The sequence below is a fragment of the Streptomyces sp. SAJ15 genome, assembly GCF_007595705.1.
Taxonomy (GTDB): domain Bacteria; phylum Actinomycetota; class Actinomycetes; order Streptomycetales; family Streptomycetaceae; genus Streptomyces.
The window spans coordinates 1-115,343 of sequence record NZ_NISY01000008.1; the positions used below are offsets into that span (position 1 = coordinate 1).

Annotated in this window: 93 protein-coding genes, 1 tRNA gene and 6 pseudogenes (1 of these 100 running past the window's edge); 39 read left to right on the forward strand and 61 right to left on the reverse strand. The window is 70.8% G+C overall.

All coding sequences use genetic code 11. From position 1 onward, the window contains the following. Positions 1-83: 83 nt before the first annotated feature. Positions 84-2,249 carry a potassium-transporting ATPase subunit KdpB gene (gene kdpB / locus CD790_RS20820; protein ID WP_144384834.1) on the reverse strand — a complete coding sequence of 722 codons (2,166 nt, stop codon included), beginning with the start codon at positions 2,247-2,249 and terminating at the stop codon, positions 84-86. Positions 2,250-2,743: 494 nt separating this feature from the next. After that, positions 2,744-4,657, reverse strand: coding sequence for an APC family permease (locus tag CD790_RS20825; protein WP_144384835.1), 1,914 nt, complete (start codon positions 4,655-4,657; stop codon positions 2,744-2,746). A gap of 251 nt (positions 4,658-4,908) precedes the next feature. Here CD790_RS20825 and CD790_RS20830 point away from each other — a divergent pair, with 251 nt between their 5' ends. After that, positions 4,909-5,628, forward strand: a complete 720-nt coding sequence (locus tag CD790_RS20830; protein ID WP_144384836.1) for a leucine-rich repeat domain-containing protein — start codon at positions 4,909-4,911, stop codon at positions 5,626-5,628. A 314-nt stretch (positions 5,629-5,942) separates the two neighbouring features. Here CD790_RS20830 and CD790_RS20835 read toward each other — a convergent pair whose 3' ends face one another. From CD790_RS20835 to CD790_RS20865, 7 genes are all read right to left on the reverse strand, one after another. After that, on the reverse strand, positions 5,943-6,887 hold the full coding sequence (locus CD790_RS20835) for a hypothetical protein (RefSeq protein ID WP_144384837.1): 945 nt from the start codon (positions 6,885-6,887) through the stop codon (positions 5,943-5,945). Positions 6,888-6,903: 16 nt separating this feature from the next. Continuing rightward, on the reverse strand, positions 6,904-7,758 hold the full coding sequence (locus tag CD790_RS20840; RefSeq protein WP_186319153.1) for a papain-like cysteine protease family protein: 855 nt from the start codon (positions 7,756-7,758) through the stop codon (positions 6,904-6,906). A gap of 599 nt (positions 7,759-8,357) precedes the next feature. Next, positions 8,358-10,277 (reverse strand): glycosyltransferase family 39 protein, encoded by a 1,920-nt coding sequence (locus CD790_RS20845; protein ID WP_144384839.1) that lies wholly within the window; start codon positions 10,275-10,277, stop codon positions 8,358-8,360. Positions 10,278-10,315: 38 nt separating this feature from the next. Then, positions 10,316-11,356 (reverse strand): NlpC/P60 family protein, encoded by a 1,041-nt coding sequence (locus tag CD790_RS20850; RefSeq protein ID WP_144384840.1) that lies wholly within the window; start codon positions 11,354-11,356, stop codon positions 10,316-10,318. A gap of 195 nt (positions 11,357-11,551) precedes the next feature. Continuing rightward, positions 11,552-12,034 (reverse strand): poly-gamma-glutamate biosynthesis protein PgsC/CapC, encoded by a 483-nt coding sequence (locus CD790_RS20855; RefSeq protein ID WP_144384841.1) that lies wholly within the window; start codon positions 12,032-12,034, stop codon positions 11,552-11,554. Next, positions 12,031-13,368 carry a poly-gamma-glutamate synthase PgsB gene (gene pgsB, locus CD790_RS20860; protein WP_144384842.1) on the reverse strand — a complete coding sequence of 446 codons (1,338 nt, stop codon included), beginning with the start codon at positions 13,366-13,368 and terminating at the stop codon, positions 12,031-12,033. The genes CD790_RS20855 and pgsB overlap by 4 nt, the downstream gene beginning before the upstream one ends. Positions 13,369-13,381: 13 nt before the next feature. After that, positions 13,382-15,478 carry a HAMP domain-containing protein gene (locus CD790_RS20865; RefSeq protein WP_260867738.1) on the reverse strand — a complete coding sequence of 699 codons (2,097 nt, stop codon included), beginning with the start codon at positions 15,476-15,478 and terminating at the stop codon, positions 13,382-13,384. A 664-nt stretch (positions 15,479-16,142) separates the two neighbouring features. Between CD790_RS20865 and CD790_RS20870 the strand changes: the two genes are divergently transcribed. Further along, the gene (locus CD790_RS20870) at positions 16,143-17,411 is read left to right on the forward strand and encodes a hydrolase (protein ID WP_260867739.1); all 1,269 of its coding nucleotides are present in this window, start codon (positions 16,143-16,145) and stop codon (positions 17,409-17,411) included. Between the two features lie 84 nt (positions 17,412-17,495). Here CD790_RS20870 and CD790_RS35985 read toward each other — a convergent pair whose 3' ends face one another. Next, positions 17,496-17,729, reverse strand: coding sequence for a hypothetical protein (locus CD790_RS35985; RefSeq protein WP_260867740.1), 234 nt, complete (start codon positions 17,727-17,729; stop codon positions 17,496-17,498). Between the two features lie 26 nt (positions 17,730-17,755). Here CD790_RS35985 and CD790_RS35990 point away from each other — a divergent pair, with 26 nt between their 5' ends. The 4 genes from CD790_RS35990 to CD790_RS20890 all read left to right on the forward strand — a co-directional run bounded on the left by CD790_RS35990 (position 17,756) and on the right by CD790_RS20890 (position 23,651). Then, positions 17,756-17,986 carry a helix-turn-helix domain-containing protein gene (locus CD790_RS35990; protein WP_260867741.1) on the forward strand — a complete coding sequence of 77 codons (231 nt, stop codon included), beginning with the start codon at positions 17,756-17,758 and terminating at the stop codon, positions 17,984-17,986. A 325-nt stretch (positions 17,987-18,311) separates the two neighbouring features. After that, entirely contained in the window at positions 18,312-20,957 is a 2,646-nt protein-coding gene (lanKC, locus tag CD790_RS20880; RefSeq protein WP_144384844.1) for a class III lanthionine synthetase LanKC, read from the forward strand. A 296-nt stretch (positions 20,958-21,253) separates the two neighbouring features. After that, positions 21,254-23,317 carry an FAD/NAD(P)-binding protein gene (locus tag CD790_RS20885; RefSeq protein ID WP_186319154.1) on the forward strand — a complete coding sequence of 688 codons (2,064 nt, stop codon included), beginning with the start codon at positions 21,254-21,256 and terminating at the stop codon, positions 23,315-23,317. A 94-nt stretch (positions 23,318-23,411) separates the two neighbouring features. Further along, entirely contained in the window at positions 23,412-23,651 is a 240-nt protein-coding gene (locus tag CD790_RS20890; protein ID WP_144384846.1) for a hypothetical protein, read from the forward strand. 132 nt (positions 23,652-23,783) lie between these two features. Here CD790_RS20890 and leuE read toward each other — a convergent pair whose 3' ends face one another. Both leuE and CD790_RS20900 read right to left on the reverse strand, forming a co-directional pair. Then, entirely contained in the window at positions 23,784-24,440 is a 657-nt protein-coding gene (gene leuE / locus CD790_RS20895; RefSeq protein WP_144384847.1) for a leucine efflux protein LeuE, read from the reverse strand. A gap of 506 nt (positions 24,441-24,946) precedes the next feature. Continuing rightward, positions 24,947-25,462 (reverse strand): RICIN domain-containing protein, encoded by a 516-nt coding sequence (locus CD790_RS20900; protein ID WP_144384848.1) that lies wholly within the window; start codon positions 25,460-25,462, stop codon positions 24,947-24,949. Between the two features lie 528 nt (positions 25,463-25,990). Between CD790_RS20900 and CD790_RS20905 the strand changes: the two genes are divergently transcribed. The 6 genes from CD790_RS20905 (at position 25,991) to CD790_RS20930 (ending at position 32,220) form a co-directional block, all read left to right on the forward strand. Then, positions 25,991-26,929 carry a metal ABC transporter solute-binding protein, Zn/Mn family gene (locus tag CD790_RS20905; RefSeq protein ID WP_144384849.1) on the forward strand — a complete coding sequence of 313 codons (939 nt, stop codon included), beginning with the start codon at positions 25,991-25,993 and terminating at the stop codon, positions 26,927-26,929. A gap of 38 nt (positions 26,930-26,967) precedes the next feature. Next, positions 26,968-27,822: a metal ABC transporter ATP-binding protein gene (locus CD790_RS20910; RefSeq protein WP_186319168.1), complete on the forward strand. Its 855-nt coding sequence runs from the start codon at positions 26,968-26,970 to the stop codon at positions 27,820-27,822. Further along, positions 27,819-28,757, forward strand: coding sequence for a metal ABC transporter permease (locus CD790_RS20915; RefSeq protein ID WP_144384851.1), 939 nt, complete (start codon positions 27,819-27,821; stop codon positions 28,755-28,757). Before CD790_RS20910 ends, CD790_RS20915 begins: the two co-directional genes overlap by 4 nt. A gap of 48 nt (positions 28,758-28,805) precedes the next feature. Then, positions 28,806-29,105 carry a DUF1490 family protein gene (locus tag CD790_RS20920; protein WP_144384852.1) on the forward strand — a complete coding sequence of 100 codons (300 nt, stop codon included), beginning with the start codon at positions 28,806-28,808 and terminating at the stop codon, positions 29,103-29,105. Positions 29,106-29,107: 2 nt separating this feature from the next. Next, positions 29,108-31,288, forward strand: coding sequence for a cation-translocating P-type ATPase (locus CD790_RS20925; RefSeq protein WP_144384853.1), 2,181 nt, complete (start codon positions 29,108-29,110; stop codon positions 31,286-31,288). Positions 31,289-31,422: 134 nt separating this feature from the next. Beyond that, positions 31,423-32,220 (forward strand): VOC family protein, encoded by a 798-nt coding sequence (locus CD790_RS20930; RefSeq protein WP_144384854.1) that lies wholly within the window; start codon positions 31,423-31,425, stop codon positions 32,218-32,220. A gap of 357 nt (positions 32,221-32,577) precedes the next feature. On the opposite strand, the gene CD790_RS20935 is transcribed toward CD790_RS20930, so the two are convergent. From CD790_RS20935 to CD790_RS20945, 3 genes and pseudogenes are all read right to left on the reverse strand, one after another. After that, positions 32,578-33,801, reverse strand: coding sequence for an RNA polymerase sigma factor (locus CD790_RS20935; protein ID WP_144384855.1), 1,224 nt, complete (start codon positions 33,799-33,801; stop codon positions 32,578-32,580). Between the two features lie 7 nt (positions 33,802-33,808). After that, positions 33,809-34,225: a YciI family protein gene (locus CD790_RS20940; RefSeq protein WP_144384856.1), complete on the reverse strand. Its 417-nt coding sequence runs from the start codon at positions 34,223-34,225 to the stop codon at positions 33,809-33,811. A 281-nt stretch (positions 34,226-34,506) separates the two neighbouring features. Next, positions 34,507-34,698: pseudogene (locus tag CD790_RS20945) on the reverse strand (pyridoxamine 5'-phosphate oxidase family protein); the annotation flags it as partial. Between the two features lie 527 nt (positions 34,699-35,225). On the opposite strand from CD790_RS20945, the gene CD790_RS20950 reads away from it, so the two are divergent. Next, complete coding sequence (locus tag CD790_RS20950; protein ID WP_260867742.1) at positions 35,226-35,645, forward strand: DoxX family membrane protein; 420 nt, start codon at positions 35,226-35,228, stop codon at positions 35,643-35,645. A gap of 233 nt (positions 35,646-35,878) precedes the next feature. On the opposite strand, the gene CD790_RS20955 is transcribed toward CD790_RS20950, so the two are convergent. The 4 genes and pseudogenes from CD790_RS20955 to CD790_RS20975 form a co-directional block, all read right to left on the reverse strand. Beyond that, positions 35,879-36,304 carry a VOC family protein gene (locus tag CD790_RS20955; RefSeq protein WP_144384857.1) on the reverse strand — a complete coding sequence of 142 codons (426 nt, stop codon included), beginning with the start codon at positions 36,302-36,304 and terminating at the stop codon, positions 35,879-35,881. Between the two features lie 65 nt (positions 36,305-36,369). Next, complete coding sequence (locus CD790_RS20960) at positions 36,370-37,092, reverse strand: hypothetical protein (RefSeq protein WP_144384858.1); 723 nt, start codon at positions 37,090-37,092, stop codon at positions 36,370-36,372. 398 nt (positions 37,093-37,490) lie between these two features. After that, the gene (locus CD790_RS20965) at positions 37,491-37,961 is read right to left on the reverse strand and encodes a hemerythrin domain-containing protein (RefSeq protein ID WP_144384859.1); all 471 of its coding nucleotides are present in this window, start codon (positions 37,959-37,961) and stop codon (positions 37,491-37,493) included. A 473-nt stretch (positions 37,962-38,434) separates the two neighbouring features. Continuing rightward, positions 38,435-38,850: pseudogene (locus tag CD790_RS20975) on the reverse strand (ASCH domain-containing protein). A 135-nt stretch (positions 38,851-38,985) separates the two neighbouring features. Here CD790_RS20975 and CD790_RS20980 point away from each other — a divergent pair. Together CD790_RS20980 and CD790_RS20985 are read left to right on the forward strand one after the other, a co-directional pair. Beyond that, positions 38,986-39,711 carry a response regulator transcription factor gene (locus CD790_RS20980; RefSeq protein WP_144385063.1) on the forward strand — a complete coding sequence of 242 codons (726 nt, stop codon included), beginning with the start codon at positions 38,986-38,988 and terminating at the stop codon, positions 39,709-39,711. Beyond that, positions 39,708-40,829 (forward strand): sensor histidine kinase KdpD, encoded by a 1,122-nt coding sequence (locus CD790_RS20985; protein ID WP_144384860.1) that lies wholly within the window; start codon positions 39,708-39,710, stop codon positions 40,827-40,829. The genes CD790_RS20980 and CD790_RS20985 overlap by 4 nt, the downstream gene beginning before the upstream one ends. Before the next feature lie 180 nt (positions 40,830-41,009). Here the strand turns inward: CD790_RS20985 and CD790_RS20990 are convergent, their stop codons facing one another. Then, a complete protein-coding gene (locus CD790_RS20990) occupies positions 41,010-41,576 on the reverse strand; it encodes a DM13 domain-containing protein (protein ID WP_144384861.1) in 567 nt (188 codons plus the stop codon). A gap of 257 nt (positions 41,577-41,833) precedes the next feature. Here CD790_RS20990 and CD790_RS35995 point away from each other — a divergent pair. The 3 genes and pseudogenes from CD790_RS35995 to CD790_RS21005 all read left to right on the forward strand — a co-directional run. After that, positions 41,834-42,186, forward strand: a pseudogene (locus tag CD790_RS35995) (hypothetical protein); the annotation flags it as partial. Positions 42,187-42,282: 96 nt separating this feature from the next. Beyond that, positions 42,283-42,958: pseudogene (locus tag CD790_RS36920) on the forward strand (alpha/beta hydrolase); the annotation flags it as partial. A 490-nt stretch (positions 42,959-43,448) separates the two neighbouring features. Beyond that, complete coding sequence (locus CD790_RS21005) at positions 43,449-44,018, forward strand: carbonic anhydrase (RefSeq protein ID WP_144384863.1); 570 nt, start codon at positions 43,449-43,451, stop codon at positions 44,016-44,018. Between the two features lie 579 nt (positions 44,019-44,597). Here CD790_RS21005 and CD790_RS21010 read toward each other — a convergent pair. Next, positions 44,598-45,476 (reverse strand): PhzF family phenazine biosynthesis isomerase, encoded by an 879-nt coding sequence (locus CD790_RS21010; protein ID WP_144384864.1) that lies wholly within the window; start codon positions 45,474-45,476, stop codon positions 44,598-44,600. A gap of 95 nt (positions 45,477-45,571) precedes the next feature. On the opposite strand from CD790_RS21010, the gene CD790_RS21015 reads away from it, so the two are divergent. The 3 genes from CD790_RS21015 (at position 45,572) to CD790_RS36925 (ending at position 47,824) form a co-directional block, all read left to right on the forward strand. Beyond that, positions 45,572-46,462: a LysR family transcriptional regulator gene (locus CD790_RS21015; RefSeq protein WP_144384865.1), complete on the forward strand. Its 891-nt coding sequence runs from the start codon at positions 45,572-45,574 to the stop codon at positions 46,460-46,462. Positions 46,463-46,740: 278 nt separating this feature from the next. After that, on the forward strand, positions 46,741-47,187 hold the full coding sequence (locus CD790_RS36000; protein ID WP_260867744.1) for an STAS domain-containing protein: 447 nt from the start codon (positions 46,741-46,743) through the stop codon (positions 47,185-47,187). A gap of 67 nt (positions 47,188-47,254) precedes the next feature. Continuing rightward, complete coding sequence (locus tag CD790_RS36925) at positions 47,255-47,824, forward strand: hypothetical protein (RefSeq protein WP_399217957.1); 570 nt, start codon at positions 47,255-47,257, stop codon at positions 47,822-47,824. Between the two features lie 241 nt (positions 47,825-48,065). Here CD790_RS36925 and CD790_RS21030 read toward each other — a convergent pair whose 3' ends face one another. Then, positions 48,066-48,260: a hypothetical protein gene (locus CD790_RS21030; RefSeq protein WP_144384866.1), complete on the reverse strand. Its 195-nt coding sequence runs from the start codon at positions 48,258-48,260 to the stop codon at positions 48,066-48,068. 145 nt (positions 48,261-48,405) lie between these two features. Here CD790_RS21030 and CD790_RS36930 point away from each other — a divergent pair. The 8 genes and pseudogenes from CD790_RS36930 to CD790_RS36010 form a co-directional block, all read left to right on the forward strand. After that, positions 48,406-48,600, forward strand: a pseudogene (locus tag CD790_RS36930) (transposase); the annotation flags it as partial. 109 nt (positions 48,601-48,709) lie between these two features. Beyond that, on the forward strand, positions 48,710-49,216 hold the full coding sequence (locus tag CD790_RS36935; protein WP_399217959.1) for a transposase: 507 nt from the start codon (positions 48,710-48,712) through the stop codon (positions 49,214-49,216). Positions 49,217-49,473: 257 nt separating this feature from the next. Further along, positions 49,474-49,686, forward strand: coding sequence for a LacI family DNA-binding transcriptional regulator (locus tag CD790_RS34740; protein ID WP_186319176.1), 213 nt, complete (start codon positions 49,474-49,476; stop codon positions 49,684-49,686). Positions 49,687-49,798: 112 nt separating this feature from the next. Then, positions 49,799-49,978: a hypothetical protein gene (locus CD790_RS34745; RefSeq protein ID WP_186319177.1), complete on the forward strand. Its 180-nt coding sequence runs from the start codon at positions 49,799-49,801 to the stop codon at positions 49,976-49,978. Positions 49,979-50,604: 626 nt separating this feature from the next. Further along, the gene (locus CD790_RS21045) at positions 50,605-50,796 is read left to right on the forward strand and encodes a hypothetical protein (protein WP_144384867.1); all 192 of its coding nucleotides are present in this window, start codon (positions 50,605-50,607) and stop codon (positions 50,794-50,796) included. Positions 50,797-51,158: 362 nt separating this feature from the next. Beyond that, positions 51,159-52,280 carry an SAM-dependent methyltransferase gene (locus CD790_RS21050; RefSeq protein ID WP_260867745.1) on the forward strand — a complete coding sequence of 374 codons (1,122 nt, stop codon included), beginning with the start codon at positions 51,159-51,161 and terminating at the stop codon, positions 52,278-52,280. Continuing rightward, complete coding sequence (locus tag CD790_RS21055) at positions 52,280-53,590, forward strand: hypothetical protein (RefSeq protein WP_144384869.1); 1,311 nt, start codon at positions 52,280-52,282, stop codon at positions 53,588-53,590. The genes CD790_RS21050 and CD790_RS21055 overlap by 1 nt, the downstream gene beginning before the upstream one ends. Positions 53,591-53,603: 13 nt before the next feature. Then, a pseudogene (locus CD790_RS36010) lies at positions 53,604-53,845 on the forward strand (aminotransferase); the annotation flags it as partial. Positions 53,846-54,010: 165 nt separating this feature from the next. On the opposite strand, the gene CD790_RS21065 reads toward CD790_RS36010, so the two are convergent. The 10 genes from CD790_RS21065 to CD790_RS21110 all read right to left on the reverse strand — a co-directional run bounded on the left by CD790_RS21065 (position 54,011) and on the right by CD790_RS21110 (position 67,052). Then, the gene (locus tag CD790_RS21065; protein WP_144384870.1) at positions 54,011-55,441 is read right to left on the reverse strand and encodes a DUF6177 family protein; all 1,431 of its coding nucleotides are present in this window, start codon (positions 55,439-55,441) and stop codon (positions 54,011-54,013) included. A gap of 7 nt (positions 55,442-55,448) precedes the next feature. Next, a complete protein-coding gene (gene eccCa, locus CD790_RS21070) occupies positions 55,449-59,426 on the reverse strand; it encodes a type VII secretion protein EccCa (protein ID WP_144384871.1) in 3,978 nt (1,325 codons plus the stop codon). Between the two features lie 19 nt (positions 59,427-59,445). Next, positions 59,446-60,366 (reverse strand): type VII secretion protein, encoded by a 921-nt coding sequence (locus tag CD790_RS21075; RefSeq protein ID WP_260867746.1) that lies wholly within the window; start codon positions 60,364-60,366, stop codon positions 59,446-59,448. Between the two features lie 515 nt (positions 60,367-60,881). Continuing rightward, the gene (eccD, locus tag CD790_RS21080) at positions 60,882-62,213 is read right to left on the reverse strand and encodes a type VII secretion integral membrane protein EccD (protein ID WP_260867747.1); all 1,332 of its coding nucleotides are present in this window, start codon (positions 62,211-62,213) and stop codon (positions 60,882-60,884) included. Between the two features lie 43 nt (positions 62,214-62,256). After that, positions 62,257-62,532, reverse strand: a complete 276-nt coding sequence (locus CD790_RS36015; RefSeq protein ID WP_260867748.1) for a hypothetical protein — start codon at positions 62,530-62,532, stop codon at positions 62,257-62,259. Between the two features lie 31 nt (positions 62,533-62,563). Continuing rightward, the gene (locus CD790_RS36020) at positions 62,564-63,574 is read right to left on the reverse strand and encodes a hypothetical protein (protein ID WP_260867749.1); all 1,011 of its coding nucleotides are present in this window, start codon (positions 63,572-63,574) and stop codon (positions 62,564-62,566) included. Continuing rightward, positions 63,571-65,874, reverse strand: coding sequence for a hypothetical protein (locus tag CD790_RS21095; protein WP_144384873.1), 2,304 nt, complete (start codon positions 65,872-65,874; stop codon positions 63,571-63,573). Before CD790_RS21095 ends, CD790_RS36020 begins: the two co-directional genes overlap by 4 nt. Next, positions 65,871-66,323, reverse strand: coding sequence for a DUF6507 family protein (locus tag CD790_RS21100; protein WP_144384874.1), 453 nt, complete (start codon positions 66,321-66,323; stop codon positions 65,871-65,873). Before CD790_RS21100 ends, CD790_RS21095 begins: the two co-directional genes overlap by 4 nt. Positions 66,324-66,393: 70 nt before the next feature. Then, positions 66,394-66,702, reverse strand: a complete 309-nt coding sequence (locus tag CD790_RS21105; RefSeq protein WP_144384875.1) for a pore-forming ESAT-6 family protein — start codon at positions 66,700-66,702, stop codon at positions 66,394-66,396. A 17-nt stretch (positions 66,703-66,719) separates the two neighbouring features. After that, positions 66,720-67,052, reverse strand: coding sequence for a hypothetical protein (locus CD790_RS21110; RefSeq protein WP_144384876.1), 333 nt, complete (start codon positions 67,050-67,052; stop codon positions 66,720-66,722). 275 nt (positions 67,053-67,327) lie between these two features. Between CD790_RS21110 and CD790_RS36620 the strand changes: the two genes are divergently transcribed. Beyond that, on the forward strand, positions 67,328-68,125 hold the full coding sequence (locus tag CD790_RS36620) for an SDR family oxidoreductase (protein ID WP_313956523.1): 798 nt from the start codon (positions 67,328-67,330) through the stop codon (positions 68,123-68,125). 118 nt (positions 68,126-68,243) lie between these two features. On the opposite strand, the gene CD790_RS21120 is transcribed toward CD790_RS36620, so the two are convergent. Then, positions 68,244-68,317: transfer RNA gene (locus CD790_RS21120), tRNA-Pro, on the reverse strand. 167 nt (positions 68,318-68,484) lie between these two features. Here CD790_RS21120 and CD790_RS21125 point away from each other — a divergent pair. Then, positions 68,485-68,778, forward strand: coding sequence for a YiaA/YiaB family inner membrane protein (locus CD790_RS21125; protein WP_186319158.1), 294 nt, complete (start codon positions 68,485-68,487; stop codon positions 68,776-68,778). A gap of 78 nt (positions 68,779-68,856) precedes the next feature. On the opposite strand, the gene CD790_RS21130 is transcribed toward CD790_RS21125, so the two are convergent. Then, positions 68,857-69,828, reverse strand: coding sequence for an alpha/beta fold hydrolase (locus tag CD790_RS21130; RefSeq protein ID WP_144384877.1), 972 nt, complete (start codon positions 69,826-69,828; stop codon positions 68,857-68,859). A 286-nt stretch (positions 69,829-70,114) separates the two neighbouring features. Between CD790_RS21130 and CD790_RS21135 the strand changes: the two genes are divergently transcribed. Beyond that, entirely contained in the window at positions 70,115-73,609 is a 3,495-nt protein-coding gene (locus CD790_RS21135) for an amidohydrolase family protein (RefSeq protein ID WP_144384878.1), read from the forward strand. Positions 73,610-73,688: 79 nt separating this feature from the next. Here the strand turns inward: CD790_RS21135 and CD790_RS21140 are convergent, their stop codons facing one another. Next, positions 73,689-74,597 carry a LysR family transcriptional regulator gene (locus CD790_RS21140; RefSeq protein WP_186319159.1) on the reverse strand — a complete coding sequence of 303 codons (909 nt, stop codon included), beginning with the start codon at positions 74,595-74,597 and terminating at the stop codon, positions 73,689-73,691. A gap of 70 nt (positions 74,598-74,667) precedes the next feature. On the opposite strand from CD790_RS21140, the gene CD790_RS21145 reads away from it, so the two are divergent. Next, positions 74,668-75,966, forward strand: coding sequence for a TDT family transporter (locus tag CD790_RS21145; protein ID WP_144384879.1), 1,299 nt, complete (start codon positions 74,668-74,670; stop codon positions 75,964-75,966). Positions 75,967-76,170: 204 nt separating this feature from the next. On the opposite strand, the gene CD790_RS21150 is transcribed toward CD790_RS21145, so the two are convergent. The 4 genes from CD790_RS21150 to CD790_RS21165 all read right to left on the reverse strand — a co-directional run bounded on the left by CD790_RS21150 (position 76,171) and on the right by CD790_RS21165 (position 82,906). Then, the gene (locus tag CD790_RS21150) at positions 76,171-76,911 is read right to left on the reverse strand and encodes a helical backbone metal receptor (protein WP_144384880.1); all 741 of its coding nucleotides are present in this window, start codon (positions 76,909-76,911) and stop codon (positions 76,171-76,173) included. A 53-nt stretch (positions 76,912-76,964) separates the two neighbouring features. After that, a complete protein-coding gene (locus CD790_RS21155) occupies positions 76,965-78,572 on the reverse strand; it encodes a TROVE domain-containing protein (protein WP_144384881.1) in 1,608 nt (535 codons plus the stop codon). A gap of 469 nt (positions 78,573-79,041) precedes the next feature. Then, a complete protein-coding gene (locus tag CD790_RS21160) occupies positions 79,042-81,663 on the reverse strand; it encodes an ABC transporter permease/substrate binding protein (RefSeq protein WP_144384882.1) in 2,622 nt (873 codons plus the stop codon). Then, positions 81,656-82,906 carry a glycine betaine/L-proline ABC transporter ATP-binding protein gene (locus CD790_RS21165; RefSeq protein ID WP_144384883.1) on the reverse strand — a complete coding sequence of 417 codons (1,251 nt, stop codon included), beginning with the start codon at positions 82,904-82,906 and terminating at the stop codon, positions 81,656-81,658. Before CD790_RS21165 ends, CD790_RS21160 begins: the two co-directional genes overlap by 8 nt. 313 nt (positions 82,907-83,219) lie before the next feature. On the opposite strand from CD790_RS21165, the gene CD790_RS21170 reads away from it, so the two are divergent. Continuing rightward, positions 83,220-84,128, forward strand: a complete 909-nt coding sequence (locus CD790_RS21170) for a 5'-3' exonuclease (RefSeq protein ID WP_144385069.1) — start codon at positions 83,220-83,222, stop codon at positions 84,126-84,128. Between the two features lie 50 nt (positions 84,129-84,178). Further along, positions 84,179-85,042, forward strand: a complete 864-nt coding sequence (locus CD790_RS21175) for a siderophore-interacting protein (RefSeq protein ID WP_144384884.1) — start codon at positions 84,179-84,181, stop codon at positions 85,040-85,042. 622 nt (positions 85,043-85,664) lie between these two features. Here CD790_RS21175 and CD790_RS21180 read toward each other — a convergent pair. The 12 genes from CD790_RS21180 to CD790_RS21235 all read right to left on the reverse strand — a co-directional run bounded on the left by CD790_RS21180 (position 85,665) and on the right by CD790_RS21235 (position 98,438). Further along, positions 85,665-88,496: an RNA helicase gene (locus CD790_RS21180; protein WP_144384885.1), complete on the reverse strand. Its 2,832-nt coding sequence runs from the start codon at positions 88,494-88,496 to the stop codon at positions 85,665-85,667. A 152-nt stretch (positions 88,497-88,648) separates the two neighbouring features. Further along, positions 88,649-89,542 carry a diacylglycerol kinase gene (locus CD790_RS21185; RefSeq protein ID WP_144384886.1) on the reverse strand — a complete coding sequence of 298 codons (894 nt, stop codon included), beginning with the start codon at positions 89,540-89,542 and terminating at the stop codon, positions 88,649-88,651. 36 nt (positions 89,543-89,578) lie between these two features. Next, a complete protein-coding gene (tatC, locus tag CD790_RS21190) occupies positions 89,579-90,529 on the reverse strand; it encodes a twin-arginine translocase subunit TatC (protein ID WP_144384887.1) in 951 nt (316 codons plus the stop codon). A gap of 99 nt (positions 90,530-90,628) precedes the next feature. Next, on the reverse strand, positions 90,629-90,910 hold the full coding sequence (gene tatA, locus CD790_RS21195; RefSeq protein ID WP_144384888.1) for a Sec-independent protein translocase subunit TatA: 282 nt from the start codon (positions 90,908-90,910) through the stop codon (positions 90,629-90,631). Between the two features lie 440 nt (positions 90,911-91,350). After that, entirely contained in the window at positions 91,351-91,554 is a 204-nt protein-coding gene (locus CD790_RS21200; protein WP_144384889.1) for a hypothetical protein, read from the reverse strand. A 35-nt stretch (positions 91,555-91,589) separates the two neighbouring features. Continuing rightward, positions 91,590-91,853, reverse strand: coding sequence for a hypothetical protein (locus CD790_RS21205; RefSeq protein ID WP_144384890.1), 264 nt, complete (start codon positions 91,851-91,853; stop codon positions 91,590-91,592). Positions 91,854-91,923: 70 nt separating this feature from the next. Beyond that, positions 91,924-92,886, reverse strand: a complete 963-nt coding sequence (locus tag CD790_RS21210; protein WP_144384891.1) for a YafY family protein — start codon at positions 92,884-92,886, stop codon at positions 91,924-91,926. A 20-nt stretch (positions 92,887-92,906) separates the two neighbouring features. Next, positions 92,907-93,914 carry a YafY family protein gene (locus CD790_RS21215; protein ID WP_144384892.1) on the reverse strand — a complete coding sequence of 336 codons (1,008 nt, stop codon included), beginning with the start codon at positions 93,912-93,914 and terminating at the stop codon, positions 92,907-92,909. A gap of 119 nt (positions 93,915-94,033) precedes the next feature. Then, entirely contained in the window at positions 94,034-94,405 is a 372-nt protein-coding gene (locus CD790_RS21220; protein WP_144384893.1) for an FKBP-type peptidyl-prolyl cis-trans isomerase, read from the reverse strand. Positions 94,406-94,446: 41 nt separating this feature from the next. Beyond that, on the reverse strand, positions 94,447-95,439 hold the full coding sequence (locus CD790_RS21225; protein WP_144384894.1) for an FKBP-type peptidyl-prolyl cis-trans isomerase: 993 nt from the start codon (positions 95,437-95,439) through the stop codon (positions 94,447-94,449). A gap of 332 nt (positions 95,440-95,771) precedes the next feature. Continuing rightward, positions 95,772-97,133 carry a Pup--protein ligase gene (gene pafA / locus CD790_RS21230; RefSeq protein WP_144384895.1) on the reverse strand — a complete coding sequence of 454 codons (1,362 nt, stop codon included), beginning with the start codon at positions 97,131-97,133 and terminating at the stop codon, positions 95,772-95,774. Between the two features lie 9 nt (positions 97,134-97,142). Further along, positions 97,143-98,438, reverse strand: coding sequence for an MFS transporter (locus tag CD790_RS21235; protein WP_144384896.1), 1,296 nt, complete (start codon positions 98,436-98,438; stop codon positions 97,143-97,145). Between the two features lie 833 nt (positions 98,439-99,271). Here CD790_RS21235 and CD790_RS21240 point away from each other — a divergent pair. Continuing rightward, complete coding sequence (locus CD790_RS21240) at positions 99,272-100,249, forward strand: LacI family DNA-binding transcriptional regulator (RefSeq protein ID WP_144384897.1); 978 nt, start codon at positions 99,272-99,274, stop codon at positions 100,247-100,249. A 501-nt stretch (positions 100,250-100,750) separates the two neighbouring features. On the opposite strand, the gene prcA is transcribed toward CD790_RS21240, so the two are convergent. From prcA to arc, 5 genes are all read right to left on the reverse strand, one after another. Further along, on the reverse strand, positions 100,751-101,515 hold the full coding sequence (prcA, locus tag CD790_RS21245; RefSeq protein ID WP_144384898.1) for a proteasome subunit alpha: 765 nt from the start codon (positions 101,513-101,515) through the stop codon (positions 100,751-100,753). Between the two features lie 67 nt (positions 101,516-101,582). Next, positions 101,583-102,428 (reverse strand): proteasome subunit beta, encoded by an 846-nt coding sequence (gene prcB / locus CD790_RS21250; protein WP_144384899.1) that lies wholly within the window; start codon positions 102,426-102,428, stop codon positions 101,583-101,585. Between the two features lie 146 nt (positions 102,429-102,574). Beyond that, entirely contained in the window at positions 102,575-102,793 is a 219-nt protein-coding gene (locus CD790_RS21260) for a ubiquitin-like protein Pup (RefSeq protein ID WP_144384900.1), read from the reverse strand. 130 nt (positions 102,794-102,923) lie between these two features. After that, the gene (gene dop / locus CD790_RS21265) at positions 102,924-104,435 is read right to left on the reverse strand and encodes a depupylase/deamidase Dop (RefSeq protein WP_399217974.1); all 1,512 of its coding nucleotides are present in this window, start codon (positions 104,433-104,435) and stop codon (positions 102,924-102,926) included. A 243-nt stretch (positions 104,436-104,678) separates the two neighbouring features. Further along, on the reverse strand, positions 104,679-106,445 hold the full coding sequence (gene arc / locus CD790_RS21270) for a proteasome ATPase (RefSeq protein WP_144384901.1): 1,767 nt from the start codon (positions 106,443-106,445) through the stop codon (positions 104,679-104,681). Positions 106,446-106,708: 263 nt separating this feature from the next. Between arc and CD790_RS21280 the strand changes: the two genes are divergently transcribed. After that, positions 106,709-107,014 carry a ferredoxin gene (locus CD790_RS21280; RefSeq protein WP_144384903.1) on the forward strand — a complete coding sequence of 102 codons (306 nt, stop codon included), beginning with the start codon at positions 106,709-106,711 and terminating at the stop codon, positions 107,012-107,014. Positions 107,015-107,060: 46 nt separating this feature from the next. Here CD790_RS21280 and CD790_RS21285 read toward each other — a convergent pair whose 3' ends face one another. The 3 genes from CD790_RS21285 to CD790_RS21295 all read right to left on the reverse strand — a co-directional run bounded on the left by CD790_RS21285 (position 107,061) and on the right by CD790_RS21295 (position 110,745). Then, positions 107,061-107,660, reverse strand: coding sequence for a hypothetical protein (locus tag CD790_RS21285; RefSeq protein WP_260867751.1), 600 nt, complete (start codon positions 107,658-107,660; stop codon positions 107,061-107,063). A gap of 233 nt (positions 107,661-107,893) precedes the next feature. Next, positions 107,894-108,826 (reverse strand): tRNA (adenine-N1)-methyltransferase, encoded by a 933-nt coding sequence (locus CD790_RS21290; RefSeq protein ID WP_144384904.1) that lies wholly within the window; start codon positions 108,824-108,826, stop codon positions 107,894-107,896. Between the two features lie 653 nt (positions 108,827-109,479). Further along, positions 109,480-110,745: a site-2 protease family protein gene (locus tag CD790_RS21295; RefSeq protein ID WP_144384905.1), complete on the reverse strand. Its 1,266-nt coding sequence runs from the start codon at positions 110,743-110,745 to the stop codon at positions 109,480-109,482. 107 nt (positions 110,746-110,852) lie between these two features. Here CD790_RS21295 and CD790_RS21300 point away from each other — a divergent pair, with 107 nt between their 5' ends. Beyond that, positions 110,853-111,788 (forward strand): RecB family exonuclease, encoded by a 936-nt coding sequence (locus tag CD790_RS21300; RefSeq protein ID WP_144384906.1) that lies wholly within the window; start codon positions 110,853-110,855, stop codon positions 111,786-111,788. 128 nt (positions 111,789-111,916) lie between these two features. After that, positions 111,917-112,588, forward strand: coding sequence for a response regulator transcription factor (locus CD790_RS21305; protein ID WP_144384907.1), 672 nt, complete (start codon positions 111,917-111,919; stop codon positions 112,586-112,588). A gap of 140 nt (positions 112,589-112,728) precedes the next feature. On the opposite strand, the gene CD790_RS21310 is transcribed toward CD790_RS21305, so the two are convergent. Continuing rightward, on the reverse strand, positions 112,729-114,321 hold the full coding sequence (locus CD790_RS21310; RefSeq protein ID WP_144384908.1) for an ABC transporter substrate-binding protein: 1,593 nt from the start codon (positions 114,319-114,321) through the stop codon (positions 112,729-112,731). A gap of 73 nt (positions 114,322-114,394) precedes the next feature. Then, positions 114,395-115,343, reverse strand: partial view of an ABC transporter substrate-binding protein gene (locus CD790_RS21315; RefSeq protein WP_144384909.1) — the 3' portion only. 656 nt of this gene lie beyond the right edge of the window; 949 of the gene's 1,605 nt are visible here — the last part of the coding sequence; its start codon lies off the right edge, out of view — the gene reads right to left on this strand; it ends in the stop codon at positions 114,395-114,397.

The following is a 115,343-nucleotide window of genomic DNA, read 5'->3' on the forward strand; positions in this document are numbered from 1 at the left end:
CCGAACCCGGAAGGCCCTCACCCATTCAAGATCCCTCAACCGAGACCTGGGTCACCCGTCCACAACCTCCCCGGACAGAACAGCTAGCCGAGGCCCGGCACGGAGGAGACCAGCAGGTCGATCAGCTTGATCCCGACGAAGGGCAGGACGAGCCCGCCGAGCCCGTAGACGGCGAGGTTGCGGCGCAGCAGGTCATGGGCGGAGGCGGGGGTGTAGCGCACGCCGCGCAGCGCGAGCGGGATCAGCGCGACGATGATCAGCGCGTTGAAGATGATCGCCGAGGTGATCGCGGTGGTCGGGCTGTGCAGGCCCATGATGTTCAGGGCTTCGAGCCCCGGATGGACGCTCGCGAACATCGCCGGGATGATCGCGAAGTACTTCGCCACGTCATTGGTGATCGAGAAGGTCGTCAACGCGCCGCGGGTGATGAGGAGTTGCTTGCCGATCTCGACGATCTCGATGAGTTTCGTCGGGTTGGAGTCCAGGTCCACCATGTTCCCGGCCTCCTTGGCGGCCGAGGTGCCGGTGTTCATGGCCACCCCCACGTCCGCCTGGGCCAGCGCCGGGGCGTCGTTGGTGCCGTCCCCGGTCATCGCGACCAGCTTGCCGCCCGCCTGCTCCCGCTTGATCAGGGCGAGCTTGTCCTCCGGTGTGGCTTCGGCCAGGTAGTCGTCGACCCCGGCCTCCTCGGCGATGGCGCGCGCGGTCAGCGGGTTGTCGCCGGTGACCATGACGGTGCGGATGCCCATCCGGCGGAGCTCCGCGAACCGCTCCCGGATGCCGACCTTGACCACGTCCTTGAGGTGGATGACGCCCAGCACGCGCGGCCCGTACCGGTCGTCGATCGCGACCAGCAGCGGGGTGCCGCCAGAGGCGGCGATGGAGTCGGTGAACAGCCGGGCCTCGGCCGGGACCCGGCCGCCGCGCGTGCCGACCCAGTCGATGACCTGGGCGGCCGCGCCCTTGCGGATCGTGCAGGTCTCCCCGCGCGTCCACCGCAGGTCGACGCCGCTCATCCGGGTCTGGGCGCTGAACTCCACGAACCGCGCATGGCTCAGCTCGCCTGTCGCCGGCTCCCCCAGCCCGTACTTCTCCTTGGCGAGGACGACCACGGAGCGGCCCTCGGGCGTCTCGTCGGCCAGCGAGGACAGCTGGGCGGCGTCCGCCAGCTGGAGTTCGTCGATGCCGGGCAGCGGCACGAAGGCGACGGCCTCCCGGTTACCGAGGGTGATGGTCCCGGTCTTGTCGAGCAGCAGGGTGTCGACGTCGCCCGCGGCCTCCACCGCCCGGCCCGACATCGCCAGGACGTTGCGCTGCACCAACCGGTCCATGCCGGCGATGCCGATGGCGGACAGCAGCGCGCCGATGGTGGTCGGAATGAGGGTGACCAGGAGGGCGACGAGCACGGTGGTCGACTGGGGCGCGCCGGCGTGGCCGGCCATGGGCTGGATGGCGAGGACCACCAGCACGAAGACGATGGTGAGCGCGGCGAGCAGGATGTTCAGCGCGATCTCGTTCGGGGTCTTCTGCCGGGACGCACCCTCGACCAGGGCGATCATCCGGTCCAGGAAGGAGTGACCGGGCCGTGAGCTGACCCGGACGACGATCCGGTCCGACAGCACGGTCGTCCCGCCGGTGACCCCGGAACGGTCGCCGCCCGCCTCCCGGATGACCGGGGCGGACTCCCCGGTGACGGCGGACTCGTCGACCGCCGCGATCCCGTCGACGACATCGCCGTCGGCCGGGATCAGCTCGCCCGCCTCAACCAGGACGAAGTCGAACAGCTGGAGCTCGGTGGCCGCGACGATCTCGACCTCGGCCTCGCGGGGGTGCATGCCCACATGCCAGTGGCGCAGCCGCCGCGCCACCGTGTCCGTACGCGCCTTGCGCAGCGACTCGGCCTGTGCCTTGCCGCGACCCTCGGCCACGGCCTCGGCGAGGTTGGCGAAGATCACCGTCAGCCACAGCCAGACGCTGATCAGCAGGGTGAAGACGGACGGGTCGAGCAGGACCGAGGCGGTGGTGAGCACCGAGCCGCAGGCGACGACGAACAGCACCGGATTCCGGGCCAGGGCCCGCGGGTGCAGCTTGCGCACCGCGTCCGGAAGGGAGGTCAGCAGCTGGACCGGATCGATCAGGCCGCCGCGTCGGCGGTTGTTCCGGTGGCCACCGCGCCGCGGCCCCGGGGGACTCCCCGGTGCTCGACCGTGGGATGCCGTCGGTGCCTGCTGGGAAGCGGCGGGAAGCATCGGGGACGTCCTTCTCCTGAGACCGGCCGCACGGACGACCGGAGTGTTCGACATGGGAAGCGGGAGCGGCTGCGCCGTGTCGTCAGCCGGGGCCCCGGCTGACGGCACGGCTGTCTTCGGCCGCGGTGCGGGTCACGCCGCGCGTGTCCGCTGCTTCAGGCATGGCCGGGACCTCGCCCGGACGGGGGCATGCCCCTGACCCGCGACCGTGAGCGGCTCGGCCGAACCTACTGCCCGCCGCCTCGGCGGCTCAGCGGACGGCCGTGGAATTGACGGTCCTCTGACGGGATTTACGGCTCCCTGACGGCGTCCCCCTGCACAGAGTGGTCGGAGCGCGGCAGCGCAGGCCCGTTGCCGCGAAGTTCGTGGCGCGCTGAGCACAGCGGCGCGCGGGCGGCACGGGGCGGTGACAAGCCCCGGGCCGCCCGTCTTCGTGCCGTCCGGGGCCATCGCCAGGTGCCGGTTGCGGTTGTCGGCCGTATGGGCGGCCGTCCCTACAGGCGGAAGCGCAGCCGGCAGATGACGGCGTCGGTGTCGCGGCGGACGGCGTGGGCCACGACGGTGCCGCGCTGGTTCTGGAGCAGGCGCTGCCACATGTGGGCCGGTTCGACCTCCGGAATGAGCACCGTGATCCGCAGGCCCGGTTCGGCGGCAGCGAGCTTTCGGACATGGGCGGCGATCGGCCAACCGAGGGTGCGGCGCCGCGAGGGGATGGGGACGAGGGGGACGCCGGGATTCCACAGGGCCCAGTCGCGGGTCAGGGCATCGGTCGCGGCACGGTCCTCGGCATCCGCATGACAGACCGTCACCGCCTGCACCTCGTCGCCGAGGGAGACCGCCGCGGTCAGTGCCTCGCTGGTGAGCCGGGTCAGGGAGGAGACCGGCACGACGACCAGGGAGCGGTCGCGGCGCGGGGGCTCGGGGATGCGGCCCAGGCCCAGGCGTTCGCCGATCCGCGTGTACGCGCGGTGGACGCACTCGAAGCCGGCGACCAGCAGCGGCAGGGCGAGGACGATCAGCCAGGCGCCGTCGTGGAACCTGGTGGTGGTGACGACGACCGCGCTGACGCCGGTGAGCAGCGCGCCCAGCCCGTTGAGGGCCGCCTTCCCCCGCCACCGGGGGCCGCGTTCGCCGCACCAGCGGAGGACCAGGCCGGTCTGGGCGATGGTGAAGCCGACGAAGACGCCGATCGCGAAGAGCGGGACGAGGGTGTTGGTGTCGCCGCCGGAGAAGACCAGCAGCACCGCGGAGACGCCGGCGAGCGCCAGCACCCCGTGCCGGTGGACCTGGCGGTCGGCCTTCACCGCGAAGACGTGCGGCAGGTAGTCGTCGCGGGCCAGCAGCTTCAGCAGGACCGGCAGCCCACCGAAGGAGGTGTTGGCGGAGAGCGCCAGCAGCACGACGGTGGCGAACTGGACGACGTAGAAGGGGAGATCGTGGCCGAAGGAGGCGTCGGCGAGCTGGGCGAGCACGGTGACGCCCTCGACCGGCTGCAGCCCGAAGCGGGAGATCAGCACGGACAGCCCGATGAGCATCACGCCGAGCAGGGCGCCGAGCGCGATCTCGGCGTGCTGGGCCCGCTTGACGGCCGGGGTACGGAAGGACGGGACCGCGTTGGCGATGGCCTCGACGCCGGTGAGCGCCGAGCAGCCGGCGGCGAACGCCTTCAGCAGCAGCAGGACGCCGACGGTGGTGGTGTTGTCAGCCATGGCCGAGGCGTGGCCCGAGGCCGCCTCGGTGCTGACCGGGGCGTCGCGGAAGAGACCGACCACGACCAGGGCGAGGATCGAGACGACGAAGACCGCGGTGGGGACGATGAAGACGCGCGCCGACTCGGCGATGCCGCGCAGATTGACCGCGGTGATCAGGACGAGCACGCCCAGGCAGAGCCACAGCCGGTCGTCGTACAGCCCGGGGAAGGCCGAGGTGAGGGCGGCGACCCCGGCGGTGACCGCGACGGCGACGTTGAGGACGTAGTCCAGGACGAGGGATGCGGCCGCCACCAGGCTGGTGCGCCGGCCCAGGTGCGCCTTGGCGACCGCGTAGGAGCCGCCGCCGTCCGGGAAAGCGGCGATCACCTGTCGGTAGGAGGCGACCAGCACCGCGAGCAGCGCCGCGATCGCCACCGTGACCGGGAGGGTGAAGCCGAGCCCGTGTGCCCCGGCCGCGGCCAGCACCAGCACGATCGCCTCCGGTCCGTATGCCACGGAGGCCATGGCGTCGAGGGAGAGGGCGGCGAGGCCGGTGAGCGCGTTGAGCTTGTGGCGGTCGCCCACCTCGCCCACCCCGCCCGGGAAGGGCGCGCGGGGGGCGGTGGCGGAGGTGGCGGGTGCGGTGAGGGTGTCGGCGGTATCCGGGGGTTCCTCTGCAGATGAGGCTGCGTGGGTCTCGGTGGTGGGGGTGGACATCTGCGGCGGACTCCTTCGATCGGTCCGCTCAGCGTCTGCCCGGATCCGCTCGATCCCGCCCGGCGCTGGCGCGTTCTTGGCGCGGAACGGCGACTCCCTTACGCGTCCTTGACGCCCCTCGCATCGGCCCCCTGATCGGTCGAGGGGTTCCAGCAGGTTGATCTGGTCCTCACCGTCTGCTGACCCGTCGCCGCCGAGGAAGGTTCCGGACGAGAATCGCAGCCCAGACCGCTGACGAAGGGGAGACGGCCGTGAGGCACACACTGAACTTGTGGCGTCAAGAGCTCGGAGAAGTGCCCGAGTCGGTCTGGCGACAGACCGAGCTCGATGTGCTGATCCTCGCGGACAACGGACTCACGGCCCTCCCGCCGGACATCGGGCGGCTCCACCGGCTGAAAACCCTGGACCTGGGCCACAACGCGCTGACGTCGGTGCCCGAACAACTCGGCAAGCTGACCGAGCTCAGCGACTGCCTCTACCTGCACGACAACCAGCTGTCTCGGCTCCCCGACTCTCTGGGAAACCTGACCCGTTTGCGTTACCTCAACGTCGGCGAGAACCGCCTCACCACCCTGCCAGAGACCATGGGCGGGATGAGTGGCCTCATCGAGTTCAGGGCGCAGCACAACCGGCTCACCGCCCTGCCCGACGCCATCGGCCAGCTCCGCAGCCTGCGTGAGCTGTGGCTCCGAGGAAACGCGATCGAGCACTTGCCGTCGTCAGCAGCCAAGCTGCACGAACTGCGTCACCTGGACCTACGCGAGAACTCCCTGACCGAGGTGCCGGAGTCACTCGCCGGCCTCCCGCGACTGCGTCAGATCGACCTGCGGAGCAACGACCTCGGCCAGCTGCCCGACTGGCTCGATCTGATGCCATCGCTGGAGAAGCTGGATCTGCGTTGGAACGAGGTCGATCCCTCCCTACCGCTCCTCAGCAAACTGGAGCGGCGGGGGTGCGTCGTCTTGACCTGACAGCGACGCCCCCTCGCGCCACAGTGTTGCTGTTTCTCGTGAACGCGTCGCGGTCGCGGTCGTCCGGCCGTAGACATCGACGTCGAACGCCTCGCGGACGAACCGTTGGTCCTCGTCCGCGCTCCCCAGCACCCTTTCGTGTGACGGACGCAGCCGGTCACCTGGGCGGAACTCGCGGGAGAGGCCTTCTTCCTCCACGAACAGGGCTGCTCCTACAGCGGCCGACTCGCCCACCGCCCATCCCCGACGCCCCCGTCCACTGCTCGGGCGCCCGCCCACTCCCGGTGGGCGGGCGCCGGTCCGGCGTGGAAGGATCAGCGCGCGGAGGCCGTCCGCCGGCGGTGTACGTACACCGCCGAACCGCCGACCGCCGCCAGGGCGGCGGCCCCGGTGACGGCGACCGGCTGCCAGGACGCCTCAGCCGCCTCCGGTCGCCCGGAGGTGGCGGCCGCCTGGATCGGCTGGTCCTGTGCGAGGTCGGTGTACCCGCCGGCCTTGCCCTTGCGGTCGTACTCGGAGCCGGGCAGCTTGTCGCCGTACCGGGCGGACACCAGCTTCCGGTAGGCGGCGAGGGTGATGGCGCGCTTGCCGCCGAGACCGGTGTTCGCCTCCGCGTTGAGCGGCTCGACCATGCCTTCGGCGGTGAGCCGGTACCAGGCGTGGATCTGCGGCTCGCTGAAGACACGTGCCCGCGTGGTGCCGCGTTCGGCCAGGGTGAGGTCCTTGTCCCCGTCCCGGATGCCGGCCAGCTGCCAGCCCTCGGCGCCGGGTTTGCGCAGGGCGCTGCCCGTCGAGGAGGGCTTCCCCCGGGGCGCGAGCAGTACGGAGGCCGAACGGCCGTCGGAGGCGTTCACCCGGGAGGCCAGATAGGAGAGTCGCAGCGCGGTCTGCGGGGTGGTCCGGGCCTTGCCGGCCACGAACTCGGGGCTGATCTCGAACATCGGCACCGGATCCTTGAGCTTGAACCGGGGCGGCGCGGCGGGAGCGGCTGGTGCCCTGTCGGGGCCGCCCTGGGCGCCGCCGTCCGCGGCGGCGGGGCCACCAGCCTGGCCGGTCTGCACAAGGAAGCGGGAGACGGTGTCCCGGACCTGGTCGCTGCGTAGGGTCTGCTGTGCGGAGTGGTAGCCCGCGATCCCGTCGCCTTCCGCGCCGTGCGCGGAAACGCTCGCGCACAGGGTGGCGGCGACCGCGGTGGTGGCCAGGACGGCAGCCCGGACCGCTGTGCGCTTGACGCGCCACATGGTGTGCATGGTGTGCATGGTCGGGGTCCTCTCCTCAGCCCTGGATGCCGACCCGCGAGTGGGTCCACTGGAACGAGTTGTTGTTCACGTAGGTGGAGTAGTTCCACCAGGTGTACGTCTGGGTGGTCTGCCAGGGGTCGCCGACCGCGATCATGTTGGTGGCGCTGTCGTAGCCGTAGATGACATTCATGTGGCCGCCGCCGCTGAGCCAGCCGAACCGGACGGCGAACGGCCGGCCTGCGGCGATCTCGGCGCTCGACTCGCTGAACGACGCGTTGCGGTACAGGCTGCGGCCGCTGTTGCCCAGTCCCAGCTTGGCCAGGCCGTTGGCCATGTCCTCCAGCGTCGCCGGCTGGTTGTTGCAGTCCACCCACGTTCCCTGGGCGGCGAGTTGGCAGAACCGCTCCTGGGTGACGTTGCGGCCCCAGTAGTTGGCGATCGTCACGCCCGAGGCGTCCCAGCACCACTGGGTCCTGACCTGCTTCTGCATGGTGATGTTCAGTGACTTCGAGGTCGTGGGGCCGGAGTCGGGCTGGGTGGGCTTCGGGTTGGGGGTCGAGCCGCAGACGGGCAGGCCGGAGGTGCTCTCGCGGATGAACGCGTCAGCGATGTAGTACGAACCGGTGTAGATCCACCGCGCGTTGTTCTCCACGGTGTCCCCGGTGGTGCGGCAGGACATCTGGATCCGGTCGCCGACTTTCGAAGAGCCCTTGATCTGAGCCGAGAGGGACGGCTGGGCCCGTTGGTTGACCGTCCGGAAGTTTCCCTGCCCGCCGTAGACGGTGCCGCGGTCCACATCGGCCTGGGCGAGGGCGCCCAAGCCGAACAGCAGGCCGCCGGAGAGGGCCGCGCCGACGGCGGCTATCAGGGCCTTTCTACGGCGGGACATGCGACGTTTGTGCATCGTGCTCCTTGAATCCGAGTGGGGGGTAACCCGCGGGACGGACCTGTGGTCCGTCCGGCTGTGCAGGCTGCTGCGTTCGGCGCTTCACGGCTGTCACGCAGCTGCCCGGCCTTTGCTTCCGCGACCGGGCATATCGGACTGCTTTCCCCAGTTGGATGGGGTGCCGGGAATCCTGCCAGACGGAAAGTGCGATTTGAACAAGGTTGCTTTACGCAGAAAGTTGACACCCATTCAAACAACAGGAGAAGGCGCTCTGATGCTACGTCAACTATGCCAACTACAACGCGACTTGGACGAAACCCGGGTGGTCGACCCGGCCCGCCTCGACGGCTCGGCGAAGCGTGGGCTTTACCTTAACTTGACAGTCCCCGACCGCCGTCAGACGCCTCACCAAAGAGCCGAATCACCGAGCGTGCATACCGCGTGACCCTCCACTCATATGTGCCACTGGAACAGACGCGCTCGCACGCGTGAACACGCAGAGACAGAACCTCAAGGGCGCCTTATCCGCGGCTTAAGGGACGGATAAACGGAGGCCCCCCGCGACCCCGCGGAGGAACCTTTCGCACTCCGAATTCACGAAGTCATTTCTCCCCAGCGCAGTCGTACAGGGTGAGGCTTCCGCCCGTGCCCCGGCCGTAGGCGCTCGGGGGGACGGGGGTGCAGCGCTTCTTCACCCAGGCCGATGCCGGTGTGGACGGGCGGCGTGTGGTGAGAAGGGCGTAGCGCAGCTGGTGGGTGGAGACCAGGTCTCCGAGCTGTGGTGCGGTCGGATAGGGGGTCAGGCCGGTGAAGCCGCCCATGACCAGTATGGGTTGGGGGGTGGCGCGCAGCAGGGGCTCGGCGCCGTAGGCGGCTTGGGTGGCCAGCAGGTACTTCTCCCCGGAACGGTGCGCGGAGAGGTAGTTCAGCAGTGCGGTGTCCCGCGCGGACGGTTGGTTCAAGGGGAATCGCGGGACCTTGGCGGGGCGTTGGCGCCTGTCCTGGTAGCCGGGTCCGACCGGTCCGGCCAGTGGCTCCATCGATGAGCCGGGGTATCGCGGGTGCAGGCAGGATGCCGCCCAGACGGCCGGGGCGAGCAGTACGGCCGTCAGGGACGCCGCGAGGGCGCTGTGCACCGCCCGTCGTGTGGTGTGCGGCCCGCTGGTCCACAGGCCGACGGTCCCGCACAGGCCGAGCATCAGCACCACCGGCAGGAGCCAGGGTGCGAACTCACTGTGCGGGCCGTGAACTGCCGCGGCCCATAGTGCGGTGAGCCCGACGGCGACCGGCAGCGCCGCTCGACGTCGGCCACCGGCGCGGTGCTCGGCCCAGAAGAGGGCGACTCCGCCGCCGGTCAGCGCGGCGAGGGCCGGGGCCAGTACGGTCGTGTAGTAGCCGTGGTTGCCGTTGGAGTTGCTGAAGACCACGATGTGCACCGCCAGCCAGCCGCCCCAGAGCAGGAACCCCGCCCGCGGCCCGTCGGTGCGCGGTTGTCCGGCGCGCCACCACACGCCCAGCGCCAGGGCCAGCACGGCGAGCGGTAGGAGCCACGCGATCTGCGGGCCCACGGTCTGGTTGACCACCATGCTCCAACCCGTGTTCCCGGTGGTGCGGCTGGCGGCTGTTCCGGCGACGGCGCCCAGTGCCTGCGGGTCGTCGCCGAAGCGGCTCAGCCCGTTGTAGCCGAAGACCAGGGTGAAGGGGTTGTTGTCGGTGGTCGCGTCGATGTAGGGGCGGTGGGCGGCGGGGACGACCCATACCAGCAGCGGCCACGAGCAGGAGACGACGAGAGCGGAGATCCCGCCGAGCAGCAGCCGCCGGACCCGGTCCAGCCGGGAGCCGGGCGCCGCCAGCTGGTACACCGCGGCGAAGACCGGCAGGACGAGCCAGGCTTGGAGCATCTTGGCCTGGAAGGCCAGCCCCACCCATGCCCCGCAGACGAGCAGCGGCAGCAGCCTCCCGGTGCCGATGGCCTTCTGCAGCGATCCCGCCGCGAGCACCAGCAGCAGGACGAGCAGGGTGTCGGGGATGTTGTGCCGGTTGAGCGCGACGGTGACCGGGGTGAGGGTGAGGGCCAGCGCGGCGAGCAGCCCTGCGAGGGGGCCGGCCCAGGCACGGACGATCCGGTGCAGCACCCAGACGGCGAGTACGCCCTCCAGCACCTGCGGCAGTACCACCGCCCAGGTGTGCGGTCCGAAGAGCCTGACGGAGAGTGCCTGCGGCCACAGCGCACCGGGGATCTTGTCCAGGGTGATCGAGCCGCTCGGGTCGAGCCCGCCGAAGACGAAGGCGTGCCAGTCCGCCGCCATCGACCGCACGGCCGCGCTGTAGTACGGGTGCACGGGGGAACGGCCGATGGCCCAGGCGTAGAGCACCGCGGCGGCCGCCAGGATCAGCAGCAGGGCGTATGACTCCCGGCTGATGGTGGTCCGTCGACGGCGCTTGGCGTGGCCGCCGCGTCTGCTGATGTGCGAGGGGCGGCGGCGGTCGGTGGGGTCCCGGGTGAGGAGGGGGGTGTCCATGGGGGGTCTCTCCTAGGGCTGTGGGCTGGGGGTCGGCTTCACAGGCGGCGGGCCGTGCGGAACCCCTGGGCGTAGAAGCCATGGCCGTCGAGCGTCGCGCGGCCGGCCAGGTCGCCCATGGTGGGCCCGTCGGCCCGCGAGCGGCTGGAGTAGAAGCGCGGGTGCCCGTCGGTGTCCGGCCCCATGTACAGGCCGACGTGGTCGATGCTGCGAGGCCGGCCGCTCTCGATGGCGAAGAAGACGAGGTCGCCGGGGAGAAGCGGGCTGATGTCGTCAGGACTTCGGCCGGTGTTCGGGATCAGCAGCACGCCGGGGGCCCGGGCGGCGATGGCGTAGGCCCGGCGGGGCAGACCGACCCCCGGGCCGTTGGTGGCGTGCAAGGGGTAGCCCATGCGGTAGCCCCAGACCAGGCGCATGAAGCCGGAGCAGTTCACGTCCCCGTAGCGCTTCTTCTCCGGGTGCTTGCGGATGCCGTCCGGGAAGCTCCAGGGAACGCCGAGGTAGTCGTAGAAGTCGGACTTCTCATCGCGGGAGAAGGACGACGTCGGCGACTGCCCGGGGAGGAGTGGCCCGAAGTGGGCCTCGCCGGCGTAGCGCAGGCCCGACGCGGTGTGCCGATCGCGCGCCCCGTCGCCGTACTGGAACGCCACGGCGAAGACGTCCGGACCGCGGTCGGCCAGGGCCTTGGGGAACCACTCCCGGAACCAGCGGGTCCGCTCCTTGCCCTGATTCCATACGTCGTCCATCAGCCGTACCCAGGCGTCGCTGCGCACCACCGCGTCGGTGGTGCGTGGCTCGCTCCAGGTACGGGTCGGGCCCGCCAGCAGCACGGTGCGGGCTCCGTCGGTGAAGGTGGCCAGCACGCGGCCGTCGGCGGCGCGAACCACCGTACGGGCGGGCGCGGCGCGGCGCTCGAAGCGGTAGCCGCCGGCCGGCACCGAGTCGTCACCGTCCGCCGCGCCACCTCGGGAGTGGTGCCCCGCGCATCCGCCGGCCGCTCCGGCGACGGCCAGAGCGGTGGCGGACGCCAGGATCTGACGACGGCTGGGCCTGCCAGTCGGGGTGGGGCCGGTGCCCATGGTGACCTCCTCTACGTACGGATCTCTGTGCCTGTGGGTTCGACGGACGCGCGTGGGCTCGACGGACGCGTACGGGCTCGACGGACGCGTGTCGGCTCGACGGGCGCGCATGGGCTCGACGGACGCGTGTCGGCTCGACGGGCGCGCATGGGCTCGGCGGACGCGTGTCGGCTCGACGGGCGCGTACGGGCTCGGTCAGCCGACGGGCAGTGCGCCCATCAGCAGCCCGGCGACCAGCACCACATACGTGCCGAGGGTCACCGCGGTCGTGGAGATCACGGTGGGGGCCACCGGCTGGCGCACCAGCTGATAGGCGATCAGGCCGGGCACGATGAAGCCCAGCGTCTGGGCGGTGTGAAGCAGCGGGAACTCACGTTGGAGGGCGAGTATCACCGTGGTCTGGAGCAGCACCGCGGACAGCACCACGGCGGCGAACAGCCGCTTCCCGTAAAGGATCACATGGCGCTGGAGGACCTTGGTCGTGAGGAAGGTGAGCGCCATGACGCCGATCATCAACGCGGCCTGGACCACATCCGTGACGAGGGTCAGCGCCAGCCAGCCGGGGGTGACCATGCCGCCGGGAGAGAGGTTGGTGGTCAGATAGCAGACCAGGGAGAAGACGAGTCCGAGGGCGATCCCCAGCGCGGCGATCTGCGGAGTGATGACGACGGGGATCACAGCGGGTTCCTTGCGGTCTCGTACCGGGCGTCGGCATGGGCGGCGGAGTGGCCCGGGACGTACGGGCCGGGCGTCGGGTCGTTCAGTGGCGCCACCCAGCTGTACGGCTCCGGCTCGGGCGGGTGCGCGATCGGAAGCGGCTCGTCGGCGTCGTCCGGGGGCAGCTCGCCGAGATGTTCCAGGAGCAGCTCGCCCTGGCCGTGGATGTTGCCGATGGCTACCAGTGACGAATTCGGGGCCAGTTCGGCGAGAATGGCTCGGGTCAGCTCCTGCGCGTCGCGCCGATCGCCGCCCAGCTCCACCACCCGGCCCGACGACCAGCCCGGCGGAATGCCGTCGCGGGCGCTCTTGGTCGGATGCCCGATGAGGAAGACCGTCTCAGGGGCCAGGTCGGGGACGATCGCTCCCATCTGCCCATTGCGTTCCACCCGATCCGGGCGACAGTTGATGACGACGTTCAGCGGGCGACGGATGGCACCGAGCTGCTCCAGCTGACGGACGTTCATCAACGTCGACTCGGGGTCGTTGGCGGCGAAGACATTGGCGAAGCGCAGCCGCTTGCCTTGCGGCGTGCGGTAGCGCTCGACGGTGAGCACTCCGGGATCCGGCGGTGCGGCCCACATGCCGCGCAGTGCGGTGGCCCGGTCCACGCCGAGCAGCCCCGCCACCGCCAGCGCGATGGCGACGTTCTCCTTGAACGTGAACCAACTGAACCCGCGCAGCTCCTCGTCGGTTACCGACTCCGGATCGACCGCGATCAGGCGGCACCTCCGCTTGTCGGCCTCCTCCTTGAGGATGTGCAGCCGATCATGCTCGGCGGTGACGCAGACCCCGCCGACCGGCATCGACCGGGACAGCGAGCGGGCCACATCGTCCAGCGTCGGCCCCATCTCGGCGAGGTGGTCCTCGCGGACGTTGCACAGCACGCCGATGGTGGAACGGATCAGCTTCTCCTGGTTGACCTCCTGGAGCGCGGGCATCACCGCCATGCACTCGATCACCAGGGCGTCAGGCCGGTATGCCGCCGCGCGCCGAACGATGCCGATCTGCTCGACGACGTTCGCGATGCCGAACTTCCGGTACACCGGCTCCTCTGTGGCGTCCGGGTGGATGAAACGCGCGGCGGAGCCGGTGGTCTTGGCCACGGTGACCAGGCCACCGCCGCGGAGCGCCCCCGCGCACAGCCGGGTGATCGAGCTTTTGCCCCGGATGCCGTTGACCAGCACCCGAGTGGGTATCTGTGCCAGCGCGGCGTAGTGGCGCCGCTGCTCCAGCACGCCGGCGACCAGCAGCACGGCGCAGCTCAGCAGGAGTACAACATAGAGGAACAGCACGTGAGTTGGTCCTTTATCGTGACGGCGCGCTGCCGGACTGGAGCGGTGGGACAGGGGCAGCGGCCGCGCCGGCTTCCGCGCCGCGGTCCCGCTCCGCCAGCGCCTGCCGGAGCAGCTCCAGATTGCGAGTGACCGAGCCGCACTCGTCGTGGTGGACCGGGTACAGCACGGTGCGGCGATCGCCTTCGGCCAGCCGTTCCGCGCATCCGGTGAGGGTGCGCAGTGGTCTGACCACCACGATGTGCAGCCAGCTCAGGCAGGCGGCCCCCACGGCCAGGGCGAGCAGCCCGGCCAGCATGGTGTGTGCCTGGAGCTCGTATGACGCCAGTTTGAGCGCGGCGGCAGGCTTGGCGGAGACCACCCGCCAGCCGAGTGCGGCGGCGGGTCCCGTCTGTGCCAGTGGCGCGGCGGCCGCGACCGACGGGCCCTGGCCCGGCGCCCTCCCCCCGTGGAGTACGGCCGATGCCGGGCTGCCCGCGCCGCCGGGTGCCGCTTCGGTCTTGGCCGCCAGACGGGTGAGGCCCCGGCTGGGAAGAGCCTGGAAGGCTTGGAAGCGGACGCTCGCCGCGAGCACTCTGTGGCGCTCGTCGGTCAGCCACACCCTGCCGAGCCCTGACCGGGCGACCAGGTCGTTCAGCGTGTCCACGCCGATCTCCGCGACGACTACGGCCGGGTCGGTGTCTTCGACGTTCGTGTCGTTCTTGGCCTTGCCGTTCTTGGCCTTGCCGTTCCTGGCCTTGTCGTTCCTGGCCTTGTCGTTCTTGGCGGTCTTGATCTGAGCGTAGGCGGCGACCACGGGGGTCTTGCCCGAGGTGTCGACCTGGGTGATTCCGTTGTCGGACGGCGCATGGCCGGAGGCGCGCAGCGGCTCCTTGCCCACCCGCAGCACGATGGCGCCGGTGTGGTCCAGCACGTACAGCGATCGGTACGTGGGATGGTCGGCGCGCTCACGACGCAGAAGCTCCGTCGCCCGCTCCCGTGGCACACCGACGATGGCCGATGCCATCGCCGTGAGGTCGGTGTAGCTCTGACCGAGGGACTGCCGCACCCGGTCGGCGGCGGATTCGGTGCGTGCCTGCTGGTCGGCGACAACGGCTTGCGGTGCGGCCTGCGCGGCCGGTACGCGGTTGAGGAGGAAGAGCAGCGGCACCCCCCACGCGGCGATCACCAGTGCGCAGACGAGGACCAGAGAGCGGAGACCCGGGCGACGGCGCGTCGGCCGCACAGGCTCCGGCCCCGCCTCGCCGAGCAGTTGGCGGCGTATCGACTCCAGCGCCCGGCCGGCCCTGCCGGGCTCGCCGAACGCTCCGGCAGGCACCGGTCGCGCCAACTCCGCCCGCGCCTCGGGCGTGCCGCCGGCGCCTCTGGCCAGCCGGGCGGCGGAGAGGTACAGCCGCAGCAGCGGACGCTGCACGGTGCTCCACAGCACCAGGGTGACCAGCATGGCGATCACCGCCAACGCGCCCGCGGCCGTCATGGCGAACCTCGTGTGGTCGGCTCTGTCCTTCGTCGGGGGCACATCCCTGAACGTGAGAACCGTCAGCCCCAGGCCGGAGGTGTCGTCCTCGCCGTCCACCGCGGCGACCGATGCCCAACCCGCGACCCTGCGTAGCCCGTCGTGTCCGTCATCACCGTCGCCGAGCATGCTGCCGGAGTCGTCGCCGGCGTGAAGACCGGCGTCCGCGGCAGCGGAGGACAGGGCACGGTCCTTGGTGTCGGGTGGCAGGGCCGCACCGGTGGCGGCGGAGGAGGCGAGCACCTTTCCGTCCCGGTCCACTATCTGACCGGTGCGCCCACCTCCGTGCACCGTGAGGGCGGCGACCTCTTCCGAGACGACAAGCAGGAATCGGCCTTCGCCTTCGCCCTGTTCCCTCACCGGGCCACGTGCGTGGTCCTGCTTACGGTCCGCGGCAGAGACAGTGGGGACGGCCACCCGGGCGAAGAACAACAGTCGCGCGCCCGCGCTCACCGAAGTGGCCAGCCGGGGCGGTATGTCGGCCGTACCAGAGCGCGTCAGGGTCGGTACGTCCACCCCGGTCAGCGGCACCGCTTCACCGCTGGCCGCCAGCGGCCTGCCGGTGCGCGGGTCGAGCAGTACACCGCCCCGCACAGGGGGACCGGCTGTGAGGAGGGACCTCAGTATCGCCTTCGGAGCACCTTTCGCGGGGGCGTCGACGGACGCGGCGGAACGACGAACTGCCCTCGCCCTGACGCCGATGGAGGTTCCGAACGAGTCGGCGGCGTCCTCGGCGATCCGGCGTTCCGCGTCGCGTACCGCCTGGGGTACGGCCTGTTCGTGAATGGCGCCCAAGCCGAGTGTGGGGAACACGGCAACTGCCAACAGTACGCACAGCAATGCGGCGATCGGCGGGCGGACACCTCCGAGCAGAGGCATGTCGGCGCGGCGTCGTGCGCGATGTCGACGGGGCGCATGGGAAATCGGGTGCAGGGCAGCGTCCTCTCGGCTTTTCGTGGGGGGAAGGCCGTGCGGCAACTCGATGCAGTATCGATACTGCGTTCACACGATAATCACAAGCCTGTTCGTGCCGCATCCCGCGCTTAGAGGTAATTCCCACATGCATACGGTCGCGGCGACGCCGGCCGCGCGACCACGACGCCACCGGGCGCGAAGCCGACATTGTGTGCACTTCAGGACGGTCCGATGACACCCATCACCAACCGCCCAGAGGTGATAACTGCCCAGTAGGAAAAAGGATTTGAGTTGACTATGGCAAACTGCCTATACGATGGGCCGCCAGCCGATCGCCGGGCACGTGGCGATCACCATCATGGAGGCGGGGCTGCCCATGAAGCACGCGAAGCACGCACGAAGGCACAGGAGCCGGTTGGGCGCCCGGGTCGCCAGCACCACAGGAGCACTGGCCGTCATCCTGGGCGCCGGGGTCGGGTCTGCGGCCGCTGAGGGAAACGCCGGCGGGGTGGCGCCCATGGCCACGACGGCTCCCCTGGACGCAACGGAAGCCCCGGGCCAGTTGACCCTCCCGGCCCCGACCGGGCGCTATGGTGTCGGAACGGTCGACCTCCACCTGCGCGACTCGTCACGCATGGATCCGTGGGTGCCCGGACAGCAGCGGGAGTTGATGGTCTCGCTGTGGTATCCGGCCACGAACACCGGTCACTTTCCCGCTGCGAAGCTCCCGGTCAGCCAGCAGGTACTGCCGGGCGGCGTGACCCTACCCACCACCGCCGGCCACATCGGCGCCCCGGTCGACGCCAGGGCCGGCAAGCTGCCGGTGCTGCTGTACTCGCCCGGGCTGCACGGCCATCGGGGCCAGGCGACGACACTGGTTCAGGACCTGGCCAGCCGCGGCTACTTGGTCGTCACCATGGACCACACCCACGATTCCAGCGACGTGCTGTTCCCCGACGGGCGGCATGAGGTCAACCTCATGCCGCCAGGTTCCAAATCGCGCCACACGATCGACGTCCGGGCGGCGGACACCCGCTTCGTCATCGACCAGTTGGTCGCGCTCTCCCGCGGCGACAACCCGGACGCGGAGAACAAACAGCTTCCTCACGGGCTGTCCGAAGCCGTGAACACGAAACGCATCGGGATGTTCGGCTCGTCCCTCGGCGGAGGCGCGGTACCCGCGGCCATGCAAGCGGACTCCCGGATCGACGCCGGCGCGAACCTGGACGGCCAGTTCTTCGGAACGTCGATCAACAAGTCGCTCGACCGCCCCTTCCTACTGTTCAGTTCCGAGCGTCACAACCGCGACACCGATCGGAGCTGGGCACGGTTCTGGAGACACCTGCACGGAGAGCGACTCGACCTGAAGCTGCGCGGCTCCGGGCATAATTCCTTTGTCGACCACCAAGTTCTGTTTCGCCAGGCGCCGGGCGCATTCGGGCTGACCCTGCCTCAACTGGACCAGATACTCGGCACGATCGACCCCAACCGCTCCATCTCGATCCAACGCACCTACCTCGCGGCCTTCTTCGACAAGCACCTGCGCCACCGGAGCGGCCACCTGCTCGACGGGCCCTCACGCCATTACCCAGAGGTCGACTTCATACGCTGAACCGCATCAGAGGGCCTTTGGCCCGTGGTGACATGGCACGCCGCGGGAGGCAACGAGTGCAATGGCGAACCATTCGTGGTCGGCTCAGCGCAGGGCGGTGATCAGCCGCTCCAGGTCAGACTCGGTCGCGGCCAGCGGGGTGAGGATGGTGTCGATGAGGTGCCGCCAGCGTCGTGCCGAGACCGATTTCGTCAGGCGCCGCGAGTTCACGTACCAGTGACGGCAGCGCGGACGCCGAGGCACATCGAGCAGGCCGACCCCGAGTTGCGACACCTCGGCGATCCCTCCCTGTCTCCCAAGACCGTCGCCGCCGCTCATCAGATCTCCGTGAGCTACTGCACCAGGTGTGCGACGCTCAGGGGGTGTCGGTCGCGGCCTGGATCCGCCGGAGTCGTCTGGAGCGGTGTCGCCGGGACCTGGTCGACCCGTTGCTCCGGTCACGCCCGATCCACGCCATCGCCTGGAAGTGGGGACTCACCGACCCGGCGCACTTCAGCCGCTCCTTCCGTGTCGTCGCCTACGGGATGTCCCCCCGGGATTACCGCAGGCTCGCCACGGAACCGGTGCACGGATAGGCAAGTACTGCGCACTGCTCGTCAAGGACTCCGGTGGCGCGGCCGGGCAGACTCGTTCGCGCCGGACAACCGCCGGCAATCGCCGGGTAACCGGTGACGACGGGGGTGATTCTCAGCAGCTGGAACGCGAGGTGACCTGGCGCAGTGTCAGTGCCGACCGCGAGGGTGACTCCCTTGCCCCAAGACCGCCGCGCCGACGTTGTCGACCGCGCTGTCGGTCGCCCTGTCGACCGCGTCGACGGCGTCGACGGCGTCGACGATCGCGCCGTGGACCGCGTCGAACCCGTGACGGCACCGTTCATCACAGGAACGAGAGGTGTTGACCATGGACATCCGCTACCCGGCGTACTGCCTGGCCAGCGCCCGTTACTACGAGGCACCGGAGCGGGCTCCCTCGGACGACGGATCCGGTGCGTTCGGTGACGCTGTGGCGCTCGCGCCGGGATGGCGGCGCTCGGCTGACGGCCAGTGGATCTACTGCCTGCCGTCCGGCTCCGGCCACGGTCCCGGCCAGGACCTTCCCGCACAAGGATGGAAGATCCACGTCTCCGCCACCCTCGACAACGCGATCGCCGTGTTGAAGACCATCTCCGCCTACTGTGTCCAGCACGGCATAGCCTTCAAGTTTCTCCCCAGCCGGCCGGTCCTCATGATGCGGAACGCGAAGTACGCCCCGCGTGAATCCAGCGGCAAGTTCATCACCCTGTACCCGCGGGACACCCAGGTGCTCCACCGCACGCTGCGCGAACTGGACCGGGAGCTGGGCGGAACACCGGCTCCGTACATCCTCAGCGATCTGCGCTGGAACCGCGGGCCGCTGTACGTACGCTACGGAGCCTTCAGCAGGCGCTATACCTACAGCGATGAGGGCGCGCTGACCCCCGCCGTCGCACGGCCCGACGGTCGCCTGGTGATCGATCACCGGGAGCCGCGGTTCATCGTCCCCGACTGGGTCACCGTGCCGGGCTTCCTCGCCGAGGCCGCCAGCCGGCGGACCGCCGCCACGCGCCCCGAAGACTTTCCCTTCGACATCCTCGACGTGCTGCACTTCTCCAACGGCGGAGGGGTCTATACGGCCAGGCGCCGCAGGGACGGGACGGAACTGGTGCTGAAGGAGGGGCGGCCGCATGCCGGGCTGGACGGCGGCGGCCGGGACGCGGCCACGCGACTACGCGCCGAATACGCCGTTCTGTCCGCTCTGCGTGGGGTCCCGGGGGTACCCCGGGCACACGGCCTGTGGCCCCTGGGCGGCCACGAGTTCCTGGCGATGGAACACGTCGCTGGTGTCTCCCTGCACTCCTGGCTGTCGCGCAACTACCTCAACCTCAGGACCGCGAACGACCGCACCGGAGCGGCCGAGTACCAGGAAGCGGCGCACCACATACTCGACCAGATCGAAGAGACGGTCACCTCGATCAACGCCCGCGGATACGCGTTCAACGATCTACACCCGGGCAACATCATGGTCGACGACGACCTCCGCGTGTCGTTGATCGACTTCGAAGCGGCGGCGCCGCTCGACGAACGGCGCCGGCTCGGCGCCCCCGGCTTCGCCGCGCCCGATCACCTCCGCGGAGCCGACGCCGACGGCTACTCGCTGAACGCGGTCCGACTGTTCCTCTACGTTCCCCTCAGCTCCCTCCTGTCACTGTGCCCGGCCAAGGCCACCACCTTGATCGAACGGGCGAGATCACGCCTCAACCTCGGCGAGGAGGAGTCCAGCGCCCTCCTCAAGGGGCTCACCGTCGCCGAACCACCGGCCTCCGGGCTGGACCCGACGAGCACGGAACTCGAGTTCACCTCGGCCGCGGGCCCATGGGACCGGCACCTGACCGCGCTCATCGACTCCATCACGGCCTCGGCGACACCGGATCGCGACGACCGGTTGTTCCCGGGAGACATCAACCAGTTCTCGCTGGGCGGGGGCGGAGTGGCGTTCGGAGCCGCCGGGGTGGTCGCGGCGGTGCACGCGGCGGGAGGCGACGTGGACCCTTGGGTTCCGTGGCTCACCGCGGACGCCCGCCGGAACCGTCACGCACGCCTGGGGCTGTATGACGGCGTGGCCGGCATCTGCCACGTCCTCCAGGACGTCGGCCACGGGGAGGAGGCGCGCACGCTGTTCGACGGCTACGCCCACGCCTTTGAGACGGTACGCGGCGTGAAGCTCTTCGACGGGCAGGCGGGAATAGGCCTGACATGCCTGGACTTCTACCGCAGGACCGGTGACCCCAAGCACCTGGCGCGCGCCGAGCGCGCGGCAGCCATGGTGGCGACCGCGGTCGACCGTGGAGTCTTCACGGTCGACACGGACGTCGCGCTGGCGGAGTCGGTGCGACGGGACCGGCGTGGCAACGCCGTGGAGAACTTCTCCGGCGGCCTGCTGTACGGCTGGTCCGGGCCGGCCCTGTTCATGGTCAGGATGTACGAGGTCACCGGGGCGGAACGCTGGCTGCGGACCGCGCTCGACGGGGTCCACCGGGACCTGGACACGTGTGAGCCGATGCCGGACGGCACGTCGCAGATGAGGAACGGTGGGCGGGTCCTGCCCTACCTGGCCACCGGAAGCGCCGGGGTCGCCCTCGTCTGTGACCTGGTACTGCGCCATGTGGCCGACGATCGGCTGCGGAGCGCCGTTCCGTCACTGAGCCTGGCCTGCGCGACCGACTTCTGCATCGGCTGCGGGCTGTTCAACGGGCAAGCGGGGCTTGTCTACGCCCTGCGCCACATGGCTCCCCGGCTCGACTGGCCCGATCTGAGCGACCGGATCGACACCGCGGTCCAGGCGCTCAACCTGTTCGCGCTCACGGACGAGCACGGACTCGTCTTCCCCGGCGAGCAGAACATGCGCGCGTCCATGGATCTGGCCACCGGATCCGCGGGAGTGCTGCGCCTGCTGAGTGTGCTCACGGGCCGCACCGCGGACATCCTCCCGTTCCTCGAACCGCGGCGATGGGACTCCGTCGCGCGCTGAGGCTTGGCCGCATGGCCAAGGCACCGTCGCACACCACACCGTCAGGGCAACACGCCGTCGACGAGAAAGAGGGGAGGTGTACAGGATGTCTGACTTCGTTCTCAGCCTGCAGGGCATGTCGTCGTCGGAGTCGGAGAGCGAGAACTTCGGCAGCGACTTCACCACGGTCCTTTGCGGGCGCAGCTGGTGGAGCATCACCTGCTGAGCCGACGCGGCGGTGGGTGGGGAGGCGACCGGCACCCCACCCACCGCACGCACCAGTGGCGACACGTCGGTACCGATGGAGGAAGACACGCATGGCAGAGGAGCCGACAGGCGCTCGACCATGGCTGCGACGGAGGGCGGGAATCGCCGTCATCGGCGCGGGTCCACGGGGAACCTCACTGCTGGAGCGGCTCGTCGCCAACATCGAGGAGTGTGCCCCCGGGATCGACCTGGACATTCATGTCATCGACCCCTGGCCGCCCGGCGGTGGACAGGTATGGCGGCGGGAGCAGCCGGCTCTGCTCTGGTCCAACACCCGCGCCGACGAATGCACTCTCTTCCCCGATGACGCCTCGCGCTGCGAGGGACCGGTCGTCACCGGCCCCAGCCTCGCCGCATGGGCGCGGGAGCTCACTCGGGGGACCCTGGCTCAGCCCGCCGCCTTCGCGCCGAGCGACACCACCCGTATCGAGGCCTCCCACATGCACGACGGATGGTTCGCCACCCGCTCGACGGTGGGCGACTACCTGTCCTGGGCCTTCTGGCGCGCCGTGGAGAGCGCGCCACCGAACACCGCCGTGTGGGTCCACCCGATGCGAGCGGTGGACGTGCGGGAGTCGGACGAGGGAGGGCAACGCGTGGTGTTCGACAACGGGCGTGCCCCGCTGGACGTGGCTGTCGTGCTCCTCGCCCAAGGGAACACCGCCGTCGCTCCGCACCCCCTCGAACGCCGGCTTGCGACCCATGCCCGGACTCACCGACTGCACTACACGGCCGCGGCGTCCACGGCCGATGTCCGCCTGGACGGCATCGAGCCGGGTGAACCGCTGATCGCCCGAGGGCTCGGGCTGGCCTTCGTCGACGTCATGGTCCTTCTCACCTCCGGCCGAGGGGGGACGTTCCACCGTGACGAGGCGGGAGAGCTGCGCTATGCGCCCTCCGGGCGGGAGCCCGTCATCTTCGCCGGGTCCCGCCGGGGAGTGCCCTTCGACGGCAAGTTCCGCTACACGCTGCCAGCCGGGCCTCCCGTACTGCCCCGCCATTTCCGCGCGGAGGCGGTGGCCGCGCTCGGCCGTGGGCCGGTGGACTTCACCAGAGACCTGTGGCCCTTGATCTCACGGGAGCTCGCCGAGGCGGGCTACCGCGAACTCGCTCGTTCCCACCCTGAGCGGCTGGCTGTCGGACCGCGCACGTTCCTGGCTCGGATCGACGCCTTCACCGGCGACGGAACCCGGTTCGCGGAATGGGCCGCGGACATGGTCCCCTCGCCGGAAGACCGCCTCGACGTCGACGGGTGGGGCCGCCCGCTGGAGGGTCTCCACTTCGCCGGTCCGGCGGCGTTGCAGTCATGGATGCACGCCTACCTCGCCACGCACGTGGAGCGGGTCCGCGACCAGCGCCACAGCGCCCATCTGGCCGTGGTGCACGCCGTCTCCTCGGTCGTTCGCATCCTCGGCACACTGCTGGAGGACGGGCGGCTCTCCGTCGGTCCGGGCAGTGAGGATCTGGCCGCCTTCCTGGATTTCTGCCGCTTCCGCACCAGCGGCCCACCGAGTGCGCGACTGGAACAGATGTTGGCCCTGGCGCGCGCAGGGATCGTACGATTTCTCGGTGCCGGCACCCATATCACTGCCGAGGGCGGAGTCTTCCGGGCTGGTTCGCCCACCGTCGAGGGGACCGTGGAAGCGCGGGCATTGATCGAAGCGCGCCTGCCCGCCCGATCGCTGTCCCGGGTCACGGATCCCCTGCTGTCGAGCCTCCTACGTCGGCGAGAGATCGGGGAACTGGTCCGGGCCGACACGCCGACAGGCCGGCGCTACCCGACGGGGCGACTCGATGTCGACCCCGTCGACCGGCGGTTGCGCCGCGCGGACGGCAGCCTCGATCCCCATCGTTTCAGCGTGGACAGCGCGGACTTTCCCCGGCCCGGCGACGGCACCGACTTCTTCCGCGGAAACGACATGGTGGCCCGGACCGCGCTCCGGGCGCTGCGGGACCGTGCCGTGGCCGCCGGGCCCCCGGGCGACTGCGCCACGGCGACGCCCATCACGCCCACCACCATCGCCGGCCCTCCGACCGATCTCGCTGCGGCGAGGTCTGCCCCACCCGCTGCCGGTTCGCGCCGGTCGGGCGTCGGCGTCGACCCCGGCGCGTAGGTGGCGTGTCACCAGCCGCAACCACCGTCCGAGACCTCGGGCCTCAGGCCACGTCCCGGCTAGCGCGTGTCCGGAGGCCGGCCAGTGGCCGGTCGTGGCGTTCGACATCGGCCCCTACCGCAGCGACGCCCTGCTGCTCACCGCCGACGGCATCACCCACGTCGAACTCTCCCACCGCACCGCCCAGACCCTGGCTGAGAAGGTCAGCTCCTTCCACCAAGCGCCGCATACCGCCACTTCGGGCGAGAGCGGAGAGCAGCGGCGCCAAGCGCAGGCCGTCATGACCCGGGCCCTGGAGTGGCTGTGGGATGCCGCCGCCGGACCCGCCCGCTGAGCTGGAGCCTTACGCTCCGCCAGCGGGCTTCTCGCACCGTCGGGACGACAGCATCTGAACCTGCGACCCCTTGGCCCCCAGCTCAGCCGGCAGGAGCCTTAGCGGGATCCCACGCACTCACGCAGCAGATCGTCAGCTTCCGGCCGTGGCGAGTTTCGCTGCGAAGCCGAGGAACAGGGCACCGGCTCCCGCGGTGAGTCCGGAGGACAGGCGCCTGCGGCGGCTGAACAGTGCGGACAGGTAGGTGCCGCCGAAGATCAAGACCGTGATGTAACAGACGCTCATCGCCTGGTAGACCAGCGCGAGCAGTCCGAAGGACAGCATCGGGTGCGGATAGGCCGGGTCCACGAACTGGGCGAAGAACGACATGAAGAACAAGATCGCCTTGGGGTTCAGCAGCGTGATCAGCACCGACCTGCGGAACGGGCGCTCAACGCCGGTCCCCTCATCGTCGGACCGCGGGGCAGTCGAGGGCGACTCGCCGCGCGTTCGCCAGGTGGTCCACGCTCCCCGGAGCATGTCCACGGCGATCCACCCGAGGTAGCCGGCCCCCGCGTACTTCACCACGGCGAACGCCACCGGGTTCGTCCTCAGCAGCGACGCGACGCCCGCCGCCGTCAGCAGCATGAGGACCATCTCGCCGAGGAAGACTCCCGCCGCCGCACGATAGCCCGTCCGCACCCCACGCCGCACTGCCACCGACAGCGTGTACAGCGAGCTCGGCCCAGGCAGCAGAATGATCAGGAGAGTGCCCAGCGCGTAGGTAGGCAGATTCGCCACTCCCAGCATCGGTCCCGCTCCGCTCCCCGGCTGTCCGCTCGGCCGCCGGACACCACTGAATCTCGTCAGGCTATGACATCAGACCACACATAGAGGACAGCCGACCGGTCGAGAGTCCGACTGAAGCGTCGTGGCCCGAACGCCTCCTCCGACAGGCTCACGCTGACTGCGCCCGCAGCCCTCACAGTGCGTCACAACCGGCAGATGGGGCGCCTCCGCCAACAGGTCGCAGAGCTTTGGAGGGGATACGGCCTTCGCCCGTGTCCCCCCCAAAGCCCTGATAGCAGGAACGGCCGCAGCCGTTCCCACGCGGCATGTCAGGTCTCCCCGCCCCATGCCCGCACCAACGACCTGGGCCGGGAGCAGTCACCTGGGCGGCACAACACCTGCATGCCGAGCGTCCACCGGACTGGAGAGCACCTGTCCGTGGCCAGGGGCGCTACGCTCCCTCGCCACGAATTCATCCTTGCGGGGCTGTCAGCCGCGAAGGGAGTGGGCGCCGAAAAAGGCCAGCACTACCACTGCTGATTCGGCTGGCCTGTGCAGTCCCACTGTCGGACCGGGGCACCGTTGTCCGTCCGCCAGTCCGCGACCTCAAGACACTTGCCACTGTGCCTGTTGACAAGCTGCCATTGGGGGCCCGACCACCCGATCGACCACTCCTGATTCGGCTTGCCTGTGCAGTCCCACTGTCGGACCGGGGCACCGTTGTCCGTCCGCCAGTCCGCGACCTCAAGACACTTGCCACTGTGCTTGTTCACGACATCCAGGTAAGTGGGGTTCGTGTCGAAGTCGGCGAAGTACCAGGCTTGATTCAGCTGGTCTGAGCAGTCCCACTGACGGGCCGGAGCACCATTGTCCTTCCGCCAGTCCGCGATCTCGAGGCACTTGCCACTGTGACCGTTGACGAAAATCTCGGCCGCGCTGGCCGTTGCGGATGCGGGCGAGGACGGCAGGCACAGGGCCATGGCAGCGCCCGCCGCCGCTACTCCCACGGCTCTGCGGGCCGTACGGATGATGCCGTTTCTCATGGAGGTCCCCCCTGAACAGGGCCGGTGGTCCCGGCCTGAGACATATCTGGGTGGACCCTATCTTGATCTTGCTCGCCACGGGCGTCGTACCTGCGAGCAGCACCGAGCAGTCGCCACTCGCTACGACAAACGCGGCTTACGTCTTCCTCGGCACCGCCACAGCAGCAAGACACTTGCGCGCCGGTCGGGTAGCCGGCCCGGCCTCCGGCCGGGGGTTCGCTGCGACAAAGGCAACGCACCCGAAGGAGGAGAACCGAGCATGACCGCTCGCCACCCCGCTCCTCACTGCGGCACCGACTGCAGCTGCGCCTCGGGCTGCAGCTATGGATGCCAGTCCGGTGGTCCCTGCAGCCGCGGAGGCTGAACGCCCGACCGGCACGAGTCCCGCTGGGCTTTCCGCAGGGGCCTTCCCCCACCCCAGCTCCGAGCGGGCAGCCGGCGGCAGAGCCGCTGCGGTGGAAGGGACGGATACACGGAGCGACAATGGGGTGAAAACCGTTTCGGTTTCCTCTCTCCGGGAGGACGCGTATGCGGGTGTCCTCGACCCGTGCCCCCGTTCTCTTCGCGGCGTTCTGCACGGCTTTGCTCCAGGGCTGTGGCGGTACGTCGGACTCGGGGACGGGTGGAGAGCGCCAGAGCACCACCCCCGCGTCGGCCGTCCGTGTGGTGGCGTCGACGAACGTGTACGGAGACATCGTCCGGCAGGTCGGGGGCGACAGGGTCAGCGTGGACTCGATCATCAGTGATCCGGCCCAGGATCCGCATTCCTACGAGGCCAGCGCGCGAAACCAGCTCGCGGTGTCCAAGGCGCGGGTGGTCATCGAGAACGGCGGCGGCTACGACGACTTCATCGGAAAGATGCTGCGCACCGCGAACAACGCCTCGTCGACCGAGGTCATCGACGCCGTACAGGTCTCCGGGAAGACCGCTCCGGAGGGCGGGGAGCTCAATGAGCACGTCTGGTACGACCTCCCCACGGCCAGCCGGCTGGCGGACCGTATCGCCGACGCGCTGGCCAGGGCAGATCCGGCTCACGGCGCCTTCTTCCACCGCAACGCCGAGGAGTTCGACGACCGGCTGGAGCCCCTGCTGGCCGAGGTGGCGCGGATCAAGGCGGACCACCCGAATGCCGCCGTGGCCGTCACCGAGCCGGTGCCGTTGTACCTGACCGAGGCGAGCGGACTGCGCGACGACACACCCGCGGAATTCGGCGCGGCCGTCGAAGACGGCACCGAGGTCCCGGCGAACACCATGCGGCAGATGCTCGACCTGCTGGAGGACAAGCGGGTGAAGGCGCTGGTCTACAACCGTCAGACGTCCGGGCCCCAGACGGAGCGGGTCAAGAAGGCCGCGGCCGAGAACGGGATCCCGGTGGTGTCCGTGACCGAGACGCTGCCCGAGGGTCAGGACTACGTCAGTTGGATGAAGGCGAACGTGGAGGCGCTCAGGAAGGCACTGGGCCCATGAGAGGCCGTGCCGGGTCCGCCGAGCCGCTCCCGCGTCGGATGTCCGCCGAGGAGACGGCCGCCCCCGCGGCGCCCGTGTTCAGCCTCCGGCGCGCGGCACTCGCCTACGGCGACCGTGTGGTGTGGCGCGACCTGAACCTCGACGTGCGGGCCGGGGAATTCCTCGCGGTGCTGGGCCCGAACGGTTCGGGCAAGACCAGCCTCCTGCGGGTCCTCCTGGGCCGACAGCAGCTCACCGGGGGCTCCGCGTCGGTGCTGGGCGGAAGCCCGTGCCGGAGTGGCACACGCATCGGGTACGTACCGCAGCACACGTCGCTGCCCGCTCACACCGCGCTGCGGGCGCGCGACCTGGTGCGGCTCGGCCTGGACGGACACCGCTGGGGCCCACCGCGCGCCTCCGCCGCGGCTCGGCGCCGGGTCGAGGAGCTGCTGGCGCTGGTCGGGGCCACGCCCTACGCGGACGCGCCCGTGGCCCGCCTCTCCGGCGGAGAACTGCAGTGCGTCCGCATCGCCCAGGCCCTGGCCGCCGACCCGCGGATCCTGCTCTGCGACGAGCCGCTGCTCTCCCTAGATCTGAACCACCAGCGGTCGGTCACCGCGCTGGTGGACCGGTGGCGCCGCTGCGCCGGCACAGCCGTCGTCTTCGTCACCCACGAGATCAACCCGGTGCTGGGCATGGCGGACCGGGTCCTGTACCTGGCGCACGGCGGATTCCGGGTCGGCCCACCGGACGAGGTGATGACCTCGGCCGCCCTCTCGCGGCTGTACGGCACCCGGGTCGACGTGGTGCGGGTGAGGGACCGGATCATCGTCGTCGGAGCCCCGGACGAGAGCACCGTGCACGACCGCGCCGCCGGGCACGGGGAAGGTTCGAACGGCAACGCGTTGTCATGACCGGGTGCACCGCCGGAACTCTCGCGCTCGGCCGTGTGGTCGCCGAGGGGGACCAGGACGGCGGTGTGCTGGGGCAGCTCTTCGGCTTCGACCACTACGGCGAGCTGCTCGCGCTCGCGCAGGGCTCCTTGCTGGCCGGGGCGCTGGTCGGCCTGGTCGGCGGCCTGGCCGGGGTGTTCGTGATCATGCGGGATCTGCCGTTCGCCGTGCACGGCATCAGCGAGCTGTCCTTCGCCGGGGCGTCGATGGCGCTGTTCCTGGGGCTGAACATCGTCGCCGGGTCGATCGCGGGCTCCCTGTTGGCGGCGGTGGCCATCGGCGTGTTGGGCGTCCGCGCCCGCGACCGCAACTCGGTGATCGGCATCATCATGCCCTTCGGTCTGGGCCTGGGGGTGCTGTTCCTGTCCCTCTACAAGGGCCGCACTGCGAACAAGTTCGGCCTCCTCACCGGCCAGATCGTCGCCGTCTCCACCCCGCAGACGGCGTGGCTCGCCGGCACGTCCGCGGTAGTGCTCGTCGCCCTGGCGCTCATGTGGCGGCCGCTGACCTTCGCCAGCGCCGATCCCGAGGTGGCCGCGGCCCGGGGCGTGCCCGTGCGGGCCCTGTCGACCGCGTTCATGCTGGCCCTCGGCCTGGCGGTGGCACTGTGTGTACAGACCGTCGGCGCGCTGCTGGTGCTGTCGCTCCTGGTCACCCCGGCGGCCGCGGCGGCGCGGGTCACGGCGTCCCCGGTGCTGCTTCCGCTGCTCAGCGTCGTCTTCGCGTTGGTGTCGATGGAGGGCGGGCTCCTGCTGGCCCTCGGCGCCACCGTACCCGTCAGCCCCTACGTCACCACGATCTCCTTCATGATCTACCTCGCCTGCCGTCTGGTGGGCTCGCGCCACGGCCGCCGCGGTGCCGGCTCGCAGCCTCACGCCGGTGGGACGCACACTTGAGAGGGGGATCCGTCGGGCCCGTCCGGCACGTACGGAAGGAGAGCTCTCATGCACCCTGTCGCACTCGCCGGCTCCGTAGCCGGCCGCCTCGCCCATTACGCCGTCTCCGGCGTGGTCGGCGGCCTGATCATTCAACGGCTCCCAGAGGCCAAGCCGGCCGCTAGAAAGGCGCTGGTGGGGGGCCTCGCCGGCGGGATTGTCGCCAGCCGGTGGCTCGCCTCCGCCGCCGAGGAGGCACGGCTCAAGGCCGGGGACATGCTCGCCGAGGCCCGCACGAACCTGGGTGAGGAGGTACCGCCGCCCTCCGCGGTCGGCGGCGAGGACCACGACCACGGACACGAGCACTGATCATGCCCGGCGTGGTCGTACGCTCCGTGGCCGGAGGACGGGCCAGGCTGACCGTGCCCTGGCTGCGGACCCGCCCCGGCAGCGCCGGCCAGGTCGACGAACGACTGACCGGCCTCGGGGGCTTCCGCGCGCTGCGGGTCTTCCCCCGAACCGGAAGTGTCATCATCTGGGTCGCCCCCGACCAGCTCGACGTCGACCGCCTCGTTGCCGCCCTCGAGGAGGCCCCGCCCGCCTCGGCGCCGGTGAAGTCCTCCCGCTCCCTGCCGGACTCCTCCACCGGGGAGGTCGCCCGGCTGGTGGTCGGCGGGGCGGTTCTCGCGCTCCTCGCACTGCGCCGCCTGCTGCGCAGGCCCCGGCTGTCGGTCGGCTCGTCCGGGTTCGCCGCCGCGGTCACCGTCTTCACCGGCCTCCCGTTCTTCCGGGGCGCCCTGCGCTCGATCCGTGGCCGTAGCTCGCCGGGAACGGACATGCTCGTCAGTGCGGCGACGGTCATCTCTCTGGTGCTGCGGGAGAACGTGGTCGCCCTGACCGTGCTGTGGCTCCTCAACATCGGGGAGTTCCTCCAGACCCTCACCCTGCGCCGCACCCGCCGCGCCATCGAGGAACTGCTGACCATCGGCGAGGAACGCGTCTGGCTCGTACGGGACGGCGTCGAGGTCGAGGTGGCGCTCGCGGACGTCGAACCGGGGGACGACGTCGCCGTGTACGAGCACCACCGCATCCCCGTGGACGGTCACGTCCTGTCCGGGGAGGCCCTGGTGGACCAGGCGGCCGTCACGGGTGAGGCGCTGCCCGTCTACGCCCGCACCGGGTCCCACGTCTACGCCGGCACCATCCTCACCTCCGGCTCACTCGTCGTCCGTGCCGACTCCGTGGGGCGCGACACCACCGTGGGCCGGATCATCAGCCGCGTCGAGGAGGCCCAGACCGACCGAGCCCCCATCCAGACGGTCGCCACCCGCTTCACCCGGCGTTTCGTCCCCGTCTCCTTCGCCCTGGCCGCCCTCACCTACGGTGTCACCCGCGACGCCCGGCGCGCGATGACGATGCTCCTCATCGCCTGCCCCTGCGCCGCGGGCCTGGCCACCCCGACCGCCATCAGCGCCGCCATCGGCAACGGCGCCCGTCGAGGCACCCTCATCAAGGGCGGCACCCACCTGGAGGGCATCGGACGGGTCACCGTCGTCGTCTTCGACAAGACCGGCACCCTCACCTTCGGACGGCCCCTGGTCACCAGCGTGGTGACGCTCAGTGAGAGGTTCACCGCCGACGAAGTGCTGAGCCTGGCCGCCTCCGGGGAGCTGCACGCCCTGCACCCCCTCGCCCAGGCCATCGTCGCCCGCACCGAGGAGGAACGCCTCCACATCCCCATCCACCAGGCATGCCAAGTCGTCCTCGGCATGGGCATGCGCGCCGAACTCGACGGCACACGCCTCTTGGTGGGCAGCCCCGCCCTGTTGCGCCGACACGGTGTGGAACTGACGGAGAACGCGCAGGGCTGGACCGATCGGCTACGCCACGGCGGTGAGACCGTGATCTGCCTGGCCCACGACGACGACCTCATCGGCCTGCTCGGTGTCTCCGACGCCGTGCGCGACGGCGCCGAAACCGTCATCGGCCAGCTGCGGGACCTCGGTGTCCGCAGGCTGATCCTGCTCACCGGTGACGCACCGGAGACCGCACAGGTCGTCGCCGACACCCTTGGCATCACCGAGGTGCACGCCCACGCCCTGCCGGAGGGAAAGCTCCAGCTGATCCGGGACCTGCAGGCCGAGGGCCACACGGTGGCGATGGTGGGCGACGGCACCAACGACGCCCCCGCCCTCGCCCTCGCCGACGTCGGCATCGCCATGGGCGAGCACTCCTCCCACGTCGCCCTGGAGACCGCCGACATCGCCCTGGCAGGCAACGACCTGCGCCAGGTCGCCGCCGTCGTCGAACTCAGCCGCCACACCCTGCGCGTCGTACGGCAGAACTACGGCCTGGCCATCGGCGTCAACCTCACCGGCCTCCTCGCCGGCGCTGGCGGCACCATCAACCCCGTCCTCGCCGCCCTACTCCACAACACCAGCAGCATCGCCGTGGTCGGAAACTCCGCCCGCCTCGTCAATCACACTCCCCACCTGCCCCCAGTCCGTGGAGAACTGCGCGCCGCCCCCTTCGAGGAACACCGCGTACGGTGACAGCGCGTGCGGCAGCCGCCGGCACGGGCAGGACACATCAGGGCGCTCGATTCGCCCGACAGCATGGCCGACGGGCGAGTGCCGGTGGCGGGTGTCACGCTGAGATGACACAGGATCTGCGAAAGGGAATCGTCGTGATCACCACTGACTTCGCCCCCGGCTCCCCCTGCTGGCTCGACCTTGGTGCCCCCGACGTCCGCGCAGCCGCGGCCTTCTATGGTGCGGTGATCGGCTGGGAGTACGAGTCCATGGGCGACGGGGAGGACATGGAGGGTGGGATGTTCCGGAAGGACGGCAAGATCGTCGCCGGGCTCGGCAAGCTCACCGAGGAGGGGGCGCGCTCGGCCTGGATGATCTATTACAGCGTCACCGACGCGGACGCCACGACCCAGGCGGTGGAGAGCGCGGGCGGCGCGGTGCGGGTGGCGCCGATGGATCTCGAAGACTGGGGTCGGATGGCGCAGTACAGCGACCCCTTGGGGGGACAGTTCGCCGTCTGGCAACCGGGGACGAACAAGGGCGTCGAGCTGGTGGACGAGCCGGGCTCGCTGTGCTGGACCGAGTTGTACACCAGTGATGCGGCGGCCGCGAAGGAGTTCTACGGCGGCGTCTTCGGCTGGCAGTTCAGCGACATGGAGCTGCCTGGCGGCGGAGGCACGTACTCCCTCATCACCCCCGCTGGACAACCCGAGGAGCGCATGCACGGCGGCCTCATGCAGCTCTCCAAGGAAGACCTCGCGCTGGCGAACGGACGGCCGTACTGGCACCCGGTCTTCGCCGTCACCGACTGCGACACCGCGGTCGCCAAGGTCACCGAGAACGACGGCAGCGTACAGATGGGGCCGGAGGACGCCGAAGGCGTAGGCCGACTGGCCGTCTGCCTCGACCCGTCGAACGCGGATTTCGTGGTGCTCACCCCGGCCCGGCGCTGAGCTTGGGCGACGGTCCCCCGCACCGACCGGCCCGGACGCTGTCCGTCCCCTCCCAGGCGAGTCGTGGGCCGAGCTCGTCACCGCCCATCACACAGGCCGTGGCGGCACTCGTTGAAACCGGAGAGGCCCAGCGATAGCACGTTGGGGGGCCGCTCAGGGGTTGTCGCCGGGGTCGAGCTGTCGGAGGCGGTCCTCCAGGAAGTCCCGTTCGACGGTGTTCTCGGTGAGGAGGAGGGCCTCCTCGTATGTCGATCGGCCCGCGCGGTGCAGGGCCCTTCGCGGCGGTCGCCGCGTCGCGTGTCCGGGTCCCGGCGCGCCGGGGCGCTTCCGAGGGGCCCCGACCCGCCGGATGTGGCCTCAGCGCCTCAAGCGGGCCGCTCGTGCCTGGAGGTAGCGCTGTTCCGGCAGGCTCAGGGCCTGGGCGGCCGCCGATTCGTAGGCGGCTCGGGCCGCCTCGGTCTCGCCGGTGCGTTCCAGGAGGTGGCCGCGGACCGCGTCCAAGCGATGTCCCTTCATCTCGCCCTCCAGCGAATTCAGTTCGGCCAGTCCGGCGCGCGGGCCGTGGACCATGGCGACGGCGACGGCCCGGTTGAGGCGTTCGACCGGGCCGGGGACCAGGCGTACGAGGACGTCGTACAGGCCCAGAATCTCCCGCCAGTCCGTGGCCTCAGCTGACGGCGCCTCGTCGTGCACGGCGGCGATCGCGGCACGTAGCTGAAAGGGGCCGGGATGGCCCCGGGACAGGGCGAGGGTCAGCAGCGCGACGCCCTCCTCGATCGCGGCCCTGTCCCAGCGGTCGCGGTCCTGTTCGTCGAGCGGGACGAGGTCACCGTGCGGGCCGGCACGGGCGTCGCGGCGGGCGTCGGTGAGCAGCATCAGGGCCAGCAGGCCGGTCACCTCGCAGTCGTCAGGCAGCAGCCGGTGGACCCTGCGGGTCAGACGGATGGCCTCGCCCGCCAGGTCGCGCCGCTGGAGGGCGGCGCCGGAGGTGGCTGTGTAGCCCTCGTTGAAGATCAGATAGAGGGTGTGCAGCACGGCCGGGAGGCGCTCCTCCCAGTTCTCCGGACGCCCGAAGCGCCCGCCCCGCACCTTCTGCTTGGCCCGGCTGATCCGCTGCGCCATCGTCGCCTCCGGGACCAGGTACGCGCGGGCGATCTCCGGCGTCGTCAGACCGCCGACCGCCCGCAGGGTGAGCGCGATCTGCGCGGGCGGGGTCAGGTCGGGATGGCAGCAGAGGAACAGCAACAAGAGGGTGTCGTCCTCGCGTGGGGCGCGGTCATCATCCGACGGCGGGACGATGAACGCGTCACGCGGGGTGAGCGCGGCCGCCCGCTCCTCGCGCTGGCGGCGCGCCTCCTCACTGCGCAGGGCATCCGTCAGTCGCCGCGAGGCGACCTTGATCAGCCAGCCGCGCGGGTTGTCCGGGACGCCGGCGTGCGGCCACTGCCCGGCCGCCGCGAGCAGCGCCTCCTGTACGGCGTCCTCGGCGGCGTCGAAGTGCCCGTACCGCCTGACCAGCGCGCCCAGGACCTGCGGCGCGTGCTCGCGCAGCAGGTCCTCGGTTTCGGTGGTCGCGCTCATGGCCCCCTCAGCAGATGTCCCCGGCGCCTTCCATGATGGGCCGGATCACCACCGGGTACTCGGGTGCCCCGGCGGGCTGGGGGCATCGAGCGACTCGCTCGGCGATCTCCGTGACCCGCTCCAGGCTCGCGCAGTCCAACACCCAGTAGCCGGCCAGCAGCTCCTTGGTCTCGCCGTACGGCCCGTCGGTGATGACGGCCTTGCCGTCCGGCCCCAAGGAGACCAGCCGGGTCCGATTCGGATCGGCCAGTCCCTGGCCGTCGACGAGCTCGCCGCTCTCGGCAAGGTCGTCGTTGATCGCGTTCATGTGGGCGTACATGGCCCGCAGCTCCTCCTCGCTCCAGGCCGGGGAATGCTCGGACGCCTTGCCCCGCATCGCGTCGTAGTCCGCCTGCGTACCCTCCACCATGACCAGGTACTTCATCAGTCCGCTCCTTCGGTGTGCATCGGCTCGACCGCCCCGCGGTGGGCGGCTCTCACAGGAGACGTCGGAGCCGGACAGGGATTCTCGACACGGCTCCAGGAGCCGGAGGCAGGATTCTTCGAACGTGCGGTGAGCCGGCGTCGTCGGCAGGGTGAGCTGGACGGACCGGGCGCCCTCAAAAGGAGACACGTCGGCATCGGCGTGGAAGCGGCACCAGTCCGTGGAGAAGCCCGCGGCCTGGTGAACGTCGGTGGCTGGCACGACGACGACCTTGAGGTCCATCCCACCATCCACACCGACATCAGCGGCGTGACATGGGGGCGGCCGTCCGGACGGACCGTCGACAGCCAGAAGATCTCGGCCTTCTCAAGGTGGGAGACAGCCTCGGCCCAAGGCGTGGGAGTGGCGTCGGGTGAGCTGTAGCGCGCGTCCAGATCGGTCTGCGGTTCCTGCCTCCGCGCCTGTGCCGCCATGGCGGACTCCTCTCGGCCCTCGACCGTTCACATGGTCCCTCTCGCGTGCTGACTCCGCCCGCCGACCGGACTCAGCGCAAACCGGTGCCTGGGGCTGATCCCGGACCCGGACCCGGACCTTGATCGGGACCGGCTGCGCGGGCCCGTATGCCTGGCAGGCGGGCCCGTACGCCTGGCGGCTCACGCTGTACGACGCCCCCGGAATTCGCCCGATCGGCGGGGCCGCCGTGGCGCGCTCCTGATGCGTGCACCCCTTCGGCCGCTGCTCACGCACAGTGGAGACATGAACGCAGGCGACGGCAACGTTCCGGCCCGGGTCCAGGGTCACGGCAAACCGTGCGCCGGGCATGCTGCGGGCGGCGCCCAGCCGCAGGCCCGATGTGGCAGGTAGCAGCGGTTACGCCTCCGGGCCCGCAGAGCGGGGACCCGCCCACTGGCAGCTCCACCCGCACAGACCATTCCGCGTTTGACACGCTTCGGGCGGATGACAGGGTGGTATGCGGGGGCAGACGGTTGGGAGGCTCGCCATGACATCCGGTCCAGCACGGCGTTCCGCGGCGCGGCAACTGCCGCTCAGGCTTTCGGTCGGCTCGTTCTTCCTCAGTTCCGGACTGGCGAAACGGCGCGCGGACCCGGACACCGCCGAGGGGCTGCAGCAGTTCGCCACCACCGCCTACCCCTTCCTGGGCAGGATCGACGCCGAGCGGTTCGCCCGACTGCTGTCCACCGGGGAGCTCGCCATCGCCGCCGCGCTGCTCCTGCCGGTCGTCCCTGCCGTTGTCGCCGGGGGCGCACTGACCGCGTTCTCCGTCGGCACCCTCGGGCTCTACCTGCGATCGCCGGGCATGCGCCACGAAGGCAGCCTGCGCCCACCGAACAGGGACTCCCACTCGCCAAGGACGTCGGGATGCTGGGCATCGGCCTCTCCCTTGTCGTCGAGGGCGTGAACGAACACCGCTGACCGAGACGCCGTGGGAGCTGCCGTGGACACGACGGGATGATTCTTCGAGCCCGGCCATACCGGGGCGCCTGGCGTGAGCTCGTATCCGTAGTAAAGCCGGGTCACCGCTCAGCGTTCGATCCTGCAAAGCAGGGGCCCGTTCAGGACTCTCGCGGTGAATGCGGCCAGCACTCTCCGTAGGCTCTTACGGGGCATGTTCCACCATCCACGGTGCCCGGCTCAGACGACCGGCTGGCCGATGCCCAGCATGTTCCCCTCGCTGTCACGGAACCACGCGCCCCGTTCACCCCGTGCGCCCTTGCTCGGGTAGTTCCCGTCGATCTCGGCGATCCCGTCCCTCGTTCGCAGCCCGGGCAGGTCGACCTCCTCGAACACCACGCCACGCCGTTTGAGTTCCGACACCACCGCCTCGATGTCGTCGACCTCCCACCCCATCTGAGTGAACGTGCCGGGTGATGCCCCCGCCGGCAGGAACAGTGCGAAGTCCACGCCTCCACACCGATACAGGAGCCCGCCAGGCCGTTCGTCGACGGGCTCCAGACCGAGCCGCTCGGAGTAGAAGCGGCGTACCCGGTCAAGGTCCTGGGCGGGAAGCCTGGTCGCCACACGGCCCCGGGCCAGAGCATTCCTGTCCTCTGCGCTCATGTCTCCAGTCTGCCGTGACCAGCGGCCCGAGAGGCGGAGGCGGCACGCGCGCCACAGCGGTGGCCTCAACGAAAGGAAGGTCCGTCGTCCGAGAAGCCGGGCTCGTCGAAGAGGGTGACGCTGGTCGCCGGACGCGTCTGGCCACCGCCGGGCCGCTGCCCGCCTCCCGCGGCACCGGCTTTGCCGCCGTGTGGGGTGACGCCGAACCAGGTACCGCCGACCCCCTGCCCGTTGGTGTCGCCGGGCTTGAGGTCCTTGCTGAACCGGTAGACCGGCCAGCCGCCGATGGTCACCTGGAGGTTGCCGTCGGCGCGCTTGACCACTCCGACGTCGGACTTCTTCACACCATCGATGAAGATCCTGCCGTCGGGGGCGACCACGACCGGCGGCCACGTGACGGCGCACTCGTCATTGCAGTTCGACGCGGACGGGTTAGCCGTGTCCTTGTCGAACCGGTAAAGGGTGAAGCCCCCGCCGTTGACCACCACGGGGTCGAGGTCCCCGGCCCTTCCGGCGCTGAGCTGGACCCACTTCCTGGCCGTCGGCGTCGTGGCGGGGTGTCCCGGCTTGTTCGCCCAGTCACCGGTCTTGGGCTGGGCCTGGTGCTGCCGCGCGGTGCCGCTCTTGAAGCCCACCGCGGACGCTTCCGACCGCTGGCCGGCTTCGCTGCGCGCGCCGGTGGTGGCCGGTGCGGAGCCGGCGTTGCCGTCGCTCCCCCCACACGCGGTGAGCAGGACGGCACCCGCGGCGGCGGTGGCGGCGATCATGGCGAAGCGATTGCGGGACATCAGGCTCTCCCCCTCGTGACGTGTGCCCCGGACCCTCCGGAGCCTTCACGACCCGGTACGGAGGGCCACGCGGCCGGGGCTCAGCCGGTTACGCGCCTGAGACGCAACCGCCACCGGTCCGGGTCATTCCGCTCCGGCAGCGGACATCCCGCATCACCACCACGCCGTACCGCCGGCTGAACCCGTATCGCCACCAGCCTTGATCGCCCGTCCAGGGCGCCGACCGGCGGACCGAGGACGCGCGGGGCCCCTGCGTTGAAGCCTGCTCAGGTGCCCCTGTCGGCTGCGAGGGGCTCGACGGCGACCAGGCGGCGGCGGCGCCCCGGAACCGATGACCACATGACCTGAGACGACGCTTCCGCCGGCAGATCCCGTGAGGGTGGCTGAGTGCCAGGCACCTATAGCGGGCCCAGCACGTCCCCGAGTTCGGCTGCCAGATCGAGGGTTTCAAGCACGGTGAGCAGTTGCCTCTCCTCGTAGCGGAAGTGATTCTCCATGATCGCGCCGATGCCTTCGAGGTGGTGGTCGAGTTCCTCGGGCGGCGCGGCCCGGTCGACCGCGGCGCGAAGGTCGCCGAGCAGGTGGGCGATCATCGAGTGATCCTGCTCAAGCGAGCGAAGCACCGGGCGCAGCTCAGGGTGCGCGGCTGCGATGGCGGGGAACAGGGTGCGGTCTTCGCCTTGGTGGTGGCCGTCGAGGGCCGCGCAGAAGCCGTGGCAGTACAGCAGTAGTTCACGGGTGGCCGCCTCACCGGGACTGCCTTCGGCGAGGGAATCACGGGTCAGGAGCAGCGCTTCCCGTAGTTGGTTGTGGACCCGACGTAGTTCTTGACTCCAGGCGATGAGCCTGGTCGTCTCGCGCTCAGTCACGCGAGAGCGAAGGGTGCGACGCGTGCAACATCGGCCTCCTTCGATCCGGCGCCTCCATGCCTGACACGGTCTGCCACCGGCACGCGACGCTTACCCAAGCGTATCGCGCCTGCTGCCCGTCAACACAGCCGCCTTCCACGCGCCGAGCCGGACCCGCGTACCCACCTGACGCGCCGTACGGAACTGCGAGAACCACTCCATACCCGCCCTCCGGCTGCCGCCTCCCCATCGCGGGCTTCTGGAGGTCGCTGCTGGGCCGCCCACAGGGGCCGTCCCAGCCCGGCTGGGTCCACCTTGGCCATCCAGGCGATCCACAACCCCGCCTTGTCTTCCCTGTGGCCGAGCCGAAGCACGGGCCCGAAACCGCCGGCGAGTTCGCCAACGCCACGCATAACGGTGAGGTCGCCACCCACAACGTGACGGCCGCCGCGGGGAACACGAGCGACGAGGTCGGACGGTGTGCTCTCCATGTCTTAATCGGCGAGGCGGAGGTCGGTGATGAGGCGGAAGCGTTCCAGAACCGCCAGCGTCGTGTCGTCCACGGTGAATTCGGGGTCCTCCAACGCAGCGCCCATTCCCTCGCTGTGCCAGAACCGCTCGTGGCCCGCCCGCCACTCGGCCACGCTGGTGTCCCCCTCCCCTCGTCCAACAGGTGAGCGAGATCCACCTGCGCCAGCGGGACGACGCGCACGTCGGTGACCTCGATGACCGCGACCGGACGGTCATCCGAGTCGATGACCACCGAACGGCTCCCGACTTTCGGCAAGGGCTCCCCCTCATGCTCGTAGCCGACAAGGAGTCCTGTGGTGGAGGTCTTGGAACCGTTCAGGATCGCTGCGACGAGCTGGTCGCGCAGCGGGCCGGGGAAGGCGAACTCGGCCCTGGGCATCGATGCGAGTCATCGGTCTTCACCAGATCGATGCTGGTCAGAGGGCCGTCGGAAAGGTCCTTACGCATCGCGGAGGTCGCGATCCGCCGGGACCCTGGCCGGACACCTGGACACCGTGGATGCGACGCTGGCGCCATGAGCGATACAGCACCGGACCGCGTTCTGGTCGTCGACGACGACCCGACCGTCGCCGAAGTCGTCACCGGCTATCTCCAGCGGTCCGGCTTCACGGTCGACCACGCCGCCGACGGCCCCGCCGCGCTGCGTGCGGCCGGACGGGCATGGCCGGACCTCGTCGTCCTGGACCTGATGCTGCCGGGCATCGACGGGCTGGAGGTGTGCCGGCGGCTGCGCGCGACCGCCCCGGTGCCGGTGATCATGCTCACCGCGCGCGGCGACGAGGACGACCGCATCACGGGCCTGGAGCTGGGCGCCGACGACTACGTCACCAAGCCGTTCAGCCCCCGCGAACTCGTCCTGCGCGTCGAGTCGGTGCTGCGCCGCAGCCGGTCGGCGGCCCTGGCGGCCGACCCGGCCGACCGGCCCCTCCAGGCCGCGGGGCTGCGGCTCGCCCCGGCGACCCGACGGGCCACCAAGGACGGCCGGGAGCTGGCCCTCACCCTGCGCGAATTCGACCTGCTCGCCCACTTCCTGCGCCACCCCGGCCGCGCGCACAGCAGGGAGGCCCTGGTGCGGGACGTGTGGGGCTGGGAGTTCGGCGATCTGTCGACCGTCACCGTCCATGTGCGGCGGCTGCGCGCCAAGGTCGAGGACGACCCCGCCCGGCCCCTGCTGATCCAGACTGTCTGGGGAGTCGGCTACCGGTTCGAGGCGGCCGCCGACCAGGAGGAGCGGCCGTGAGCGATCTGCTGTTGATCGCGGCCTTGGCCCTCGCGGGGGCCGGCTGCGCGGGGCTGCTCGGTGCGCTGGCCCTGCGGGTGGTGAGGCACCGCTCGGTCGCCGTCTCACTCGCGGTGGTCGCCGCCGTCACGGTCACGGCGATGCTCGCCGGGACGCTGGCCGTGGCGCAGGCCATGTTCCTGTCCCGGCACGACCTGACCGTGGTGACCACGGTCGTCGCCATGGCCGCCGTCGTCTCCCTGGCCACCGCACTGCTGCTGGGACGCTGGGTGGTGGCACGCAGCCGCGACCTCGCCCTGGCGGCACGGGACTTCGGCGAGGGCGGTGCCTTCGCCGCGCCCACCGGCGCCTCGACCGCCGAACTGGCCGCGCTCTCCCGTGAACTGGCCGCCACCAGCGCCAAGCTCGCCGCCTCCCGGGAGCGCGAGCGTGCCCTGGAGACCTCGCGCCGCGAACTGGTCGCCTGGATCTCACACGACCTGCGCACCCCGCTGGCCGGGTTGCGCGCGATGTCCGAGGCTCTGGAGGACGGCATGGCCGCCGACCCCGCCCGCTATCACCGCCGGATCCGCACCGAGGTCGACCGCCTCAACACCATGGTCACAGACCTCTTCGAGCTCTCCCGCATCCATGCCGGGGCGCTGGCCCTCTCGCCGACCCGGATCTCGGTGTACGACCTGGTGGACGATGCCCTCTGCGGTGCCGACCCGCTCGCCCGCGAGCACGGTGTCCGGCTCGTCGGTGGCCGGATCGAGCCCGTTCCGGTCGAGGTGGACGGCAAGGAGATGACCCGTGTCCTGGCCAACCTCCTGATCAACGCCATCCGCCACACCCCCGCCGACGGCACGGTCGCCGTCGCCGCCGAACGCCGCGCCGACCACGTCGTGCTGTCCGTGACCGACGGCTGCGGCGGCATCCCGGAGGACGACCTGCACCGCGTCTTCGACACCGGATGGCGAGGCAGCCAGGCCCGTACACCCCCGGCCGGCGCGGGCCTGGGCCTCGCCATCGTCCGGGGCATCGTCGAAGCGCACGCCGGGCGGGCCGATGTGCGCAATGTGGCAGGCGGCTGCCGATTCGAGGTCACCCTTCCGCTCACCGCTGCCGGGACCATGTAAGGGACGCCGGGCTCAGCGTGTCCCGGCACCTTCGAGGGGTACCGCGACGCCGCTGCGCGGACGGCGGGCCGCGGCCGGTGGTCACCCGGGGAGTTCCGGCTCGGCGGCGTACGGCTTGGTGCTGTGATCGGAACGATCACTCGGCACCCGGGCACGCGGAGCGCGGAGCGAGCCCGTACCTCAGCCGGCGGCCTGGGTGAGGTCGGCCGCGCCGAAGGACACCGAGAACCGCTTGCACCAGATCACGGCGCTGTGGAACGCGGACAGATCCGTGCCGGCGGGGACGGTGTAGTTCTGGTTGCCGATGTTGCCCTTGAGCTTCCCCAACTCCACCGCTCCTTCGCCCAGTCCCGACTCCGCCGCGTCGGCGTCCCGCGGCGAGAGGTAGACCCGTACGTCCGGGCCGTCCGAGGTGTTCAGATCCTCCAGCCGCAACACGCGGCTGCCATCGGTCAGGCGGAGCGTACGGGCGGTGCCGCTGGTGCCGTGCTCATGGGAGACGAAGCCGCCGGTGGCCAACTCCTCCAGCCCGCCGGGAGCCCTGCTGGAACCCGCCGGATCCTTGTGGGCCGCCCCGTCCTCCACCGCCGAACGGGCCGGGGTCGGCAGTGCCTCGTTCACCTCGGTGTCGATGAACGCCTTCCACGGCTGGAAGAGATAGAGCCCCACGCCGGCGACGACCGTCACTGCCAGGAGGACGGGTATGACGACGCGGCGGGAGAGTCGCGTGCGGATGCGGCGGGTCATCGAAAGGCCTCCTGGTGTGCGGGCCGGCCGTGTGGCAGACGCCCGCATCATGCGCCGCCGAGTCGACCGACCGCCAGCTCCGAGGGCTGGTGCGGGATACCCGTAAGACTTCGGTAATCCCGCGTCCCGGTGGCCTTCGCAGTCCTCCCGCCTGCCTGAGCGGCGTGAGCGCTCCTGCACCGCGTCGGTGAACTTCATGACCCCAGCGTCTCGTTGGTGGATATCCGGGATGCCGTCGGCGTCCTCGCCACCCCGCACAGCGCGACAACCCCACCAACGCCGTCGGCTACCACCCGCTCGGGCGGGAGCTGGACGCCGCCCTCGACGACCGTATCGACGTCCTCATCGGCGCGGTCGGCACCGGCAGCGGCCTCTGCCGCATCGGACGCGAGTTGCGCCGGACCGTCCCGGACGTGACGATCGTCAGGGTGGAGGCCAAGGGGCCGATCGCCTTGGGCGGTCCGGCCCACGACTACTACCAGTCGGGTACCGGCACGCCAGAAGGCGCGACCATCGGCGCCCTGGTCGACTTCGACCTGATCGACGAGGGGTCAAGGTAGGCGACACCGAGGCGATCTCCATCGCCACCGACCTGCTCCTGATCGCCGGCGGCCTCAAGTTCTTCGACCGCACCCAGAACATCGGGGTCGGCCTGCCGCGCGGCCTGGACGACACCCCAAGGGCGGCTTCCACGTCACCCTCGTCAGCCGACCCGCGCGTCGCCGCACGTCTGCATCGGGCGATCATCGCCGATCCCGGCCCGATGGACGGCCCCACCGCGCACATCACCGGGCACAAGGGCCAGAAATCCGCGCGCGGCCTCGCGCCGGCCATGACGGGACCGCGGTCGACACACATCCCGCGGTACGCCGTCGCGTTCGGCCTGATGCGACTCGGGCTTCTCACCCCCGACACCGGGCTGAGTCGGACAGGCTGAGGGCGTCAACGCGTTCACCGCCGCCGATCTCGGCAGCGACACCGCATCCGCCTACTGCGCGCGCGACGCGCACCGCATCCCGGTCGAGGACACGGAACAGAACTTCTCCTTCAGCGCCGCCGCGAGCCTTCGCGTCCAGGAGACGGTCAAGGACTCTCCCTCCATCGCCCCGCAGCTGAGGCGCTCCCGGACCCCCGCGATGCTGATGATCGCCGAGTGCTCCTCCCAGGTCCGCCAATGGGCGACCGCTGCCCTTGCCAACGACCCCGCCATCCAGCGCACGCAGTACATGCCCGGCGTTGGACACCACATGTGGAACGGCCTTGACGACAACAACGACCGAGCCGCCGCCGTCATCAGCGCATTCCTTCAGAACAAGCCGGCACCCCTGCCGAACTACCCCACCCGCGCCGAGATCCCCGCCTTCCTTCGCGACCACAAGTGAGACGACCTGCAGCCCGCCACCGGCTCGGCGGGCGAGCGCTCGAACGCTGCTTGAGCTGGCCCAGGTCGCTGACTTGAGCCTCATGCCCGCAGGTTAGCCAACTCACACGGCCGCGACGACTCATCAGCGCGGTCGTCTTCCGAAGCTGACCGCATGCCCCGGCAGAGGATCGCTTCACGCCGCCGCCCGAGCCGGTTCTGTGGGCCGTCTGCGGCAATGTAGTCCGCGCCCGCTTGTGCCTGGTGCGAGGCACCCACACCATGCTGAACCATTGGCCTGGTCAAGACGCAGGGACGTGTCTGAGCGGCATCGAGGGGTACGACCGATGGACAGAGCCGGAGGTCCGGATCGTAGAGCGCTGCTTGCCGGCGGACTGGTGGGTGTCGCGGTCGCGCTTGCGGGGTGCTCATCGACGAGGCCGGCCTCGTCGGCGACCAGCGCTTCGCCGGAAGCGCGGCCCACCATGCCCGCCGCGGCATTCGCGAGGCTGATGGAAGGCAACAAGCGCTGGGTGAGCGGAGACCTTCAACACCCCGACCGGGATCCGAACCGTCGTCAGCTCGTGGCCCAGCAGCAGGAGCCTTTCGGGGCGATCCTCTCGTGCATCGACTCCCGAGTGCCGCCTGAACTCCTCTTCGATACCGGCCTGGGTGACCTTTACGTGATGCGTACCGGCGGGGAGGCGGTCGGCCCGGTGGTCACTGGTTCTGTCGAGTATGGGCCTATGACGAGTGACACCCCCCTCATCGTGGTCCTCGGGCATCAGCGCTGCGGCGCCGTCAAAGCGGCGTACAAGTCCCTTCATGACGGCAAACCACTGCCCGGCAACCTGCAGGCGATCGTCAAGGCCCTGCAGCCGGCGTACGAGCAGGCAGTCAGGGAGGGCGGCGCCGACCCGGTCGAGACCATGGCCCGCGCCCAGGTCAAGTTGACCGCGGCCGACCTGCGCTCCAACCAGGACCTGGCCCCACTCGTGAAAAAGGGCGCCCTTGCCGTGGTCGGCGCCTACTACTCGCTCGACACCGGCAAAGTGGAAGTCCTGGCCGGTGCGCCCTCCTGACCGGTCGGACGAGCCGAACGGGCGTTATCCGGTCGGTGACGGACGAGCGGACCGCTCCCCGAGACGCCCCGAATCAGCTGATAAATAGTGGGCGGGCTGCTCGTCGAATCCCTGATCCGCTGGATCCGGCATCGCCGATACGCTGCCGCGGCCGCCCTCGCGCTTTGGACGGTCACCCCGCCGTTGGCACTGCTCCTCGTCCTGTTCCGAGTAATCCCCTCGCCCCCTGCACCGGCTGCGTCAACTCGACGACCAGCGGTTCCAGCACGAGCGGAGGCGGCGGCCGCCGCTGAGCCGAGGCCGCCGGGCCCGCACCGCCCGGGCCACCAGGTACGAGCGCGTCGGGCTCACGCCGTAGCCGCGGTTCGCCGCCTTCCACGTGGCCTCCGCGAACGGGTCCGCGTCCTTCGGCACGGGAAGACCACGCCATACACCGACGGCGCCGTGAACACCCCGCGCGCCAGCTCCTCGATCCGGTCCCGCTTCCGGTCGTAGATCGACCTCTGGAGCACCATGGCCGGACCGGCTTCGGAGCGGCACCGGAGCGGCACCGGAGGGCGGGTGGGCGACCATCGCCCGCTACCGGGGTATCGGGACCGCCTGGCCGGTGACCCGTACACGGGGGTCGGCGGGGTCGACGTCGACGACGAGGTCGCTGGGGCGGCCCATGTCCTCGCCCTGGCGGACGCGGAGCGTCGTGGGTCGGTGGATCTGGCCGGTCGCCCGCAGGTAGCCGCCCAGCGCGGCGGCGGCCGCCCCGGTGGCCGGATCCTCCACGACGCCCCCCACGGGGAAGGGGTCGCGGGCATGGAAGAGCTGCTCGTTCTCCCGGTGGACCAGTTGCACGGTGGTCCACCCCCGGGACCGCATGATGTCGGCCAGGGCGTCGAAGTCGTAGGAGAGATCGGCCAGTCGCGCGCGGGAGGCCACGGCCACGACGAGGTGGTCGTTGCCGCCGTAGGCGACGTGCGGCGGCAGTGCCGGGTCGAGGTCCGCACGGGCCCAGCCCAGGGCGGCGAGGGCCGCGTCCAGTTCGGCGTCCCCGGCCGGGAGGGAGCGCGTGGGCGCGCTGGTGAGGGTGGCCCGGACGGCGCCCTGCCCGTCGATGGACGTCGTCACCGGGATCTCGCCCACCTCCGTGTCGAACGTCAGCTCGCCGGGACCGAGGCGTTCGGCGAGAGCCACCGCGGTGGCGACGGTGGCGTGACCGCAGAAGGCGACCTCGGCCAGGGGGCTGAAGAACCGTAGCCGAAAGCGTCGCGCCCCGGCGTCGGCCTCGGTGACGAAGGCGGTTTCGGAGTAACCCACCCGGGCGGCGACCTCGAGCATCGCGGCTTCGTCGAGTCGGGTGGCGTCGAGGACGACGCCCGCGGGGTTCCCGCCGGCGGGGTCGGCGGTGAAGGCGGCGTAGCGCAGAACCTCGGGGGCGGAATCACGGGTGAGGACATCGGTGGTCATGCCCCGACTCTCCCTCACCGCAAGGAATCGGCACAAGCGATGGATTCCGATGCGAGGCATCCATGTATCCGATGGCGCCTTCTAAGCTGTGCCTCGTGGACACCCGACTCCTGCGCACCTTCACCACTGTCGTCAGAACCCGGAGCTTCACCGCGACGGCCGCCGAGCTGCACCTCGCCCAGTCGACGGTCACCGCCCAGGTCCAGGCCCTGGAGAAGGAGCTGGGCACCCGGCTCTTCGACCGGCTGCCCCGGGGCGTGGCGGTCACCGAGGCCGGCAGGCGCCTGCTGAGCGAGGCGGAGAGCGTGCTGGACGCGGAGTCACGGCTGCGCGCGGCAGCCGCCGCCGACGGGCCACCCGCCGGCCGGGTCGTCGTCGGAGCGGGCGAGACACTCTGCTCGGCCCGGCTGCCCGCTGTCATCGCCGCCTTGCGCCGGCTCCACCCCGGTCTCGAAGTCGACCTGTCGCCCGCGGGAACCGCCGAGGCCCTCGACGGCCTGCGCGCCGGCCGACTGGACGTCGCGCTGCTGCTGGAAGACGACGTCGACGCTCCCGACATCGACATCGAACGCCTCGCGGACGAACCGTTGGTCCTCGTCTGCGCTCCCCAGCACCCTTTCGTGCGACGAACGCAGCCGGTCACCTGGGAGGAACTCGCGGAAGAGGCCTTCTTCCTCCACGAACAGGGCTGCTCCTACAGCGACCGACTCGCCCACCGCCTGCTGACGGTTCCAGGCGCCCGGACGCGACTCACACGCTTCGGCAGCATCGAGGCCGCTCGTTCATGCGTGGCGGCCGGACTCGGCCTCACCCTGCTCCCCCGCGCCACCGTCGAGGACGCCCTGCGCGCCGGCCGGCTGGACATCGTGCCAGGCCCACCCATCCCCGACGCCCCCGTCCAGCTGGCACGGCACCGCCGACGCTGGGCCTCACCCCGAGTACGGGCGGTGACCGACGAACTCAAGCGACACCTGGCGACCCGGTGACGACGCACATGCGGACTACCGCCCGCACGAATGGACAGAAGGCGACGAAACACATCGTGCAGGCCCACCGCCCCCTGACGTTCTGGCGGTCTTTCGCCCAGGTCAACCAGTTGCCGAGCCAGGGGTGAGCCACAAGCGAGCCACCGGCGAACCACCCGTGGTCTCTGACTTCATTGCGGCGGCCGCCACCGGGTTCAGTACGCCGTCACACTCCGGACAGCCTTGCGCCCTTCGCCCTAAACTGGCCGCCCTCACTCCGCACGGGGGAAGCAATGTCTGTGAGCATCGCCCACGAGCACGTCTCCAGCGGGGTCACCACGGTCACGCTGACCGGTGACTTCGACGTCTATGCCGCACCGGAACTGCGGGAGGTACTCGTCGAGCTGATCAGCCCCGGGCACCAGCACCTCATCATCGATATGGAAGGCGTGGAGTTCTTCGACAGCACCAACTACGGCGTGCTCGTGGGAGCGGTCAAACGCCTCCGGCCTCACGACGGCTGCTTGGTCATGGTCTGCACGTTGTCCACCGCACCCCGCAAGGAGCAGCGCCATGCATCACTCCCACCGTCCCGCCCACCGCCCGACCCGCACGTGCGGCCAGAGCCATTCCCCCTGCGGGCGCTGGAGGAGTCCTTCCTCGCGCTAGTGGCCACGGCCGAGCCGCTGACGCTTCCCGCGCGCCTGGTCTGCAAAGGACCCGGAGCACCCCGTCCTGCCCGTTGACCAGATCCGCATCCGCCTCGCCCACCCCGCCACCGCGCCGGCGCTGCGGGATGAGACCCGGCCTGAGGTGATCCGTCGCGCCCAGCACCTCGGCGCGCCGTGGGACACGGTGGCCGTCGCGATGACCGTGCCGGTGCTCCGCCGGATGCTGGCGCGCCCCGCCCATCTGGAGCGGGCCGAGGTCGAGCAGGAGGCCTTGGCCGCCGTCGCCTGCGCGCTGCGCACGGTGGATGCGAGTGCCTCAGGGGCGGCCCGCGACCTGTTCGCGGGCGCTGACCGGGCGATGCATCGCCTGGCGCGCCCACCGTGCCGCCGCCGAGCAGCACCTGCCCACTCATCTCAGGCGCCGGTTGTTGCGAGCAGTGACGTGACCGGCCATACGGGGCCTTCGCGGCACGGGCACAAGACGCTGATGGAGGAGCTCGGTACGCCCAAGGTGCTGATGGACGAGCGCATGGGACACACGGACAGCTCGGTGTCAGCGAACTACTCACACGTGACCCCGGAGATGCGGGCGAGGCTGCGCGAGCAACTGACGCAGCAGTGGGAGGCCGCGCTGAGCGCACGCCTGGCCCTGTGCCGGACTTCCGCGGTGCCGGTACTGGAGCAGCTGCTGCGGGAGCACGAGGCGGCCTAGAAGGGCCGCATCAAGATCGTCTCCCAGTTCTCTCCCAGAAGGACCTCAACATGAGTCAGGGGCCCATCGCCATGAAGGAGATGGGCCCCTGACCTGCGTTAACACCGTCGGGACGACAGGATTTGAACCTGCGACCCCTTGACCCCCAGCCGTGCGCCAAATCTCCTCTTACGCTCCACTTTTAGAAACTCTCGCTTCTGAAATGTCGTGAGGCCCTTTACGACGCCGTTCGCCGCGGACGTCAAGTGCCACACGGAACGGGCGTCAATGGGCGTGATCGATTGCAGGCGAAGAGTGTGGCCAGTATGTGGTCCGGTGCATTGGGCAGCACGGCGATCGTCATGCCGGTATCCCCCGCGGCGTGCACCCCGTCGGGCCGGAAGACAGCCAGGCCGTCGTCGGCGATGAGCACGGCAAGCCCGGCGGCCAGGTCCATTGGGTGGGTGACCGCAGCCGCCGCAGCTCCGTCGTGCTGATCTGCGCCACCGGCTCACGCTCGCGGTCCATGGGGACTTCCAAGTGCACCGGCAGGCGTTCTACTAAGACCGTGTCCTATGTGGTGAGGCGGGCGTTGACCGGTCATGGGGCGGGGTACGTGGGACTGGATCGTGCCGGATGGACTGTGGGAGATCGCGAAGCCGCTGATCCCACCGTCGAAGGTCCGGCCACAGGGCGGTGGGACGCAGGACACGCCTGACGAGACGGTGTTCGCCGCGATCATCTACGTGCTGGTCAGCGGCTGTGCCTGGCGGACTCTGCCGCCGTGCTTCGGCATATCGAAGTCGACCGCCCATCGCCGGTTCCTGATCTGGTCGCGCGCCGGCGTGTGGGGGAAGGCTGCACGAGGCGGTCCTGCACCGGCTCGACGACGCGGGTCTGATCGACGTGACCCGCGTCGTCCTGGACTCCGCCCATGTACGGGCGAAAAAGGGGGCGAACTCACAGGCCCGTCGCCCGTGGACCGGGGCAAGCCGGGTTCCAAGATGCACGTCCTGTCGGACCAGAACGGGCTGCCCCTCGTCGTCGGCATCTCCGCCGCCAACACCCACGACAGCGAAGCCCTTGGTGACCGGTCACCAAACGAGACACGACCCCCACCGCGGCCGCCACTTCAAACCCCAGCGCCTGCACGCGGACAAGGCATACGACGTTCCCCATCTGCGGAAAAGGCTCCGCGGCAAGCGCATCGGCGTCCGCATTGCACGCAAGGGCATCGAGTCCAGCGAACGCCTCGGCCGCCGCAGGTGGGTGATCGAGCGCACCATGTCGTGGCTGACCGGCTACCGCCGACTCTCGCCCCGCTACGAACGCGATCCCCGCAACTACCTGGCATTCCTCGGACTTGCCGCCGCAATCTGCTGCTACAAGCGACTCGTCCGCCTCACCACATAGGACACGGTCTTAGTGCGGTTGGGTCCTTTCGAGTCGAGCACCAGCTGCACGAACTCGAAATCGGGCGAGCTGCTGCGCTGCCCGCCGAAGGACGATTCGTACTGCAACATCGGCGCGCCGGAGTGGCTGACGCGCCTAGCGGCAAACCACCTGGCAGGGGCTGAGAGCCCTTTCCGTGCGCTTGTCACCAGCGCCGGTATGTGTTCCGTGGGCGTGGCCCGGTCGGCGGCGGGGCTCGGCGGAAGGGGCCGACGCTGGTGGACGTGGCCAAGGGCGCTGGGGTGTCTGCGGGCACGGTGTCGAATGTGCTGAACCGGCCGGAGAAAGTGTCGGAGGGCACGAGGGTGCGGGTGGAGAAGGTCGTCGCCGAGCTGGGTTTCGTTCGGCGGACCGGGACGACCGGAGACGGCGTGCACTGGCGCCGGTCCGGCTTCTCCGCGTGGTTCTTCGAACCCGCCGCGTCGGGCTGATACCCGCCGAAGGCTCCGTATCCACGGCGGCCGGTGCCTGTGTCGGCTGCCCCGTGGTCAGGGCTGCCGGTACGGGGTCTGAATGCCGAGGGGCGGGACGGAAGCGTGCTGGGTGCCGATCAAGGATGGACTGACGCGGCACGGCCTGCGGCATGGGCACAAGACCCTGATGGAGGAGCTGGGTACCCCCAAGGTGCCGATGCACGAACGCATGGGACACACGGACAGCTCGGTGTCGGCGAACTACTCGCACGTCACGGACGAGTGCGGGCGCGACTGTGTGAGCAGTTGACGGACATATGGGAAGCGACGCTCACCGCGCGACGCAGGTGGGTCCGTCCCCCGTTCCGCGCTGCGGACTTCCCCCATAATCGCGACACCCTGGCAACGGCTTCCTCCGACAGCCCCGTCCCCCGCATCAGGTCGACAATCGACCGCATGTGCTCCACCAGCGCAGCCCCCTGGCTCCAGGAGTCACGGTGGCCAGTTGGCGGAACCGGGAAGGGGGCCGCCCTCTCCGTGCACGCGGCACAGCCCCTCACCCATCCCCCATGAGGAGGAGATCAGCGACTTACGTGGCGCGGTAGTTCCGAGGACCGACATCAACCGACCCGCGTCTTCGGAAGACGCACCGACAACGTCACCTCAGGTCACAGTGGGAGGGTCAAGGCTTTTCGCCTCACCATTCCATTGACGGCACGGAGCCCGATCGCGCTGCCTAGCGGGCTCACTCCCATAGATCCCAAAGAGCGTGCACTCGATTTCGACCCGTCACCTTCGTCCGCGCGCCTAGGGAAATCCCAAACACCGTGCACCGAGCGTCGCGTAGGCCCGCTCTTCTACTGTCCTTCCTGACGCCGGGGATCGCGTGACTCGCTCGCGCTCTTGGAGATCCCCCTGATCTCAGGAAGGAAGCACGTGCAGCAGAAGTCGATGTACGTGATCATCGCGGTCCTCGTAGCGCTGGTTGCCGCTCTCGCCGGCAGCCTCGTAGCCGTCGTGGAGGGAGGGCGACCCACGGTGGCCTTCAGGACCGGGGTGACGACCTTCGCCGGTGCCCTGACGCTCGTTCTCGGGGTCATGGTCTGCCTGGGCGTGGTGGGCTCATGAGCGACGTCGAAACCCTTCGAGGGGGTACACGTGACGAGGACCCCGCCGCGTTCAGGGCCTTCGCGGAGGTGCGCCAACACCGCGCACGTCTTTCACGTCTGATGAACGCCCACGACGCGGCCCGGCTCGTCCTCGGGCTGCTCTACCTGAGCCGGGTCGCGCACACCGTCAGGGCCGGTGTTCCCACGTGGTCGTGGCTGCTGAGAGAGGCTGCTGAGAGTGGGTCGCAGATCGGACCTTCCGTGAGCACGTGCCTTGCCCACTGGCTCCCCGCGACCGACGCCAGAGGCGACGACACGGGTGTGAGGGACTTGATGCCCGTTCCGCCTCGCGGCACCGACGACGCGCTACGTGGTCTCATCTTGGCGATCAGCTCCGTCCAACAGGTCGGGACGCTACTCGACCAGTGCCTGCGTGACCTCTCGGCCGAGCAGGCACGCGGAAGCCACTACTTCACGCCCGGCGACATGGCCCGTCTCATGGTCGGCGCCGTATCGCCTCAGGACGGTCACAGCGTGCTGGACCCCGTATGCGGTTCAGGTGGGCTGTTGGTCGAGAGTCACCGCTACGTCAGGGAACGCGTCGGGCTGAACCCGGCCATGTCCTTGCAGGGAAGGGATCACCACGCCCATACCTCGCAGGTCGCCCGCATGAACTTCGCCGTGCGGGGCATCGAGGCCCGTGTCTTCCCGCCGGGGGACAGTCTTGTCACACCGGAGCCCGATCGGCACGACATCGTCCTGGCCAACCTTCCCTTCAACCAGCACGACTGGGCACGGGAGCGCCAGCTCACCCAGCAGAATCGGCACATCCCCGCCGACCCCCGGTGGCCGGAGGAACCTCCGCCCAGGGGATCCGCCAACTCCGCGTGGATCCTGCACATCGCCCACGCCCTGGCTCCGCAGGGCCGAGCAGCCTTTCTGATGGCCGACAGCGTGGCCAAGAGCCCTCAGCCCGCCACACGGAGACTGCGCGAACGGCTGCTGCGAGCCGACCTCGTCGAGTGCGTGATCGCGCTGCCGCCCCGTGTGTTCGGCCATACCGAGGCCACCGCCTGCCTGTGGGTGCTGAACAGGGACAAGAGCGCACGCCCCGGCTGGGGCAGCGTCGACCGCCGCGATCAAGTGCTGTTCATCAACGCGCGGCGGGCCTTCGAACCCGTCCCGGGGTCGAGGGCACGGAGGCTGGGAAACAGACACGCTGAGTCGATCCTCACCACCCTGGCGACCTGGCGGGGCATCGCGGAGAACCGCGCGACCACCACGTCCTACCGCGATGAGCCGGGCTGGTCCCGAAGCTGCTCGACCGAGGAAATCACCCGCCGCAAGCACGACCTCATGCCCACCTCGTACGCCGTGGAGCCGCCAGGTCCCGAACGCGACACACGGAGCCGGATCGACCAACTCAAGCTTGAGCTGGTCGAGAAGCTCAACCAAGCCCATGCCCTCGAAGCGCGGCTGCTGGACGCCCTGGAGGAGATCTGATGGACACGACGGCCCACCAGGACGGCTCCAGTACCGCGGGGTGGCAGAGGACCACCATCGCCGAGTTCCCGAAGGGGTCCATGTACACCACCTCCGGCGTCCTCGAAGACAACGCTCCCGATCAGACAGGCATCGTCAGCTCGACCTACGTCAGGGACGGGAAGATTCATTCATCGCAGACCGGCAAGCTCGCGCCGGGGGACTCGCGCCCCAACCGGGCAACCCTCAAGGAGGGCGACCTGGCCGTCGTGCTCGTCAGGCGGACTGGCGACGCCGCCTTCGTCACCGCCGAGCACGAGGGTTGGACCGCGACCAGGTCGATCGGCATCATCCGCGCGGACCCGCACGTCGTGAGGTGGCTTCGTATCTGGCTGCAGACGCCCACAGCGAAGGCACGGATAGACGAGGACGTCACGGCACACGTCGAGCCCACGGTGAGCCTCGACACGCTCCGTCGCATGCCCTTCCCGCTTCCGCCGCCGGACACCATCACCAAGTACCACACGGCCTTCAGTCTCATCGAGGAAAAGATCGACCTCCACCAGGAGGCCGCGCGAAAGGCAGTGGAGCTGGCCGACGCGATCCACGACGACTGGTCCACCGCGAGTCCGGTCTGGGAAACACGACTGCTCGGCGAAGTCGCCAAGGCGAAAACGGGCAAAGGTTCCGCGCGCTCGCTCCCGCGTGGAAAGAAAGGACCCGGCGCCGACGCGATCACCCCGACCGATCTCTTCGACCTCCTGGTGCCCTACGTGGAGAGGTTCCGCCTGAGCAGCCCCGCGGATGCCGCAGAAGCGTGGCCTCCCGGCACCTTCATGTTGAGCACCCGCCCCGACGGCGCGCACATCGCCGTGACGCAACGCCCGGCGTCACCCACCAGAGGTGTCGTGGCGGTGCGACCTGCGGACGAGAAGGACGGCTGGTGGCTGCTCCACGAGCTGAGGAGTCGGAGCAACGGCGTCGCGCAGGTGGCTCAGGGCCGAAACGCCCGGGAGATCTCCGCACGCGCCCTGTCGCGCCTGAGCATCGTCTGGCCCGACTCAACCACCCGCGGCGACTTCCACACCCTGACCGGCCCGCTGCACGCCATGGCAAGGCAACTGGTCTCCGAGAGCGCGACCCTGCACGACCTCAAGGACGCGCTCCTGCGCGACATCTCGGCAAAGGCCGGCATTCTTCTGAAGCAGGAGGCAGAGCCCGGCGAAGAGCGCGTACACCCGCCTCAGCCCTCGATGGCCCCTACACCGCGCGAGGCCACGACCGGCCATGAGCCCGGATGGTCCCCGGAGAATCGACGAGCACCTGAGTGAGAACGGTAGAGACATGAACGCCAGGCCGCTGCTGAACCGAAGGCTGGACGGACCTCGGGGCGACGATCTTCGCGGAGATGTCGGCGCTGGCGACCGCGACAGGCGCGATCAACCTGGGCCAGGGCGTTCCCGACACCGACGGGCCCGAGGAGATCCGCGAGGCCGCCGTCCGCGGGACGGGAAGGGCAACCAGTACCCGCCCGGCCCGGGTATCCTGGGAACTGCGCGCCGCGATCTCCGACCACCAACAACCCTTCGGTGATGGAGCGGACGAGGCGAGCGATCTCGTCGTGGGACATGCGGCCACCAGGACTTCTGGCGACGACCTCCGCGCGGGCGCGACGGGCCTGGGTCTCGGTGATCCTCGGTACCGCAGCCGCCCGCGCTACATTCCTTGCCGCGGGAGCACCGCTGGGCCTGTCACTGCGCGCGGAGGTGCCGCACGAGCTGTTCCAAGGCGGTCCAGGCGGTGCCTGAGGTGCCGTCGCCGAGCTGGTAGTAGAAGCCGGGGCGTGCCGGGGGGCCGAGTTCGATGGGCCTGGTGGGCAGTGGTGTGTGGCGGGCGTGGGTGGGGCCGATGTCGTGGGCGTCCTCGGGGCCCAAGGCGAAGGCGACGGGGATCGGTGGCGGCTCGAAGTGTGCGGGGGCGGTCAGGTCCCGGCGGGCGGAGCGCACCTGGGCGAGCATCGATACCAGGCGGTCTTCGCGTATGAGGCGGTCGGTGAGGGTGGGGAGCTCGTCCAGGGGCGGGGTCTCGTCCTGGTTGTAGCCGACGGCCAGGGTCATGTTCTCCTCCACGCCGCCCGTGGTGCGCGAGACGGTGAGGGTGGCGATGGCGGGCCGGGAGTCGGGGGCGCCGACGACGACCGTCCAGGTGGGGTCGGGTGACCTGGTGTGGGCGAAGTCGGTGAGCTGACGGCGGGACCAGGGGAGGGAGGTGGGTTCGGCCGTGCCCCAACCGGCGGGCGGAGCGCCGGTCAGGGTCCGCAACGCCGTCTCCAGGGCGCCGCCGAGTACGAGTTGGTGTTCGGCCGGGTGGCGGGCGCGGAGAGAGAGCAGGAGTTGGCGCTCCCCTGTGGTCGCGAACTCCGTGAAGGTCTTGGCTACGGGGGTTCCGTCCTCCGGCGCGTCGTCGGGTGCGTCCACGGGGGTGAAGGCGCCGTCGCGCCAGTGCAGTACGGCGCCCGACAGTCCGTCGTAGTAGCCGCCCGTGCCGTCCTGGACCACCCAGCGGGACGGCGTCCCCGTGAGCAGTGACCTGGTGGGCAGGGTGAGCCGGGCGTGGCTGGGGGTGACGATCTGCAGTCCACGGTCGCTGGCGAGGGCCGCGGCCAGGGCGTCGGAGAGCCAGGTGGTCATGGCGATGACGGGCCGGTCCTGGATGGCGACCGCGACGCGGTCGGTCAGCACGTCGACGGCGGGCTGTGCGGCGGCGGGTGCGGGGGCCGCGGTGATGCCCGCCGTGGGGACGGGGGCTCCGACGCCCGTTGCCGGGACCGCGTCCGGTGGCCAGACGGTGCCCCCCAGGAGGTGCGCGAGGCGTCCGGCGAAGACTCCAGCGAGCTGTTCGGCTTCCTTGACGGCGGTGGACGCGCGGGCCTCGGTCCACCACACGGGGCCGTCCTGGGCGGGCGCTTCGGGACCGAGCAGCCGGGCGGCCTCGCCGGGCACCCGTGCCAGGAACGGGGTCTCGACCGACAGCAGCGGCCGCCCCTGCTCGTCGCAGAGCTGGATGACGGCGTCGTCGCCCGCGCGCTGTACGTGCAGGTCCGGGCCTCCGGCGAGCAGCCCGGCCAGGATGATCCAGGGGTCCGGCATCCGCTTGGTGAGAACGATCACGTCCTTCGTCATGGTGACGTCACTCGGCCTTCTCCGCCGTCGCGGTCTGGATCAGTCGGTTGGGTTGGCCGCGACGGATCAGGGTGCCTCGGCCGGGTGGCTGGGCTGAGGCGTACACCCGGGGGAAGAGCTGGCCCTCCGAGCGGTCGCCTGTCATGACGAGCGCGGAGGTGCCGCTTTCGCGCAGGGTCGTCAGGAACGGCTCGTAGAGCGCGCGTGAGGATCCGGCGACGCGGCGGGCGATGACATAGTGCAGCCCGATGTCGGGGGCGGACGGCACGTAGGGGAGGAAAGGCGCCAGCGGCTGCTGGCCGGCTGTGGTCAGCACGTCGTAGTCGTCGATGAGGATCACGATGCGCGGGCCCGAGCCCCAGCTGCCCGGTTCCAGCAGCAGGGGGTCGGTTGCCTCGTCCGGCATGCGCTTGCCCAGCTCGGCGGCGATGCCGGTGGCCAGCGCCCCGGCGAGCCTGGCGTTGTGGGCGTAGCCGCCCCGGTAGGGCTCGGGCACGACGTCACGCAGGCCGCGCCGCGGGTCCATGATGCCGAAGACGAGTTCGTCGGCCGAGTATCGCTCGGTCAGACCCTGGGCGATCAGGCGCAGGAGGTTGGTCTTGCCGCACTCGCTGTCGCCGAGGATGAGCAGGTGCTGGTCGTGTTCGAACAGGTCGAGCGGCACCGGGTCCAGCGCGTTCTGGTCGAGGCCGATGGGTACCCGTAGCGGCTCGGCGGCGATCGAGGGCAGGGATGCGGCAGGGATGCGGGCGGGCAGGACGCGGACCTGCTGGGCGAGGTCGCCCGGCCAGGCCGCCCGGATCGTCCTGGCGGCCTGCTCGACGGCCGAGCCCAGGTCGGCCGTCTCGGGGATCCCGTCGATGCAGGGTAGGGCGACCTGGGCAAAGAGCTTTCCGTCGGTCAGGGCGCGGCCGGTGTCGTCGGGGGTGAGGGTCTGGGCGAGCTTTCGGTCGATGCTGCTGTCGCCGGGGTCGTTGAGTCGCAGCTCTATCTGGGTGCCGAAGGTCGACTGTTGGGCGATGCGTACGTCGTTCCAGCGCAGCATGCCAGCTACAACGTGGATGCCGTATCCGCCGCCGCGCCGGAGGAGGTCGCCCATCGCGTCGTCGAGCGCCTCGAAGTCGTCGCGCAGCGCGCCGAAGCCGTCGATGAGCAGCACGATCTCGGTCGAGGGCAGCTCCGGTACCTTGCCCGCGGCCCGCAGGTCCCGGAGCCGTTCGATGGAGTCGATACCCAGCTCGCGGAAGATCTCCTCGCGGGCGGCAAGCATGCCGTGCACCTCCTCGACGGTGCGCGCGGCCCGCTCGCGGTCGGCGCGGCCCGCGATCCCGCCGACGTGCGGGAGCGCGGTGAGGGCCTGGAGTCCGCCGCCGACCAGGTCCAGTCCGTAGATGCCGACCTCGCGCGGGGTGTGCGTCATCGCCAGCGACAGAGCAAGCGTGCGCAGCAGCGTGGTCTTGCCGGACTGGGGGCCGCCGATGACGGCCGCGTGGCCGCCGGCGACGGTGAGGTCGAGGATCCACGGGCCTTGCCACTGGCGGACCGGGTCGTCCAACAGCCCCAGCGGCACCCGCATGACGCCGTGGCGGCGCTCGAAGCCCATGCCGCGCTCATCGACGTAGACGGCGCCGCCGACCCTGTCCAGAGTGAGGGCCTCGGGCAGCGGAGGCAGCCAGATCCGGCGCACCGGCGCGGCCGCGGCCCGGAGCCGGTCGACCATGACGGACAGGACGGTGGGGCCGGGGGTGCGGTGTCGCATGGCCGGCTCGCTGTCGCTCTCGCCCGCTTCCGGCGAGCCGAGGGTGTTGTAGGCGGGGTACGGGAGCGCCACCGGGCCCTTGTCGCCGGTCTGCCGCCGCGCGGGGCCCCGGTATGGCCCTGAGACGTAGCTGGCCTTGAAGCGTTCGTAGGCGCTGGTATCGACCTTGAGGTATCCGAAGCCGGGCAGCGGCGGCAGATGGAAGGCGTCGGTGGTGTCCAGGACGGTACGGCTCTCGTCGGCGGAGAAGGTGCGCAGGCCCAGCCGGTAGGAGAGGTAGGTGTCCAGGCCCTTGAGCCTGCCGCCCTCGATACGCTGGCTGGACAGCAGCAGATGGACGCCGATGCTCCGGCCGATCCGGCCGATGGACAGGAACAGGTCGATGAAGTCGGGCTTCGCGGTGAGGAGCTCGCCGAACTCGTCGATCACGACGAACAGGTGCGGCAGCGGCTCCAGCTCCGGCCGCGTCTGGCGCAGCGCGGCGTATCCGGCGATATCGGCGACGTTGCCCGCGTCCTTGAGCACCTGCTGGCGGCGCTTGACCTCGCCGGCGAGGCTGGCGTGCACGCGCTCGATCAGCCCGGCCTGGTTCTCCAGATTGGTGATCACCCCGGCCACGTGCGGCAGTCCCTGGAAGGGGGCGAAGGTCGCGCCGCCCTTGTAGTCGACCAGGACCAGCGCCAGATCCTCCGGGGGGTGGGTTGCGACCAGCGCGAGGACCAGGGTGCGCAGCAGCTCGCTCTTGCCCGAGCCGGTGGCGCCGACGCACAGGCCGTGCGGTCCCATGCCCAGCTCGGCGGACTCCTTGAGGTCCAGCAGCACCGGCTCGTGCCCGTCACTGATTCCGATCGGCACGCGGAGGAAGGCACGTTCGCCGCGCGATGCCCACAGCCGGTCGATGTCGATCGCGGCGGGGTCCTCGATGCCCAGCAGTTCGGCGAAGTCCACCGGACCGGACAGCGGGGCGTCCACCAGGGACTCGGCGGACAGGCGCAGTGGGGCGAGCATTCGGGCCAGGCCCTCCGCCCCGGCGACCGCGATCTGGTCCACCGTGCCGTGTGCGGAGACCGGCTGCGTGCCGCGCAGGTCCTCGACCACGACCTGGTCGCCCTCGACGGTGATACGGACCGACACCTGTCCGGGTTCGGCCAGCCGCGCCGCCACCAGGTGCAGCACGGTCACCCCCATGTCGGGCAGGGAGACGGCCTCGTCAGGGCGGGGCATTTCGCGGGCGTCCTGGCCGTAGCAGTCGTCGACGACGAGCAGTCGACTCGCCATCACCAGCGCGTCCCGGCCGGACAGGCCGCGCCGTATCTCCGCGGCGTAACCGGCACGCTGCCGCAGGTTCCAGCTCAGCAACCGGGCGAGCTGCGGCAGATCGGGGGCGATGCGGCGGGCGGCCACGGGCCCGTCCCGCTCCTCGGGGTCGCAGACGTGCGGCAGCCACTTCGTCCATTCCCACTCCCCCAGCGCAGGGCCGGGCGCGGCGAGCGCGATGCCGACGTCGTCCGGGGCGTGGAAGACGGCGGTCTGGACGAGAATCGCCCGCGCCACCCGCAGCACGGCGTCCCGCTCGCCGACGATGCTGACGTTGCCCACCCGGTCCAGGGGCACGGTCAGGGGCAGGTCGGCGGCGGTGCCGAATCGGCCGATCAGCGCACGGGCCTCGTTCAGCATGAACCGGTCGGGCGGCGTGAGGACGCTGCTGCCCTGCTGGGACACGGTCAGGGTGCGGACCGGCATCTCACCGGTGCCGATCCGCACCCGCAGGAAGTCGCCGTCAGCCCGGCGCCGCTCCCACAACCGGGCCGGATCGGACACGATGTCGTACAGGGCCTGCGGCGGTGGATCGAGGACGCGAGCGGCCGCACGGCGCTCCCGTTCCTGGGCTCCGAGCTCCTCGCGCTGCTCCTCCACGTACTCCAGGTAGCGCTCGCGCTGCCGACGGCGGGTGCGCTGGGCCTTGCCCCGCTGTGAGAGCAGCAGCGCGACGGAACCGAGGACGGTGACGACGAGGACGATCGCGCCGATGGCCGCGAACTGGCCGCTGCGCAGCACGGTCATCATGACGACCGAACTCATCACTCCGACGATCGGCATCAGGGCCATGGCGACGCCGCCGGTCCGGCCCTCAGGGAGGTTCGGCGGCGGCTCGATCGCGCGAGGCTCTGGAGGGAGCAGCGGGCGGGTGCTGCGCGCGGGCCGGTGTATCAAATGGGTCGTCATCGTCGTATCGCTCGGGTCGTCATCGCTGCTTTCGCAGGGCACGGTCAAGGAGTTCGGCGGCGAGCTGCCCGGCGGCCAGCCGGGTCTCCTGCCCGAGCGCCGCGGTACGGATCGGCCCGCCCGCCGCCAGATGCCGGTCGTAGGGGATCGTCACGACCCGGGCCCCGGCCGCTCCCAGATAGGCGGAGGCGGCGGCCATGTCGATCGTCATGTCGGGAGACGACTTCGTCAGCGCGACCACGGTGGCGGGAAGCAGCCGCGGGCGGGGCACGTCGGCCATCCACTCCAGCACCGCACGCGTACTGGCCACGCCCTCCATGGTGGCGGGCGCCACGAGCACCCGTGCGTGCGCCGCGGCCAACGCGGTACGGGCCAGGGGGTTCGGCAGCGTCTCGCAGTCCACCACGGTGATCCCGAAGTACCGGCGCAGCGCCATCATCACCGCACGGTACGAGGGCAGTTCGAGGCGGGTGCCGACCCGCCCCTGACTGCCGGGCAGCAACCAGCCGCCCTCCTCCACCTGGACGAGGTAGCCGGTGATCTCCGCGAACTGCATCGAGGGCGAGATGACCTGGGCCAGGTCCGTGCAGGTCCAGCGGACGGCGGGCGCGGCGAGCCGGATCGGGAGCGTACCGAGCGCGGGATCGGCTTCGAGGGCAAGGACGGGGTCCTGCCGGTAGTGCGCGTAGGTGAGGTTGAGCAGCGCGGCGACAGTGGTCTTCCCGGCGCCGCCGCGGATGCTGGTGACCGAGATCTGGCGGCCGGTGGTGACCGGCTGCTGCAACGCCTGGGCGATGCGGGTGGCTTCTGCCACGTCGCGGGAGGTGGAGGAGAGGAGGAGCTGCCGCAGCGAGCGACGGGCGCGGCGGACGAGGGAGTCACCGGAGCGGGAGCGGCGGTGGGCGGGAAGGAGGTCGGGGTCGACGGCCGGGACGGGCATGGGGGAAGGGAGCGGACGCGGGGCGGCGGGTATGTGCTCCGAGGCCAGAGCCGGTGGGGGAATGCCCTCGGGCCCGGGAACGGGGCCAGCGGCGGGCCTGGGGCCGGGAACGGCCTCAGCGTTGGGAACGGGGCCAGCGGCGGACCCGCAGCCGGGAACGGCCTCAGCGTTGGGAACGGGGCCAGCGGCGGACCCGCGGCCGGGAACGGCCTCGGCGCCTGGAACCAGTCCAGCGGCGGGCCCGGGGCCCGGCATAGGCGAGCCAACGGGCTCGGAGTCGGACGCCATGCGGACGACCTGCCCCGGCACGGAAAGGGACTCGGACGTCGTTGGGATGCTCTGCCCCGGCACGGAAACAGAAGCTGACTCGGACACGGGAACGGGCCCAGGAGCAGCCTCGACACCGTCGCCCCGCAGCTGACGGAGCAGGTCGCCCTGCCAGTCACCGCCAGCCATGACACTCCCCTTCACATCGCTTGCGCTCACTCAACGACCGGACCACAACAGGAACAGGCTCAGAAGACATCGAGAAGTCGGCCGTACACCCCGAACGCCCCGACCACGAGCGGGAACAGCGCGACGACACCAACCGCCTCGACGAGGTCCGCGCCGCGGCGGAGCCGGACCCGTACGTGCTCCGGCGGCCGAACGGCCAGCGCACCAAGCGGCAGCACGGCGGCCACCGCGAGCACGGCCAACGGCCCGTAGGGCTCCCCCTCGACGTGATCGATCCAGAGCAGCACCAGCCGTACGAACAGCACGACGGCCCCCGCGAGCAGCACCACGACCTCGGCGACGAGCGGATAGGCCCGGGACCGGGAGAGCAGCACCACTGCAAGCACCGCGGTCAGCAGCACGGTCCACGGCGAAGGTTCGGTGACGGCGAGCAGCCCAGCGCCGACGGCGGAGGCGGCGGTGACGAAGGTCGCCAGCACAAGCCCTCGGTGCGTCGCTGCCAACGCGGTCTCCACCGCATGCCGGCTCACGGACGTCCCACCGGAGCGCCGGTCGTCCAGCGCGGTCAACCCGGCCCCCGTCAAGGCGAGTCGGGGCAACACCCCGAGCACGACCACGGACACGACGGCAAGCACGGCACCGACGAGGCCGACGTCGTCCTGCACGGCGGCGGCGAGTTCCCACGCCCCCACAGTCGAGACGACGGCACCCGCTCCGACGAGTCCCCCGCGCCCCACAGCCGAGAAGACCCCGAGCAGCACGAGCGTGACGACGAAGGCACCCCCCACACCGGCGAGCCGCGCCGGACCGTCCCACCCCTGTGCATCGGCGACGGTCCACGCACCCAACACCCCGAGCGCGCCCCCGCAGACCATCAGGGTGGAACCAAGCTCACGGTGCGCGTGCTTCCGCAGCCGGGCGAAGGGAACCCCGAGGGCGGACAGCAGGACAGCAACGCCCAACAGAGGCACGGCGACATCGGAGGCCCCAAGACTCCCCCGGGCCATCACCCCGGCAGCCACCACGAGCCCGACACCGGTCGCAGCCGCGGTCCACCTTCGCGCGGCGTCTCCCCAGCGCCAGGCCCGCAGATCCAGATCCTCGGCGACTTCGTCGCTGACGTCGTGTACGACGGGAGCGGCGGGCGTATCCCGCTCCCGCACCAGCCGCAGCACAGCACCGTCGGCAACCCCCGCGGAAGCGAGGGAATCGTCCTGCGAGAGCAGCGTCCCATCGGCAGCGACGAGGTGCCGAAGCATCGGCTGCGCCGCCGTATGGTCGTCGAGCAGCCGCAGAATATCGGGAAGCAGACGCCCGATCGGCTCATCGGCAGGCAGAACCAGATCGACTCGCCGCCGGTCTCCGACCAACGTGACCCGGCTCAGCTCCACCCGCTGTGACGCCACCCTCACACTCAGCACTCGAACAAACCTATCATCGCGAGGTCCCGTTGACGCTCGTGGGCGCGGTCCGCACCCCAGGCCCCGGCCCCGCGTTCCCCCGCTCCCCCAACTTCCCCGACACGAAGGACCACCCGACACACCCCGCACACAACACGGCAGCCAGAGCGACCCCGGCGAACGCCTTCCCGAGATTCTCATCGGTGGTACGACGACTGCGCCGCGCACCATGAAGCAAGGCATCACGCAACCGCCGGCGCCGCACCGCCACCGACTCCAGCAACTGACTGTCGTAATCCTGCGCCGCCATGACCCGCCCCTCCTGGCATCCCTGGAACAGCTCAGCTCTTACTGGCCAGTTCCCTCAACGTGGCCAGGTCGATGGCCACCTTGGCAGCTTCTCGCTGTACCCGTCCTAGGCCCTCGGTGACGGGAAGTGCCGAGAATTCAGAAAGTGCTTCAGAAGGCCGCAGGCCGTGCTCCTTCGCCTGCTGCAAACGTTCCAGCCACCTCAGACCTGCCTCGTAACCCTCATCCTCAGCGGCCTTTCGCGGCTCGTAGCTGGCCGCATCATCAGCATCAGACGCCCACAGGTAGCCAAGCACTCCGCGTTCTCCGACCACTGGCACGTACTCGACCTGTCCACTTGCCGAACGCGCGTATCCGGAAGGCTCGAATCCTTGCGGATGATGGAACACCCTGTATCGGTAAGGGATTTCGAAGCTCCCCCATACGTCAGAGGCAGAACCGTCCTCTTCGAAGTAGTTGTCCACTCCCGTTTCGGTCGGCTTGCCGAACCACGTGGGGTCGTCAGGGTCTGTCTCTGCATCCAGGACTTCCGAGATATCCCTGAGGACAGCCGCTAGTCGCGGGTAGTTTGCCGCGTAGACGTCTGACTGCCTCCGGCCCTTCAAGTCGTACGGCATCCATGCATCCGTGTAGGTCTGAAGCTGCACGCTGAAGAAGTCAGTCATGGCGGATACACCGAGCGAGAATACCTTGCCCTCAATGTGCTCGCCGTTGCCATCCAGCAGCACGCCAGCACACGTGATATACGCCTCCACACTAGCGATCTTCCCCGGGGCCGTACGCGCCTTCACCTCTCGAACCAGATTCTCCATGTCCTCAGCCGAGGCATGAACACCCAAATCGACTTTTCCCTGGAATAGCTGATTACCTGGATTTCCGTACGCCGGGATCGAAATGGTCGCAGACTCGCCTCTCACAGCAAGCCGGCGCTCCACCAGCACGGAATGGACCGCGCTAAGTCCAAGGAAGCACTCCGCGACCTGGTCATCAATATCCTGATCACGCCCCCAGGTCCACCGCGCAACGGGAGTTGAAGCGATCACGAAATTCCTCCTGGCGTGAACTTGCCGCCCGGCGGGATCATCAAGGTCCCGTCCTCGACGCGAATAACGAACTGCATATTGTAGCTGCCATAGAGCCCACTCAAGCGTTCAGCTATGTTGTTGGCCGCCAGATCCTCCAGCGTGCCCTTCGTGTCGATAACGAAGGTCTGCACGTCGGCCCGAGAGTCGATCAGCTGCCCTCTGTTACTGAGGATCTTGTTGATCAACTTCTTCGGGTTCTGGATATCCTTGAACTGATATCCGTAGGTAGTCCCATCCGAGTCGCGCGCCACAACATCGAGATCGGTGCGCTCGCCAGTAACGACCCCGGGCTTGAGTTCATAGCCTGCCTTAGCCTCGAAGGCGATATCGCGCACACCGCTGGCCTGCAGCCGATCAGCCAGTCGTAGCTGCTCAATTCCACCTGCCATCTTGTCCGCATGGCTCAGGCTGGAAACAACCTGGTCATAGCCTTCGCTCCCGGTATGTCTACCAGATGCGATTGTGTCGGCGATCTCTTGACCGGCGGGGTGGCGAGACAGATTGTCCAGCACCTTCTCCAAGTCGCCGGGCTTAACCTTCGAGCCTCGCAGTTGGTCCCGGATCTTCTGTTCGGCCTCACCGCCACGCTCGAACGGCCGTGGTTCGTCACCGCTGGGGAGTCCGTCCTGGCCTCTCTGACCGTGCGCCCCAGTACCATCCGGACCGTCGTGCCCGCCACCACCGGGTCCATCGTGCCCACTACCTGCACCAGCATGGCCACCACTTCCGGTCACTGGCGCGTCGTGGGCTACTGGACTGCTGCGATCACCCCTGAATACGTCACCCGATCCCGAACCGTGGCTGCTCGGCTCTGATACGTCTTGGCTCGCGGGCGGACCCGTGCCTGAGTTCTCGTTCCTGCCGTGAGGCGTAGGGTTGTCGCCAGTTCGGTTCGTGGCGTTCAATTCGTTCTCACGCCCGCCCACTCCGGCGAGTTCGTGGTCTCTCGCGAGGGACACGTCCTCGCCTTGAAGCCGCTCGTTGGCGGATCGTTCCTGCGGTACGTCCTTGGCGTGTTGATGAAGCGTGCCGTCAGCGTTATAGAGGCTGCCGTCCTTGTCGTAAGCCTGACCGTTAGGCAGTTCAAGCGTGCCATCGGGGCGCACCACCGTGTTGTCACCGAAGCGCAGTGAACCGTCCGGGAGTTCGGCGTATCGGCCCGCGTAGACGTTCTTCAGTCCGGCCACCACGTCGGCAACCTTGACCTTGCCGACGCTGCCGGCCTTGCCCAGTGCCCCCGTCACATACGTCATGGGGTCGGCCAGGCGCCCACCCTGGCGTATCGCATTGATCGCCTTGGCGCCCTTACTGGCAGCGTTGGCCGCCTGGCCCGCCTTGGTCGGTGCGGCGATCGCGGTCAGGCCGTTGAAGACCACCACTCCGGTTGCCCGGCCGGGATTCTTCTTCCACTGGTCGTAGGCGACCAGGCTCTTTCCGGTCTCCTTCGCGACCTGTTTGCTCTCGCGCAGAAATTCCGGGAGCGCGTCCTCCGGCTTGTTCCGCCAGTAGGGGGACATCCAGACGGTGGCGCCGACGCCGAGCATGGCCAGGCCTTTCCACGAGGCCTTCATCTCGTCGATGCCGTGGAACCCGGTGAGAGTGAGTAGACCGTCGATGGTGCCCCACACGCCATCGATGAAGAACCCTTCGAGCCCCTCGTAGATGTAATGAGTGGCGTCAAACTTTGAGTACTTCTTCTCTGCGGGCTTTCCCCACGGCGCCTCTTCCGGCTTATCAGCCTTCTCCGCACGCGCCTCGTACGCCTTGGCCTTGTCCTTGAGTGTCGTGCCGCCGTGCAACATGGCGATGCTGTCGTGTGCCCGCTCCTCGGCCGCACGGAATGCCTTCACCGCAGCTTCCACGGCATCGAAGATCTCGTTGTGTTCGTCGACCTTGTCCTGGTCCCTCTCCCAGCCGGCTTCGTCCTCCACACTGTCGACGAACAACGCCGCTTGCGTTACCAGCGACTTCAGCTTCTCGACGATCGGCCTGATTTCGATCGCGTAGCTGTCCAGCGCGCTCCAAATCCACTCCAGCTCCCCCGCGAAATCGTCCGCGGTGTCCCGCACCACAGCGGTCGTACCGAAGAGCTGCTCCGCCTCCGGTGCCTCGTAGAAGGACTTCATGGTCTGGAAACTGGTGTGAATATCCGAACCAGTCTTACGGATCTTGCCCGCGATCGTCTTGAACGCCAGCGCGTCCGTCTCCAACTGCTCCAGATTCCCCGTGAACAGCGGAATCCCCTGGACGTTGATCACGACTTGTACACACCTCGCCACTCCGCACCGGTCTGCGAGGCCGGAATGACACGCGGAGCCTCGAAGCCCTCTGGCGGCAAGAGCGCATTACGCTGCGCCTCGGCTGCCATCTCGAGGTCCCCGTCGATGTAGGCGGTCGTCGCCCCCGTCGCCCCATCCAGCGACCTGCCTGAGCGAGCGACCATGTACTCAAGGCATACGCCCCGATCCTTGAAGTACTCCGCCAACGCCACCGCTACCAGACCCAGCTCGTTGGCGTACGCGTCGCCGACCACCGGCTTACCCTCACGGGCCACATCGTTGCCGAGGATGGTGCCGGATGACGCAGCGGCGCTCTCCACCAGCGCGCTGAGGGACTTACCCTCACCCTCGATCTGACCGATGATCTCGGCGGTGTTGAGCAACACACCCCGCACGCCCGGCGGGTCGATGTCCCAGTCCTTGTCCATATCTCCCCCTGGTTACGCATGCCCCGTGTGTGGCAATGACCGAGCAATGGCGGCGGCCCGGTCGTACGCCTCAACCGATGGCGTCCACCGCAGCCTTGGCCCGCGCCAGGGTCTGCTGAGCGGTCCCGTCGTTCTTCTCCAGCGTGGTGCGCACCAGCTGAATGATCGACCTCACCTCAGCGGCCGCGTTGTTCCAGCGGACTTCCTTCGCGTGGTACTCGTCCGCGACCCCGTCCGCCGTGAAGTCCGCCATCGCGGCCTTCACCGCCTGGTCGCGGTCGTTGAGCACCTGCTCCAACCGTGCGATCACGACGGTGATGTTCCCCTGCACCTCACCGGAGGCACCGGAGTCGTAACTACGACGGTCCTGGCTAGCCATGCTTTCGTCCCCCTGCCTCAGCGCCCGGAGAACCGAGCAGCATCGAAGTTCGCCGCGGCCAACGCGGAATGAGCGTTGTCAGCCGACTCCTGGTCACCAGTGCCGAACGCCTTGTCCATCCCGGACTGTCCGCCCAGAATCTGGCTGAGCGCCCCGTTCAATGCTGAAGTAATTTCATCAGCGTTCAACTTAAAGGTGTCAAACGCCGTCTTGCCGGCACCGTTGAACCGGCCCTCCAGCGGCTCGGCCGCAGCAACCAACTGCCTGATGAGTACACCCAAGTCGTTGCTCGAACCTGCGGTTTGCGTTGTCAGGGTCGACAGCGCAGTACTGCCCATATCGAATTTCATGCCCCACCCCGTGTCTGATCGTGACAGCGTCACACGCTCACGGCCGCTACACGCACATGCCCCTGCAGTGCCGGTCATACCACCATACAGATTGCAGGAAGCTGCCTGTGACTTCGCCTCGACACGCTGTAACGTGCGCTTGCTTGGGGAAACCAACAAGGCGCCGTCTACGCCCGGATGAGGTCGCTGGCGACCGCGCCCGGGGTTGGCCATGCGTCAGATGACACGGCCGTGACGCAGGGAATCGTCGACTGCTACGCCGTGATAGCCCCCTGTTGGCGGTCGCGCGGAGCAACGAACTGTCCGGCCGCTGCGCCTCCGCCAAGGCCGGCTTCGAAGGACTCACACGCGTGCTCGCCCGCGAGCTCGGCCCCACCGGCATCACCGCCAACTGTGTAGCTCCCGGCTCCATCCACCTCCCCATCGAAGACTCGGTCGTCGAAGACCCGGAAGCCATGCCCTGTCGGCAGCTCGCCCGCCAATGCGTTCAGCACGCAGCCCAGCACCCACGAGCCGCCCACGGCCCGCCGCAACGGAACCGCGACCGATCTTCTGGACCCAGTCACTCACGCACGCCCCACGTGGCGGGGGCGTCAGTTGCGATGCACACCCCCCTTCGCCCACCGCCCCCGAGGCGAGTCGTATCCCCATCGCATGACACCAATGACGGCGGCCGCCGGCTCACAACAGCCACCAACGCCGCTCCCACCTCTGGGAGTCAACAGAAGAAGGCCGTAGACAAGGGACAAGAGCTCGTCATGGACCAAGCCGAATGCCCCAGACCGCCGCCCTCGAGTGCCGTGAGCTGCCCGCATGCCTCACCCTCCCCGCCACCGGGCGCTCCCCCACCACCGGACCGGGATCCTCACCTGGGAGCACCATCGACGGTGAACCGGTCACCGCGCCCGCCCGGGCGACAAGGGGCAATTGGCTCCCGGGAACCATCCCGCACACGCGTCCGTACGCCACGACCGGGCGACAACAGCGACATACGGTTGACGACCGCGCCCAACCACCGCGACCGGCCGGACACATCGACCGGATCGGATGACGGAAAAAACGGACACAGTTGACGTCTTGGGAGCATGGGAGCACGAGCGCTCCCAGAGGGCTCCCACCTGGGAGCAAACACACGTACGCCAAAGGCCGCTTCCAAAGATCGGAAACGGCCTTTGACCTGCGATAACACCGTCGGGACGACAGGATTTGAACCTGCGACCCCTTGACCCCCAGTCAAGTGCGCTACCAAGCTGCGCCACGTCCCGGTGCTCGTTCGGTCCGGGGTTTTCCCCGTTCCGACCGCGCACGAGAACAATACCGCACTTCAGGGGGTGCTCGCCTCCACCCTGGAGGCGGGAGCACGCTCGGGGCTCAGGGTGGGATGAGTAGCCGTACTCATGCGCGGGGGTCACGGGGCGAGCACGCTACGCGCATGACGACTCCATCGATTCAGCGGCCGACGACGACGGCCTTCTTCATTCAGGCGGCGATCTCGTTCGGGATCTCGCTGGCGGCCGTGGCGTACGGGATCGTGAAGCTGCCCCTGGGGACCTGGGAGCGGGCGTTCCTCGCGCTGGGGCTCGTGTTCGTCGTGACCTCGAGCTTCACGCTGGCCAAGTGCGTGCGGGACCGACAGGAGGTCGAGGAGATGACCAACCGGGTGGACAAGGCCCGGATCGACAAGCTGCTGATCGAGCAGGACGTGTTCAAGCCGGGGAGCGTCTGATCACCCGGCCGCACCCTGCTTGGATATCGGATACGGGAGTATCGAACACTATTTCGATTGCACGGGTGGGAGAGCCGTCTATATGCGGGTCTCCAGCCATGCCAGCAGGTCCGCCTCCACCTGCGCGCGGTTGGTCTCGTTGAGGATCTCGTGGCGGGCGCCGGGGTAGCCCTTCCAGGTGAGGTCGCGGGTGCCGATGTAGCGGAAGTCCTCAAGCAGTTCGTAGACGAGCGTCATGCGCTGGTTGCAGGGGTCCTCGGTGCCGACGGCTATGTGCACCGGAAGGGTGGGCGGGATGCGCGCCTGGTTCCGGGGGTTGTTGATCTTGCGGACGGCCCGCACCCAGTCGAGGGACAGCCCGGCGCTGAACGGGAAGCCGCAGCGCTCGTCGGCGGCGTACGCCTCGACCGCCTCCGGGTCGCGGGAGAGCCACTCGAAGCCCGTGCCGAATTCGTACGGGTCGTTGAACAGGGCGAAGAGGGTCGGGGTGAAGGTGGACAGCGCGGTGCGGCCGCGCTCGGCTATCTCGCGTTCGATGTGGGCGGCGAGCTCGTCGATCTCCACTCCCGGGAGGGTCCGGAAGGTGCCGGAGAGCATCAGGCCGGCCAGCTCGTCACCGTGCTCCTGGGCGTAGTCGCGAGCCAGCATCGAGCCCAGGCTGTGGCCGAAGAGGACCAGCGGGGCGCCCGGGTGGTCGGCGCGGGCGCGGGCGCTCAGGGCGCGCAGGTCGGAGACCATCAGTCGCCAGCTGTCCTCGCCCACGACCCCGTAGCCGCCGGTCGCCTCCGCCGTCGCCCCGTGGCCGCGCAGGTCGGCGGCGACCACCACATAGCCCTCGGAGGCGAGTAATCGGGCGAAGCGGTCATAGCGCAGGGCGTACTCCGCGGCCCCGTGCACGATCTGCACGATCGCCCGGGTGGCCCCGGTTCGCCCCCGCTCCGGCTCCTCCCGTCCCCTCGCCACCCCCGGGGCCCACGTGTACGTCGCCACCCGCACCCCGTCGGGCGTCTCCAGGTAGTCGGTGCGGAACGCGGTGTCGGTGGCTGACATGCCATTGTCTCCTGAGCCCGGTGGGCGGGGTAGGGGAAGGGATCCCGGTCGGGATACCGGAAGCACACTCTCCTCATTCACATGTTCTAAACCACAGGCCAGCGCCCCTCGGTCGCCGTACCCACCCCGAACAAGGCGGCCCTTCAGCCCTGCCCCACCCCCGCCTCCGCGTACTCCCGCCGTCGCCCAGCAGGGCTCCACCCCGGTGCCGTCAGCGTGCCGCGCGGGGCGGCGCTCCGACTCCACCCGCCCGCGCGGTCCGGGGTTGAACGGCGGTCTTCGTGGTATGGACCGATCGAATGACCCGGGTATCACCCGCGGCCCGCGAGCCCCGCAACTCCCCCGTAACTCCCCTGTCTCTGGAGGACCGTTGGAGTCCACGCATCTGTCCGATCTCTCCCGGCGGCGGTTCCTGCAGGCCGCCGCCGGGACCGCCGCCGCGGCCGGCGCGACGGTCGCCCTGCCCCTCGACCCGGCCTCGGCCACCACCGGCGCGGCACGCCGGGGGACGGTGCGGACGCTGTCCTTCCGCGCGGCCACCAACGGGGCCGCGACGCTCTCGCCCGCGGGCGACCGGTTGATCGCGGAGGTGCAGAACGTGCTGTGGTCGATCCCCCGCAAGGGGGGTGCCGCCACCGCGCTCACGCCGGTCGATCTGGAGCCCACCCGTCCGGTGTTCTCCCCCGACGGCTCCCTGGTCGCCGTCTGCGCGTACCGAGGCGGCGGATTCCATATCTGGACGATGCGGCCGGACGGCAGCCATCTGCGCCAGGTGACGGACGGCCCCTGGGACGACCGCGGACCCGCCTGGTCGCCCGACGGCACGCGGATCGTCTTCGCCTCCGAGCGCGGCGGCGACCCGGTGGCGGGCAGCCCCTACCGGGTGTGGGTGCTGGAGCTCGCCGGAGGGCGGCTGACCCGGCTCACCGGGGTGGCCGGGCAGGAAGGTCCCCTCCAGGACGGCGCCTGGGAGGACTTCGATCCGGTCTGGTCGGCCGACGGCGAGCGGGTGCTCTTCGTCCGGGGCCAGGTGGTGGGCGGTGCCCTCCAGGCCCGTACGGTCGCGTCCGTGGCGGCCGACGGCGGTGGTCCCGTGCGGATCGAGCACGTGGACACGACGGCCGGCACCCAGCTGCTGCTCCCCGCCGTGGCCCCCGGCGGGCGGCTGGCCTATCTCCGCACCACGCCCACGCCCGCGGCCTCCTGCTCGCTGGTGGTCGACGGGGCCACGGTGCCGGTGGAGGGCGATGTGGAGCCGGTGCCGCCGCGCTGGGTGTCGGCGGACGAGCTGCTGCTGACCGTCGACGGACGGTTCCGGATCATGAGGCTCGCAACACCGGCTCGGCCCGAGGGCGGTGCCCAAGCCGATGGCCAAGCCGGTGCCCAAGCCGATGCGAACGCCCAGGGCCGGGACGCTGTTCTCGCCGACGCGGCGCCGGAAGCCGGCACGAGCGCCGGGGCGGAAGCCCGCAGGACGGTCCCCGGGACCGCGCGCGCCGCCGCGCCGACCACCGTGGAGACCATCCCGTTCACGGCCACCCTCCCCGTCGACCGGCCCCGTTACCGGGTCAAGCGGTACGACGTGGAAGGCGGCGGGGTACGGCCGGTCCGGGCGCTGCACCTGCCCGCGCTCTCCCCGGACGGGCGCCGGGTGGCGTTCGCCGCCCTCAACTCGCTGTGGGTCGCGGACGTGGCCGGCGGTCGCGCTCCGCGGCGCGTCGTGCGGGCCGATCCGACCCGCTATGTGCTCGGCCCGTCCTGGACCCGGGACGGCAGGGCGCTGCTGTACGCGGACGACCGGGACGGGCTGCTCGCCGTGCGCCGTCGGGAGCTGGCCGACGGCTCGGAGACGGTGCTCGCGGACGGCGGCCGGGTGCACCCGGCGCTCTCCCCCGACGGCGCGCGGCTCGCCGCGATCGACATGTCCGGCAACCTCGTCGTGCGCGAGCTCGCCGACGGTACGGAGCGGCTGCTGGCCGCGCCGCTCGGCGGCGGCGGGCTGCCGGGGCGACCCAGCTGGTCACCCGACGGCAGGTACGTCGCGCTCTGCGATCGAAACCGCCTGAACCAGCGGTTTCGCGAGGGCTACAACCTCATCCGGATCGTCGACGCCGACACCGGCGCCTCACGGCTGCACGCCCTCGCCCCGCACGTCTCGATCTCCGACCGCTATGACTCCGGGCCCGTCTGGTCGCCCGACGGGCGGCGGTTCGCGCTGATCGCCGAGTCCGCGCTCTGGGTCCTGCCGGTGGGTCCGGACGGCACGCCCGAGGGGGAGCCGCGCCGGCTCACCGACGAGGCCGCCGACCATCCCTCCTGGTCGGGGGATGGCCGACGGCTGCTCTACCTGTCCGCGGGCCGGCTGCGGCTGATGGACGTGGCCACGGGCACGGCCCGTACGGTGCGCGTCCCCTTCGACCACCGCCGGCCCCGGCCCGCCGACACCGTCGTCCACGCCGGAAGGTTCTGGGACGGCACCGGGAACACGGTCCGCGAGGACGTCGACGTCGTGGTGCGGGGCGGGCGGGTGGCCGCCGTCGAGCCGCACCGGGCCGGGCGCGCGGCGGGGCGCCGCCTGGACGCCTCGGCCCACACGGTGCTCCCCGGCCTGTGGGACGCCCATACGCACCCCTGGCAGTACACCTACGGCGGCCGGCAGCCGGCGCTCCAGCTCGCCTACGGCATCACCACGGCGGTCTCCCTGGGCGGGTTCTCCTATGAGCAGGCACGGATCCGGGAGGCGGTGACGGCCGGAGTGCTGGCCGGTCCCCGGCTGCTGACCTGCGGCGAGCTGCTGGACGGGCCGCGCGTCGCGTACAGCATGGGGCGGGCGCACCGTACCCGCGCGGGGCTGCGCCGCTCGCTGGAGCGGGGCGAGGCGCTGGACTGGGACTTCGTCAAGACCTACGTCCGCGCGCCCGGCTGGGTGATGGAGGAGGCGGCGCGCTTCGCGCACGAGCGGCTCGGAGTGCGCACCGGAAGCCATCTGTGTTCGCCCGGCGTGCAGCTCGGCCAGGACCTGACCACCCACCTCCAGGCGACCCAACGGCTGGAGTACGGGCATGCGACCAGCGCGTCCGGTCGTGCGTACCAGGACCTCACGGAGATCTACACCGGGGCGGGCTTCCAACTCATCGCCACGCCGTTCACCGCCCTGCCGCTCGTCGGCGCCGACCCCGCCCTGGCCGAGGACGCGCGGGTCACCCGGCTGATGCCGCCCTGGGACACCGCTCAGGTGCGTCAGCTCGCCGGGACGCCGCCCACCGAAGCCCAACTGGGCACGCTGCGCACCGAGATCGGGATATACCGGAACGTCCTGGACGGGGGTGGGCTCGTCGCCCTGGGCACCGACGCTCCCCTGGTGCCGGTCGGGCTCCACCTCCATCTGGCGCTGCGGGCGCTGCACCGCTACGGCTTCTCGGCGGTCGAGGCGCTGCGCACCGTCACCGTGCTCCCCGCGCGGGTCTTCGGTGCCGAACGCGACCTGGGCAGCCTGGAGGTGGGCAAGGTCGCGGACGTGACGGTCGTGGACGGGGACCCGTTCACCGACTTCGACTCGCTGGTGCGGACGGTGTCGGTGTTGCGCGGCGGGGTGCCGTACGCGCGGCGCGACCTGGTCGGCGCGTTCCCCGCCTCCGTGCCGGGCACGCCGCCGCCCCTCTCGCCTCACACGCCCCGCACGCCTCGCGGGGAAGCCCTCGGGGAGCGGGAGGAGCGGGAGCGCTGGCTGGAGGTGGGGCGCCGGCTGCGCCGCGACACGTGCTGCGACCTGGAGGGCTGACGGGCGGGGTAGCCCCGGGCCGGGAGCCCGGGGTCGCCGCCGGGCTCGCGGAACGGCGGCGCCCCCGGCCCTCGCGGGTTCAGCCGCGCGTCAGCCCCAGCAGATCGCGGGCCGGGCCCGTCGGGCGTTGTCCGGCGGGCCACACGGCGCGGAGGTCGCGGCTCAGGTGGACGCCGGCCACGGGGATCTCGGTCAGTCGCCGGGCCGCCAGCTCCTCGCGGATGGCGAGACGGCTCAGCACGGCGGGTCCGGCGCCGCTGATCGCGGCGGCCTTGACGGCGGTGGTGGAGGCGAGTTCGAGCAACGGGTCGGCGAGGCCGCCGTGGGCCGCGAGGGCGGCGTCGAGGACCTGGCGGGTGCCGGACCCCCGCTCGCGGAGCACCAGCGGGGTGGCGGCGAGTTCACCCGGGTCGAGGTCGCCGCGGCGGCGCGCCCACGGGTGGGTGGGGGCGGTGACCACGGCGAGCCGGTCATGCCCGATCACCGCGCCGTCCAGTCCCCGCGGCACATCGAGCCCCTCCACGAACCCCAGGTCGGCCGCGCCGTCGAGCAGCCGTTCCGCGACCGCGGCCGAGTTCCCGGTGAGCAGCGAGACCGCGGTGCCGGGGCGGAGCTCGCGCAGCGCGATCAGCCAGCCGGGCAGCAGGTACTCGGCGATCGTCATGCTGGCCGCGACCCGCAGCCGGGAGTCACGGCGGTCGCGCAGGGCGTGCACGCCCGCGTCGAACGCCTCGGCCGCCTCCACGATCGGCCGCGCCCAGTCGGTCACCAGGGCGCCGGCCTCGGTGAGCCGCGAGCCGCGCGGTGAGCGTTCGACGAGGGCCAGGCCGAGCCGGCGCTCCATGGAGCGGATGCGGCTGCTCGCGGCGGGCTGGGTGATGCCCAGCTCCCGGGCGGCGCGCCCCAGGCTGCCCAGCCGGGCGACGGCGAGCAGCAGCTCCAGCGCCCCCAGGTCGGGGACGCGGTGCGCCACGGGATGAGTAGTCATAAACCCAGTTTATGTGCCCATAGAACCGTCGTCCCTGGTGGCGGGGGCGGGCGCCGAGCAGGGTGGGAGCATGAGCGTCCTCGCGCCTCCAGGCGCCCTGCCCCGCACCACCCGCACCGCCCCCGCCCGCCGGCACCGCCCGCGGGCGTCCGTACGCCACCTCGGGCCGAACTGGTACGCGGTGGTCATGGGCACGGCGATCGTGGCGAACGCCGGGGTGGCGCTGCCGGTCCGTGTGCCCCGCGCGGAGCCGGTGTTCGTCGCCGTCTGGGCGCTCTCCGCGCTCGCGCTGCTGGTGCTGCTCGCCGCGCGGGCGGCGCACTGGCTGCGCCATCGCGACCAGGCGCGGGCCCATCTGCTCGATCCGACGATCGCGCCGTTCTACGGGTGCCCGCCGATGGCGCTGCTCGCGGTCGGCGCGGGTGCGCTCGCCGTGGGCGGGGACGTCATCGGCCCGTCCGCGGCCGTCACGGCCGGGGCGGTGCTCTGGTCGGCCGGGTCGATGTCCGGCCTGATGGCGGCGGTCGGCGTTCCGTATCTGATGATCGCCCGGCACCGGATCGCCCCCGGCGACGCCTCTCCGGTGTGGCTGCTGCCCGTCGTGGCGCCCATGGTGGCGGCCGCGACCGGCCCCGCGCTGGCGGCGCACCTCCCGCCGGGGCAGGGGCGTTCGGCGTTGTTGCTGGGCTGCTGTGCGATGTTCGGGATGAGTCTGCTGGCGACGCTGCTGATCCTGCCCGCCGTCTTCGCGCGCCTGGTGCACCGCGGCCCGCTGCCCCTGGCCCTCTCCCCCGCCCTGTTCCTCGTCCTGGGGCCGCTCGGGCAGTCCACCACGGCCGGCGCCCAACTGGCCGACGCCGTACACGGCACGCCCTTCGGCCCGTACGCCGCCTACGCCTCGGTGGCGTACGGCGCGCCCGTGCTGGGCTTCGCGCTGCTGTGGCTGGCGCTGGCCGGTGCGCTGGTGGTGCGGGCCGCGCGGCGCGAGATGCCGTTCGCGATGACCTGGTGGGGCTTCACCTTCCCGGTCGGCACCTGCGTGACGGGCGCGGCGGGCCTCGCCCGGCACACCGGAGTGCACGCGGTGGGCTGGCTGGCCGTGGGGCTCTACGGCCTGCTGCTGGCCGCCTGGGCGATCGTGGCCTTCCGTACGGGGCTCGGGCTCGCCCGCGGCACGCTGCTCGCTCCGGGAGGCACCCCCGGCGCCGCGACGACTCCGCCAGAGCGCGGGGGCACCACCGTGGAGGCCGAGCCCGGAGCGGGCGCCGCGACGCCGCAACCCGAGCCCGCGGCCACCACGGCTCTGCCCGGGCCGGCCGCCGGGGCTCCTCAACCCGAGCCCCTGGGCGCCGCCCGCACCCGAGCCTGAACACAGCCCCTGGGCGCGCGCGAGTCTGAACCAGCCCCCGGGCGCCGCCCGCACCCGAGTCTGAACACAGCCCCCGCGCGGGGCGCCGCTCCCGACCATGAGCACGATCCCGCGCCCGCCCGGGCCTCAGCATCCGCCCCGGCCCTCACGGACCCCGCGGGCCCCGCGTCCCCGGCGGCCGGCGCGTCCCCGCGGCCGGCGTGCTCAGCGCGCCGCTGCCAGGGCCGCGCCGAGGACGCGCGGCGCCTCCACCAACGACGGCCCGTACCAGGTGAGATGGCGGCCGCTGACCAGGGCGGCGGGTACCCCGGGGAACGCCTCCGGGCCGTCGTCGGCGGTGAAGCGGTACGGCTCGTCGGGGAGCACCACCAGATCGGCCCCGGCCGCGTTCAGCTCGTCGAGCGGGACACGTGGATAGCGCTCGGCGTGGTCACGGTAGAGGTTCTCCACGCCGAGACGAGCCAGCAGATCGCCGGCGAAGGTGTCCCGGCCGAGCACCATCCAGGGCCGGCGCCACACCGGCACGACGGCGCTCCGCGCGGGCGCGGCGGCAGGCCGCACCTCGCGCCACGCCGCCCGCGCGGCGTCCAGCCAGTCGGGGCGGGGCAGCCCGCAGCCGCGCACCAGCACCCGCTCCAGCTCCTGGAACGCCTGCTCCAGGGTGCGGACCTCGGTGACGAGCACCTCGAGCCCGGCCGCGCGGAGCGCCGCCAGGTCGGGCTCGCGGTTCTCCTCCTCGTTGGCGATGACGAGGTCGGGCGCGAGCTCGGCGATCCGCGCGGTGTCGGGGTTCTTGGTCCCACCGATGCGCTCCGCGCGGAGCTCGGCCGGATGGCTGCACCAGTCGGTCACCCCGACCAGCGCCTCCGGCGCGCCGGCCGCCACGGCCTCGGTGAGCGAGGGGACGAGGGACACCACGCGCCGTACGGGAGTGTGACCGGTCATCGCCCCACCGTACGGCGCCGTGTGCCGTCGGCACATCGGGCCCCGCCCCTCGGCTACGGGGCGGCGGTGGCCCCGGCGGGCGGCTCCTCCCACGGCCAGGCGGCCCGGCCGCCCCCCGCCGACAGCAGCCCCACCATGGTGAACAGCTTGTCGCTGAAGCCGCCGATCTCGTAGCGACGGGGCCGCGTGGTGTCGATCGACGCGGGCGCGTAGCCCGTGGTGTTGACGCCGAACATCGGGACGTGGGCCGGGATCGCGTCCGAGACCGCGTGGGAGCGCCCACCGCTCCAGTCGGTGAACGCCTGCATGTCGGAGACGATGACGACCCGGTCGTGCCCGTCGTAGGCGGCGCGCAGCGCGGCGACGGTCTCGGTGCCGTGTCCGACCTCGCCGATCCGCGCGCAGAACGCCTCGATGTCGCGCAGCACCGAGCCTCCCCGCGGCTTCAGCCGGTGGGTGAAGTGCTTGGAGGCGAAGCCGACCAGGTCGACGGCGCAGCCGCGGTGGGCGAGCGCGACCCCGAAGAGGGCGCCGACGTCCACGTGGCGCATCGCCGAGCGCGCGGAGACCCGGCACGTCATGGAGCCGGAGGTGTCGACCAGGACCAGGGTCCGGCCCGGCAGCTCCGGGATGTTGTCGGTGGCCGCCGTCAGCGCGCGGTCCAGGGCGTGGCCCCAGCGCTGCGACGGCGCGGCCCGGTAGGCGGACAGGAAGCGGTACGGGAACTGGCGGGACCGCGCGACCTCGTCCGGGTCGGCCAGGCGCGCGGCGAGCCGCTCGGCGACCGCGTCGGGCACCCCGGCCTCGTCCAGGTTGCGCAGGTTGCGGAGGGCCGCCATGTAGCCCATCGAGGGGAGCACGGCCTGCCAGGCGGTGGCGTCCATCGGCCCCTGGAGCCAACCCGCCAGCGCCTCCCAGGTCATGCCGGCGCGCGCCAGCCGCTCGGTGGCGTCCGGCCGCTCCAGTACCGCGCGCCGCTCCGCCACCGGCAGGGCCGTGAGCTCCGCGCGGGCGCGCAGGGTGAGCAGCGGCTCCGGCGGGGTCGTGTCACGTCCGTGCCGCCGGTCCAGAGCGTGTCGGAACAGCTCGCCCTGCCATGGCTTGTCCGGGTGGGGCGCGGCGTGCACCAGCTCCAGGACGTCGGCGAAGCGGAACCCGTGGCCGGCGGTGTCGTACTTCAGCAGCGACCGCTCGGTGTAGAGCCGGCGGACGGCGTCGGCGAGGCCGCGCTTGACGGGCTTGGGCACCGCGCGGCCGTGCTGGCCGATCCAGTAGGCGAGCAGTTCGCCGGGCTCGTCGGCGCGCTGGCACGCGGCGTCGATGATGCGGCGGTTGTCGCCGTGCAGCCCGGCCGCCAGGCGTGCGTAGACGGCCTCGGCGGCGGCGACCAGCGACGCGGAGCGCATCTGGGCCTCGCCGCGCAGCCAGCCGACGAAGCGGGCGGTCCAGTCGCCGTCCTCGACGGCGACCTCGTGCACCAGGGTGCGGAAGCGGTCGTCGCGCTCGTCGGCCGTCTCGTAGAAGGTCTGCTCGCCGACCATGTTGACCACGGCGAGCAGCACCAGCTCGGAGCGGCGGTCGCGGGTGACGGCGGCGCCGCCCTCGTAGGTGACGGTGCTCGCGCCGCGCGTCTGCGCGCGGCCGCGGTTGAACTTGCTCATTTCTCCCCCGAATCGCCCCCTGGGGGGCCGTGCGGCGGGGAGGCGACGTCGGCACACCGGAGCGCCCGAGGTCTCGGTAGGCGGCGGACAGGGCTTCGGGAAGAAGTAACCGCCGCCGGCGCACCGGGCGCTCCGGTGCCGTGCGCGCCTCCCGAGATCAAGAGTGGACGACGGTACGATTCCGCCCCGCACGCGGCGGGGCGGCTCAGGATTCGAACCTAAATCAGCCGAAGTAACCGTCGTCTTCGCACCGGGAGGTGCGTTCACGGATACGACGGTAAGGGGTGGCGGCGTCGGCCGTCATCCGGTTTTCCCCTCCCGGCGGCCACGGTCCGTCGGGCCGGTGACGCGCGGAGCCCCGCCGCCGGCGCGGGGCCGGGGGCGGGGCTCTCGTACGCGGCCGACGCGGCCCGCCGGAGGGTCCGCCGTACGAGGCGGCGCGCGGTCCGGCGGACGGCCCGGCGGGGTGTCAGGAGGCCACCGGCGCCAGGGTGTCGACGATGCCCGGGTGGGCGTCCATCCAGCGGCGGGCGGACTCCTTCTCCTCGCCCTTGCCGCCCTTCTGGATCTCGGCCTCCAGGGAGGCGAGCTGCTCCTCGCTCAGCTTGAAGTCCTTCAGCCAACGGTGGAACTCGGGGAAGTCCTCGGCGAAGTCCTTCTTGGCCACGGTGTGGATCTTCTCGCCCTTGCCCCAGGCGCCCCTGGGGTCGCCGAGCTTCTTGAGGTCGTACGTGCTGTAGGCCCAGTGCGGGGACCACAGCGTGACGACGACCGGCTCCTTCTTCTTGATCGACCGGTCCAGCTCCGCCAGCATCGACGACGTGCTGGACGCGACCACCTCGTACTCGCCGTCCAGCCCGTACTCCTTGAGCACCTTGTCGTTCAGGATGCCCATCATCCCGGCGCTCGCCTCGATACCGATGATCTTCCCCTTGAAGGTGGACCCCTTCCCCTTCAGGTCCTCCAGCGAATCGATCCCCTTCACATACGAGGGCACCGACAGCTCCAGCGACGTCGGCCCGTACCACGAGCCCAGGTCGGCGAGGCGGTCGCCGTACTTGTCCATGTACTGCTTGTGGGTGGTGGGCAGCCAGGAGTCGAACTGGACGTCCATCTGGCCCTGCGCCAGGGCCGTGTAGAGCGGTCCGGGGTCGAGCTGCTTGACCGAGGGCTTGTAGCCGCGGTCCTCCAGGACGTTCTGCCACAGGTAGGTGGCGGCCACGGCCTCGTCCCACGGGAAGTAGCCGAGGTCCACCTTCTTGCCCGCGTCACGCCCGTGCTTCTTGGCGCCGCCAGGCACCGGGGCCCAGGTGTCCACGGCGCCGGGGTGCTCCTTCAGCCAGGCACGGACGGCCTGCTGCTCCCTGCCCTTGCCGGCCTCCTGGATCCGCTGCTCCAGGTCGGTGAGCTGGGCCTCGGACATCCGGAAGTCGCGCAGCCAGCGGGCGACGGTCGGCTCCTCGGCGGCGAAGCCGCCGGAGGCGACGGTGTGCACCCGGTCGCCCTCGCCCCAGGCGCCCTTGGGGTCGCCGAGCTTCTTCAGGTCGTACTTGCTGTAGGCCCAGTGCGGGGACCACAGGGTGACGACGACCGGCTCCTTCTTCTTGATCGACCGGTCCAGCTCCGCCAGCATCGACGACGTGCTGGACGCGACCACCTCGTACTCGCCGTCCAGCCCGTACTCCTTGAGCACCTTGTCGTTCAGGATGCCCATCATCCCGGCGCTCGCCTCGATACCGATGATCTTCCCCTTGAAGGTGGACCCCTTCCCCTTCAGGTCCTCCAGCGAATCGATCCCCTTCACATACGAGGGCACCGACAGCTCCAGCGACGTCGGCCCGTACCACGAGCCCAGGTCGGCGAGGCGGTCGCCGTACCGGTCCCAGTAGTTCTGGTGGGTGGTCGGCAGCCAGGCGTCCGTCTGGAAGTCGACGTCCCCGCGGGCGAGGCCGGAGTAGAGCGGGCCGGCGTCGAGCTGCTTGAGGGACGGCTGGTAGCCGCGCTGCTCCAACATCTCCTTCCAGAGGTAGGTGGAGGCGATGCCCTCGTCCCACGGGATGTAGCCGATGTCGAGCTGCCGGCCGTGGCCGACGTCGCCGCTCGCCGCCGCGTCCTCGGTGTCGCCGGAGGAGGCGAGGTTCATACCGCCGGCGATGAGCGCGAGGACGACCACGCCGACCGTGGCGACCGCCGTACCGGGGCGGTAGTTCCACAGCCGCGCGCCGCGCGTCGAGGCGGCCGCCTTGGCCATGGCTCGGCGGCCGAGCGGGGAGACCCGCTGGTTCAGCGCGCCGGTGGTGCGGTCCAGGTAGATGGCCAGGACCACCACGGCCAGGCCGCTCTCCACGCCGGCGCCGACGTCGACCTGGGTGACGGCGGCGTAGACGGTCCCGCCGAGGCCCTCCGCACCCGACATGCCGGCGATGACCACCATGGACAGCGCGAGCATGATGACCTGGTTGATTCCGGCCATGATCGTGGGCAGGGCGAGCGGCAGCTGGACCCGGAGCAGGGTGTCGCGCGGGCTGGTGCCGAACGCCTGCGCCGCCTCCACCAGCTCGCCGTCGACCTGGCGGATGCCGAGCTCGGTCATGCGCACGCCGGGCGGCATCGCGAAGACGATGGTGGCGATCAGGCCGGGGGTGATGCCGATGCCGAAGAACATCACGCCGGGCAGCAGATAGACGAAGGCGGGCATCGTCTGCATCACGTCGAGCACCGGCCGCAGCAGTCCGCTGACCGCGCGGCTACGGGCCGCCCAGATGCCCAGCGGCACCGCCAGGGCGATGGTGATCACGCTCGCCACGAGCACCAGCGACAGCGTGGCCATCGCCTCGTCCCAGAGCGTGAAGGAGTCGACCAGGGCGAAGCCCGCGAAGGCGAGTACGGCGGCGACCGGGCCGCGCAGCCAGAGCGCGACGATCGTGAAGATGCCGGCCATCAGCAGCGGTTCGGGCGCGCCGAGGGCCGAGTCGACGCCGTCGTACATGCCGGTGAGGACGGAGTTGATGACGTCGAAGAGCCAGCTGAGGTGCTCCTGCAGCCAGGTCACGCCGTCCTCGACCCAGCGTCCGAGTTCGAGCCTAGGCACCGGCGATCACCTTGCCCTCGTCGCCACCGGCGCTCCCGGCGGCTTCCGTGCCCTTCGCCGCCGCGAACCGCGCTTCCGTGTCCTTCGTTTCCGTGCCCTTCGTTTCCGTACGCTCCGGCTCCCGCGCGGCGGGAACGGTCGACGCGGGGGGCGGCTCGGCCTCGGAGTCGCCGGCCGGTTCCGGCTCGCCCAGCGCCGCGAACAGCCGCTCGCGGGTGACCACTCCGACGAGGGTGCCGTCCTCGTCCGTCACGGCGACCGCGACGGCGCTGCGCGAGCAGGGGGTGAACAGCTCGATGACCGGGGTGTCGGCGGCGACCCGGGCCGGCGTCGCCGCCAGCACGTCGGCGGCCGTACGGAGCTCCGTTCCGTCGTCGGCCGTGGTGCCCAGCAGCGTCCGCACCGGGGCCATGATCGCTCCGGCGGTGAGCACCCGGCTGCGGTCCACGTCCTGGATGAACGAGGCGACGTAGTCGTTGGCGGGGGTGGTGAGGATGTCCTCGGCGGAGCCGGTCTGGACGATCCGGCCGTCCCGCATCACCGCGATCTGGTCGCCCAGCCGCATGGCCTCGTTCAGGTCGTGGGTGATGAAGACGATGGTCTTCTTGAGCCGCTTCTGGAGCTCCAGCAGCTGGTCCTGCATGTCACGCCGGATCAGCGGGTCCAGGGCGCTGAAGGACTCGTCCATCAGCAGCAGATCGGCGTCGGTGGCCAGCGCGCGGGCCAGGCCCACCCGCTGCTGCATACCGCCGGAGAGCTCGTCGGGCCAGGACTTCTCCCAGCCGGCGAGGCCGACCAGGGCGAGCGCCTCGGCCGCCCGGCGCTCCCGCTCGGCGCGCGGGACGCCCTGCACCTCCAGGCCGTATCCGGCGTTCTCCAACACGCTGCGGTGGGGGAAGAGCGCGAAGTGCTGGAAGACCATGCTGATCTTCTTCGAGCGCACCCGGCGCAGCTCGCGCGGGGTGAGCGCGGTCAGGTCCTGGCCGTCGAAGAGCACACGTCCGGAGGTCGGCTCCAGCAGCCCGTTGAGCATGCGCAGCAGGGTCGACTTCCCGGAGCCGGACAGGCCCATCACGACGAAGATCTGGCCTGCCTCGACGGCGAACGACGCGTCGATCACGGCCGCGGTCGTCCCGTCGTTGCGCAGCTGGTCGCGGTCGGCCCCGTCCTGAAGCCGTCTCACCGCCTCTTCCGGTCGTCTGCCGAACACCTTGTACAACCGCTCGGCTCGCAGCCTGGACACATACACCTCTCCGGTCGCAGAAAAACGACCTGCCGCCCCCGCCGGCAGGTCGTGGAGCGGCACGGCATCGGCCCGCGTGGCCCGTCGTGGCGCCAGGAATCTGGCCGAAACGGGTCCGCTCCGCGGGCGCGCCTGCCCGGGATCATTCGGGGTAAACGCCGCCGTGACCCGCTTCACAGCCATGTCGTGAACGCCGCCCGGGGGCACGCCTCGCGCCTACCGCGGCGTCGAACGCCCGGCGGCGTGCGGGCCCGGTGGATGTCCGGTGACCGTCCGTGGCATGCGGCATGATCGAGGCGTGACGCGACGCCTGATGCTCCTCGACACCGCCTCCCTGTACTTCCGGGCCTACTTCGGGGTGCCCGACTCGGTCCGGGCCCCGGACGGCACCCCGGTGAACGCCGTGCGCGGGCTGCTCGACTTCGTCGCCCGGCTGGTCCAGGACCACCACCCGGACGACCTGGTCGCGTGCATGGACTTCGACTGGCGTCCGCAGTGGCGGGTCGACCTCATCCCCTCCTACAAGGCGCACCGGGTCGCCGAGGAGACTCCGAGCGGCGTGCCGGACGAGGAGGAGGTGCCGGACACCCTCGCCCCGCAGGTGCCGGTGATCGACGAGGTGCTGGACGCCGTCGGCATCGCCCGGGTGGGCGCGGCCGGCTACGAGGCGGACGACGTGATCGGGACGCTCACCGCGCGGGCCTCCGGCCCGGTGGACATCGTCACCGGCGACCGCGACCTGTACCAGCTGGTGGACGACCGACGTGGGGTGCGGGTGCTGTATCCGGTCAAGGGCGTGGGCACGCTCCAGGCGGTGGACGAGGCGGCGCTGCGGGAGAAGTACGGCGTCGACGGTCCGGGGTACGCGGATCTGGCGCTGCTCCGCGGCGACCCCAGCGACGGCCTGCCGGGCGTGCCCGGCATCGGCGAGAAGACCGCCGCCAAGCTGCTGGCCGGCTATGGCGACCTGGCCGGGATCATGGCCGCGGTCGACGACCCGTCGTCGAAGCTGACCCCCACGCAGCGCCGGCGGCTGGACGAGGCGCGGCCGTACCTCGCGGTCGCGCCGCGGGTGGTGCGGGTCGCCTCCGATGTCGCCCTGCCCGCCGCGGACCCGACGCTGCCGCGCGCCCCGCGCCACCCCGAGGCGCTGGACGCGCTCGCCCGTCGGTGGGGGTTGGGCGGGTCACTCCAGCGGTTGCTCGACACGCTCCAGGGATGACCTGTTAGGTTAGGTAAACCTAACTTATTTCCTGGAACGGGGAGGTAGCCGTGGCTGACCGTCCGGCACGCAAGAAGCCTCAGGTCCACCGCGCCCGGGTGGTGCGCACGGAGCGCCTGACGCCGCACATGGTCCGGGTCGTGCTGGGCGGTGAGGGTCTCGCCGCGTTCGTCGCGGGCGAGTGCAGCGACCACTACGTCAAGCTGCTCTTCCCGGTGGAGGGCGTCAGCTACCCGGAGCCGTTCGACATCGCCCGCATCCGCGAGGAGTTCCCGCGCGACCAGTGGCCCCGGACCCGCACGTACACCGTGCGCGCCTGGGACCCGGCCGCGCGCGAGCTGACCGTGGACTTCGTGGTCCACGGCGACGAGGGGCTGGCCGGGCCGTGGGCGCTGCGCGCCACCCCGGGCCAGGAGATCAGCCTGCTCGGCCCCGGCGGGGCGTACCTGCCGAGCGAGGAGGCCGACTGGCATCTGCTCGTGGGCGACGAGAGCGCGCTGCCCGCCATCGCCGCCTCCCTGGAGCGGGCCCCCTCCGGCGTGCCGGTGCGGGCCTTCATCGAGGTCGCCAGCCCGGAGGAGGAGCAGAAGCTCACCGTGCCGGACGGGGCGGAGGTCGTGTGGCTGCACCGCGGCGCCGCGCCGGTCGGCGAGGCGCTGGTCGAGGCGGTGCGGAATCTGGAGTTCCCGCCGGGCCAGGCGCATGTCTTCGTCCACGGCGAGGCCGGCTTCGTCAAGGAGCTCCGCCGTCATCTGCGGATCGAGCGGGAGGTCCCGCGCGAGTGGCTGTCGATCTCCGGCTACTGGCGACGCGGCCACGACGAGGACGGCTGGCAGGCGTCCAAGCCCGCGTGGAACGCACAGGTGGAAGCCGAGCAGGAGGGCGGCGCGACGGACGCGCGGGCCGCGGCGTAACCCCGCGCGCAGCGTGCGGACGCACGGGCCGCGGGCTGACGTACGAACATCGCGCGGAGCGCGGGGGCCGCGGTGCGCCCGCGCGCAACGCGCGGGCGCGCGGGCCGCTGTGTGAACGGGCGCGCAATCGCGCGGACCGCGGTCTGACGAGCGCGCCTCGCGCGGAGCACGCGGACCGCGGTGAGGATGCGTGCGCACCGCGCGGGCACACGGACCGCGGCCTGACGCACGCACGGGCCGCGGTGAGGCCGCGCGGACGCGCGGGCCGCGGCCTAACGCGCACACACCGCGTGGACCGCGCGGGCCGCTGTGTGAACGCGCGCGGGCGCGCGGGCCTCGCCTGACGCACGCACATCGCGCGGACCGCACGGGCCGCGGTGTGAACGCGCGCGCTCGCCCCCGCTACCGTCCCGCACGCCCGGGCATCGGTCCCGCGCCCGGCCATCACACGCACCCGCGCGCCCCGACACGGCGACACCGCACCGGGGGCCATCTGGCCGCGCACGCACACGCGTACAGGCATGGCATGCTCCGCGCCGCGCGGGCCGGCACCGCGAACGCTCACCTTCGAGGGGAGGCCCCGCCGGGCGGGGTCTCCCCTCTCCATGAGGTGGGTCGGGGTTCACCCCACCGAGCTGTACGCCACCACCCCGCGCAGCAACCCGTCCACCGCGCGGCGGGCATTGCGCGCCACCGTGCCGCCGGGTGGGGCCGCCTGGGCGATCTGGCCGAGCACATCGATGAGTTGCTTGCACCAGCGCACGAAATCGCCCGCGGGCATGTCGACTTCGCGCAGCACCTCGTCGAGGCCATGACCGGAGGCCCAGCGGTAGGCGACCCAGGCGAAGCCCAGGTCGGGCTCGCGCTGCCCGACCCCCTCCGCCTGGTTGATCTTGTGGTTCTCCTCCAGGGCGTCCAGCCGGCCCCAGATGCGGACCATCTCGCCCAGCGCCTGCTTGGCGTTGCCGGTGGGGAGCTTGGGCGGCATCGCGTCGTCCGCCTGCCGCGCCTCGAAGACCAGCGCCGAGGCGCAGGCCGCCAGCTCGGGCGCGCTCAGCCCCTCCCAGATGCCGTCGCGGAGGCACTCGCTGGCCAGCAGGTCGAGCTCTCCGTAGAGCCGGGCCAGCCGCTGCCCGTCCTCGGTGACCTCGTCGCCGCGGAGGTAGCCCAGCTCACTCAGCAGCGCGCAGATCCGGTCGAAGGTCCGGGCGATGGTGTTGGTACGGCCCTCGATGCGCCGCTCCAGCTGTCGGGTGTCGCGCGCCAGCCGCTGGTAGCGCTCGGCCCAGCGGGCGTGGTCCTCGCGCTCGTCGCAGCCGTGGCAGGGGTGTGCCCGGATCGCGGACCGCAGCCGCAGGATCTCGGAGTCGTCGGCCGCCGCGGAGCGGTCCTTGCGGTGCCGTCGTACGTCGAGGTGGCCGGCCTTGGTGCGCAGCGCGGAGGCCAGGTCGCGGCGGGACTGCGGGCTGCGCGGGTTGAAGGACTTGGGGACCCGCATCCGCTCCAGCGGCTCCACCGGAATCGGGAAATCGATGGAGGCCAGCCGCTTGACCTGCCGTTCGGCGGTGAGGACCAACGGGCGTGGCCCGTCGTGGTTTTCGAAGCCGCGGTGCCCGCCGGCCCGGCCGGGGACGCCCGGGTCCAGCACCAGCGCCAGGCCCGCGTACTTGCCGGTGGGCACGTGGATGACGTCGCCGGGCCGGAGCTTCTCCAGCGCCGCCGCGGCGGCCGCGCGGCGCTGCGCCACGCCCTGCCGGGCCAGGTCGGTCTCGCGGTCCTTCAGCTCGCGGCGCAGCCGCGCGTACTCCTCGAAGTCGCCCAGGTGGCAGGTCATGGCCTCGCGGTAGCCGCTGAGGCCCTCCTCGTTGCGCTGCACCTGTCGGGAGATGCCCACGACCGCCTTGTCGGCCTGGAACTGGGCGAAGGAGGTCTCCAACAGCTCGCGCGAGCGGTGCCGCCCGAACTGCGAGACCAGGTTGACCGCCATGTTGTACGAGGGCTTGAAGGAGGAGCGCAGCGGATAGGTGCGGGTGCCGGCCAGGCCGGCCAGCGCGGCCGGGTCCATGGCGCGCTGCCACAGCACCACCGCGTGTCCCTCGACGTCGATGCCGCGCCGCCCGGCGCGGCCGGTGAGCTGGGTGTACTCACCGGGGGTGATGTCGGCGTGCTGCTCGCCGTTCCACTTGACGAGCTTCTCCAACACCACCGAGCGGGCCGGCATGTTGATGCCGAGGGCCAGCGTCTCGGTGGCGAACACCGCCTTGACCAGGCCCTGGACGAACAGCTCCTCCACGACCTCCTTGAAGGTCGGCAGCATGCCGGCGTGGTGCGCGGCTATGCCCCGCTCCAGGCCCTCCAGCCACTCGAAGTAGCCCAGCACATGGAGGTCTTCGTCGGGGATCCCGGCCGTGCGCTCCTCGACGACGGCCCGCACCTTGGCGCGCGCCGCGTCGTCGTTGAGCCGCAGCCCGGCGTACAGGCACTGCTGGACGGCGGCCTCGCAGCCGGCGCGGCTGAAGATGAAGGTGATGGCGGGCAGCAGCCCCTCGGCGTCGAGCCGGTCGATGACCTCGGGTCGGCCGGGCGTCCAGATCCGGCTGCGCTGGCGGCGCTCGCGCTCGCGGTCCGCCTCCCGCATGTTGTCGCGCCCCCGGCGCTTGTCGCGGCCGAAGGTGGGTCGGCTGTTCTCCATCCGGGCCAGCCGCACCAGGTCGGGGTTGACCTCGCGGCGGCCGGTGCCCTGGCCGCCGTCGCGCTGGCTCTTCTCCTCGAAGAGGTCGTACATCCGGCGCCCGGCGAGCACGTGCTGCCACAGCGGCACCGGGCGGTGCTCGGAGACGATCACCTCGGTGTCGCCGCGGACCGTGTCCAGCCAGTCGCCGAACTCCTCGGCGTTGGAGACCGTGGCCGAGAGCGAGATCAGGGTCACCGACTCCGGGAGGTGGATGATGACCTCCTCCCAGACGGCGCCGCGGAAGCGGTCGGAGAGGTAGTGCACCTCGTCCATCACCACATAGCCGAGGCCGGAGAGCGACTGCGAGCCCGCGTACAGCATGTTCCGCAGCACCTCGGTGGTCATCACGACCACCGGCGCCTCGGAGTTGATGCTGTTGTCGCCGGTCAGCAGGCCGACGCGGTCGGCGCCGTGGCGCTTGACCAGGTCGGTGTACTTCTGGTTCGACAGCGCCTTGATCGGCGTGGTGTAGAAGCATTTGCGGCCCTGTGTGAGGGCCAGGTGGACGGCGAACTCGCCCACGATGGTCTTGCCGGAGCCGGTGGGCGCGGCCACCAGAACACCCTTGCCGGCCTCAAGGGCCTTGCACGCCTCGATCTGGAACGGGTCCAGCTCGAAGTCGTACATCTCGCGGAAGGGGGCCAGCGCGGTGGCCTGCTCGGCCGCCCGGCGGCGGGCCGCGGCATAGCGCTCGGCGGGAGTCAGCTGCTCGTCGGTCATCGTACGTACGAGCCTACCGGCCACCTAGGACAGCGCACGCGATCTTTTTCGGGGCTCGGAGGGCGCGGAGGCGCGCACGACCCCGGGGCGCGGCCGCGGCTCGCCCGCGCGGTGCGAGCGCCGGTCCGCCGGTCCGCCGGGGCCGCGTTCGGTCACCGTACGCCCAGGACACGGACCGCGCCCGGCACCGTACGCGCGGTGAGCGGCAGCGGACCGAGCGGCTCCCCGTCCGCGTAGCCGGTCAGCCCCTCGGCGCTGAGCGTGACGCTCGCGACCCGGTAGGTGGTGACCTTCGGGTGGTTCAGGTGCGTGCCCCGGTAGACGCGCGGGAAGACCCTCAGCAGCGTCGCGCGGCTGCACGGGCCGACCACGGTGATGTCGAAGAGCCCGTCGTCCAGCCGGGCGTCCCCGCAGATGCGCATCCCGCCGCCGTACGAACTGCCGTTGCCGACCGCGATCAGGGTGGCCTCGACCTCCCGCTCCGGGCCGTCGTCGAGGCGGATCCGGTACGGGATGGGCCGCAGCGCCGCCAGCTCGGCGACCATCGCGACGTCGTAGCGGAACCGGCCGGTCGGCCACCGCATGCGGTTGCCGCGGTCGTTGACGCGAGAGTCGAAGCCGGAGGCGAGCACGGTGCCGAACCAGGTGTCCCCCACCCGCCCGAGGTCGACGGGGCGCCCGCCGTCCTCCTTGAGCGAGGCGGCGATCCGGTGCGCCGCGGCGACCGGGTCCCGCACCGGCAGCCCGGTGGCCTGGGCGAAGTCGTTGCCCGTACCGACCGCGACCACCCCGAGCGGGGTGTCGGTCCCGGCCACGGCCTGGAGGGCGAGCGAGGTCATGCCGTCCCCGCCGACGGCTATCAACGCCCCCGTACCGGCCGCCACGGCCGCGCGCGCCCGGCGCAGCGCGTCCTCGGCGTCCAGGCCCAGCACCGTACGAACGCCGAAGCCGGCCTCCCGCAGTGCGCGGGCGGCCGGCTGAGTGGCGTGCGCGCCGCGTCCGCGGCCCGCCGTGGGATTGACGAAGAGAGTGATGTCGCAGGTCACGCGCGGACCCTACCGGGTCCGCGCGGACGATCGCGGTCAGGTGATGTCGTCGTAGCCGTGTCGCCTGGCCGGATCGTTGCCGTCCACCTGCTCGGGGCGCGAGCGGGAGGCGGACACCGGCTCGACGTCGCCGACGTCCTCCGGGGTGAGGTCGAGCTCGGACGCCTCGTCGTCGCTCAGCCCCGCGTCGGGGTTGGCGCGTCGCCGGCGGCGGTCGTTGAGCAGACAGAACCCGGTGGCGGCGAAGTACAGCACCACGATGGGCGCCGCCAGAACCGACATGGTCAGCGGGTCGCCGGTCGGGGTGGCGACGGCGGCGAAGACGGTGATGCCCACCACCATGAACCGCCACCAGCTCAGCATCCGCTGTCCGGTGAGGACCCCGCCGAGGTTGAGCAGCACCAGCAGCAACGGCAGTTCGAAGGCGAGGCCGAAGACGATGACCAGCCGGGTCACGATGTCGAGGAACTCGTCGGCCGGGAAGAGGTTGTCCCAGCCGTCGGGGGTGAGGCCGACGAGCGCGGCGGACGAGGTCGGCAGGATCGCGTACGCGAGGTAGGCACCGCCCAGGAAGAGCGGGACGCCGGCGGCGACGAAGCTCAGCGCGTACTTCTTCTCGTGGCCGTGCAGTCCGGGCGCGAGGAAGGCCCACAGCTGGTAGAGCCAGATCGGGCTGGAGACGACCACACCGGTCGCCAGCGACACCTTCAGCATGATCGTGAAGGGGGCCAGCAGACCGTTGGCGGTGATCCGGGCGCAGGAATCGCCGTCCTCGGCGACGGTCTTCCCCGGGGGGCACCCGACCTTGTCGATCACCGGGTCGGTGATGAACTCCGCGATCTGCTTGTAGTAGATCAGCGCGACGATCGTGACCACGACGATCGCGATGACCGACTTCAGCAGGCGGTTACGCAGCTCACGCAGATGCTCCGTGAGGGGCATGCGCCCCTCGGGGTTCGGCTTCTGCTTGCGGGCAGGCTTGAGCAACCCACATCCTCGTCTCGTGCGAAGGCCGTCACCGGCTCAACCCTCCGGACGTGCGTACGTCCGAAGGGGCGCCGGCGCGGCGGGCTCTCTCTGCCGGCGTCAGCTCTGGGTGGTGCGGTCCGCGGGCTCGCCGACCGGGCGGGAGCTGGTCACATCACCGGGGGCGGCCTGGATCGTCTTCGGCGCGGCCTGCTGCTGGGCGGCGGCGTCGGTGGCCTTCGTGGCCTCCGTCTCGTCGTCCCGCTTCATGGCCTTGGCCTCGCTCTTGAGGATGCGGGCCGACTTGCCCAGCGACCGGGCCATGTCGGGAAGCTTCTTGGCGCCGAAGAGCAGCAGGATCACGACGAGGATCAGGATGATCTCAGTGGGCCTCAGGTTCATGTGCTACTACCTTCTCGCCGGGGCGGCGTTACCTTCTGCCGGCCGTGGGGATCGGACTGGCGTGCTAGTGCTGTCAGCGATCGTAACCCGCACGGGTAAATACAGGGCAATCCCTGTGCATACGCCCGGTTGCGGACCAGCCATCGATGCCGCTGGTCATCGCTGTCAGTGCTGCGACCAGCAGCCTACCGCTCGGGGGCGCGCCACAAGAGAGCGCGCCCCAGAGCGCCACCCTTCGCCAGTGCGCGAGGCTTGCCTCGCGTTCGACCGCTCGATAAGGGGTGTCGCGCGGGAAGACGGAGGCCGGCGGGTCCGGGTTCGGTCCGCGCGGGCGGGGCGTTCCGTCGCGCGGTGGTGCATCGGTCTACGCGGCGCGGCGTTCGGCGGGATGACGTCCGGTGGTCCGTGCCCCGGCCGGCGTGGCCCGCGCGGCGGGTCGTTCAGTCCCTTCGCAGCGCGTCGACGTGGGCCGCCAGCGGGGTCGCGGCCCGCTCCAGGTCCTCCACGGCGCGCGAGATCTGGCGCGAACTCTCCCCCACCTGCCGGGACAGCCGCCGCACCTCGACGAAGACCCGCGCGGCGAGCACGGCGAGCACGGCGATTCCACAGAAGGCGAGAGCGATAGCAAGCATCGGCCAGAGCATGGGGGGAGCCTACCGGGGGCGCGAGGCGCCCCGCGTCACGCCGTCGAATGGAGCCGCAGGGTGCTCACTCCGCCCCCGGTGAGCAGCTCCACGATCCGCTCGCCGGCCGGCTTGCGCACCGCGCTGCCGCAGTCCGGACAGGTGAAGGAGTAGAAGGTGGTGCGGGCGCTGGCGCCGATGGCCAGCCGCAGCGCGTCCGCACCCAGTTCGAACCGGGCGCGGCACTGCGGGCAGCCGGCCTTGAAGACCACGGCGCCGGCCGCGGAACCGGCACGGACGGCGTTCGCCTCGGCGGTCACGTTGTGCCTCCCATAAGTCACCCTACGTGTCTCCAGCCCACGGGTTCGGGCGTCTCCGCGGCGCCGCGCGTCACTCGCCGTACGCCGCCAGGGCCCGCCGCGCCGCGTCCCGGGCGCTGGTCGCCAGCTCCGCGGGCGCCACGATGCGACCGTCCCCGCCGAGCCGCAGCGCCAGCCGGCGCAGTGAGCCGGGGTCGGGGGTGCGCAGGGTGATCCGCAGGCCGCCGTCGGGCAGCTCCTCGGCGCTGTCGTGCGGGTAGTACTCGGCGACCCAGCGCCCGCCGGGGCCCACCTCGACGACCACCTCGGGATCCTCGGCGGCGGGCTGCACCAGTGCCTCGGAGAGGTCGCGCAGCTCGATCGGCGGCGGGTCGGACGCCTCGTCCAGCAGCCTGATCTCGGCGACCCGGTCGAGCCGGAAGGTGCGCCGGGCCTCCGTCAGCCGGCACCACGCCTCGACATAGGTGTGGCCGACGGCGAAGAGCCGGATCGGGTCGATCTCGCGCTCGGTGAGCTCGTCCCGGGCGGGCGAGTAGTAGCGCATCCACACCCGGCGCCGCTCGGCGATGGCCCGGTCGACGTCGGCGAAGACGCCGCCCTCGGACTCGAAGGTCACCGAGAGCCGGGAGCTGGCGCCGGCGGCCTCGCCGGCCGCGGCCTCCAGCTTGGCGGTGGCGCGCAGCAGTGCGCGACGGTCGCCCTCGCGTAGCCCGGGAAGGGTGGCCACGGCCCGGGCGGCCACCAGCAGCGCGGTGGCCTCGTCGGCGGCGAGCCGCAGCGGCTCCCCGGCACTGCTGCCGGTGGCGTCCGGGTTGTGCCACCAGATGCGGTCGCCGTCGGTGTCGATGTCGAGCAGGTCGCCGCCGCGGAAGCTGGTGCCGCACATCGGCAGCACGTCGAGGTCGGCGATGAGCTCGTCCTCGGTGATGCCGAAGGCGCGGGCGACGTCGCTGACGCGGGCGCCGGGGCGCTCCCTCAGATACGTCACCAGCGACAGCATCCGGCGGGTCTGGTCGATGGCGTTGCCAGCCATGGAAGTCGGTCCTGTCCCTCTCAGCCCTTGGCCACGGCGCGCAGCCGCTCGATCACGTCGGTCCGCAGCTCGGCGGGGGCGAGCACCACCACGTCCGGGCCGAACTCCACCAGCCACGCGTCCAGCCCGTGTCCGTAGGGGATCTCCAGCTCGTCCCAGCCGTCGCCGAGCGGGCGGGTGGTCAGCGCCTTGGCGCGGAGCGGATAGCCGTGGCCGGAGCGCAGCCTGATCCGGGCGGTGCCGGTGGCGGTCTCCCCCGCCCAGACCTCGACGGTCTCGCGCACGGTGACGTGGTCGGGGACCTCGGCGGTGAAGGCGCCGGCCCGTGAGCGCACCCGGCCGGTGATCCGGGAGAGCCGGAAGACCCGCTCGGCGCCGCGGTCCCGGTCCCAGCCGGCCAGGTACCAGTGGCCGCGCCAGCACTCCAGGATCCAGGGCTCCACATGGCGCTGCTCGGGGCGCGCGGCGCTGGCCTTTCGGTATTCGAAGACCACGGGGCGGCGGTCGCGGCAGGCCAGCATCAGCGGCTCGAAGGCCGCCTCGTGGGTGGGGATGCGCGGCTCCAGCGCGCTGTGCGGCGCGGGCGCCTCGCTGTCATACGGGTCGTCAGCCACCGGCATCCCGGCGGCGCGCAGCTTCTGCAGCGCCCCGCTGGCCGCGCCGGCAAGCCGGGCCTGCTGCCAGACCTTGGCGGCGACACCGAGCGCCGCGGCCTCCTCGGCGTCGAAGGTGATCGGTGGCAGTCGGTTGCTGTCCCGCCGGGCCAGATAGCCTATTTCGCCGTCGAAGCTCTCCACGGTCTCGATGACCAGGCCGAGTTCGCGCAGATCGTCCTTGTCGCGCTCGAACATCCGGTTGAAGGCTTCGTCCTTCGCGGCGCTGTCCACCGCGCCCGCTCCGGCGGTCTCCGCGCCGGCCTGCAGATACGCCTCGATCGACGTCCGGAGCTCCCGCTTGGTGAGCGGACGCCGGGTTCCCAGCAGGCACAGGGCCAGATTCATCAGCCGCTCGGCCTTGGCAATCGCCATCGACGCCCTTCGCCCCTCTCATCACACCTATCGATCGTGACCGTACCGCTAGCGGGTCCGAAGGTAAAAGCCGAGGGCTCGTGCCGGCCGGCACGAGCCCTCGGATGCCGCTGTCCGCCTCAGACGGAGACCAGGTCGCAGACGAAGATCAGCGTCTCGCCCGGCGCGATCTTGCCGCCGGCGCCACGGTCGCCGTAGGCCAGGTGCGGCGGGATGACCAGCTGGCGGCGGCCGCCCACCTTCATGCCCTGCACGCCCTTGTCCCAGCCCGCGATGACCTGGCCGGCGCCGAGCTGGAACTGCAGCGGGGTGCCGCGGTTCCAGCTGGCGTCGAACTCCTCGCCGGTGCTGAAGGAGACGCCGACGTAGTGCACGGAGACGAAGTCCCCGGCCTTGGCGACCGGCCCGTCGCCCTCCCAGATGTCCTTGATCTCAAGGTCGGCCGGCGGCTCGCCACCCGGGAAGTCGACCTCAGGCTTGTCGATGCTCACGAAAATTGCTCCTCGTTACGTTGTGGGCAACCCGCACAGTCTTACAGAACCGCGAGGATGTCCACCGAGAAGACCAGCGTCGAGTTGGCCGGGATGGTGTCGGACTTCTTGTCCTTGTAGGCCAGCTCCGGCGGAATCACGATCATGACACGGCTGCCGACCTTCTTGCCGGTCAGGCCCTGGGCCCAGCCGGGCACGACCTGCTGGAGCGAGAACTGGGCCAGCTGCTTGCCGGCGTACGAGGAGTCGAACTCCTTGCCGCCGTCCCAGAGCACGCCCTTGTACTGCACCAGGACGCCGTCGCTGGCCTTCACCTTCGGGCCGTCGCCCTCGATGACGTACTCCGAGATCAGCTTCTTCGGCGCGTCGCCCTTGGGAACGGTGATGGTCGGCGCCTTGCCGTCGGTGTTGTCCGAGACCTTCGGCACGTCCGCGTCGTTCTGCGGGACCTTCTTGCCCTGGGCGGAGCTGGTCGGGCCGAAGGTGTTCACGATGTCCACGACGAACACCATGGTGTCGGTGCCCTTGATCCCGGCCTGCGGGTTGCCCTGGTCGCCGTAGCCCAGCTTCGGCGGGATGGCCATCTCCACCCGACTGTCGACCTTCTTGCCCACCAGCGCCTGGTCCCAGCCGGGGATGACCTGGCCGGTGCCGATCTGGAAGACGGCGGGCTTGCCCCGGTCGTAGGAGTTGTCGAAGACCTTCGCGCTGTCCCAGATCTGGCCCAGGTAGTTCACCTGGAGATAGTCGCCCTTGGCCACCGTGGTGCCGTCGCCGGAGATCAGCACCTTGACGGCGAGGTCGGCGGAGGGCTTGCCGGTCCCCTTGGCGATCTTCGGCTTCTCGCCGAACTTCGTGCCGGAGGTCACCTCGGGCAGCGGGCCGTTCACGACCTTGCCGGTGGGCGCGGGGCTCTGGCCGTCGGGCGAGGGGGACGCCTTGCTCCCCTTGTCGGATCCGGATTTGTCGTCGCCGCACCCCGCGAGGGTGAGTAGACCGGCGGGCACGGCGAGAAGGAGGGAGCGACGGCGCACGGAGAGTCCTCGTTCGATAGATCCTGCGGGGGCATTGGCGGCCACTCTACGTCGTAGTACAGGCCTCGTACGAGGAACGCGGAGGGGCCCGTCGGCGTTCCGGCGGCGGGCGATCACAGCCCCCGCACGCGCGCCACACAGGCGGCCCACAGCCGACGCACGGCCGACGCGCGGGGCGCGGAGGCCGCCCTGGGGCGGCGGCCGCGGATGTACGGGGGGCGACCGCCGCGGGACGTGCGTACGGCCGGGGCCGGGGCGCGCGTGCGGCCCCGGCCCCGGCCGGTCGGCGTTCGTCCGGCGGCCGGCGGCGCGAGGCCGCAGGCCGCCACCGGTCACATGCCGGCGATCAGCTTCTCCACCCGGTCGTCCACGGAACGGAACGGGTCCTTGCACAGCACGGTGCGCTGCGCCTGGTCGTTGAGCTTGAGGTGGACCCAGTCCACGGTGAAGTCGCGGCGCTGCTCCTGCGCCCGGCGGATGAAATCGCCGCGCAGCCGGGCCCGGGTGGTCTGCGGCGGCACCGACTTGCCTTCGAAGATCTTCAAGTCGTTGCAGATCCGAGCCGCTTGGCCGCGCTTCTCCAGCAGGTAATACAGCCCCCGGCGACGGTGAATGTCGTGGTATGCGAGGTCTATCTGGGCGATCCGGGGGTGGGACATGGTGATGTTGTTCTTGGCCCGGTATCTCTCGATGAGCCGGTATTTCATCACCCAGTCGATCTCGGTGTCGATGAGGTCGAGGTCCTGGGTGCGGACGGCTTCCAGCGTGCGGCCCCAGAGTTCCAGGACGCGCTCCACGGTGCCGGTGCGGATTCCGCGGCGCTCGCAGAAATCGACGGCTTTTTCGTAGTACTCCTGCTGGACTTCCAGCGCCGACGCCTCCCGGCCGCTGGCCAGCCGCACCTTTCGTTGTCCGGTGATGTCGTGGCTGACCTCGCGGATGGCCCGGATCGGGTTCTCCAGGGTCAGGTCGCGCATGACGGTGCCCGCCTCGATCATGCGCAGCACCAGGTCGGTGGCGCCGACCTTGAGCAGCATCGTGGTCTCGGACATGTTGGAGTCGCCCACGATGACGTGCAGCCGGCGGTAGCGCTCGGCGTCGGCGTGCGGCTCGTCACGGGTGTTGATGATCGGTCGGGAGCGGGTGGTGGCCGAGCTGACGCCCTCCCAGATGTGCTCCGCGCGCTGGCTGACGCAGTAGACCGCGCCGCGCGGGGTCTGCAGCACCTTCCCCGCGCCGCACACCAGCTGGCGGGTCACCAGGAACGGGATCAGGATGTCCGCGAGGCGGGAGAACTCTCCGTGACGGGCCACCAGGTAGTTCTCATGGCAGCCGTAGGAGTTGCCGGCGGAGTCGGTGTTGTTCTTGAACAGGTAGACGTCGCCTGCGATCCCTTCCTCGTGCAGGCGCTTTTCCGCGTCCACCAACAGGCCCTCGAGGATGCGCTCGCCTGCCTTGTCGTGGGTGACCAGCTCGGTCACGTTGTCGCACTCGGGAGTTGCGTATTCCGGGTGCGATCCCACGTCGAGATAGAGGCGAGCGCCGTTGCGCAGGAAGACATTGCTGCTGCGGCCCCAGGAAACGACACGGCGGAAGAGGTAGCGCGCCACTTCGTCGGGAGACAGTCGGCGCTGTCCCCGGAACGTGCATGTGACGCCGTACTCGTTCTCCAGCCCGAAAATGCGGCGGTCCATGACTGAACATTACGCCTGACGGCCTGCGCTGAAACCGGGTTCGACGGCACCGTTTCGATCATTTTCCGCCTCGGCTTCACCCGCGGTGCCACCGCCGGCGGAGTCGGCGACCACGCGCCCGGCGGGCCGGACGGCCGGGACGAGGAAGCGGCGGGCGGCCGTCAGCACCACCAGCGCCACCGCCCCCGCCGCGCCGGGGACGGCGAATCCGGCGGTGATGCCGCTCTCCTGGATGACGGGGCCCGCGACCGCGGTACCCACCGCGTTGCCGACCACGAAGGTGGTCACCAGCCACGAGAACGCCTCGGTGACGGTGCCGGAGGGGGCGTGCTGGTCGACGACGACGAAGGCGCAGGCGAGGGCCGGGGCGAGGAAGACACCGGCGACCAGGGCGAGCGCGGTCATCGCGGGCACCCCGGGAACCAGTATCAGCGGCAGATAGCCGACCGCCAGCACCGCCACCAGCAGCTGCAGCCGTCGCTCCGAGGCGCCGGGCCACTGGCGGGCGCCGTAGGCCACCCCGCCGATCAGCGCGCCGACGCCGAGCGCGGAGAGCAGATAGCTGGAGACCATCCCGCCGCCGTGCTCGTCGGCGTAGGCGACCGAGGCGACCGCGATGGCGCCCAGCGCGATGCCTATGAAGAGGAACGAGCCGAGGAGCACGAGGAGTCCGGGCGAGCGCAGCGCGCCGAGCCAGTGCGCCTCGCGCGGCGCGGAGCGCCACTGCCGCGAGGGCGGCGAGACCACCACCGACAGGGCGCCCAGCACCCCGATGGCGTTGATGACGAGCAGCGCGCCCGCCTCCGACCAGGCCGCCACCAGCAGGGTGACCATCAGCGGGCCGACGGCGAACATCACCTCCTGGGCGACGGCGTCCAGCGCGTAGGCGGCGTGCACCCGGTCGTCGCGCTTGAGCACGTCGGGCCAGAGCGCCCGCAGCCCGCCCTCCAACGGCGGGGTGAAGAACCCGGCGACCAGCATGGCCGCGTACGCCACCGGCAGCGGTTCGAGACCGACGACGGCGAAGAGCACCATGCCGAGCGCGGAGAGCACGGCCGCGGGCAGCATCACCCGCGGCTGCCCGTAGCGGTCCACCGCGCGTCCCAGCAGCGGCTGGCCCACGGCGTTGCCCACCCCGTACACCGCCGACAGCGCGCCGGCGAGCGCGTAGCTGCCGCCCTCGGCGCGCACGAACAGCACCGCGGCCAGCGCGGCGGTCGCGTTCGGCAGGCGCCCGATGAGCGTCCCGCTCAGCAGCCGCGCCGCGTGGCGCGTCCGCAACAGCTCTCCGTAACCCGTGGCCATCGTCGATCCCTCTCCCCCACACGCAGTGACGTTTTACGTATAACTAGCTCCGTTATACGTACCATGAAGCGCAGCGCGGGTCCACCGGAATACGACACGGCGACCGGCGCGAAGAGCGGTCGAACCGAAGGGCGGAGGCGGCAGTGACGGGCGTGGACGAGGGGACCTCCGGCACGGCGAGGGCACGGGCCCACGCGCCCACGGGCGCGCCGAAAAGCCCGGCACGGCCGGCGACGCGCGCCGGGACGGACGTCCCGGGGGACGCTGGGGCGGACACCTTGGGGGACGTGGCGGCGGACGTCTCGGGGAACGCCAGGGCTGACGCCTCGGGGAACGCTGGGGCTGACGCCTCGGGGGATGCCGTGGCGGACGCCTGGGGGGGCGCCGTGGCGGACGCCTGGGGGGGCGCCGTGGCGAGCGCCGCCCCCAGGCCGGGCGACGCCCAGCCGGCGCCGGCCACCGGCGTCCCGGCCGTGGCCTCTCCGGCAGACCACGTGGGCCCCACGCGGGTGGGCGAGGCCCCGGCCACGCGCGGCGCCGCTGCCGCGGCCCATCCCGGACCGGTGCCCGCCGACGTCACCCCGGTTACGGGGGACGCGGGGGCGGGGGATGCCGGGGGACGGGCCTCAGGGGCGGGTGCCGATCCGGGGGGAGCCGGCGCGGGTTCGGCGGGAACCGACTCAGCGGGTGCCAGCCCGACGGCGGCCGACACCGCGGGCGCCAATTCGACCGAAGCCGACGCAGGGGGCGCCACCCCGGCGGGGGCCGGCGCAGCCGGCGCCGGCCCGGCGGGGGGCGGCGCGGGCGCGGGGGCGCGGGTCACCAGCCGCGATGTGGCGCGCGTCGCGGGGGTGTCGCAGGCGACGGTGTCCCTGGTCCTGGGCGACAAGTGGCGCGGCAGGGTCTCGGAGCGCAGGGCCGAGGCGGTGCGCGAGGCGGCGCGGCAGCTCGGCTACCGGCCGAACCTGGCCGCGCGCAGCCTGCGGCTGGGGCGCACCAGAACGGCGCTCCTGGTCGTCCCGGCGCTCACCACCGAGTTCTACGCCCGCGTCTACACCGGCGCCGCCCGGGTGGCGGCCGAGCACGGCTTCGGTGTGGTGCTCTACCCGTCCCCCGAGGGCATCGGTCCCGCCCGCGACCCGTTCGACTCCGCACGGGCCTCGCTCGACGGCGTGATCGCCTCCTCGATGGCGGCCGACGCGCTGGCCGCCGTGCGCGGCGGCGGGCTGCCGCTGGTCATGCTGGACAGCGACCCGGCCGACGCGGCGGCGGCCGCGACCGTCAACCCGGACATCGCGGGCGGCATGCGCCGGATGGCCCGGCACCTGCTCGCCCTCGGCCACCGTCGCGTCACGCACCTCGCGGCCGACGTGGACTCCTGGACGTTCCGGGTCCGCGCCCGGGCGCTGGCGGAGACCTTCGACGCCGTGCCGGACGCGGTCGTACGGACCGTTTCCGCCGCGCTGAGCGTGGACGAGGGGCGACGGGCCGCCGAGCGTGCCCTGACGGATCCGGAGCACCGCCCCACCGCGCTCGTCTGCGACGACGACATCCTCGCAGCGGGCGCCTGCAAGGCGGCGCACCGGCTGGGGCTGCGGATCCCGGACGACATCTCGATCACCGGCTTCGACGACCTGGCCCTCGCCTCGGCCCTGGAGCCCGAGCTCACCACCGTCCGCCTCCCCGCCGTCGAGGTCGGCGCCCACGGCATGTCCGCCCTGCTGGCCCTCCTCGAAGGCCACCCCGCCGACGGCGCCGAACTCCCCGTGGAGCTGATCGTCCGCGGCTCCACCGGAGCGCCTCGCGGGTAGGCCGCCCGCCGCCGGGTCCACCCCAGGGGCGTCCGGCGACCAGTGCGGTGGAGCTGGACGGCGCGCACCCGCCCCCGACGCCCGGCGTCCTCGGCCACACAGCCGAGCCCGCGGCCGACGACGCCCGCCGCCGCCCACCACCGGCACACGGGCACCCCTGACGAGGCCGGGGCGTGGCCCGGACCTCGGGGCCGCGCCGGCTCAAGACCGCCGGCTCCCGGCCCCTCGGTACTCGCCGGCGGGGCTGGCCCAGCCCGAATCGATGCCCCCGGAACTCCCCCGCCCCCGGCCCCTCCGGCACAAGCGAGCGCGGGACCTCGGGCCCAACCAGCGGCCTCGCCGGCCCTGCGCGGCCGCGGCCGGTCACGGCCCTCACGGCACCGTGCTCGGCAGGCCACCCTCGACACCCCCTCAGGCAGCCCCTGACACACCTCACCGCCCCGGGGGCCGGGGCCCGCCGGGGCGGTGAGGTGTGTGGGAGGGGTGGTGTGGTGGTGCGGTCTACTCCTCGGCGTCCGAGGCGTCCTCGGCGGTGTCCGCCTGCTCCTCGGCGGCTTCGGAGGTGGTCTCCGGCTCCATGAGGCGGGAGAGCTGGCGGCCGAGGATGCGCTTGAACTTGCGCTGCTGGGGGCGGGTGCGGTCCAGGACCGCCACCTCCAGCTGCTCGGCGGTGAGGCTGCGCTCGCCGCCGTTGGCGTCGCGGGTCAGGGACTCCACGGCCAGCTTGAGCGCCTCGGCGAGGGTCATGCCCTCCCGGTGGCGCTGGCCGAGGTAGTTGCTGATCTGGTCGGCGTTGCCACCGACCGCGACCGAACCGTGCTCGTCGACGATGGAGCCGTCGTGCGGCAGCCGGTAGATCTGGTCGTCCTCGGGGCCGTCCCCGACCTCGGCGACGATCAGCTCCACCTCGTACGGCTTCTCGGCGGCGCTGGAGAAGATGGTGCCCAGCGTCTGCGCGTAGACGTTGGCCAGGCCACGGGCCGTCACGTCGTCGCGGTCGTAGGTGTATCCGCGCAGGTCGGCGTAGCGGACTCCGCCGATGCGCAGGTTCTCGAACTCGTTGTACTTGCCGACTGCGGCGAAGGCGATGCGGTCATAGATCTCGCTGACCTTGTGCAGTGCGCGGGACGGGTTCTCCGCGACGAACACGATGCCGTCGGCGTACTGCAGCACGACCACGCTGCGGCCGCGCGCGATGCCCTTGCGGGCGTACTCGGCGCGGTCGGCCATGGCCTGCTGAGGTGATACATAGAACGGCGTCGTCACCGGCTATCCGTCCCTTTCTGTCACGGTCGAAGGTGTCGAAGGCGCGTGCATTCCAGGCCCCCGTCTCTCAGAGGAGCGCCGCGCGCGGGCCGTCCGGCTGTTCGAGCCGCTGCTCGTGGATGGCGCGGGCGATCTCGGACACCTCGGCCTCGGTGAGCCGCTTGAAGCCCTCTTCGCTGATCACCGTGACGATCGGGTAGATCCGTCGGGCCAGGTCCGGCCCGCCGGTCGCCGAGTCGTCGTCGGCGGCGTCGTAGAGCGCCTGCACGACGGCGGTGGCGGCCTGATTCTCCGTCAGGTCTTCGCGGTAGAGCTTCTTCAGGGCGCCGCGCGCGAAGATCGAGCCGGAGCCGGTGGCCGCGAAGCCGTGTTCCTCGGAGCGGCCGCCGGTGACGTCGTACGAGAAGATCCGCCCCTTCTCCCGGTCGACGTCCCAGCCCGCGAAGAGCGGCACCACGGCGAGCCCCTGCATGGCCATGCCGAGGTTGCTGCGGATCATCGTGGAGAGCCGGTTCGCCTTGCCCTCCAGGGAGAGCTGGACGCCCTCCACCTTCTCGAAGTGCTCCAGCTCCAACTGGAAGAGCTTGACCATCTCCACGGCGAGGCCCGCGGTGCCGGCGATGCCGACGGCCGAGTACTCGTCCGCGGGGAAGACCTTCTCGATGTCGCGCTGCGCGATGACGTTGCCCATCGTGGCGCGCCGGTCACCGGCGAGCACCACACCGCCGGGGAAGCTCGCGGCGACGATCGTGGTCCCGTGCGGGGCCTCGATGGCGCCCTGCACCGGCGGCAGCGGCCGGTTGCCCGGCAGCAGCTCCGGCGCGTGCGAGCCGAGGAAGTCCATGAACGAGGACGAGCCGGGCGTCAGGAAGGCCGCTGGCAGACGCCCTGTGCTACGGGTGTTGGCTTCCACACCAATCCTTCCAGGTAGGTGGCCGCCCGCCGCGTGGCGTCGGGCTGATCTTGTAACACTGCACGGACCTTACCCGTGGGCGCCGGTGTCATCCGTCCCGCGCCGGACCCGACGGGCCCGGGCGCGGGACGGATGCCCGGATCGTCCTACTCGCCGCCCTTTTGCACGAAGGAGCGCACGAAGTCCTCGGCGTTCTCCTCCAGGACGTCGTCGATCTCGTCCAGCACGGAGTCCACGTCGTCCGACAGCTTCTCCTGCCGCTCCTTGAGATCAGCCGCCGCCTGTGCGTCCTGCGACTGCTCCTCCACCTCCTCGGTGGAGCGCGTCGCCTTCTGCTGTCCGCCGCCGGTGTCCTTGGTCGCCATCTACCTCACCCCGCTCGGTTCGACGTACAAGATCAGACCCTACAAGCCGGGCCCGACATCGGCCCCGCACTTGTCTCAACGTCCGAGAACCACCTCCATGATTCCCGGATCGGCACCTTCTCAGACCCGCTCAGCCGCCCGAGAGGACCCGCACCAGGTCCTCCGCGGTGCGGCAGCGGTCCAGGAGCTCCTTGACGTGGTTGCGCGTCCCGCGTAGTGGCTCCAGGGTGGGGACTCGTTGCAGAGAGTCACGGCCGGGAAGATCGAAGATCACCGAGTCCCAGGAGGCGGCCGCCACGTCGTCGGCGTACTGCTCCAGGCAGCGGCCCCGGAAGTACGCCCTGGTGTCCTCCGGCGGCTTGCTCCGGGCCCGCTCCACGTCCCCCTCGTCCAGCAGCCGCTTCATCCTGCCGCGCGCCACCAGACGGTTGTACAGGCCCTTCTCGGGGCGCACATCGGCGTACTGGAGGTCCACCAGGTGCAGCCGCGCGGCGTCCCAGTCCAGTCCGTCGCGGCGCCGGTAGCCCTCGAGCACCTCGCGCTTGGCGATCCAGTCCAGCTCGCCGGCCAGGCTCATCGGATCGTTCTCCAGCCGGTTCAGCACGTCCTCCCAGCGGGCCAGCACATCGCGGGTCTGCTCGTCGGCGTCCGCGCCGAAGCGGTCCTCGACGTACTTGCGGGCCAGCTCGAAGTACTCCATCTGCAGTTGGACCGCGGTGAGCGTGCGGCCGCTGCGCAGCGAGACCAGATGCCGCAAGGAGGGGTCGTGGGAGATCTGGTGCAGGGTGCGCACGGGCTGGTCCACGGCCAGGTCGGCGGCGATGAAGCCGTCCTCGATCATCGACAGCACCAGCGCGGTGGTGCCCAGCTTGAGGTAGGTCGAGATCTCGGAGAGGTTGGCGTCACCGATGATGACGTGAAGTCTGCGGTACTTCTCGGCGTCCGCGTGCGGCTCGTCGCGGGTGTTGATGATCGGGCGCTTGAGGGTGGTCTCCAGACCCACCTCGACCTCGAAGTAGTCCGCGCGCTGACTGATCTGGAAGCCGTGCTCGTGGCCGTCCTGGCCGATTCCGACGCGTCCCGCCCCGGTCACCACCTGTCGCGAGACGAAGAAGGGCGTCAGATGGCGCACGATGTCGGAGAACGGCGTCTCCCGCTTCATCAGGTAGTTCTCGTGCGTGCCGTAGGAGGCGCCCTTGTTGTCGGTGTTGTTCTTGTACAGGTGGATGGGCTGGGCGCCCGGGAGCTGGGAGGCGCGTTGGGCCGCCTCGGCCATGATGCGCTCGCCGGCCTTGTCCCACAGCACGGCGTCTCGCGGACTGGTCACCTCGGGGGCGCTGTACTCGGGGTGCGCGTGGTCCACGTAGAGCCGCGCGCCGTTGGTGAGGATGACATTGGCCAGGCCGATGTCCTCGTCGGTGAGCTGGCTGGCGTCCGCGGACTCGCGCGCGAGGTCGAAGCCGCGGGCGTCCCGCAGGGGATTCTCCTCCTCGAAGTCCCAGCGGGCGCGGCGCGCCCGGTGCATCGCCGCCGCGTAGGCGTTGACGACCTGGGATGAGGTGAGCATGGCATTGGCGTTCGGGTGGCCGGGGACGGAGATCCCGTACTCCGTCTCGATGCCCATTACGCGCCGTACGGTCATGCGGCCCTCCTTGCCCGGCGGCGACCCCGGCTGGGGCCAGCGCTCAAGTCCCGCTGCGCATCCGGTCCGAGTGCGGTCCGTGATCCCCCGCAGCGCGTCGCGGCGGTACCGAAGAGCCTAGAACGGCGTCGCGACCCTGGGGAGATCATTTCAGTCATTTGCTCCGGTCGGCTGGTTTGTGCTGACAAAAGCGCATCCGGCTGCGGATGCCCCGTCCAGGACATCCGCAGCCGGACCACGGTGTTACAGGTACTGACCGGTGTTGGCCACCGTGTCGATGGAGCGCCCGGTGTCCGCGCCCTGCTTTCCGGTGACCAGGGTGCGGATGAAGACGATCCGCTCGCCCTTCTTTCCGGAGATGCGGGCCCAGTCGTCCGGGTTGGTGGTGTTGGGCAGGTCCTCGTTCTCCTTGAACTCGTCCACACAGGCCGCGAGCAGATGGGAGACGCGCAGACCCTTCTGGTTGTGGTCGAGGAAGGCCTTGATCGCCATCTTCTTGGCCCGGTCGACGATGTTCTGGATCATCGCTCCGGAGTTGAAGTCCTTGAAGTAGAGGACTTCCTTGTCGCCGTTGGCGTACGTCACCTCGAGGAAGCGGTTCTCCTCCGACTCCGCGTACATCTGCTCCACGACCGACTGGATCATGCCCGCGACCGCCGCCCTGGGCGACCCGCTGTGCTCGGCGAGGTCGTCGGAGTGGATCGGGAGGGTCTCGGTCAGGTACTTGGAGAAGATGTCCTTGGCGGCCTCGGCGTCCGGACGCTCGATCTTGATCTTCACATCGAGGCGGCCGGGGCGCAGGATCGCCGGGTCGATCATGTCCTCGCGGTTGGAGGCGCCGATCACGATGACGTTCTCCAGGCCCTCCACACCGTCGATCTCGGAGAGCAGCTGCGGGACGATGGTGTTCTCCACGTCCGAGCTGACGCCGGAGCCACGGGTGCGGAAGAGGGAGTCCATCTCGTCGAAGAAGACGATGACCGGGGTGCCCTCGCTGGCCTTCTCCCGGGCCCGCTGGAAGACCAGTCGGATGTGCCGCTCGGTCTCGCCGACGTACTTGTTGAGCAGCTCGGGGCCCTTGATGTTGAGGAAGAAGCTCTTCCCCGCGGGCTTCCCGGTCACCTCGGCGACCTTCTTGGCAAGGGAGTTGGCGACGGCCTTGGCGATGAGCGTCTTGCCGCAGCCGGGCGGACCGTACAGCAGCACGCCCTTGGGCGGCCGCAGTTCGTGCTCCTTGAAGAGGTCGGGGTAGAGGTACGGAAGCTCGACCGCGTCCCGGATCAGCTCGATCTGGTTCCCCAGGCCGCCGATCTTCGTGTAGTCGATGTCCGGGACCTCTTCGAGGACGAGCTCCTCGACCTCGCTCTTCGGCACGACCTCGTAGACGTAGCCGGAGCGGGGTTCCAGCAGCAGGGCGTCACCGGGGCGGACGGTGATGTCCAGCAGCGGCTCGGCGAGCCGCACCACGCGCTCCTCGTCGGTGTGCCCGATCACCAGGGCCCGCTCGCCGTCCTCCAGGATCTCCTTGAGGGTGACGATGTCCCCGGCGCGCTCGAAGGCCATGGCCTGGACCACGTTGAGCGCCTCGTTGAGCATGACCTCCTGGCCACGCCGGAGCTCGTCGAGCTCGACGCTGGGACTGACGTTGACCCGGAGCTTCCGGCCTCCGGTGAAGATGTCCGCCGTGCCGTCCTCATTGGCCTGCAGAAACACCCCGAAGCCGGCCGGCGGCTGCGCGAGCCGGTCGACCTCCTCCTTGAGGGCCACGATCTGGTCCCGGGCCTCACGGAGGGTGTTGGCGAGCCGCTCGTTCTGTGCGGACACGCCCGCCAGGTTGGTCTGCAGCTCGACGATCCGCTCTTCGAGAATCCTCGTGTGACGCGGAGAGTCGGCGAGCTTACGTCGCAGGACGGCGATTTCCTGCTCTAGGTAGGCAACCTGGCCGGCTGGGTCGTCAGACCCCCGCCCCGGCCGGATGCCGCGGTTGATGTCGTCGTCGTGGGCTGCCACGGTCCTCACCTCCTCCATTGGGAGCTGGACGCTTCCAGACCCTACCTGGGCCGGTGCGGGTTGAAACCCCTAGATCACAAACCCGGTCGCAGTGTGTCCGATCTTCACCCTTGCGCACGTCCTCCCGCCAGGTGGATACCCACCCAACAACATCGGAAAGCGACCGGTTGTATCGTCGGGACGGTCAACACCCGTCAGGGCTGGCTCCATTTAGTCAATGTTGAAACACGTCCACATCACGTCCGCAGGGAACGGCAGGCGACATGACCGCGCAAGGGGAAGATCTCGGGGACGGCGCTGCCCTGGAGGTCTGGATCGACCAGGACCTGTGCACCGGCGACGGGATCTGCGCGCAGTACGCACCCGAGGTCTTTGAGCTGGACATCGACGGACTCGCCTATGTCAAGAGCGCCGATGACGAGCTCCTCCAAGAGAAGGGTGCCACGACGCCGGTGCCGCTGCCGCTGCTGACCGAGGTGGTCGACTCCGCCAAGGAGTGCCCGGGCGACTGCATCCATGTGCGTCGGGTTTCGGACAAGGTCGAGGTCTACGGGCCCGACGTGGACTAGCGAATACGTTACGAAGGGTTGCCGAGCGGGTACGGGGGGTGGCCGATCAGGCGCTCCCCGCCACCCGCAGCGGCTTGAGGACGAACTGCCCGTCCTGCCAGCGCCAGTTGACCCCACGCTCCAGATCCGGACAGCACCGCGGCACCTGGTCCGAGGAGTAGCCGCGCAGCGTCGCGGAGACCGTGGCGCCCCGGAGCGCGAAGTCGTCGGCGCTCATCCGCTCCTTGGGATCGAGGAAGGTGGCCACGACCCGCGGCTTGGCGGCCTTACCGCCGCCCGCGGCGGGCGCCAGCACATAGATGCCACTCGGCGGGGTGCCCATCTCGGAGTGGCAGCGCACCAGCGCGACCGTCTCCGGCCGCCCGTCGCCGTCCAGATCGGCCGAGGCGTGGTCGACGACGTCCAGCCGCGCGGGGCCGCAGTCCACCGGATAGGCGGCCGTGCGGGCGTCGGGAGCCGGGACCGGCCGAGAGGCCGTACGGACCACACCGGGGGACGCGGTGGCGTCGGAGGGCTGGAGGGCCGCGGCACCGGCGATCACGGCGCCCAGGGCGGCCGCGGTCGCGAGCCAGTGCACCGGCCGGGAGTGGCGGTGGCCGAGGCCCGGACGGTCCGGGAGCGAATCAGCGCCTGCCAGAGGCTGCACGCGGGGTGACTCCTGTGAGAGCTGTGGCGTCGGGGGGCGCCCAGCATCGTGCCACATGTCACATCGGGCGGGAACCACCGGGTACGGGTTTTCGGCCGCCCCGCGCGGACACGTCCGGCCGCCCCGCGCGGACACGTCCGGCCGCCCCGCGCGGACACGCCAAAGGACGCGGCCACCGCCCTCCCACAGGGGAAGTCGGTGGCCGCGTCGTCGTGTTGGAAGGGGTGCGTCGGTCAGCCGCGCTCGGCGGACCCGGCACGCCCCTCGGACGCGCCGTCCTTGCCCGCGCCCCATCCGGCGTAGTCCTCGCCGTAGGCGCCCTTCGCCGGGCGACGGCGGCGCAGCGGCGGCTCCACGCCGTCCGCCAGCCGGCGGGCGGTGAGCAGGAAGCCCGTGTGGCCGATCATGCGGTGGTCGGGGCGGACGGCCAGGCCCTCCACGTGCCAGGTGCGCACCATGGTCTCCCAGGCGCTCGGCTCGTTGAAGGTGCCGTGCTCCCGGATCGCCTCGACGGTACGGGCCATCTGGGTCGTGGTGGCCACATAGGCGCACAGGATGCCGCCGGGCACCAGCGCCTTGGAGACGACCTCCAGGCACTCCCAGGGCGCCAGCATGTCCAGGATCACCCGGTCGACCTCGGTGTCCGACAGGTTGTCCTGAAGGTCACCCACGGTGAGCTGCCAGGCCGGGTGCGGAGAGCCGAAGTAGCGCTCCACGTTGGCCTTGGCGATCTCGGCGAAGTCGGCGCGGCGCTCATAGGAGTGCAGCATGCCCTGGTCGCCGATGGCGCGCAGCAGGAAGGTGCTGAGCGAGCCGGAGCCGACGCCCGCCTCGACGACACGCGCGCCGGGGAAGATGTCGGCCATCGCCAGGATCTGCCCCGCGTCCTTGGGGTAGACCACGGCTGCGCCGCGCGGCATGGACAGGACGTAGTCGGGGAGCAGGGGGCGCAGCGCGAGGTACGCGACGTTTCCCGTGGTACGCACGACGGAGCCCTCGGGAGCACCGATCAGCTCGTCATGGGGGAAGGAACCCTTGTGGGTGTGGAAATTCTTCCCGGCCTCGAGCGTGAAGGTGTAGTGGCGTCCCTTGGGGTCGGTGAGCTGGACCTGGTCCCCGACCTGGAAGGGCCCGCGACGGCGGGCGGCACCGGTCGGTTCGGACATGTGAACAGCCTAGCTGCTTTTTGCGGGGGCTCGGTTCACGGCCTTTTTTCAGGGCTCGGTTCGCCTCCGGGCGCTCTCAGCGACTGCCGACACTCGACCGTGCTCGCCTGCTCGTTCCTCACAGGCTCCGCGCGCTCTCCCTTTCGGCAGCCGCGCGCCCTTCGGCTCACTCGCCGGTCCGTACGGGCCGAAGTACATCCGCAGCCGTGAGGCAGGGGGCCGCCATACTCGACACCCCTCGTTCCGGCGCCCTTCGGCTCACTCGCCGGTGCGTACGGGGCCGAAGTACGTCCGCAGCCGTGAGGCAGGGGGCCGCCGCCGTACTCGCCCCTTCGTTCCGGAGCGCGTAGGCAGCCGTGAGGCAAGAGGTTCGCGGCGGGGGCCGGGATACTGACGGCGGAAGGGGGCGGGGAGGGGTTCTTCGGGGCGCTTACGCGTGATTTGCGGGCGAAGAGGGAGCTCTACCGCGATACGGGTAAGGCCCGTAAATCATGCTGCCCCGAAGGCACCCCGGACCGACCCCGACCCACCCACGCAGCCACCCACCCACCCGGCCAGCCACACCCACGCAGCCCCCCGCCCACGCAGCCACCCACGCAGCCACCCACGCAGCTACCCAGCCATCCACCGACGCGACCGGCCGCGCCCGCGGCTCACGTGCCGGGCTGGGGCCTTGCCATCGCCGCGACGAAGGCCCGCTCCACGTCAGCCGTGGACAGCACACCGAAGATCTCGCCGGTCTCCTCCACGACCAGGTACTCGGTGGCGGGGGTGGCACGCAGGGTGTCCAGGAGCTCCTCGCCGGTCAGCTCCGCGGAGACCTTCATGCCCTCCTTGAGGTCCTGGGCGAGGCCGCTGACCGCGACCCAGGGGCGGCGGTGCTCCGGGATGCCGACGATGGCGGCCTCGCGCACCACGGCGGTGGGCACCCCGTGCCCGTCCACCACCACCAGGGCGCGCGCCCCGGCCTCGTTGGCACGGCGCAGCGCCTCGGAGAGCGGGGTGTCGGCGGCGACGGGGACCGCGCGGCGAGTCAGGGTGCGGGCCCTCAGGTCCGGGAGGCGCTCCCGGAGGCGGGCCATCCGGAGGCTGTTGCCGGCGCCGGTCCAGATGATCGCGGCCAGGATGGCGGCCAGCAGCGCGTCGGTGAGCGAGTCGAAGCTGCCGAAGCCGGAGGACTCCTCGTCGAGGCCGCCCGCCTGGCTGAGCAGCGGCAGGCCCACCAGGACCGCCACCGCCAGCGCGCGGCCCGTCCAGGCGGCGGCGACGGTGCCGGTCATCGGCCGACCGCTGATCTTCCAGACGACGGCGCGCAGCATGCGGCCGCCGTCCAGCGGCAGCCCGGGCAGCAGGTTGAAGGCGGCCACGATCAGGTTGGAGATCATGAGCCCGGCGAGCAGCACCCCGGGGACCGTGTCGGGCTCGACCAGCTGCATGCCGGCGTAGAAGACCCCGGCGAGGACCAGGGAGAGCAGCGGGCCGACGAAGGCGAGCACGAACTCCCGGCCGGGCGTCTCGGACTCCTTCTCGATCTCCGAGACGCCGCCGAAGAACTGAAGCTGGATACGGCGCACCGGCAGCTTGAAGCGCAGCGCGGCGACGGTGTGGGCCAGCTCGTGGACCAGCACGGAGGCGTAGAAGGCGACCGCGAAGAACAGCGAGACGAGGTAGCGGGCGCCGCCGAGCTCGGGCAGCACCCGGTCGAGCTGGGCGCCGAAGACCCAGGTGATCAGGGCGGCGACGAGGAACCAGCTGGGCGCCACGTAGACCGGGACGCCGAACGGGCGCCCCATCAGGAAGCCGCCGCCCGTCTCGCGGGGGCGCTGTGGGCGCTCGCCATCGGGCCCGGTCGTGCGGTCGGCGCCCCCGCTGCCGGACTGCCCCTGCCCGCTGTTGTCCACGGTGTCCCCTCGTCCCATACGTCCCTCGCACCCTTTTGGTACGGTCCCACGATCATGCAGTGCGAGAGCCTCTGCCGTCGATGGTATGCGCCTGACTGTCGGTGGGGCGCCGTAGGGTCTTGTGCATGGGAACCGTCACCGGGAGCGCGGAAGAGCCCTCCGCGCCGCCGTCCGTGCCCGCCACCGGGCAGGAATCAGCAGTCAGCGCCGCCGTCGAGCGGCCCGCGGCGCCGTCGTCGCTCTCGCCCTCGCGGGCCGCGGACTTCATGCGGTGCCCGCTGCTGTACCGCTTCCGTGTGATCGACCGGCTTCCGGAGCAGCCCAGCGCGGCCGCCACCCGGGGGACGGTGGTGCATGCGGTGCTGGAGCGGCTGTTCGACGCGCCGGCGGCGGAGCGCACCGCCTCGCGCGCCCGCGCGCTGGTCCCCGGCGAGTGGGAGCGGCTGCTGGCGGCCAAGCCGGAGCTCGCCGAGCTGTTCGCGGACGAGACCGGCGGCCAGGACGCGGAGCGGCTGGCCCGCTGGCTGGCCGACGCGGAGCGGCTGGTCGAGCGGTGGTTCACGCTGGAGGACCCGACGCGGCTGGAGCCGGCCGAGCGCGAGCTCTTCGTCGAGACGGAGCTGGAGTCCGGTCTGACGCTGCGCGGCATCATCGACCGGGTCGACGTCGCGCCGACGGGCGAGGTCCGGATCGTCGACTACAAGACGGGCAAGGCCCCCGCGCCGCAGTACGCCTCGGACGCGCTGTTCCAGATGAAGTTCTACGCGCTGGTGCTGTGGCGGCTGCGCGGCACGGTGCCGCGCCGACTCCAGCTGGTCTACCTGGGCAGCGGCGACGTGCTCACCTACGACCCGCGGGAGGCGGATCTGCGCGGGGTGGAGCGCAAGCTGCTGGCCCTGTGGGAGGCGATCCGGCTGGCGACGACGACCGGTGACTGGCGTCCGCGGCCGACCCGGCTCTGCGACTGGTGCGACCACCAGGCGCACTGTCCGGAATTCGGCGGCACTCCCCCGCCGTATCCGCTCCCGATCATCCCGGCCCCGGCTCGCGCCCGGGACTGAGCGCCGCCCCAGCCGCCGTGGCGGTGTCCGGGCCTGGCCCGGGACGGGAGGCCGACGGGCGTCGGCCGCGGGCGGTGCCGGAAGGCGGGTCGGGCAGAATGAGGCAGGTCTAGCGAAGGAGAGATCCCGTGGCGATCCGTGTCCTGCTTGTCGACGACCAGCCGCTGCTGCGCACCGGCTTCCGGATGATCCTGGAGGCCGAGCACGACCTCGCGGTGGTCGGCGAGGCCGGGGACGGGCTGCAGGCCCTGGACCAGGTGCGGGCGTTGCAGCCGGACGTGGTGCTGATGGACATCCGGATGCCGCGGATGGACGGCGTGGAGGCCACCCGGCAGATCACCGGCCCGGGGCGCGACGGCCCGGCCAAGGTGCTGGTGCTGACCACCTTCGACCTGGACGAGTACGTGGTGGAGGCGCTGCGCGCGGGGGCCAGCGGCTTCCTGCTGAAGGACGCGCCGGCCCATGAGCTGGTGCAGGCCATCCGGGTGGTGGCGGGCGGCGAGGCGATGCTGGCGCCCAGCATCACCCGGCGGCTTCTGGACAAGTACGCCGGCCATCTGCCGTCCGGCGAGGAGCCGGTGCCGGACACCCTGCACACCCTCACCGACCGCGAGGTCGAGGTGCTCAAGCTGGTGGCCCGGGGGCTGTCGAACGCGGAGATCGCCGCGGATCTCTTCGTCAGCGAGACCACGGTGAAGACGCACGTCGGGCATGTGCTGACCAAGCTGGGGCTGCGCGACCGGGTGCAGGCCGCCGTCTACGCCTACGAGAGCGGACTGGTGCGCCCCGGCGCGCAGTAGCGCACCGCGGCGTCAGACCGGAAGGCACCGAGGCGATCAGAGCGGAAGGGCCGGCGGGGACATGGTCCCCGCCGGCCCTTCCGGTCTGTCGGTCGTCGCCGGACCGGCCGTCGTCGCCGGCGGCCGTTCTCGCCGGTCCGTCAGCTGCCCTTCTTGACCTCCCAGAAACGGAAGACCGTGGAGGCGTCGAGGGTCCACTGGAGGCCGTTGACCTCGGAGCTGGCGACGGCGTACTGCTTGCCCTGCCACAGCGGAAGCATCGGCACCTGATCGGCGACCACGTTCTGGATCTTCTCGAAGTCGGTGATCGTGGCGGTGCGGCTGGGCTGCGCCGCCGTGGCCGGGATGAGCCGGTCGATGGCCGCCGACGAGAAGTGGTTATTCAGCACGTTCTCCTTGCCGAAGAAGGGCAGCACGAAGTTGTCCGGGTCCGGGTAGTCGGGAACCCAGCCGACGAGGTAGACGCCGTAGGTGCCCTTCTCCATGCCCTTGGCGTAGGCCTCCAGGTCGGCGCTGCGCACGTCGACCTCGAAGAGCCCGCTGGAGTTGAGCTGCTTGGCTATCAGCTTCAGGCCGGTCAGGGCGCCGGGGCCGTAACGGGTGGGGGTGCCCCACAGGGTCAGCTTGACCTTGCCGTTGATGCCCGCGGAGTCCAGCGCCGCCTTCGCCTTCTCACGGTTCGGCTGGTCGCCGTACTTGTCGTAGAAGGCGGTGTTGTGGCCGGTGATGCCGGCCGGGACGATCGAGTACAGCGGCTCGACGGTCCGGTTGTAGGCGTCGCGGACCAGGGAGCCGCGGTCGACGAGGTAGGCGATGGCCTGGCGCACGCCGAGCTTGCCGGCCACCGGGTGCTTCAGGTTGAAGACCAGGTGCTGGACCTCGGCGCCGTTGCCCTCGACGACCTTGACCTCGGAGGTGCTGCTGCCGGCGCTGGCGTTCTGGATCTCGGCGAGGTCCTTCATCGCCAGACCACGGTAGGCCACGTCCACGTCGCCGTCGGTCACCGCGGACTTGAGCTCGGCCTGCTTGCCGTGGAAGAACTTCAGGGTGACGCCGGAGTTCTGCGCCTCCCCGGCCGGGCCCTGGTAGTCGTCGTTGACGGAGAACGTCGCCTCGTCCTCGTCGAACGAGTCCAGCTTGTAGGGGCCGGAGCCGACGGCCTTCTTGTCGGTGCGCAGCTTGTCGGCCGGGTACTCGGTGTGGTCGACGATGGAGCCGGCACCGGAGGCGATCTTCTGCGGGAAGGTGGCGTCCGGGGCGCGGAGCTTGAAGGTGACGGTCTTCTCGTCCGGGGTCTCGATGGACTTGATGCCCGAGAGCACCACCGCCGGGCCGTTCTCGTCGTTGATGCGCAGCGTCCGCTCGAAGGAGAACTTGACGTCCTTCGAGGTCAGCGGGTTGCCGTTGGAGAACTTCAGGCCGTCTCTGAGCGTGCACGTGTAAACGGTGCTGTCGTTGCTGCCGAAGCCGCACTTCTCGGCGGCCTCAGGCTGCGGAGAGGAGCCACCCTTGGGGAAGCTCATCAGCGACTGGTAGACGTTGTTGAACAGCAACCAGGAGCCCGGGTCGTAACCGGACGCCGGGTCGGTCGCCAGAACGTCATCCGACATTCCCATGACGACGCGGTCGCCGCTCCCGGCGGAGTCCGATCCCTCGGTTCCGCAGCCGGTGAGCAGGGCCGCGGCCAGACCCGCACCAAGCGGGGCGGCCAGCCATGGATCACGCTTTTTCACGCGTACGTTCCTCACAGTTCGATGTCAGTCATGTCGGTTCATTGGGGCCCCCGTCGGATGTGTGGTCCTCGGGTCAGTCCTTGGTGCCCCGGCCGAGCTCCCAGAGCTGGAGCATGGCCGAGGAGTCGACCGCGTACTCGGTCCCGGTGATGTCCTCGCGGGCGGCCACGTACTGCTTGGCCTGCCACAGCGGCAGCACCGGCACATCGTCGGCGATGATGTCCTGGATGCGCTGGAAGTCGCGGGTGGCCATGGCGCGCTGGCCGACCTGACGGGTGCTGGGGATCAGCCGGTCCTCGATCGTCGCGTTGCGGTACGGCGACTTGAGGAAGTTGTTGTCGCCGATGAACGGCGCGATGTAGTTGTCCGGGTCCGGGAAGTCGGGGAACCAGCCCATCCCGTAGACCACGAACTCACCGCGGGCGGCGGCCGGGCGGAACTCGGACCACTTGACGTCCTTGAGGGTGGTCGTGAAGAGCCCGCTGGCGTTGAGCTGCTTGCTGAGCGCCGTGAACTCCTTGGCGGTCTCCGGACCGTACTTCTCGGTGCTGTAGGTGAGCGGGAGCTTCACCTTGCCCTGGATGCCCGCCGCGCGCAGGATCTCGGCGGCCTTCTCCACGTCCGGGTCGCCGTAGGCGTTGTGGAACGAGTTGATGTGGGCGGTGGTGCCGGTCGGGATGAGGGAGTAGAGCGGCTCGCCGGTGCGCTTGTAGACGTCGCGCATCAGCGCCTGGCGGTTCACGACGTGCGCGATGGCCTGACGGACCGCCTTCTCCTTCACGGCCGGGGCCTCGGTGTTGAAGACGAGGTAGCGGATGGCCTGGCCGGACGATTCGAAGACCCTGACGCCGTCGACCTCGCCCGCCTCCAGCTTCTCGATCTGCTCCGGCGCGAACTCACGGTTGACGACATCGATGTCGCCGTCCGCCAGCGCCTTCTCCATCTCGGCCGCGTCGTCGAAGTACCGCATCTCGACCTTGTCGGTCTGCGGGTTCAGCTTGCCCTGGTAGTTCGGGTTCTTC

Coding starts and splice junctions, on each gene's coding strand:
- kdpB (WP_144384834.1), bottom strand. CDS start 2,249: ATGCTTCCCGCCGCTTCCCAGCAGGCACCGACGGCATCCCACGGTCGA.
- CD790_RS20825 (WP_144384835.1), bottom strand. CDS start 4,657: ATGTCCACCCCCACCACCGAGACCCACGCAGCCTCATCTGCAGAGGAA.
- CD790_RS20835 (WP_144384837.1), bottom strand. CDS start 6,887: ATGCACACCATGCACACCATGTGGCGCGTCAAGCGCACAGCGGTCCGG.
- CD790_RS20840 (WP_186319153.1), bottom strand. CDS start 7,758: ATGTCCCGCCGTAGAAAGGCCCTGATAGCCGCCGTCGGCGCGGCCCTC.
- CD790_RS20845 (WP_144384839.1), bottom strand. CDS start 10,277: ATGGACACCCCCCTCCTCACCCGGGACCCCACCGACCGCCGCCGCCCC.
- CD790_RS20850 (WP_144384840.1), bottom strand. CDS start 11,356: ATGGGCACCGGCCCCACCCCGACTGGCAGGCCCAGCCGTCGTCAGATC.
- CD790_RS35985 (WP_260867740.1), bottom strand. CDS start 17,729: ATGAGCGGCGGCGACGGTCTTGGGAGACAGGGAGGGATCGCCGAGGTG.
- lanKC (WP_144384844.1), top strand. CDS start 18,312: ATGGACATCCGCTACCCGGCGTACTGCCTGGCCAGCGCCCGTTACTAC.
- CD790_RS20885 (WP_186319154.1), top strand. CDS start 21,254: ATGGCAGAGGAGCCGACAGGCGCTCGACCATGGCTGCGACGGAGGGCG.
- leuE (WP_144384847.1), bottom strand. CDS start 24,440: ATGCTGGGAGTGGCGAATCTGCCTACCTACGCGCTGGGCACTCTCCTG.
- CD790_RS20900 (WP_144384848.1), bottom strand. CDS start 25,462: ATGAGAAACGGCATCATCCGTACGGCCCGCAGAGCCGTGGGAGTAGCG.
- CD790_RS20905 (WP_144384849.1), top strand. CDS start 25,991: ATGCGGGTGTCCTCGACCCGTGCCCCCGTTCTCTTCGCGGCGTTCTGC.
- CD790_RS20910 (WP_186319168.1), top strand. CDS start 26,968: ATGTCCGCCGAGGAGACGGCCGCCCCCGCGGCGCCCGTGTTCAGCCTC.
- CD790_RS20915 (WP_144384851.1), top strand. CDS start 27,819: ATGACCGGGTGCACCGCCGGAACTCTCGCGCTCGGCCGTGTGGTCGCC.
- CD790_RS20920 (WP_144384852.1), top strand. CDS start 28,806: ATGCACCCTGTCGCACTCGCCGGCTCCGTAGCCGGCCGCCTCGCCCAT.
- CD790_RS20925 (WP_144384853.1), top strand. CDS start 29,108: ATGCCCGGCGTGGTCGTACGCTCCGTGGCCGGAGGACGGGCCAGGCTG.
- CD790_RS20935 (WP_144384855.1), bottom strand. CDS start 33,801: ATGAGCGCGACCACCGAAACCGAGGACCTGCTGCGCGAGCACGCGCCG.
- CD790_RS20940 (WP_144384856.1), bottom strand. CDS start 34,225: ATGAAGTACCTGGTCATGGTGGAGGGTACGCAGGCGGACTACGACGCG.
- CD790_RS20950 (WP_260867742.1), top strand. CDS start 35,226: ATGACATCCGGTCCAGCACGGCGTTCCGCGGCGCGGCAACTGCCGCTC.
- CD790_RS20955 (WP_144384857.1), bottom strand. CDS start 36,304: ATGAGCGCAGAGGACAGGAATGCTCTGGCCCGGGGCCGTGTGGCGACC.
- CD790_RS20960 (WP_144384858.1), bottom strand. CDS start 37,092: ATGTCCCGCAATCGCTTCGCCATGATCGCCGCCACCGCCGCCGCGGGT.
- CD790_RS20980 (WP_144385063.1), top strand. CDS start 38,986: ATGAGCGATACAGCACCGGACCGCGTTCTGGTCGTCGACGACGACCCG.
- CD790_RS20990 (WP_144384861.1), bottom strand. CDS start 41,576: ATGACCCGCCGCATCCGCACGCGACTCTCCCGCCGCGTCGTCATACCC.
- CD790_RS21005 (WP_144384863.1), top strand. CDS start 43,449: ATGGAAGGCAACAAGCGCTGGGTGAGCGGAGACCTTCAACACCCCGAC.
- CD790_RS21010 (WP_144384864.1), bottom strand. CDS start 45,476: ATGACCACCGATGTCCTCACCCGTGATTCCGCCCCCGAGGTTCTGCGC.
- CD790_RS21030 (WP_144384866.1), bottom strand. CDS start 48,260: ATGGACCTGGCCGCCGGGCTTGCCGTGCTCATCGCCGACGACGGCCTG.
- CD790_RS21055 (WP_144384869.1), top strand. CDS start 52,280: ATGGACACGACGGCCCACCAGGACGGCTCCAGTACCGCGGGGTGGCAG.
- CD790_RS21065 (WP_144384870.1), bottom strand. CDS start 55,441: ATGACGAAGGACGTGATCGTTCTCACCAAGCGGATGCCGGACCCCTGG.
- eccCa (WP_144384871.1), bottom strand. CDS start 59,426: ATGACGACCCATTTGATACACCGGCCCGCGCGCAGCACCCGCCCGCTG.
- CD790_RS21075 (WP_260867746.1), bottom strand. CDS start 60,366: ATGCCCGTCCCGGCCGTCGACCCCGACCTCCTTCCCGCCCACCGCCGC.
- CD790_RS36015 (WP_260867748.1), bottom strand. CDS start 62,532: ATGGCGGCGCAGGATTACGACAGTCAGTTGCTGGAGTCGGTGGCGGTG.
- CD790_RS21100 (WP_144384874.1), bottom strand. CDS start 66,323: ATGGACAAGGACTGGGACATCGACCCGCCGGGCGTGCGGGGTGTGTTG.
- CD790_RS21105 (WP_144384875.1), bottom strand. CDS start 66,702: ATGGCTAGCCAGGACCGTCGTAGTTACGACTCCGGTGCCTCCGGTGAG.
- CD790_RS21110 (WP_144384876.1), bottom strand. CDS start 67,052: ATGAAATTCGATATGGGCAGTACTGCGCTGTCGACCCTGACAACGCAA.
- CD790_RS21125 (WP_186319158.1), top strand. CDS start 68,485: ATGACGACTCCATCGATTCAGCGGCCGACGACGACGGCCTTCTTCATT.
- CD790_RS21130 (WP_144384877.1), bottom strand. CDS start 69,828: ATGTCAGCCACCGACACCGCGTTCCGCACCGACTACCTGGAGACGCCC.
- CD790_RS21135 (WP_144384878.1), top strand. CDS start 70,115: ATGGACCGATCGAATGACCCGGGTATCACCCGCGGCCCGCGAGCCCCG.
- CD790_RS21140 (WP_186319159.1), bottom strand. CDS start 74,597: ATGACTACTCATCCCGTGGCGCACCGCGTCCCCGACCTGGGGGCGCTG.
- CD790_RS21145 (WP_144384879.1), top strand. CDS start 74,668: ATGAGCGTCCTCGCGCCTCCAGGCGCCCTGCCCCGCACCACCCGCACC.
- CD790_RS21150 (WP_144384880.1), bottom strand. CDS start 76,911: ATGACCGGTCACACTCCCGTACGGCGCGTGGTGTCCCTCGTCCCCTCG.
- CD790_RS21155 (WP_144384881.1), bottom strand. CDS start 78,572: ATGAGCAAGTTCAACCGCGGCCGCGCGCAGACGCGCGGCGCGAGCACC.
- CD790_RS21170 (WP_144385069.1), top strand. CDS start 83,220: ATGCTCCTCGACACCGCCTCCCTGTACTTCCGGGCCTACTTCGGGGTG.
- CD790_RS21180 (WP_144384885.1), bottom strand. CDS start 88,496: ATGACCGACGAGCAGCTGACTCCCGCCGAGCGCTATGCCGCGGCCCGC.
- tatA (WP_144384888.1), bottom strand. CDS start 90,910: ATGAACCTGAGGCCCACTGAGATCATCCTGATCCTCGTCGTGATCCTG.
- CD790_RS21200 (WP_144384889.1), bottom strand. CDS start 91,554: ATGCTCTGGCCGATGCTTGCTATCGCTCTCGCCTTCTGTGGAATCGCC.
- CD790_RS21210 (WP_144384891.1), bottom strand. CDS start 92,886: ATGGCTGGCAACGCCATCGACCAGACCCGCCGGATGCTGTCGCTGGTG.
- CD790_RS21215 (WP_144384892.1), bottom strand. CDS start 93,914: ATGGCGATTGCCAAGGCCGAGCGGCTGATGAATCTGGCCCTGTGCCTG.
- pafA (WP_144384895.1), bottom strand. CDS start 97,133: ATGGACCGCCGCATTTTCGGGCTGGAGAACGAGTACGGCGTCACATGC.
- CD790_RS21235 (WP_144384896.1), bottom strand. CDS start 98,438: ATGGCCACGGGTTACGGAGAGCTGTTGCGGACGCGCCACGCGGCGCGG.
- CD790_RS21260 (WP_144384900.1), bottom strand. CDS start 102,793: ATGGCGACCAAGGACACCGGCGGCGGACAGCAGAAGGCGACGCGCTCC.
- dop (WP_399217974.1), bottom strand. CDS start 104,435: ATGACCGTACGGCGCGTAATGGGCATCGAGACGGAGTACGGGATCTCC.
- CD790_RS21280 (WP_144384903.1), top strand. CDS start 106,709: ATGACCGCGCAAGGGGAAGATCTCGGGGACGGCGCTGCCCTGGAGGTC.
- CD790_RS21290 (WP_144384904.1), bottom strand. CDS start 108,826: ATGTCCGAACCGACCGGTGCCGCCCGCCGTCGCGGGCCCTTCCAGGTC.
- CD790_RS21295 (WP_144384905.1), bottom strand. CDS start 110,745: ATGGGACGAGGGGACACCGTGGACAACAGCGGGCAGGGGCAGTCCGGC.
- CD790_RS21300 (WP_144384906.1), top strand. CDS start 110,853: ATGGGAACCGTCACCGGGAGCGCGGAAGAGCCCTCCGCGCCGCCGTCC.